A 115343-nucleotide genomic window follows, 5' to 3' on the forward strand; every position below is an offset into this window, starting at 1 on the left:
TGCTGCTCGTGGATGGCCAGGAGATCACGATCGGGGATCGCACCATCACCGTTGTGGCAACGCCAGGCCATACGCGGGGTACCGTCTCGCTCGTCTTCCCGGTCAGTGACCACGGCACGCCGCATGTGGCGGCGCTGTTTGGTGGGCAAGGCAAGCCGCGCGCAATGGCTGACTACCTCGAGTTTCGTCGCGGCCTCAACCATTTCGCCGAATATACCGACCGGATGCAGGCCGACGTGATCCTTTCCAACCATACAGTTGGCGATGACGGCCTGACCAGGATCGACCAATTGGCACGGCGGCAACCGGGTGACCCCAATCCCTATGTCGTCGGGCGCGAGGGCGTGATCCGCTACGACGCCTTGTTTCGTGCGTGCCTGAGCGCGGATATCGACCAGATGACCTACGACGCGATGCACGAGGGCGAATCAGATCAAGTTCCGCCCCCGACATCGGCATCGGACGCTTCGCCGCTATCCGGCGACCATCTTGTGACGCAGGAGATGATCGACGGCTGGAAGCACTCGCTTTCCAATTGGGGGCGTTGGGGCTCCGACGACGAGAAAGGTACGCTTAACTTTATAACCCCGCAGGTGCGCCAACGTGCAGCAAAGGAAGTCAGGCGTGGCCTCTCGGTCTCGCTGGAGCGAGCCATCACGCCGGTTCATATTGCACCCGACCACGAAGGGCCGCTTCCGCGCGCAGCGGTCGTGCAGCGCATGCTGTCGGGCCCGCCGAAGCGCACCACTGGCTCGACCGACCAGTTGAGCATCGTCGCTCACGGTTATACCGAAACCCATCTCGATGCCTTCGGCCATCATTTCCACGATGGAAAGATGTATAACGGCTTTGCAGTCAGCGACCATGTTTCGATGGATGAGGGTCTCTCGCGCGGGTCGATTGCAGCCTTCAGTGAAGGTGTGTTTACCCGGGGTGTCTTGGTCGACATCCCGATGCTCAGAGGCGTGGCCTATCTCGAGCCGGGGACCCCGATCTATGTCGAGGACCTGGAAGCCTGGGAAAAGTTCACCGGTGTCAGGATCGGTCCAGGCGACGCTGTCTTCATCCGCACCGGGCGCTGGCAAGCGGAGGCGGAGCGCGGCCCGTGGGACATAGCGAACCTCGCCGCCGGGCTGGACGCCTCGGTTATTCCCTGGCTGCACGAGCGGGACATCGCCCTGGTCGGCACCGAAAGCGCGATGAGCGTCAAGCCATTCCCCGATACGACCCAGATCGACAATCCCGACGACTACCTGCCGGCGCATAACTTTGCGTTGGTCACACTGGGGATGCCGCTGATCGACAACGCCGACCTTGATGCGCTGTCGCAAATGGCGCGCTCGCTGGATCGTTACACATTCTTGCTCACTGTCGCACCGATACGCGTCACGACCGGCACTGGCGCCACGGTGAACCCCATCGCCACCTTCTGATCTGCTGTGATCCGCAGGGAACGCGATTTTCTCAGAAATCTCTTTCGCCGGCGAAGGGCGAAACAGCGTCTTCCTTGCCGAGCACGTGCATAGCGTTGTCGCCACGGACGTCTCGCAAAAGGCTTTGGATAAAGCGCGACGCCTTGCCGAACGGCGAGGCGTCCAGGTCGAATACCGACACGCTAATCTGGCCGAATGGAAGTGGCCCGAAAATGCTTTCGATGCCGTAGTCTGCATCTTCATCCAGTTCGCCGGCCCTGGACTGTGCGAGGAAATCTTGGATGGAGTTCATCGGGTAGTGAAAACTGGCGGCGTGCTGCTGCTCGAAGGCTATGGCGAAGAGCAACTGGGCTACGGAACCGGCGGACCGTCAAATGTCGAAAATCTGTATACTCAACAAGGCTTGCAGCGAACATTTGCGAACTGGCACATCGTGCTGCTCGTAAGCTACGATGCCGATATCAGCGAAGGACAAGGCCATTCGGAAAGGCCCGCGTTGATAGACCTGATCGCGCGAAAACCTCGTTAGACATCGAGGCACTGTAAAGCTCAAGAGATACTGCGGCAGTCGAGCGGGGAAGCACGTAGTTGGTGGCCGTCAGATTACACCCGCAAATCGTCCAATTGCGGCCGGTCCGCTAGCGGGCCAGTCTTTGCCTTACTTGGATATAATCTTTGAGTGCGCCGAATGTCGGCTTCTGGCGAGAGCTGCCGTCCGGCATACCGGTATGGAACGGCGGCAACGCCCCAAAGGCGTCCACTTGGAGTCAACGTCCGCTCTTGCGCCACCCGGCAGGCAAGATGATCAGGGTCGGGGCGCATGGCTGACATCGCAGTGCATCTTCCCGGTTCAGTATTCTCCCGAACCATTAAAAAAAGCCGGTCTGCGCATGGGCCAAAAAACACATAAAAAATCGGCGACCTCAGAAAATGGCAGAAATCCGCCAAAAATCAGGATTTCGAATGGAAAATCTTTTTTTGTCAAAAATGGCAAATTGGAAAGACTTTATTGTATCTGGAAAAACTTTAATGTCTCACAACACAATTGTTGCGAGACAAAAGAGTTCTTCCATTTTCACACGCAAAACTGTGGGCTTCAGCCCCCGTTGTGACATAATAGTTTTCCAAAAACTAGAACAAAGCAGGATCGTCTCACCAAAGCAATGCCGGACCAGACGCGTTTGTGACAAAAAAGATATTCCAGTTTCGACGATTGTAACCCGCAGAATTCCTCGTGCCTTGCTTTTCACGCGCCTATTTTTCACATGTTCAGCCCCATAGGTAGCCAGTCGGCTTAAGGCTACGTGGATTGATAGCCCTACGCCAGCAAAGGGGCGCAAGCGGAATGTCTGGTTTCGGTCGCTGGATCGAGCAAAGCTACCATTCGCTCGGCGCTGAGCCATCAGGCAGCAACGCGCCCCAATTTCTGACGTTTGGTCAGTTTGCCAGTAATCTGGAAAGCGGACATTGGTTAGATGAAGCCGGACCTTCGCGAGGTTTGATGTGGGCGCGTCCTAAAACTCGGCTCTCAACCCAGTCGTTCCTCCCCAATCCTGTCGAGATCCGTAGTCAGGTGTCGCTGCATTGACGGAAAGGCTCAGGCGCGCTGGCCACATATCCCAGTTCAACCCGGCCGCGCGTCTCGTTTGACTCAAAAATCGCTGCGGCGGGGAGCGAGGAGGCGAAAGTGGCGCGCGGCCTCGCGTTCGTCGATGCGCGGTGCAGCAGCTGCCATGTGGTCCGGCCGGGGGCCGTGCCGCCCAACCCGCAGGCCCACAGATTCGTCGCCGTCGCGAACGAGATGGATTTCGACGAGGACACCCTGCGCGAATTCTTTACGGACGGCCACGACCCGCCCTTTGCCATGACGATCATGCTCGAAGAAGACGAAGCAGACATCGCCGCCGCGTATAATGTCATTGCGTGAGGCGCGGTGACAAAGCACGAAGCGGGAAGCGCCGGACAGAGGTCCTTCGACGGGACGTGCGGCTCTGCAATGGTGCATTTCCCCTGACAAGACCGCTATTATGCTGTCCACCCACCATCGATGCGTACTTCAGTACCATTCGCATAACGGGATTCGTCGGATGCAAAATAGACTATTGCTGATGCGATATCCGATGGCTTGCCGAGCATTTTCATCGGACTGCTCTCCACCAGATTTTGCCAAAGCTGCTCGCGTGTTCCCTCACCGAAAACGCCATGCTCTGCCGCCTGCTCGAACCAGTTTTCCAGGATTGCGGTGTCGATTGCCCCCGGCATTACACAGTTTGAACGGATTTTCTTTCCGTTCTTTGCCAAGTCAACAGCCATCGAACGAGACATACTGGCCACTGCAGCCTTTGATGCGTTGTAAGGCAATTCAGCCGGGAATGTCAGGACGGCCGCGATTGAGGCAACATTGACAATAGAAGAATAGTCACTGCGCCGCTCTGCACCTTTCTCTAAAAGTGGGAGGCAAGATTTTGCACCCAGAAACGCTGTCTGGCTATTCATTATAAAATGCCTCTGGAACTCTTCTACAGAGTATTCCCAGAATGGCTTCTGAATCGCCCACCCAACATTGTTGACCAGAATATCAAGTCGACCAATCTCCTGATCGATAATCTTTGCAGCGGATATCCATTGATCTTCTTCAGTTGCATCAAGGACGATCGCTCGTCCTCCGATCTTTTCAGCCACTTCGGAAACGCTGCCCTGAATATCGGTGACCACTACTGTAGCGCCCTCTCGGGCCATCGCTTCGGCAGTTGCGGCACCAATTCCCTGTGCTGCTGCCGAGATAAGAGCAACTTTGCCCTCTAGTCTTCCTGACGTCATTTTATACGCCCTTTCGCGTGAACGCGCGTTGAGAAATAGCAAGGCATCCGATTGAGTTTCGCTTATGCCATTAGTGGATATGTAAAATACCGTGGCCTGAATTGACGATATTGCGATATCCAACCGTCAAATGTAGATGGCTTGACGCTAGAATACCATTTGTCTCGGCATCAATCAGATGCGCTGGTCAGATCAGAATTGGAAAGGCTGTCGAGCAGGTAGTTGTCGAGGATCGAGATCACGTTGTCGTCATCGTCAAGGAACAGCACCGGCCCAAAGTTCGAGAAGTAAAGCTCGGTATATTCGGTAAAGGTCGTCTCTTCATGGATGGCACCCAGCGGTTCGTAACCATAGGTGCCTTCCACCGCGCTGCCCATGCGATAGTCCATCCGGCCCTTCACGACATAATATTCCCCTGCACCGTAATGTTTGTGGCGGGCAAAGCTTGCGCCTTCCTGCCCCCTGATCAGGACAGTCCAGCGTCCAGTCTCGTTGCTGCTGAAAAGGACCTGTATGTCGATTCCCTCGGCCAGCGGCAGCCACTTGCGATCTTCCTTGGGCACGAGGCACTCGTCGATGCTCATCTCTAATCTCCCGAAAATTTGATTGTTGTCGCTCAGAAGCGAGCGATGGCTTCGACGCCCCAGGTGGGCCGTTCGCCGTAATAGAGCGGGATGAAGCCAAAATCGCGCAAGTCGGTCGCGTCCATCAGGAACTTCTCGCCAAATACGTTCTTGGCCCACGCCGCGAGTTCCCAGCCCCCGTCCTGCGCCGCCAGCTTGGCGCGAAGGTTCACGAGACCGTGGCCGTCGCCGCTCGAAACCAGGTCGTCCTCACCGTTGTTGAAGTACCGTTTGCCGGTGTAATTGTATTCGGCGCGCAGACCCGCCTCCAACTCCGTCGAGATAGGGACCGTATAGGCTGCGTAAGTGGACAGCGTGAACTTCGGCGCATTGGGCAGCCGGTTGCCCGAAAAGTCGCGCGGCAGCCCCGTTACCGGGTCGAGCGCGCCCGAGGTGTAGTTCTTGTACGTCGCGTCGAGCAGCCCGAAATTGAGACCGAGCGAGAGCGGCTCGACCGGTTCTGCGAGGATCTCGACTTCCAGCCCCTTCACCGTCGCGTCGGCGGCGTTGTCCAGCCCCAGCGTCGGCACGCCGTTGCCCTGCTGGTTCACGCTGAGCACCTGCAGATCGGTATAGTCGTAGTAGAACGCGCTGGCGTTGAAACGCACGCGGCGATCGAACAGCGTCGATTTCACGCCGACTTCGTAAGAAGTGAGATATTCCGGTTCGACCTTCGTTCGCTCGGCCACACTGGTGATGATGCCAATGTTGAAGGTACCCGACTTGAACCCCTTGGTGACCGAGGCATAGGCCATGATGTCGTCGGTGACGTCGTAATCCGCCGCCAATCGCCAGGAGAACGCCTTGAACGTGTCGGAAAGCTCGGCATAGGGGACAAGATCGATTTCCGGCCCGTTGGGTACGTCGTCATCGAAGTACCCCGGAACGAGAAACGCACGATGCGTGGCATCGACTTCGTCCCACGTATATCGCCCGCCGACGGTCAGCCCCAGCCTGTCGGTGAGTTCGTAACTCGCTTGCCCGAACACCGCGTAGCTCTTGTTGTCGCGGCTCGCCACTGTGATCAGCGGGATGCCGCCCTGCTCGAACGTCAGTTCCCCGACCAGGTCCGCATCGGCCTGGCTTTCCAGCTTTTCGTCGAAATAGAACAGGCCCACGATCGCATCGAGGCGGTCGGCCGAATAGGCCAGTTGCAGTTCCTGGCTGAACTGTTCGGTCTGTGTCGCGAACTTGATCTCGTCGATCGAGACCGGGCTGCCGTCTACGTCGACGCGGTTGTCGACCTCGGTATCGTCGTACCCGGTGATCGATTTCAGCGTCAGCCCGCCGCCGAGCCCGATCGAGACGTTGAGCGAGGCCCAGGCGTTGTCGGAATAATTGCGGCTGTCGGCATTGTAATTGAGGACCGACCAGTCGTCAGGCGCGGGATCGGAATAGCCGAAGATATTCGCACCATTGATCGTGCCGAGCGGCTTGGGATGGAAATAGTCGGACCTGTCCCGGCCCGTGCCGCCCGAAAGGCGCACGTCGATGTCGGAATGCGGATTATAGCGCAAGATGCCCCGAACCGCCGCCTCGTCCACGTCGATGGCCTTGTCACCCGTAAACAGGTTTACGCGTTCGCCATCCCGGCGGCGCACGATGCCCGACGCGCGCATCGAAAGCCCTTCGGCCAGCGGCATCGTGACGGCGCCCTCGGCCTCGAACAGGTCGAAACGGCCATAACCCATGCGCGCATAGCCTTCGAAATAATCGCCCGGCTGGCGCGAGATGTAGTGGATGGCACCGCCGGTCGTGTTCTTGCCGAACAGCGTGCCTTGCGGGCCGCGCAGCACCTCGATCCGGTCGACATCGAACAGGGCGAACATCTGGCTACCGGTCGCCGCCACCACGACATCATCGCGATAGATCGAGATCGGCCCGACAGAGGACGAATTGAAATCGTTGTTGCCGACACCGCGGATGAAGATGTTCGGCACACCGCCGAAAGTCTTGATTTCAAGGTTCGGGACATTGTCGCCGATGGCAAGGCTGTTGCTGAGCCCCGCCTCTGCGATCTGGTCCCCGCCCAGCGCGGACACGGCAATCGGAACGTCCTGAAGGCTCTGTTCGCGCCGCTGTGCCGTCACGACGATTTCCGCGATGCCGCCCTGCTGGACCTGCGTATCGCCCTCGCTCTGCGCAAAGGCAGGCGTCGTCAGCGCGCTGGCGCACATCAAGGCTGCGGCTGTTCTCAGCGTGGCGGTGCCGGTCTGCTTCATTATAATCTCCCCTGCGTGCCTGGCCGTTATCGTCGGCCTGCTCGGCTTGTTGGCAGGTTGTTTCTACGGTGGCGGCAGGGACATTGCTTGAACGCCAGCGACCAAAGCAAAGCATTTGAGTGAACCGCGCAAATTTGTCGGAAAACGACCGGTTTTGTGCAGGAGGGAACGGCTTTCGGGACCAGAGAGAACCTTCCCTTGGCGGCGCTGGCGCTGCTGGTTTTCCTCGCCTACAGTCAGAGTGGGAGAAAACACATGCAGGAACAGCAAGCCGAGACGTGGACAACACGCGGGCTGCCCGGACGGCAGCAATTCCGCAATTTCCAGGAAGTTTTCGAAAGGACGCACTTCCACTGGGACCTGAAGGGCGATTGCGACGACCGTTATCATGGCGCGATCGTTCGCCGACATTACGACGATTACGTCTTCACCCATATCGAGGCCGACCCGCTGGCCGGCAGACGGACGGCGGACGATATCAAGCGCGGCGACCAGCCCTATTTCTGTCTGCTCTATCTGGAGGCCGGGCAAAGCCACCTGGCACAGGGCGCGAACGAGTGCGATCTCACCCCCGGCTCCATCGCCTTGTGGGACAGCACCCGTCCCGCTTTTTTCGATGCGAAGACCACCCTGCACCAGTTCTCGCTATTGATCCCGCACCGCACTGCAAAGCTTGCCCTCCCGGGGATTGAGGACTTGTGCGGCATGCAGGTGCCCGGTGACCGCGGCATGGGCGCGCTGCTGAAATCGCACCTCAGGCAGCTGCATTCGACCATCGACAGCATCGATGCGCGCGACCGGCCCGCCGTCCTTCGCGCCACGGTGGAAATGGCCGCCGCCACCTTCCGCCCCAGCAACGAGGCGCTTTCGGGCACTGCCTTCCGCCGTTCGCTGCTGGCCCGGGTGCAGGAATACGTCATCGCCAACCTTGCCGATCCGGACCTTGGCCCACAGACGATCGCTTCAGCCTTCCGCTTCAGCCCGCGATATCTGCACCGGTTGTTCGCCGAATTCGACATGACGGTCTGCGAATGGATCCGCCAGCGCCGCCTTGCCCGTGCGCGCGTCGACATGGAATCGCGCGGTCTCGACGCCCTGTCGATCACGCAGATCGCGATGAAGAACGGCTTTTCCGACAGTTCGCATTTCTCACGCAGCTTTCGCGCCGAGTTCGGAGCCAGCCCGCGCGACTGGCGCGAGGCATCGAAACGCGAGAGCTGAGCGCAAGCGGACCGACACGGTTCGCCCATTGTCATGTTTTGAGGGCCGCGCCGACAAGTAAGCTCTGCGCCGATCGCGCAAACACCATGGTGCAAATCCCGCACGACGACGGGACTTATCGTGGAAAGGGCGCGCAATGGGCTCAAGACTGGCAGGAAAGACCACACTGGTCACAGGGGCGGCACAGGGGATCGGGCAGGCCATCGCCGCCCATTTCGAAAGCGAGGGAGCCGAAGTCTGGCGCGGCGATCTTCAGCCGATGGACGGGCCGCGTACCCTGCACCTCGACGTTTCGGACGAGGGATCGTGGGCCGATGCCATCGCCGCGATCGAGGCCGGTTCCGGCAAGCTCGACGTTCTGGTGAACAATGCCGGGATCGAGTGGGAAAAGCCGCTTCAGGACATTCCGCTCAGCGACTGGCGCAAGGTCATGTCGGTCAATGTTGACGGCATCTTCCTCGGCTGCCGCACGGCAAAGCCCCTGTTGGAGCGCCGCGAGAGCGGGCGCGCATCGGTCATCAACGTGTCCTCGGTCGCCGGTATCGTCGGCTTTCCCGACCAGGTCGCCTACAACACGTCGAAAGGCGCCGTGCGGCACCTGACCAAGAGCCTGGCCGTCGAATGGGCCGCGCACGCAACCCCAATCCGCTGCAATTCGATTCATCCCGGCTGTATCAACACGCCGATGCTCGCAGCAGCGGGCGAAAAATGGGTCGCGGCCGGCCTGATCGAGGGCGACAGCCTGATGGAAGCGATGGGCGCGATGTGTCCCTTGAACGAAGTTGGCGACCCTTCCGACATCGCATGGGGCGCGGTCTATCTCGCCAGTGACGAGGCGAAGTTCGTTACCGGTCTCGAACTCGTCATCGACGGGGGGTTCATAGCGCGATGACCATCTCCAACCAGTCACACCGCCTGTGGATGTACGAAAACATGGTGAAGTCGCGCGCGTTCGAGGACGCGATCAAGCCAGCCTATTTCGAAGGAAAGACGCCGCGGTTCAACATGGCCAATGGGCCGATACCGGGCGAAATGCACTTGTCCGACGGGCAGGAGCCTTGCGCGGTTGGCGTTTGCGCGCACTTGCACGAAGGCGACACGGTCACAGCCACCCACCGCCCGCACCACGCAGCGATCGCCAAGGGCGTCGATCTCGACCGCATGGCGGCAGAAATCTTCGGGCGCGAAGCCGGCCTTTCGGGGGGGCGCGGCGGACATATGCATTTGTTCGACGCGTCGGTGAACTTCGCCTGTTCGGGCATCATAGCGCAGGGCATGGGTCCGGCACTGGGCGCGGCAATGGCCGCAAAACTGCGCGGCAGCGACAATGTCGCAGTGGCCTATATCGGCGAAGGCGCGGCCAATCAGGGTGCGTTCCACGAAGTCATGAACCTCGCTTCCGTCTGGCGCGCACCGCTGATCGTTGTAATCGAGGACAACGGTTATGGCGTGTCGGTGTCCAAGGCATCGTGCACTGCGGTTGCGCGCAACGCCGACCGCGCCGCCGCCTATGCCATGCCCGGCATCCATGTTGCGGGCAATGATCCCGACGCGATCTACGAGGCCGCAGGCGAAGCCATCGCACGGGCCCGCCGCGGCGAAGGGCCCAGCCTGATAGAGATCGAGACCAGCCGTCTTGAAGGGCACTTCATGGGGGACCAGGAAGGCTATCGCCCCGAAGGTGAAAAGGACCGGCTGAAAGCCATCGACCCGATCCCCCGATACCGTGAACGCCTGCTTGCCGACGGGTTCGACACTGCCGAACTGGATGCCTGCGAGAAGCGCGCGCAGCAGGCCGTCGATGCTGCATTCGTCTTTGCGCGCGGCTCGGCCCTGCCCGATCAGGCCAGCGCGTTTACCAGCGTTTTCACCGAAAGGAGCGCGGCATGAACACTGCAACTGCCATCCGCAAGCAGACCATCGCCAAGGCCATGTCCGAAGCGCTTGCCAGCGAAATGGAGCGTGATGCGAACGTCATCGTGCTAGGCGAGGACATCGGCAAGCTGGGGGGCGTGTTCGGCAACACCGGCGGCCTTCTTGAAAAGTTCGGCGCCAACCGTGTGTTTGACACCCCAATTTCCGAAACCGGTTTCATCGGGGCGGCGGTTGGCATGGCAGGGGCCGGAATGCGCCCGGTTGTCGAACTGATGTTCGTCGATTTCTTCGGCGTGTGCATGGATGCGATCTACAACCTCGCCGCGAAACAGGCCTACTTCTCGGGCGGACAGGTTTCCTGCCCGATGGTGCTGATGACATCTGTCGGCGGCGGCTACGGCGATGCGGGACAGCATTCTCAGTGTCTTTACGCCACCTTTGGGCACTTGCCTGGCATGAAAGTCGTCATCCCGTCCAATGCACACGATGCCAAGGGATTGATGCTGGCCGCGATCCGCGACGAGAATCCGGTCGTCTTCATGTTTCACAAGGCGCTGCAGGGCATGGGCTGGCTAGGCACCGTCGCGGGGTCGATCACCGATGTGCCCGAAGGCGACTATGAAGTGCCGATCGGCAAGGCAGGCGTGGTGCGAGAAGGAACCGACATCACGCTCGTCGGCCTTGGCGTCACCGTGCACCACTGCCTCGCCGCCGCAGATGCCCTCTCGCGTGAAGACGGTGTCGAAGCGGAAGTCATCGACATCAGGACGATCGCGCCGCTGGACCGGGAGACCATCCTTGCCTCGGTCCGCAAGACCGGACGCGTGGTCGTGGTCGACGACGATTACCTGTCCTGCGGCCTTGCCGGAGAAGTCATCACCTCCATCGCCGAGGCAGGGATCCCTCTCGCCTCGCCGCCGCAGCGGATTTCGCATCCCGACATTCCCATCCCGTTTTCACCAGCATTGGAGCATGCCGTCTTGCCGAACGCCGAGATGACCCTTGCCGCCGCTCGCCAGTCGATCGGAGAACGCGCATGACCGCGATCGTCGTACCAACCGACTTGTGGGAAGACGGGTCGCCTGCGGTTCTGGGCACCTGGCTGTTTTCCGATGGAGAGCAGGTGCGCGAAGGCACGATCGTCGCCGAAGTCATGCGCGACAAGGCCAGCTACGAGATCGCTGCGCCGGCATCGGGCACGCTACGGACACATGTGGCGGAGGACGACGAGATCGCTCTGGGATCGGCGATTGGCAGGATCGATTGACCGCCATGGACGCACAGGACCAAACACGGTGCGATGCGTTGTTTCACGCCCTTGGCACAAAACTGCTCGGCATCGCGCCTGATGCGATCATTCACGATGCCTTGGCCGAACCGCAGGCTGCTGTCGATGAGGACATCGTTATGGCGCAACAGGCGCTAGGCGAGAGTGCTCCGTTGAAGCTGGTGAGGCTTTGGCGAAACAGGCCGTGCCTGGTTCTGCCGCGCCGTCATGCGCACAGCCCAGCCATTGGAGAGGCGTCCGCGCTTGCGGGAATGCCCGTGGTCTTCAGAAAGTCCGGCGGACGCTGTGTCGCACATGGACCTCACATCGCGAACCTTACACTCATCCTGACCGGCGATCATACTGCGCCTCGTGCGCCCTACCGGCCGCTGCTCGATCTATTGGGCAGCCTGTTCGCTTCCATGGGGTTTGTCGGAGAGATGCGCAGCGTTTCGGGCGCTCATTGCGATGGGCGGCACAATTTCGCAGTCGATGGGAAAAAACTGGCCGGCACTGCAGCGTTAGTGATGCGGCGTGGCGAGCGACAGGCAGTCCTTGCCCACGCCTCGATATCGCTGCACTTCATCGCAAGCGATCTCACTGCGATCATGCAAGTCGAACGCGCTCTCGGTTTCGAAGCGGACTACAGCGCACAAAGCCATGTCGGCCTGACCGAACTGTTAGGCAATGCTGCCTTATCTGAAATCGGAACCGACAGGGAGACGTGTCTTGCCTGATACCCCGACCGTCATTGCTGACCGCCTTGCGCATATCGTCGCGCTTTACGATGGCGATAACCTGTCGCTGCATGACCTACTGGTCGCCTCACACGCCCCAGACGACGTCGCCTTTCGCTTCATAGGGGGCGAGGACATCACCTACGCCCGGCTGGATCGGTTATCGGCCGCGATCGCCGGCGGGTTGGCGGCACGAGGGATCGGACCTGGCGACTGCGTGGCCGTGCTGATGGGCAAAAGCCCGGAACTGGTCGCCACGTTGGTCGCGTCATGGCGGTTGGGCGCCGTGGTCATGCCGATTTTCACGGCCTTCAGCATGCCTGCCGTCACGCACCGGTTGCAAGGCGGCAAGGCGAAAGCCGTGATCGTCGATACCGGTCAGGTCGAAAAGCTCGACCCAGCGATCATCGCAGAACTCGGCCTTTCGCGCACCGTTTTCGTGAATGGCAGTAATGGCGGGTTCACCAGCCTCGCCTCGATCATCGGCGAGCGTTCGCCCGCGCCAGATCCAGCCCACCTGCCCGCCTCCGCGCCGATGATCCGCATATTCACATCGGGTACGACCGGCAATCCGAAAGGCGTCGATCTGCCGCTGCGCGCGCTGGCCAGCATTCGCGCCTATGCCGAGTTCGGGCTATTCATCGAACCGGACGACACATTCTGGTGCGCAGCCGATCCGGGGTGGGCCTATGGCCTCTACTACGCAATCGTTGCCCCGCTCCTGCTGGGCCAGCGGTCCATCCTGCTACCCGGTAGTTTTGATCCGCAGCGCACGCTGGCTGTTCTTTCCGAAGAAGGCGTGACGAACTTCGCCGCTGCGCCGACGATTTACCGCGCCCTGCGCACCCGCGAGCCATCCGGTGCGTTGCAAGTGAAAAAGGCTTCCAGCGCCGGAGAACCGCTTGGCGCGGACCTTGATGAATGGGCGATGGCAACTTTTGGAACGCGCATCCACGACCACTATGGCCAGACCGAGGCGGGGATGATGATCAATAACCATCACCACCCCTTGTTGCGGAACGAAGCGAAAGCGGGCTCGATGGGTCGGACCATGCCGGGATGGCAGGCCGTAATCCTGGACGAGCAGGGAGAGCCTGCCCCTTCGGGCCAAACCGGCAAGCTTGCGATGAGCCTCGACCATAGTCCCCTGGCCTGGTTCGCGGGATACCTCGACGCGCCCAGGGCCACTCAAGAGAAATTCTCGCCATGCGGACGATTTTATCTCACCGGCGATGCAGCCCGCATGGATGAGGACGGCCTCATTACTTTCTATGCCCGCGACGACGATATCGTGCTGATGGCTGGTTATCGCATCGGGCCGCAGGAGGTCGAAAGCGTGCTGAACGATCACCCGAGAGTGGCCGCCTCGGCAGCCTTCGGCGTTCCGGACGAAGTCATGGGAGAAAGGCTCGAAGCCTGCGTTGTTCTAACCGATGCTTCCGGCGCGCCCTCTACTGTTGAACTGCAGCAGTGGGTAAAGGACCGCTTCGCCCGCCACGCTTATCCACGTAAGATCCATTTCATTGCCGAGATGCCCCTAACCCCCAGTGGCAAGATCAAGCGTTTCGCGTTGCGAAAGCGTTTCGGCGCAACCTGACCGAGCAGCGTCGATATTCGTGGAGCTCGCCAAGGGCTCATTCTGTCGCCTCGGCCAGTCCGCCCGACGAATGGTTCTCAGTCTCGATCATCCGGGTCAGCAGCTTGCGCACCTTGACCGGTGCGACGTCGTTGCTCATCAGAACGGGGTTCAGCGAGAAGAAATCCTCGTCGCCCATCTCGGCCTGAACCGCCATAACCAGCGGCCCGTCCTCGTCCTCGAAGGCAGCATGCATCCCGGCGATCTTCTGAGCATTGTATTCAGCGTCGTCTTCCACGTGGTTGCGGCGCGTGGCGAAGAAGTAATGCGTCTCCAGTTCGTCGGCCGGGGTGCAGGTATGCAGGTCGTACTGGTTGATGTCGTTCTCAAACCCTTCCGGCTCCTGCGTTGCCGCCACGGTCAGCTGAATACTGGCCGGCGCGCTCCACGTGATGTCGAAATACTGGCGCGCCTCTTCCTCTGGCTTGGGCAGGAACGGGGCGAAGATCATCATCGCGGGCTGCTGCGACCATTCCCAGCGGGCCGATACGGTACGATCGGTTTCGTGAACCCTGGGCACGAGCGGAGACAGCTTGCCGCGCGTCGTTATGATCTCGCCGTGGACATGGTCGATGTGCGAAAGATCCATGACGTTGTCGATGATCAGCTCGTAATTCACCGGCAGGTTCATGTAGGTGAAGCCGACACCCGTTTCCGGCCCTTCGTCCAGTGGCGAGTAATCGGGGAGCAGCGACAGGTCCGCCTCACTTTCATCCATCCATATCCACAAAAAGCCGTACTTTTCGACAAGGGGGAACGTGTCGACTTTTGCAGCCTTGGGGATGTGGCCCTGTCCGTGCGGGTTGTGGGTGCACTGCCCCTGCCCGTCGAAGCGTAGCGCGTGATAGGGGCACGCGACCTCGTCGCCGACACGCTTGCCCATGCTGAGCGGTGCAAAACGGTGAGGGCAACGATCGTGCAGCGCGACCGCGGTGCCGTCGCCCAAGCGGTAGATCATCACCGATTTGCCAAGGATCTTGCGATGAAAAAGGTCCGCCGCGTTCACTTCGCTGGACAGGGCGGCCGCATACCAGGCCTTCTTGAGGAAACGGTCACGAACTTTCATGGCTTTGGCCTCTTTTCAATCAGATACGTATGGTGAGACGGGGGGTCAGCGCGCGCGAGCAACACGGCGTGAAGCAATCGTTCGCCGCTTTCTCCGCGTCGGACAGGAACATGTCGCGGTGGTCGGGTATGCCGCCCGCAATGTCGGTCAGGCAGGTTCCGCAGATGCCCTGTTCGCAGGATACCGGAATTTCGATCCCGGCTGCTGCAAGGGCATCGATCGCGCTTTGCCCGGCGGCCACTTCGATCACGCGGTCGCTGCCTTCGACCGCGATTTTGAATGCACCGTCTTCGCCGGGTTGCGAAACGGGCGCGGAAAAACGCTCGAAATGGACCTGGCTGTCGGGCCAGCCGGCCTTCTTAGCGGCATTAAGGACGTGGTCCATGAACCCGTCGGGTCCGCAGACGTAGATATGCGTGCCGACGACTGGAGTGCCGCCCAACAAGGCGTCGACGTCCAGCCGGGTATCCGGATCATCGTCGCAGTGCAGGCTGACCCGGCCCGCGAAGTCGTCGCCGCCCAGTTGGTCGGCAAAGGCGGCGCGGTCCGCACTGCGCACGCAATAGTGCATATCGAACCGGTCGCCCTTGGCCGAAAGATGGTGCGCCATCGCAAGGATCGGCGTGATGCCGATGCCGCCCGCGAAAAGCAGCGCCTGCTCCTGCACGTCCAGCGGGAAGAGATTGCGCGGAGGGCTGATCGACAGCGTGTCGCCGGCCGCCACATCGTCGTGGATCGCCCGCGACCCGCCCCGCCCTGCAGAATCGCGCAGGACGCCGATGCGGTATCTCCGCGTGTCTACTGCCGGACCGCACAGGGAATACTGGCGGACGATATCGCCGGGCAGGCGGACGTCGACGTGTGCGCCGGGCTCCCAGTGCGGCAGGTCCGTACCGTCTGCCTTTTCCAGTACGAAGCTTGCAATGTCGCGCGCCTCGTCCCGCTTTTCGGCGACGCGGACTGCTATCCACTCGCTCATGCCGGGTTCTCCGCTGCGATCAGCTTGTCCAGCACCCAGAGCATCTGGCCCGGACCCGCATCGTGGACGATGTCGATCTGCGGCGCGTCGGGATATTCGAGCTGACGCCTGCGCTGCCCTTCGAGGATGCGCTTGTCTTCGAGAAAGGCATCGAAGTTGGTCCGGTACATCAGGTCGATGACCCCCGGAAACTCGGTCTCCGTGCTGGTCCCCCACGAGAAGTAGTAGTCGAGCGTCCCCTCGTCCCGCGGGGTCACGGCCTGCGAGGTATAAGTGTCGAGCAGCAGCGCGCCTTGCGCATCCCCGCTTTCCAAACCGTCCGCCTCGTGAATGCGGAAATTCATAATGAAGTTGCACGGTACCGTCAGGCGCACGTGAACCTGGATGTCGAAACGCGCTTCCTTGGGAAACATGTGCGCGGTGAAACGTGGAGAAGGAATGTCGCGAACGACATAGCGGGTCTCGATCCCACGGGCCTGGCGCTTGTGACGCGGCTTGATGAAGGCCCATCCGTCGGTGCCGCCGAAAGTCTCGTCGTGCACCCACGAAATGTGGCTGAGATCGGCAAGATTGGCGATCTCCTGCCGATAGTTCGTCTCGATCCTGATCGAGTTTGCACGCAAGTTGAGATCCGGATCGTACGGGCTGTAGGCTTCGCAGATCAGGCTTTCGTCCGCATCTTCGGGCTTGCCCATCCAGACCCAGATCCAGCCGTCCTTTTCGCAAGTGGCGAAGGCGGGGACGCGCGCGCCTTCCGGCGGCTGCGCCATACCCGGCACAGCGCGGCAAATGCCGTCCGGTCCGAACAGCATGCCGTGATACATGCAGCGCACCGCGTCGCCTTCCTTGCGGCCAAGCGACAGCGGGGCGGAGCGATGGGGGCACCTGTCCTCCATCGCCACAAGCGCGCCTTCCGCGGTGCGATAGAGCAGCAGACTCTGCCCTGCGATGCGGCGCTCGACCAGGTCCTTCTGGCCGAGCCCCACATCATCGCGCCAACCGGCACAATACCACGCGTTCTTGAGGAATGTTTCCGCCACGGCTCAGAAATCCACGCCCAGACGCGCGTACCATTCGGTAGGCTTGTTATAGGTTCCGAAGATCACCCCGGCGGCCTGCACATTGCCGGTCACGAGGTAGCGGTCGTCCGTCAGGTTCGTACCGCCCACCGTCATGCTCCAGTTGCCCGAAGGCGCCTCGTACGTGACGCTGGCGTTCAACATGTCGGTCGACGGCCGTTTCAGCAGGTAGGCCCGTTCGGTGTCGTTCCAGACGCTGCTGGTCCGGGTGTAGTCGAGCAGGGTGACGATCGATCCGCCGTTGCCGAGGAAGAATTCGTAACGCGGGCTGATGTTCGCCTTCCAGCTAGGCGTCTTGGGCAGCGGCGCACCTTCGAAAACACCGGCCTGAATGGCGTTGGGCGCAACCGCCGCACCGGCCAGCACATCGGTATAGTAGGCGTCGGTGTGACCGACCGACGCGTTGATGGTCAGCCCCGGAACCGGCGCGGCGACGGCTTCGACCTCGAAACCCTTGATCCGCGCATCACCCGCATTCTGGATCGTCGGCGAAATGCCCAGCTGGAAGTTAAGCTGAATGTCCCGGTATTTCGTGGTGAACGCCGCCGCGTTGAGCTGCAGCTTGCGATCGAGCAGCTGCGACTTCACACCGATCTCGAAGCTCTCTGCCTTTTCGGGATTGAAGTCTGGCGCATAAGTCAGCGGAGCCGACAGACGCGTCGTCCAACCTCCGGTCTTGTAACCCTTCGACCACGAACCGTAGAGCATGACGTCATCGCTGGGGTGGACCTGCACGCCCACCTTGGGCGAGAAGTTGGTGAACTTGCGCGACTGGCGTTCGTTCACGAAAAAGCGCAGCGGCTCGTCGCTTTCGGGAAAGCCCAGAGCCGTCGTGCACGGGTCGGCATACGTCGTGCAGCCGGAAATTTTGTAGTAGAACCCGTTGAGGTCGGTCTGCCCGCCAAGGAAGCTCTTGTCCTCGTCGGTGTAACGACCGCCCAGTGTAAACGAGAGCAGTTCGTTCAGCTCGAAATCGACCTGGCCGAAGAACGCGAAGTTTTCCGTGCGGATGTCGTTCGGACCGAAAATCTCGAAGATCCCCTGGTCGAACGTCACGTAGTCGTTGAGCTTGCTGCGTTCTTTGAAATAATAGCCGCCGAGGACGAACTTCAGCCGGTCATCGAACAGCTCGCCTGTCAGCTGCACCTCTTCGCTGAACTGCCAGTTTTCGAGCCCGAAGGAAAACTCGAGGATGCGGATCGGCGAACCGTCGGCGTCGAGTCCCGTGCCCCAGTCGAGATCGCGGTAGCCGGTGATCGACTTGACCGAGAGATAGTCGCTCAGCTCGTAATCGAGCGTCAGCGACGCGCCCCAGGCCGTCATCTTCGAAAAGTTCACGCCGGTCGCATAACTGGTATCAACATCGTCGGTAAGAAACGCATCGCTATAGGTCAGTCGATCATTGAACGGGTCGCCGTCAACATTCACCCCCGCAATGGAGCCGAGCATTTCCGACGGATTGAGCGGCGTCCCACGGCTTGCGCACAGGTCGCCAAGGCCGATCGCGCCCAATATGTCGGTCGGTGTGTTGATGCAGGTGTTGTAGAGGAAGCCGAGCGTGGAGGGATTATCCGCTGTCGTCGCGACGACGGAATTGGCCGTGGCATCGGCATCTTCGCGCAGGTAATCGCCTGTCACGCGGACAGAGAGCCGGTCGGTCGGGGTCCAATATGCCTTGCCGCGCAGCGACCATTGCCCTTGCCCACCGCCAGTCGACGACGTGTCATAGGCATTGGCGCGGAACGCGGAATCGACGTCGTTCTGGAAAGCTTCGGCACCGGGAAAGGGTATCCGCTTCTGATATCCGTCGCGGCTACGCGATGACCCGGTGATGGCCAGCGAAAGATCGTCCGAGACGGGCAGGTCAACGGTCGCATTGATGTCGAGCCGGTTGAACCGCCCTGTCGTCACGTCACCGCGAAAGGCGAAGTCCGGCCCCGGATCGCGCGTCACGATGGATATCGCGCCGCCGATCGTGTTGCGGCCGAACAGCGTGCCCTGCGGCCCTTTCAGCACCTCGATACGTTCGACATCGGGAAGATCGAGGTTGGCCCCCACGGTACGGGCCAGATAAACCCCGTCCAGGTAAACGCCGACACCAGGATCAAAGTTCGCGGCAAAATCGCTCTGCCCGATCCCACGGATATAGGCGGTGAGCACCGAGGACGATCCCGAGAAGGGTGAACCGGCATCGAGGGTGACGTTGGGCGAAATGTTCGACAGGCTGGAGACATCGGCAACCGCGCGTTCCTGCAAGGCATCACCGGCAAAGGCCGTGATCGCAATGGGCACGTCCTGGACATTTTCCGCGCGTTTCTGCGCGGTCACGACGATTTCCTGAATGCCGCCCGCCTGCGGAGGGCGCTGCTTGGCGTCCTCTGCATCCTGGGCGAAAGCTGCGGTCGAAACCAGTGCCAGCACCGACGCGCCGGCAAACGCTGCCTTCCTCATCATCCTCTTCTCCGTTCTTCATCCGGGCTTCTTTCGAAACCTCTCGTGGACACCTTGGCGGTGACGGAGAGCCGTTCTGCAAACAGCGTGCCAGCTTGTCCTAAGACACGGTTTTGAGGCGATTGCGCGGCCTTGGCATGCTTGACGGCAATCGGAATGTTTGAAATCAAACAGGAGAAATTGATAAAAACAAACAAGGGAGGTGGGCATGCAGTCGGACAATTCCCCGATCTGGCAACGCCAGGAAGATGCCGCAGCCGACGCGACCGTCGCGCGCATGAAGGAGATGACAGAACCGTCGTTCGACGACCTTCGGCGCAGTTTTCATTTCGATCCCGACAGCGCGGAAATCACGCTCAACGGTGAACGCATGGTCCTCACGGACAATCGCGGACTCGGCAGCATGAGGCGTGAGCTTATCTCGGCGCTCGGCTACGAAAGGGCCCGCGGCGTTGCCTCACGCATGGGGTACGGCATGGGCGCGGCCGATGCGGAACTCGCCAGGTCGCTGCGCAAGGAAGAGGACGTATTCGCAGGCTTTGCCGTCGGGCCCCAGCTTCACGCCCTGAAAGGCTCGGTCAAAGTCGAACCCATCGTCTTTCGCGCCGACCATGCCGAGGGCACTTTCTACAGCGAATATTACTGGCACAATTCGGCCGAATGCTGCGCCCACCGAGATGCGATCGGGATCGGCCCCAACCCCGGCGGATGGCAGCAGGTCGGGTACGCATCGGGCTATGCCTCGGCCTTTTTCGGACGGCCGATGATCTTTCGCGAACTGCAATGCATCGCAATGGGGCACGACAAGTGCTTCCTGATCGGCAAGCCGGCCGAGGAGTGGGAAAACGCCGACGAAGAAGCCCGCTGGTTCCGCGCCGAAGAGTATGCAGAGCGCACAAACACTTCCTCGAAAACGAAGAACCGCGGAAAGTCACGCGGGGATTTGCGGATCGGTTCGCGCAGCATCGTCGGTGCTTCGGCGGGCTTCAACCTTGCCCTGCATCTGGTGGACAGGGTCGCACGAACGAAGGCGCCGGTGCTGTTCACCGGGGAAAGCGGCGTGGGTAAAGAAGTATTCGCCCGCGAACTCCACAAACGCAGCGACCGCGCCGATGGCCCGCTCATCAGCGTGAACTGCGCCGCGATCCCGGAAACACTGCTGGAGGCCGAATTGTTCGGGGTCGAACGCGGCGCTTTTACCGGCGCGGAATCCGCGCGTGCAGGACGGTTCGAACGCGCCGAAGGCGGAACGCTGTTTCTGGATGAGATCGCGACCCTTTCGCTTGGCGCGCAGGCCAAGCTGCTACGGGTTCTGCAGGAATCCGAATACGAAAGGGTCGGAGCGAACAAGGTCCTTACCGCCAACGTCCGCTTGGTCGCGGCGACAAATGACGATCTGTATGACAGCGTCCAGGCTGGCAAATTTCGCGCCGACTTGCTGCACAGGATCACGACATTCCCGATCCACATCCCCCCACTACGCGAGCGTAAGGAAGACATTCCCCTCCTCGCCAATCACTTCCTGCGCAAGATGTGCGAGCGACATGAGCGGGAGATCCGAGGGTTTACGGATTCGCTGGTCAGGCACTTTCACGAATATGCCTGGCCCGGAAACGTGCGCGAGATGGAAAACCTGGTCGAACGCGCAGTCATTCTCGCAGACGACGGCGAGGCGATCGACATTCATCATCTCACGATGTCACGCGCGGCAGCGATAAACGACCACGGGGGGCGCGTTGACAATCCCTTCTGGAGGTTCGTGTTGGACCGCGTGCGTGGCTGCGAAGGCAACGGCATCGATGAAGCTATCGCGCAATCAGGTCTTTCGAAGGACGAACTGGTCGATGTGGCAATCGCCGGAGCCTTGCGTCGCAGCAACGGCAACGTGTCGGGGGCAGCCCGCCAGCTCAAGATGTCGCGATCACAACTCAACTATTGGATCAGAAAGCATTCGGAGCAGTCTGGAAATATCCCGAAAGATTAGATGTAGAAGAAAAAAATCCGGCTCAAACCACCATTGTCAGCTTTCATTCCGGCCCAGATTTTCGCCTTCTTCGGTTGCTCTTTGATCGGCCAATCACGGCCGAGGAGAAAGACAATGGGATATTCACGATTTGACCCTGCCATGCAGAGGCGCGTGGCCTGGAATGCTGGCAAGAATGTCGGCACCAAACGCCCGCTGACGCAGAAACAGATATGGGCGATCCGCTTTCACCTAGATCGCGAAGGACGATTGAGGGACAAGGCGCTCTTCGATCTCGCCATCGATAGCAAATTGCGCGGCTGCGACTTGGTGAAGATAAAGATTGGCGACGTGGTTGCCGGCGCTGATATTCGCAATCGTGCGACCGTAATTCAGCAGAAGACTAACCGACCAGTGCAGTTCGAGCTCACATCCGACGTGCGAGCGACGTTAATAGCCTGGCTAGAACGACGCGGTGGTCAACGGGGGATTATCTCTTCCCAAGCAGGGTCGATCATGCCGGACACATGAGCACGCGCCAGTATGCCCGCCTCGTCGACGAATGGGTGACTGCTATTGGGCTTCGAAAGTCCGAATACGGGACGCACTCGCTTCGCCGGACAAAGGCCGCGATGATCTATCGGGCCACCGGCGACATTCGGGCTATTCAGATCTTGCTGGGTCACACGAAGATCGAGAACACGGTCCGCTATCTCGGTGTGGATGTCAAAGACGCCTTGCTCTTGGCAGAGCGCACCGAAATCTAACTTATCGAGCGGTCGGCCGTTGACCTTCGGTCGACCGCTTTAAGGCATCTGGCTAGCGCGGTCGGACGGCCGAGATTGGGGTGGAAAGTCGACATTCACGGGATCGCATGATCGAGGTCCGCTAGGTTTAGAAGCAGACCCGTGCAGGACGGATCAGGCAGGAAAATGAATTCCGCACAGTTTGTTGCCGTCGGGATCACGAAAATAGGCCAGTTCGATGGTGCCCATAGATGCAGTTTCGCGCGGTCCGGGTGGAGCTTCGATCGAGGTTCCGCCAGCGGCAATGGCGGTATCGTGAAGCTGCTTCACCTGCTCGGGCGAGTCGCAGGAAAAGGCGACGGTACTGCCGTTGGCGACGCTTGCCGGTTCGTCGTTGATCGGCTGGCTGACAATGAAGTTGGTTCCGTTGCCGTTATTGTAGATCAGACGTGTATGGCCGCTGTCGGCGATGTTCCGCGTACCTTCCCCTGCACCCAAGATGCCGAGCACCGTGTCGTAGAAGCGCTTGGATCGTTCAATGTCGTTCGATCCGACCATGGTGTGAAAAAGCACGCATACTCTCCTGAAGGCTGATCAACTTCCGATCGCCATTAGCGGTCTCACCTAACAGGCACGTAACCCGCAGTCACCCCCGGCCCTCGGAATGTCCGCAATTGGGTCGTGTGCGGCCTGTCCGGTTTCAGACGTCGGATCAAGAAAAGCTACCATTCGCCAGACCGTAAGCCATTAGGCAGCTTTGCGCCCCAATTTCAGACGTTCGAGCCATCGATCACATCATCTGAAAGCTGCCGTTCGTTTGCCCAAATGATTATTGGCTCCAAAAACCCAATTGGGCGGTGTCTGACAACTAGAACGCACATTCTCGACATTGCGATCACCCAAACTGGTGGTAGTCGGTCTCTCGCTTCAAGCTGTCGCGCACTTTCGAGCTTAAGCGACACGGGCCTGTTCTTGCCGCATCAAGCCCCGTTGAATCTTGGTGGCCGTTTCTGCGCGAAGGCCTCGCAGGCTTCCTTGAAGTCGGCGGTTCCCAGGGCCAGGCACTGGACGTGGTTTTCCAACTCAAGGGCGGCCTGCAGGCTCGCGGCCTCGAGGTTCGTTCGCATCACCTGCTTGGTGTGTTTCACCGCATAGGGGCTGTTCGCCGTTATCTGGCGTGCCAGTTTCAATGCCATCTCGCCAAGATCGTCGGGTTCGCAAAGCGTGGTCACGAGGCCTACTTGGAATGCTTCTTTGGCGTCGACCGGCCTTCCGGTCAGCATAATTTCGAACGCCCGTCCCGCACCGATCAGGCGCGGCAGGTGATAGCTGATCCCGCATTCTCCCGCGCTTAGCGCGACTTTCACCGCACCGACCAGGAACTTGCCGCTTGTCGCTGCAACCCGGATGTCGGCGGCCAGCGCAATGCCCATGCCTGCGCCCACTGCCGCGCCGTTCACGGCGGCAATGACGGGAAAGCGGCTTTCGGCGATTTCGCGCATCAGCGAAGCAAAGCGTTCCTGCAGGTCCATGTTCTCGATCGGTCCGACCGGCGCATCGTCGCCCATCAGCACTTCCTTGAGATCGAGACCGGCACAAAACACCCTGCCCCGCCCGGTCAGGACCAGCAGCCGGACACCCGGATCACCTTGCAAGTCGGCGATCTTGCCGCGCAGGTCCGCCACCATCGGCAAGGTCAAGGCATTGGCTGCGTCAGGACGGTCCAGCGTGACGACGGCGATACCATCGTCCAGAATTTCACATGTGATCATCACGCCTTCTCCAGCATGTCGAGCGATGTCGGGGCGCCGCATAGCCCCTCGACGTCGAGGTTCACCGCGATGATCCCGCCCATGGCAGGCTTCTCGGCATTTCCTCCGGTCGAGACATAGAGGCAGCGCGGATCGGCGGAATCGAAAGCGAGGCTGACGAGGTGGGGAAAACCGTAGTGGAAGGTTCCCAGACGCTCCCCGTCTGCCGATATACGGACGAGAGTGCCACTGGCCCAGCACGCCACCCACAGGCACCCTTCCGCATCCAGCGCCAGCCCATCGCTGTCCTCAAATGGGGCGAGCAAAATGCCTTCGCCGGGCAATCCGTCGTCGTCCATGGTATAGCGCCAGATGCCCCTGCTGGTTTCCGAATGGTACAGCCAGCGTCCGCAAGGGCTGAGCGCGATGCCGTTGGTGGCAAAGACATCGCGGCGCAGGATCGTGATCCTGCCCGCCGCATCCATGTGGAAGAATTGCCCCGGTTCGGGGGCCTCGCCACGGGCGAGGATGGCGTCGAAGTCGATCGTTCCGGCAAAGAAACCGCCCCTGCCGTCGCCTTCCATGTCATTCACGGCGACGATGGGCTTGCCATCCAGCGTGTCGAGCACGGTCTTGACCGCGCCCGTTTCAGGGTTCAGCGCGACGATGCCGCCCTTCCCGCTGCAAAGAACCGCACCCGACCTGTCGAACACGATGCCGCCGACCCACAGGCGTCCTTGAAGCATCGTCTCGACATCCTGTCCGGGGGGCTTGCGATAGACGCCGCCGCCGGTCAGGTCGCTGAACCAGACGTCGCCTTCGGGGGAAACGCGCGGCGCCTCGACGAATTCGAACCCCTCTGCCAGAGTTTCGTGCACATCCTTCTCCATCACCGTGTTCTTGTTGCTTCATGTCTGCACAGACCGTTTCGCTCTACCATGCTGGCAAATTGCAGGCAGCGCAGCTAACGCCGGGATGTGACCATCCACCGCGACCCGAGCGCCGCCTTCGGCACCATTACGTTTGAGGGCGACCCCATCCGCTGGATGGAAGGCAGCGAGGTATTCGAAAAACCCCGCCAGCAGCGCAGTCGCGACGCGCTTGGCCGAATCATCGTCGCGGCGCTCAAGCTCTTTTCCGAAAGTGGGTTCGATGCGACCCGCGTGGCCGACGTCGCGGCAGAGGCCGAAGTGCCGGTGGGCACCGTCTACAAGCACTTTGCGGACAAGGACGCGCTGCTTGCCGCCATTGTCGAAGGATACCGCCGCTGCCGAATGCGGGAGATCGCCGAACTTTGCACGTCGGAAGCCGCGCTGGCAGCAACTCCTCGCGAACTTGTAGAGTTGCACCTCGATATCGTGTTCAGCGCCTTCACGCTGGATTCTGGCTTGCTGCGCCTGATCGAGCGGCGACGGCTGGAAGACCCCGGCACGCATCACGATCAGAGCGCGGCGAACGAGATCGTGGCCGGGCTGATCGCCGACAGGTTGGTCGAAAAATTGCCGGAACGCGACCCTGAAGAACTGCGCCAACAAGTGCATTATGCCCATTCGATCATTCGCGGCGCGGTCGTCTGGTCGGAACTTCCGGCGGGCGGCGAAATGGGACGTGGGTTGAAAATCACCGACATGGAATTTGCGCGGCAGGCCTTGCTGATGGCGCTGCGTTACCTGCGAATTCCCGAGTGACGGCCTGATCGCAAGACGCCCCGCACCGCGCACGACCGCGCACGCCTGAGTAGCGCCCGCCCTTGGCGATTTACGGTCTTGACCCATAACGCGCGTTGGATCATCCTCTCACAAAAATGAACATGACGTCATATTCACGTTCAATATGGCGCACTCGAGAGGACCTGGTCAATGATCGATGTGCAGCAGCTCATGAAAGAGCGCTATCCCGGCAACACGTGGGCCGATGTCGCGTCACGCGACGGAACCCTGCCCCCGGTCCTGGCGCAGCAGAGCAATCCCGCGCAGGATCTGGGCGACATTCCTTTTGCGCGGTACATCGACCAGTCCTTCTTCGATCGCGAGTTCGAGCAGGTGTGGAAGCGCGTCTGGCAATTCGCCTGTCGCGACGAACACCTGGCAGAGCCGGGCGATTTTTTCGTCTATGACATTGGCCGCCTGTCAGCCGTGATCGTTCGGACCGAAACGGGGCTCAAGGCTTTCTACAATTCCTGCCTGCACCGGGGCACGAAGCTGAAACCGTCCGGTTCCTGCGGATGGTCGTCAGACATCACCTGCCCGTTTCACAATTGGCAGTGGAACCTCGACGGATCGCTGAAATCCATCCCTTGCGATTTCGAATTCCCGCAACTCGACCGATCAAAGGCAGGGCTTGCCGAACTGCGCGTCGAAAGCTGGAACGGCATGGTCTTCGTGAACTTCGACGCCGACGCCCCGCCGCTCGAAGATTATCTCGAAGTGCTGCCCGACCATTTTCGCAACTGGGATCTGCGCGGCTGGTACGTCGCGACCCACGTGCGCAAGCATCTGCCCGGCAACTGGAAGGTTGCGATGGAGGCTTTCATGGAAGCCTATCACACGCCCTATGTGCATCCCGAGATGACCAACGTCGTCGGCGATCACAACATGCAGCACGACATATTCTCGCGCCACGTCAGCCGCGATCTGTGCGCGATGGGAACGGCCAGTCCCACCGCGCGGACCAGCATGAGCGAGCAGGAGCTGCTCGACATGATGCTGGTCGGTGACGGCAAGATGGTGGGCGACCGTGCGACCGTGCCCGAAGGCAAGACCGCACGCTGGGTCATGGCGCAGCAGCTTCGCGAACGGATGAAAGCCGAATTCGATCTCGACTACTCGGGCCATTCGGTTCCGGAAATGATCGATTCCATCAAGTACCATGTCTTTCCGAACATCATGATCTATCCCGCGCCGGGCCTGTGCCTTGTCCAGCAGTTCCGCCCTGACGGGCATGACCGCGACCGCGCGATCTTCGATCAGTACGTGCTTCATCCAAGGCCGCGCGACGGCAACTACGAAGTCGCCGAAGTCGAGGAGATCGGCGAGGACGAGGAATTCGCCAGCCTCGAAAGCATGGACCCGTTCCTTGCCAGCGTGCTCGACCAGGACACCGACATCATGCGGGCCCAACGCGAGGGCATGTACGCCAGTGGCAAGGGGGCCGAGACGCTCTCGATCTACCAGGAATCGCGCATCCGGCACTTCCACCGGACGCTGGGCGAATACATGGCCGAAGCATCAGCAGGAGCATCATCATGACCGTACCGATCAGGGGCGTGCACCATGTCGGCATGAGCGTGCCGGACATCGCCATAGCGCGTCGTTTCTACATCGACCTGCTGGGCGCGGAAGAGATCAGTGCGGCCGACTGGGAAGCGGGCAATCCGTGGATCGACGCCATCGTGGGACTTAAAGACTCCGCAGCCAAGACCTTCATCGCACGGCTCAAGAACGTGCAGATAGAGTGCTTCGAATATACCAGCCCGCGCTCACCGGACGCGGACCCGGCCCGTCCGGTCAACCGGTATGGTTATACCCACGTGGGGTTCGAGGTAGACGACATTCAGGCGACCTACGACCGGATGATCGAGGCAGGCCTGACGTTCCATACTCCGCCCGACCTGACGACTATCGTCACCGACAAGGAAGGCCGGAAATCGGGTTTTTCCGCCACCTACGGGCGCGACTTCTTCGGCAACGTGTTCGAAATCCTGGAAATTCACGACAACGACCTGATCAAGCCCAACTGAACTAGGGGCGGTGCGGTGCGCCTGTGAAACACGGATGAGGAGAGGCCCCGGTGGATCTGGAGCTTGAAGGCAAGAAAGTAATCGTAAGCGCCGCCACCCGCGGCATCGGGCGCAAGATCGTCGAGGCGTTTCTTGACGAAGGGGCGATCGTATCGTTCTGCGGGCGACGCGCCAAAGGCTCAGAAGGCAATCCAAGCGATGCCAGCGTCTTTGCCAATCCCTTGAGCGGTGACGGGGTCGAGGATGCGCTGGAGGCACTGTCCGGCAAGGGTGAAGTTTACGGATCCGCCGTCGATTGCGGATATTTCGAGCAGGTGACCGACTGGGTCGAAAAGGCCGCTGCCGAAATGGGGGGCATCGACATCGTCGTATCGAACGCCAGCGCACTTGGCGGCATCCCGCGCAGCCGCAAGGGGTGGGACATCAACTACAACGTCGACCTGATGTCGGCAGTCGCCATGTTCGACACCGCACTCCCGCATCTGAAGAAATCGGGACAGGGCGCTTTCGTCCAGATGTCGACGATCACCGCGATCGAGAACCATGCGTTCGGCGAAGCCGGCCTCAGCTACGGGGCGATGAAGGCTGCGCTCATCAACTACACGCATCAGCTTTCCATCGATTACATGAAGGACGGCATCCGCTGTAACTGCGTCGGTCCGGGGCCGGTCTATATCGAGGACGGGAGCTGGGGCTTCCTCGAAAAGGAGATGCCCGAATACTTCGCCGCCAACCGCGACAAGCATCCCGCGGGAAGGTTCGGCAGGCCGGAGGAGATCGCCGATGCGGTCCTGTTCCTGTCTTCTGCACGGGCGTCGTGGATCACGGGCGTGAACCTGACCGTCGATGGCGGCTTCACGCGCAACGTCAAATATTGAGAGCGGGGCAGAAGGACATCGTCATGGATCTGAAGTCGCAGGACGCCGGCTGGGGCGAGGATCGCAGCGAGGGCATCAGCTGGTCCGAGCTGATGAAAACCGATTCCCGCACTCCGCCCGCCTCCTTGACCGAGGAAAGCTACGCCTACCGCGGGTCCGATCCGATCCCCGCCAGCCGCTACACCAGCGAAGAATTCGCCCGGCTGGAGCGCGAGAAGATGTGGCCCCATGTCTGGCAATTTGCCGCGCGCGAGGAAGACCTGCCCGAACCGGGCGACTTCGTGATCTACGAGAATGTCGGCCGGTCCTTCATCGTGTCCCGGCAGGACGACGGTTCGGTCCGGGCCATGCACAATGTCTGCCTGCACCGCGGCCGCAAGCTGCGGACAGAAGATGGCCACGCCGAGCGTTTCACCTGCCCTTTCCATGCCTTCACATGGGGCAAGAACGGTTCGTTCAATCACGCGCCGTGCCAGTGGGATTTCCCGCACCTTGCCGATAGAAACATGGACCTGCCCGAAGCCGAAGTGGGCCGGTGGGGTGGATACATCTTCTTGCGCGAGGAAAAGGGCGGGCCCAGCCTCGAGGAATACCTTGCCCCGCTGCCAGAGCATTTCAAGCGGTGGCGGCACGAGGAATGCGTGACCGTCATGCGCGTCGCCAAGGAAGTCGCGGCCAACTGGAAAGTGACGATGGAGGCTTTCATGGAAGCCTGGCATACCGTGGTCACCCATCCCCAGTTGCTACCGTTCACCGGCGACTGCAACGCGGCCTACTGGACCTGGGGCGACAACGTGAACGCCAACTTCACGCCCTTTGGCGTGACCAGCCCCCACATCACCGAGGGCAAGGGCGAGCAGTGGATCGTCGACGAGTTCGTCAAGTTCAATGGCCGCAGCGCCGACAACTACGAACAGAACGCCGACCCGATGGCAATCACCGTGCCCGAAGGGATGACCGCGCGGCAGGCATTGGGCGCGCAGATGCGCGAGCTTTATACAGAGCAGACCGGATACGATCACGAAGACGCGACCGATGCAGAACTGTTGGACGGGCTAGTCTATAACGTCTTTCCCAACTTCGCGCCCTGGGCCGGGTTCATGCCCAATATCGTCTATCGCTGGTTCCCCGGAAAAACGCCCGATACGTGCGTCATGGAAGTCCGCATCCTAGCCCGCGTGAAGAAGGGTGAGCCGAAGCCCCATGGCGCGCCGCTGAAATTCCTTACGATCGACCAGAAATGGACCGAGGCGCCCGAACTTGGCGTGCTGGCCGACGTGTTCGAACAGGACATGGACAACCTGCCCTTTGTGCAGGAAGGGCTGCACTGTTCGAAGAGCGGCGAGGTGCAGTTGGGGAACTATCAGGAAATCCGCATCCGGCATTTCCACGATACCATGATGGGCTATCTGGACCGCTGACCTGGCAACCTAGACTGGCTTTGCGCACTTACCGATTTCGATTTCCCACTGAACGTCAATTTATGGCGCACCAAACCGGACAAGGGAGCGCCAGCAGGTGATTGATTGTAGCTACAGCGTCTGGCGTCGGACCATAATAACCATCTTGCATAGCCAGTTTGCTACGGCATCGATTTGCGGACCGCTAGTGTCCGCAATCGGGTCGTTAGCCGCTGGTCCGGTTTTGGGCCAAAAACGCTCCAAGCTGCCGGTCTGCTAGTGGGGCGCTCGCCAACCTCCCTGAATGTCTCTGTTTGGGGTGGTTAGCGGACGTTCCCCGCGCGAATAGGAAATCGCGAAAGCATACGTCGTAGACAGGAGGCTGTAGCCGACAGCGCATTGTCGATAGGCACCTCGAAACCGATGTCGCCAACATCGCTGTCGGGCGGCGCCCACGGCGGCAAAGCCTCCATCGAAAAGGAAATCCGTACTGACTTGTCCGACACGCATTCAAACTCGAGATTTGGTTCAGTGAACCCACAGATCGATCGGACTGGCTCGTGGACGGCGATGCCATCAAGCCAGTTGGCAAGGCGTTCGACCTCAAACGTGGTAAGGCACGGGTCTCGAAACGACCATGACCTTCCGTCGAGATCGGCTTCACCGGCCACGATGAGCCAGTTCGAGTCCCATTCATCATCTACAATGTCTGGGAATTGGTAGCGCTCGACACCGATCCGCAATGAACCGTTGGTCCCGTTGAAAGCTGCTGTCGGCTCGTCTCTCACCACGTCCGCGTAGCCGTGCCTCCTGATGTCCGCAATGTCGTCGTTAGCCGCTGGTCCGGTTTTGGGCCAAAAACGCTCCAAGCTGCCGGTCTGCTAGTGGGGCGCTCGCCAACCTCCCTGAATGTCTCTGTTGGGGTGGGAAAGCGGACGTTAGCCTTTCGTCTCATCATAATGCCGTTATCAGGCCGCTATGACTTCTAACTTAGATGCGCAGTCAAATGAGGGCCGAGATGAGTTCGATGCTCAACCCATAGTTCCTTGGGAAGACTACGTGCCTGGCACGGTAGTTCTCATTCCCATAGCCTATGCATTCATCGCTTGCTTCTTTCAAGAAGGCGGCATGATCGGATGGGCGGTCTCTAGAGAGGCATTGGTCGAAGGGAAGATCTGGGTACTTCAACTCCACATGTTTGCGCATGGATCAATTGCTCATATCGTGATGAATAGCCTTGCCCTCTTTTCCATTGCTGCGCTTGTCGTCCAGAAACTCGGAGGCGTCCGACAAGCTTGGTGGAAATTTCTGCTCATTTTTGAGGTTGCTGGAATTGCTGGCGCGTTAGCTTTTCTGATCATCCATCAATGGAATGCGACACCGATGCTAGGTGCATCAGGGGCAATATACGGTTTGCTCGGATTCCTCGTACGTCTGCCCGATGATGGTGAGAGTTTCGTACCATTGTTCTCAAGAGATATGGTCGACGTAGTCTGGCAGCTGATTAAAGATCATTTCTGGCTTTTCTTGATATTTGCATTGCCGCCACTCATTGCTGGTCGATCAGGCGGGGTGGCTTGGGAAGCCCACGCCGGAGGATTTCTGGCAGGACTGCTTCTTGCACCATATCTAACGTCCAGTCGGGTTTCGACCAAATGATGTCCGGAAGGGGGTCGTTAGCCGAATGTCCGCTCCTGGACCAAGATCGCTCTAAGCTTCCAGTCTGCTTGTGGGACATTCGCCAGCCGTTGCGAATGTCAGGATTGGGGTGGGAAGCTGCCCTGTCATGTGCGAACCACAAAACGCTATGGGCATACGAAACCGAGATTGGATCGAGTTGGTCAAGGCGACACGGATGAAGTTCGATGTGTCTATTCAGGGCGCTCATGACTTGATCTTTGCCGACGCCGAAGTGCGAAAGCTCATAGCACAGCGCATCAATCGGAACGCAGAATGTCGCAAGCTGGCTTGGCAAGACATTCGCAGTAACGGCGCAACATCGAGATTTGTGAAGGATGGCGACCTTATTCGTTTTCGCCGTAGTGATGGACAGCGCCCATAGTCCGCAATGGGTCGTTAGCCGAATGTCCGCTCCTGGACCAAGATCGCTCTAAGCTGCCAGTCTTCTAGTGGGACATTCGCCAGCCGTTGCGAATGTCAGGATTGGGGTGGGAAGCGGACATTGCGGGCGGTATGCTTGAAAGATGGTGGCAGCTTCACTCTTGCGACCCATGTTTGGTCTCCTTCTCGCGCTTGCGACGGCAGCGTGTGGCAGCTCCACGTCAAATCAGCCGCTTACAGTCGAAGAATTCATTGCACAGATCGATCAACTGAACGGCCAGTCGGTCATGGTGACAGGATATCTTGGTGAGTGTGAGGCGCTCAGTTGCAGGCTCTACCGCAATAAGGCGGAGTCAGACGACGTGGATCGCGCAATGTCAGATATTCGCGCCGCGTTCGATGAGGGGGCTACTGACGTAGCGGGCTTTCCATTCCCCGATCATCCTTCTGTCTCGATTGGGCCCGGCTCGCAGTCCTCATTTTTCGACTTGCGCGCCTATTTTTACAAGGGCGGTTATGTGGTGATTACCGGCGAAGCGACCAATCAATGTCGTTCAAGCAACATGATGTGCTTAGACAGGGGCGGTGATCTTTTACCTAACTCCATCCGCTCAGCATCCGCGCCATCCTAGCGAACACGGTGCGAGGAAATGTCCGCAATGTCGCCGCCAGCGGACAGTCCGCTTGTGGATCGGATAACGCAAAAGCGGCCTGTCGGCTCTTGGAAAGCGCCGCGCCATGTAGGAACGGCGGGTTTGGGGTGGTTAGCGGACACTCAGCGAATAAGATGACCCGCAACCTCTTTCCCATTGAGGACGGTCGCAACGGCTGCCCCACATATGTCATACCCCGCGTTAAGCGCGTTGCTGACAGCATCGATTTCCGAGGCGCTCAAAACGATGCGCTTAAACACATTGTGGTCCATCACGCCGCGCGCGTAATGCTCGCGAGCAAGTTTGATAGCCCCGAGATACTCTGGCTGATGCTCTAGCTTCGCTCTTACGACTTTGCCGTTTTGTCCTACAGCCTCCACCGTGTCGGAAAAATTGCTCACCCCAAGCTTCTCTAAGACCGGCCTGCTGAAAGCTATCGGCAGGAGATTGATCAGCCTCCAAGCTTCTCCCTCGCCAAAACCGTGACTCTGGAGGACGGCCACTTGCTCAGGCTCATCTAAGTCTAGCATCGGCGCGAGAAGGCTCGCTGCCTTCATGACCTCGGCCTGCGCCATCGACTTGGTGGACCGAAAGAGCCGCATGAGGATGATTTAGCGTTGCACCTTCATGTCCGCAATGGGTCGTGTGCTGCCTGTCCGGTTTCAGACGTCGGATCAAGAAAAGCTACCATTCGCCAGGCGCTAAGCCATTAGGCAGCTATGCGCCCTGGTCCAAGACGTTCCGCGGCAATCTTGGCGATCCCGGAAACGGTCATTCATTTGGTTGGTCAGTTCGGCCGCGATCCGGCCCAGACAACTCCGCCGTTCCCGGCAACCTATATCGCCGCCCGATCGACACAGTGAGCGGGCGGTTCGGCTTCGTTGAGAAATCGCGGGAGTTCAACCTCGTGCATGGCGTCTCGTACCCGCCCGGCATCTCAAAAGAATAGTGGCCGGTATTCCGCGGCGACGGCGTCAGTTCGAGTATCGGGGCGAGGCCGCTCCGGACCCGGCATTTCCTGATCCATCCGACCTCGCCCTCTTTCTGGCCTTTCTTTCAGAAAAAGAGCTGCGCGATGGGAACGAAAGGATGGCCCGTTTCAGCGGCACGCCTAACCTTGGCGCGCAGGAGATCGGCGAGCGGGATTTGCTTCTCGAGCGCATCGTAGATGTCCCGCCCCTCCACGCAGATCATCCGCTTCGCTGAGCCGAACGCAGTCAGACCTTGGCTAGTGAAGCCCCCGTAACTGACAAACACTCCCCGGGTCCATGCCGCCTTATCGAGCTTGCCGTGAAACGCGTGGAGGTCGGCGATGCCGATCGGATCGCGCGTCCACTTGGCTTCGAGCAGATAGATCTGATCATCGAGCAGGAAGCTGCCGTCGATTTGTTCCCCGATATTGCGGAACGGTTCGCGCGCCTTGAGGCCGAACAGATCGAACGCGCGCTTGAGAAAGTCCTCGAACGCATAGCCGCGCGGGTGCGGAGCCAGATCGCGAAGACCGTAGAGCTCGCGCCGCAGGTCGGCGAGCTGCGCGGTGTTGAACGCCCGCTTGGGCTGTTCGTCCGCCACGCCGGACGTCTCGCCATTCAGGCGCTGGATGATGCCGAGCAAGCGGCCCTCGGCGTTCGCAACAGGATCTTCGTTCCCAGTCGAGTAGAGATGCTCGCGGCGATACTCGCTAAGCGCCTGCAAGGTGCGCGCCGCAGTCGCGTTGTCGACCTTGGACAAAAAGCACCGCAGGCGTTTGCCTTTCGAAGTTCCGCCTTCGGCATAGACCGGGTCATCGATATCGACGTCGAGTTCGACGGCGAAGAATTCGGAAAATGTCGCGTCCGAGAAGTCGAGCACGTAGCCGCGTCCGCGGACGAACTCAACGAGCTCCTCAATGGTTCGGAAATCGATCGGCCGCAGGCTGCTCATCGCACACGCTTACCTTAGGCCCATCATTCGCGCCCAGGCATCGACCTGGCCGAAGGCATCCTGCTGCCACTCGTCGAGACTGCGCTCGCCGAGAACATCTGAATCTTCTACGAACCTGCGGACGCAGGTCGGGCCGAAATCGTCGACATCCTTGAACTTCGCAGCAACGTGCCGGAAACCTTCCTGGCCGCTTTCGTATTCAAGCAGCGGCTTGCACTCCTCGACCAGAGCCTCGACGCCGCCCGGATAATTCCGGATCGAGAAATAGACGTCGTAGGCATCCTTCTGCTTGGTTCGGCCGTCGAGCGCATAGCCTTTCATCGCCAGCAGGGCCGGGATCGAGGCAACCGCGATCTGGACCGTGTTGCGACCGCCATCGGGCATGTCGCCCTCGATCGCCACGAGTTTGTAGAAGTGCGCTGCCAGATCGGCGCCATAGGCGCGCTGAGTCGCGAAATCGGTCGTTATCGGCGGCTTGGTCTTCGCAATGACGGCATCGAACGGCCGCAGGAAATCGACTACCACATCGATCGCCGCGCCGCCATCATTCGCCTCGACAGTCCGCACCATGCGGAAATTGCGAAGCTCTTCGCGGGTCTCATAACCTTGATCGCGTAGCGCCTCGACCAACCCCGCATATTGCTCGTCTTCGGCGAGCGCTGCGGCATCGAGACTGAGATCGATATCAGCAGTGCCGACGTGGCGCATTTCGCTCTTTTCGAGAAGCAGCCAGGGGACCGCGCCGCCCACCACCGCAAACTTGCCGCGGTAGCTCCCCAAGGTCTGGCCGATTTCCACCAGAACCGAGCGAATGGCGGAGGTGGTCCGGTCGTCGTACTGACCGGCGACTTGCGGTTCCTCGTTCATGCGTTCCACTCGAAAAGTTTGGCGCGCAGGTGTTGCGCCCCCTCCTGGCCTCGCTCGCCGGCGTTCATCAGGTCGAGATAGGTCTGGACCGGGCTGGTCGCGAAAATGCCGTCGGACACCTCGACGACATCGTCGAGCACGCCATCCTCGTCGGGAATGCGTACGACGACGTTGGCACCCTTTGCTGCCGGCGCCAGATCCAGCCCGCTAGCGAGTGCGTTGAACCCCGCTTCGTCGGCGTAGAGATAGGTCGTCTGCTGACGCACGTACGGCGCGAGCCAATCCGCTGCAGAGTAGGACGCCAGAACGGCCCGTCCCCCACTCATCGGAAGAGAGCGGAGGCGATCGGCGAGAGCCTTGCCTTGCAGGTGGGAGTATCGACGGACCTCTTCTCCCTGTGGCGGCTCGTAGGAATCCGCCCAGCTTTCCAGCAGGTCGTCGGGATCGGTGAGCGTCAAACCCGCGCCCCCCATTTCGGCCCAGCCCCGTTCGCGCAGAGCTGAGCCCACCGTGCTCACGTGTCCGATGCTGACCTTGGCCTCTTCGGCAAGCTCGGCGACCCGCCAGCTACGGCGCGGGTCGTGCAGGAGCATGCGCAATATCCGAGCCGATTTGGGTTTGAACAAGGACCGCAGGGCGCGCCGCTCGGGTTTGGGCCGTTCGGCCACTTGGCGGTCGATGAAGATCGTATCGACCGCGATATGGGCGTTGCCGAGAAAGTCGACATATCCCACCCCCTCACGGCGGCACACGTCACGGGCTAGCGCGGACATGTAAGGGGCCATTACAACGGGCACGAAGTCATCGTCCTGGCCATCGATGTAATGTTTCAGTTGTAAGGCGGCGCTCTGCATCATGCGAGGCTGCCCGTTGGATTTGACCTCGATCACGAAGGTCAATGGCTTGTCGGCGTAGTGAGCCGTAACGATGATATCGACTTGCTCGTCTCGCCCGATGGCCGCTTCCCGCTCCACCTGCATCATTTCGAGGCGCGGAATGTCCCGAAGGAGCTTTTCGAAGACGCGGGCGGCCTCGTTCTCTATTTTCACTGTTTCGTGCCTGTTCATCGAAACGTTGAAATAGTTCATCTAGTGAAAAACGCAAGCCGCTTTCATCCGAAAAGCATTTTCAACGGATTGTCGAAATCGCCAATAAACTGAAAGTGATCCGACAACGACGTGTGGCAGGGCACCAGACGGCGGACAAGGAGACCGAGGCGAAGGGCTGCTCTGCAAAGAGAAAAAAAGCGTCGCAGGCTCCGACCGCCATCATTCAGGCCGCGCGCAAAATGTCGTTGTGGACACTCCCCGCCGCCATCGGCGCGGCATGGGCATGGAGCGCCGTCGCGCGCCCGAAATCTTCATTGAAGTGCAGCAATGCGGTATTGAGCAGCATCGTGCAGTCCTCCCCCAGCCGATCATGGCACAGACGCTGCGCCTCCGAAACGAAACCGGACCGAACCGGCCAAGACGTTCAGCCAGTCTTCTTCCGTTTCGCCATGCGGCGCTGTGCGAGATCCTCGAGAAAGGCCGGGATCGTCTCATAGGTCGGCATCGGGTCCTCGGGATCGAGGACGAGTGTGCCCGACCATAGGATCGTGTTGGGGTAATATGCGCGATTGTCGATCGCGCCGTCCTGCTCGAACCAATGGGTTGCCTCGGGCAGCAGGGCATGCGGCAGCGAATGGCGCGCGAACGGATTGTGGAACACCTCCAGCTCGGCGCACCAGGGCTCATAGCCTTGAGGCCAAAGGCCGCGATATTCCTCACTGGTCACATCGAGGCAGAAGGGGAGACCGTCGAGCGCGTGCGGCTGGGGATCGAACATCTTGCCATAACGGACATAGCGCCGACCGCGGGTCGGCATGCCGGCTGTGATCGCGGCGCGGTTGAATTTGCTCAACGTGCATGCATTGGTGAAGATGATCGCCGAGAGCTCGCTATGGGCGTCGTCGCGGAACAGCCCTGCCGGAAAACCCGAGGCGCCGAGAAGCTGAGTCGCTTCGTTGCCGACAGCGATGCGCTCGCCATTAATTTCGAGCGCCTCGGCGCTGATCCCGTAGAGATAGCCCATCAGTGCTTCGCGGCTCCACATCATCGAGGCAGGCGCGTGGAAATCGGCGATCGCGATCGCGAATGGCATGCCCGCAACATGCGGCAGATCGGCATAGCCCCGCTGTAGCTTGTTACCAATCGTCTTGGCGAAGCGGAGCGCAGCGGAGCCAAAGAACAGTTCGGCCGATTCGGCGGGCTGGCGGGTCGGGCGCGCGCCGACCGGTTCGAAGCGGACCGGCGGGTTCGCGGTCACCGCCTCGACCCAAGCCGCGCCGCCCTTGCGGTTCTCAATCCGGAAGTCGGGCGATTCGACCGGCTGGGTGACTAGGATGCCTTGTTCGCGAAAACTCGCCAGCAGCTGCGCTTCCCATAGCCGAGTATGAAAATTCTCGGTTTGGCAGTCGGCCGCCCAATTGCGGTCAGGGCGAGGCAGCGAGAGATAGAGCTGGTTGAGCAGCCAAGCGACATTCTGGTGCGACGGCTGGAACAGCATGCTGAAGATCTTGCTCGGTTCGCGGCCTTCGAGATCGTGCAACGGGGTGCGGCGCTGCACCCCGGATGGCACCGGCTCGAGCGGCGCACCGTTCACAAGCGCGGCCTGCGCCCGCGCCCGCGCTGCCTCGATGCTTTCCAACGCATGATCTTCGGAAATGACCGTCCAAACCATATCCTCGCGCCGACGTATCACGATCAGTCCGATGCTGCCGTCCTCCGCGTGCCGTGTCAGCATCGCGCAACCATGGTCATCCGGACTCTGCCAGGCTTCGAACGGCAAGCGCTCGCCAAAGCCATGGCCGTGCGGCAGCGCCAGTGCGTAGACGTCGAAAAGCCCGCGTGGCACCGGCCGCATTGCCCCCGAGTCGTCGGGCGCTAAAGCATCTATCGTCATAATCAGTGCGCCAAAGGCAGCCCGCTCGCGCGGCGCAGAAAGGTGACGCGCTCGGTCACCGCGGCCTTGAGCGCGGCGACCACGTCGGCGATCGGCGTCGGGTTTGCGTCCTCGTCGATCCCGTTGGTGTAGATATGGCCCTGCCAGACGCCATCGACTAGCACACCGTCGAACCCCGATCCGGTCCCGTCCCAATTGCTGGCTGCAACGAAGAAACCGTCATCGGCATGAACGCGGCGGTTGGGCAGCTTGGGCAGCGGAAACGCGATCGGCACGCCCTTGAACGCGGCATTGTCGGCCGCGGGCAGCGTGACGCGGGCGCGGTAGGCGCCGTGCATATAGGTGTCGGGTTGGTCGAGATGGACCTTCACATCATCCTCCAGCAGATTGCGCCTTTCGGCGACGAAATCATCGATAAGCGCGCGCAGCTGCGCAGCGGGCTTCTTACCCGTCGCGACACAGATTTCGAGAAAGTCACGCTGGAGGGATTCACTCACGCGCGCCTTCAGTATTTCCGTTTTCTCCATATACGCCTCCATGGGTCACAAACCTCCATATTGTGTCCCATTTGCTCCGTTCAAGCGGGGCAAAGAAAAAAACATAACATTCGTGCGAGCAGGGTTGGTCGCCACGCGTGGGATTGACGTCAGCGAGGTGAGTGGGCTCCATGCGACCGAGATCCCGCATCCGGCGGCTTACTTAGCTAACTGGACCAATGTCTGATTCTTGGGATCAGTGCCGAAATGCGGACCGTCCGCAATCGGCCCGCACGCTGACTGGCAGTTCTTGGAAAAAGCGGTCAGTCGGCTATGCGCCCTAATGTCGGACGTTTAGGTTAGGATCAGATTGACCTGAAAGCGGACATATGATGGTTCGTACTGGAACTCACCGGAAGCATTTGCGAGATTCACAGATTGCTGTCGCCGGACCTGTCGGCATTAGACGGATTATGCCATGAAACAGAAATGAATGGTCAGGTAAGAAAGTCAGGTGCAAAAGATCCTGGTGAAGGTGAACGATCAGCACGACTTGGTTATACCCATCAGGATCGCAGTTCAGCGCGGCTCATCTATCAGGCAATACTAGATCGAAAGTTGCAGTGGGTTGGACTAGCCGATCGAAATGCTGGCATAGCCGATGATCTGGTACTCGGTACGCACGAAGGTGTTCTTGCCCATCAATTCAAGAAGACCGAGAAACCGAAAGCGGTCGGCCTAAAGGGCCTGTTACTCGGTACTGAGAATATGATCGGGAAACTAGCTTCCGCCTTTCTCCTTCTCAAAGCGCAGTTCGTCGATGAAGACGTCAAAATCCGTTTTCTGACGAACAACTTTCCCTCGCCGAATGACCATCTCGTAAAAGGTCAATCAAACTCCAGCACCTCAGACTTCCTGACTGCTTGGAATAGGAATACGGGCCGGTCGCTCGCCGATTGGCAGGAATCCCAGTGGAAGGACGTGATCAACGAGATCCAAAAGGCGTCAGGTCTGTGCAAGCAGCAATTCGATGAGTTCTGGGCATGCTTTGAACTCATAATCGGTCCGTCGGCGGCACCTATATTGGATCCCTCGTTGGGGGCTGAACGCCTTTCGCAAACTGAAGAACTCGCGCGCGCTCTTTCGGCGTTGATTACGGATAATCCTGAAAAGGATCGATGGAGCCGAGCGGAACTGCTCGAAGAAGTTGGGTGGCCGGATCGCTTTGCGCTTCGGTTTCATCATCAATTCCCAATCGGTTCCTACGTCCAACATAATGAAGAAACCGAAAGCGATCTCAACACCGCGATTTGGGAGCACTGCAGCGGGTATCTTGGCCTGATCGGTCCCCCTGGATCGGGAAAGTCGACGCTACTGCAGCGCGAATTGCGGGATATGCCTCAAGTGCGCGTCGTGCGCTATCTCGCATTCGTGCCAGGGACAGCTCAAGGGCAAGGCCGAGGCGAGGCGACTTCGTTTCTGGATGACGTCAACGCTCAAATCGCTGCCACCGGACTTAAGCCACTAAGAGTCAAGGACGACACGCTGGCGGCAAGGCGAGAAAACTTCGAACACATGCTCACACAAGCTGGCCAGAAGTTTGAGCAAAACAATTCTCGCATGATTATTGTGGTCGACGGACTGGACCATATTCCGCGTGAAGAGCCTACAGAGCACTCATTACTAAGCGTGTTGCCGACACCTCAATCGATACCCGATGGGGTGCTATTCGTACTCGGAACCCAGCAATTAGATCTCCCTGAGATTGCCCCAGCAGTGCAGCAGCAAGCTGGTCAAACTGGGCGGAGGATCGATGTAGCCCGCCTTTCGCCGTTTGCTGTTTCAGCCATGACAGAAGCGTTCGAATTGAGCGATGAAGTCGATGCTTCCGAAGTTTTCAAACTCGGCGGAGGCCACCCTCTAGCTACACGATATCTGCTTGAGCAGTTAGCGGGGGCTCCAGCGGAAGACCGAAAAAGCCTTCTCGAAGACACAGTCCCTTTCGGTGGTGATCTGGAAGCCGTCTATGAATCCGCTTGGCGCGGTGTAGGATCGCAATACAACAGTGGCTTGCTTCACCAGGTTCTTGCACTGTTGGCTCAAGTTGAAGGTCGGATCGCTCCTGAAGCACTTGCTAAAGACATCTCAGACGAGGCCGTAGAATTGACACTGCGGCATGTCCGCCACCTGCTAGATCTTTCTGAGGATGGATGGCGAATCTTTCACAACAGCTTTAGACTTTTCGTCAGAAGGAAGCCGGTTCTAAGATTTGGCTCCGCAGATCAGCGCTTCGAGCGTACCCAGGTCTATCGCACGTTGGCAAAATTGGTCGACGAAGCGCCGATTCGAAGTGATCAAAGTTGGCTGAGATTCCGCTATCTGTTTTTGGCGGGCGATCTTGATGAGGCGACCACACTCGCAAGTCGCTCCTATTTCGTTGATCAGTATTGCGAAGGCCGACCCGCTCACGCTGTTCGAGCTGATATCTCTGACGCATTGCGCGCGTTGGAACGCAAGGTTGATGCTGCAAAACTGTTTGACCTCTTGCTCGCCGATGACGAAGTCACTCGGCGCGCATCGGTCATGGAAAGTGCGCACTCACTCATCGATGCACAATTAGCGATTGGCGATACTCGTGCAGCGGCTGCCAGCCTCAGCGAGAGCTATCAAGACGGTAAGCAATGGATAGTGATGGATGCGCTCATGAGCTCCGGTCACGTCGAAGCAGCTCGAAGGATCTTCGAAGACCAGAATCCATTTGCTTTCATCTCAGAGCGCGCGCCACCATTTAGAGGTTCCAACGCCAACAAGGCCTTTCCTTGGGCGCAAAGAGCTATCGCGCTACTCAGCGAAGAACAGATCGAAAGGCGGATCCAAAATCGCCTCGTCAAGGAAGCTTCTTTGGATACGGATGGGGAAGAAGTTGGCGAGATCGTTAGTGCATTTAGATTTCAAATTGCTCGCGCGATGATCCGCTCTGATCCTGCGCTTCCAATGCCAGACTTAGTGAGAAAGTGGCAGGTAAACAGAGAGCGCCAATGCTTGTTGAAGCTTGAGGGCGCGATTTCAGCGGGACAAACTGCACAAAGGTCGTTGGCTAAGTCGCTACTCCAAAGCGCACTAAAATCGGACTGTCTCGGCGATATGCATGATTCATGGGCAATGGCTGGCGCCAGGACTGCTATCGCAATTTCGGAGAAGGCGATCGCAATTGAGTTCCTTGAACAGTGTCCCCTGGAAGATCTCGGCGAAGCAGAGAGGCAGCACCAATCTGAGCGTCTATTGTGTGCTTCCCGTGCGCTCCTAGCAGGGGTGACTGCCAGGGCTTGTTTGCAAGTTCCGATCCCACATCTGGAAGTGCCTGAGAATCGGTTGTGGCGAGGACTACAGCACCACATCTTAGCCATAGGTACAGCAATCGGAGACTTACAATCTGGAAAGGACGCGGCTGATGTCCCAATCCGGTCGCTAACAGAAAGCGCGATAAAATTCTTGGCAACCGCGCGGAGTGCGCCAGGTGAGGATGCTTTTACTGGATACGGGATTCCGGCCGCTGCAGAGAATCTTCTGAATGCCTTATTCGATCTGGCTAAGCTTGATCCCCAACGAGACCTTCACTCACTTGAGTTGATCGATCAGCTAATCGCGGAAGATGCTGCGGTCTTCCGGTGGTGGCATAGCTTCCGCCGCAAGTTCGCTGTTGGCATGTTCAGTATTGATCGCGATGTGCAGGCGGCTAGGTCGAGACTGAATGCAGGACTCGCGGATGTGCAAGCGTATAATCCGCAAGAGGAAGTCGAGGAGAAGGCGGCATATGCAGTCGCTCTCGGGCGAATTGGTGCGACCGATGCAGCGAGGACTGAGATTGAAAATCTGAGGCGCTCATCGTTGGGCTGTTATCTCCCTGCAAAGAAGGATGGGCAGTATGAGCTTTGGACGTCTGTTCTGTCTTTGGCCAATCTCGATATGCCTAATGCCCGCGCAGACCGAGCGAAGGTTGCTTTGCGTTTACTTGACGGAATGGGTTCGACTGAAGGGGACGACTCGGCGGTTCGTGGCGGTAGGCAGATCTTGTTCGAGGCATGTGCCGCGAGCCCGAAGTTCACCCAAGATGCGATGCGTTGGGCATCTGGCACGGGTGTCTTCAGTTGGGATGGCATTGTTGATGCGGGGTTGCGAGGTGCACTGCATCGGTGTCCGGAACTCGCTTCACAATTACTCTTGGCTTGGTCGCATCTCGCTCTTCCTTGGTATTCGGAGCCTCATGGAAGCACGACGAGGTTCGGGCAGTTCTTGACGGACTTAATGTCGACGTGCGGCGATGATTCCGTTGCCGCGCTGGAAGAAAGGGCGGCTTCCTTCATTGAGACAGTTGCCCGCCCTGAAGCGAAGCACCGTCTGCTCAAGACACTTGAAGAAGGTGCAAGAAAGCGGGGGCACGGCAAGAAAGCAGCTGCTGCTGCGAGTCGATGGAAACCAGAAGGCGGCGACGAATCTAGCGATCCCGAGCACCGTTCTTATGGGCACCTTGCGAGCCTCTCGGACATATCAAAAGCACTCGCTTCCGAGTTCAGCTTTTTCGATAAGAAGGCCGAGGGCAGAGGGCAGCCGAATAGACGCATAACCTACAATCTGCGCCGCGCTGCTATACGGGTGATCAACGAGACAGGCTGGCGAGAAGTATCGCGTTTTGTTGAAGATTACCCAGACATCATGGCTCATGAAGACGTGAGGCTTGCTGTCGCACGAAGGGCGGTTGCCGCTGGTCAGGTCGATGAGGTTAGATCGATATTGGCATCGTTTGTCGATGAAGAAGATGGAGGCTGGGCATGGCCCAACAATCAAAGGCGACGCTTGTTGCACGAAGTTCGGCATCTACTCGGCGAAGACGACTCTTTTGATAGGGCACGCCGTGCATTCACATTGGACATGGCGAATTCGCGTTACAGCGTTGGATCGAATTTGTGGGAGATTGAATCCATCTTCCCCTTGCTATTCGAAGAGGTACCTTGGCCTCAGATCTGGGATCGACTTTCGGACCATTTGCAAGCCACAAGGGACTATCGGATTGGCAATGCGCTTTCTCAAGAATCGACAATAGAGGGGGAACTCGAGAATTTGGCGGCGATGTTCTCACGGGCGCTTACGCTTGGGGTGCCCCTACTGAACGTTGAGGCAGATCGAGGAGCGTTGATGCTCCTAGAAGAAGGTCAGGAAGATGTCTTCGTCGCGATCGTCAATCAGTTGCTTTCGAAGGGCGGAGAAGCGCAGATGATGGCCGTGGACTTGCTAGCCAAGACGACCAGGGTCGCCGACCTGTCGCCGAAGTTTCGAGATATGATCCCAGCTTGGATGGGGCACCCAGATAGTGGGGTCGTTGCAGCTGCATCCTTCCTGGCTCAAGATTGGGAAGTTCCGATACAATTCACAGAGGCGGTCCTGTCGCCGATCTATACGCTAGATCTGCCAAGCTATTCCTCGAGTACCGGTAGTGCTGCGTCTGACGAACACACTCGAGGTCTGGTTTTAGAAGATATCTTCGGTTGGACCGAGCCTTGGACAGACTTGGTCGAGGAAATGGCTGACGATTGCGGCTTGGAGGTCGCGAATTTGCGCTGGCGGGTTGGGCAACTCATTCAGTCCTGGGGCGGTGTTGCATCATATGGACATGCTGCTTCGAAAAGACTTGAGGAGGATCTCGACAAGATTTCCATGAAGCTGGCGTATCGTCGCCCGCAAGCAGAAGTCACACTGCGCGCCCTTCGACATGTCGTTGAAGAGCTAAGGAGTAGTGGCCGGTTGAATATCCATGACTGGCGAATTTTGTTGCACAAGCTGCACGTCTATCCGGGGCCGCCACTCTTGATGGTTCCCTCTGCAAAGCCGTCTGATCTCGAACTGCCCGACGTGCCTCGAACGCTATGGGGAGACGATAGAGATGAATGGGCTGGGAAAGTCGCTCAAGATGTTCGAATGCAATCTCGCGGCCAGAATAATGTGGTCTTAGCATATTGGCATTCTGTCAAAGTTCGAGACATACGCGTAATCTACGAATGCGAGAGATGGAGCTTTCGTTCTGCGGCTTCTCAAGAGCACAGTTCGCTGGAAGAGCGCTTGCACAGCACTTCGAAGGTGATCCGGCTAGGAGCGGTTGTGCCGCTCTATGACCATCCCGATGAGAGTTTTGTCGCTGGCTTTAGGCCTTACTCTCTCCAGGGGCATCCTGACGTGCTACTAATCTTTTGTCCCCGTGCCGCCGAGCAATTGGGATGGAAGCAAAACGAGACCAGCATTCACGAGTTCTTCTCCCAGGACGGTATTCTGATGGCCAGCACAACCTGGTGGCGTGATGGCTTACCTCAGTCAGTCGACCACGATGCGCAATCTGCCGAGGGCCAACACGTCGTATTGTCGGAAGCTGGTCGCGCAGCGTTTGAGAGCAAATTTGGTCCTATTGAGCTTTCAAGCTTTGCCGTACGTCGGGTTACTGCAGGAGAAGGTGACGGCAAGTCAGTTGAGTGTTACGCGGAGCGATAAGCGAACGGCATGGACATCGAAGTCGTGACTAGCCTGAGTCTCATCGGCATCACACTCACCACCCCGACGAGAGAAGTCACCATCGAAAACGAAGGCTACGACTTTGCGGTCCTTATGATGCTTGACGCCATTATTCGCAGACCATTCGGATAACGCTCTCAATGGCAGCTTTTGAGTGTCACCAGCCGAAAAGCAGAAGGTCCGCAAACGGCCCAGTCTTTGCCTTACTCGGATATAGTCTTTGAGTGCGCTGAATGTCGGCTGCTCGCGAGAGCTGCCGTCCGGCATAACGTTATGGAACGGATCCAAAGCCCCAAAGACGTCCACTTGAAGGCAACGTCTGCTCTTACGCGCCCCCGGCAAGGAAGATGACCAGGGTCGTGCCACATGGCTGACATCACAGTGCATCTTCCCGGTTCAGCATTCTACCGGAACCTTAAAATAGCCGGTTTGTGCATGGGCTGAAAAACGCGAAAAAACCTGCGACCTCAGAAAACGGCAGAACTCCGCCGAAAATCACAAATTTGAATGGAAAATCTTTTTTGTCAAAAATGGCAAAGTGGAAAAACTTTATTGTATCTGGAAAAACTTTATTGTCTCACAACACAATTGTTGCGAGACAAAAGAGTTCTTCCATTTTCACACGCAAAACTGCGGTTTTCAGCCCCCGGTTTGACAAAATAGTTTTTCCAAAAACTAGAACAAGGCGGGATCATTTCGCCAAAGCAATGCCTGACCAGCCGCGTTTGTGACAAAAAAGATATTCCAGTTTCGACCATCGCGACCCGCAGAATTCCTCGTGTCTTGGTTTTCACATGCCTCTTTTTTCGCATGCTGAACCCCAGAAGCGGTCAGTCGGCTGACCAGTGCCGGCAGGCTCACGCTAAACCGTCTCCTGCCGCAGAGTTTCGCCGCCTAGTGGGGCTGGTTGCTCTGATAGTACCTGCCGACGGGCTACGCTAAACCGTACCTCGATCCGCGAGTACCATGTCCGCGCCCTTTTCCGCGATCATGATGGTGGCCGCGTTGGTATTACCGGACACCAGCTTTGGCATCACCGATGCATCGATTACGCGAAGGCCGCTCATACCATGGACTCGCAAGCGTGGGTCGACCACGGCCATGTCGTCGTTACCCATCTTGCAGGTTCCGACTTGATGGGAAACGCAGCCACCCTGTTCACGAAAATAGGCCTCAATCTCGTCGTCGCTGGTCACGTCCGCACCGGGCAGGTGTTCGGCCGACACGAAGTCTGACAGCGGAGAAACCGAGGCGATCCGCCTGGCGAGCTTCAATCCCTCCACTGCCGTCGTCCGGTCACGTTCAGACGAAAAGTAGTTGGGCCTCATAAGCGGAGGTTCCAAGGGATCGGCGGATCTCAAACCGATGGAACCTCGGCTTTCCGGGCGAACCGGGCAAATGAAGTTGGCAAAACCGGAAAACTTGAACAGTCCGTCCTCGTAATATCCACCGCTGAAGGTTTGGAACAGGAATTGTACGTCCGGTGTCTGAGAGTTCGGCATGACGCGCGTGAATACGCAAGCCTGCCCCGCAGGAACCGCAAGCGGACCGTCGCGAAACAGAAGCCAGCGCAGGCCTGCGGCCAATTGCTTTCGTTTCGACAGCATGATGTCGTTCATGGTGATGGGCTGCGTACACCGCCAAGTGATCTGTCCCCCGTAGTGATCGTGCAGGTTCCGGCCGACACCGGGAAGATCGTGGACGACAGCAATGCCGTGCTCGGCAATGTCCTCTCCCCGCCCGACACCCGACAGCATCAGGAGCTGCGGCGAATTGACCGTACCCCCCGCAAGCAGAACTTCGTTACGGCACCTTATGGAAAAGCTTTGTCCATCGCGCTGAACCTCGAGGCCCGTCGCCCGCGTCCCTTCGAACAGCACGCGCTTTGCCTGCGTTTCGGTGATGACGGTCAGGTTGGGGCGCTTCAACGCAGGGCGCAGGTATCCAACCGCAGCCGAACAACGCGCGCCTTTGCGGATCGTCGCCTGGAAATAGCCCGCGCCTTCCTGACGGGTTCCATTGAAATCGTCGTTACGCGGTATCCCGATCTTCTCGCAGCTTTCAATCAATGCGTCGCACAGCGGATTTCGTTCCTTGATATCGGTGACCGACAAGGGACCGCCCGTGCCGTGATATTCGTCTTCGCCGCGTTCCTGGTCCTCGGCCTTGCGAAAATAGGGGAGCACGTCGTCATATGACCAACCTTCGTTGCCAAGCTGGCGCCAGTGGTCGAAGTCCTCGGCCTGCCCGCGGATGTAGATCAGACCGTTTATGCTACCCGATCCGCCCAGAACCTTGCCGCGCGGCCAATAGATACGCCGCCCGCCAAGCGCGGGATTGGGCTCGGTTTCGTACTTCCAGTTGACCTTCTCATCGATGATGGTCTTGCCATACCCAACTGGAATCTTGAGCCAGAAGCCGTCGTCCTTGCCGCCGGCTTCGACCAGAAGAACGCTTATGTCGGGCCGCTCCGAAAGGCGGGCGGCAAGTACGCATCCCGCCGACCCTGCCCCCACCACGATATAGTCGAATTCCCTGTCCTCGATTTGCATCGCCCGTAACGTCCCGATCGTATGATGGCGCCCATGGCGCCAGACTTTGTGGTCAGCGCAGCGATGCCGCGTGGAGGGCAACAGCCTCGACCGCCGCTTCGTCAGGCAGGACCTGCGCGGCGGCGCGCATCTGCTCACCTTCCGGATCGCCCTCGCGCCCGCGTACGCCACTTCTGAAATTGTTCAGCTGTCGGGCAAGATAGGCCGGGTCCGTACCCGCCAGTGCAGGCGCTTTCAGCGCCTCGTTCCCTTCGCCCGCCGCGCCGTGGCAGGCGGCGCACGTCTCGTACAGGGACGCGCCCAGGGCCAGTACCTGGGCGTCGGCTTCATCGGCCGACAAGGGCGCAGAGGGTTCCGGCAAGGTGGCGAGATAAACCGCGACATCATGCACGGCGCCATCCCCGCCAAGTGCCTTGGCCCGCCCATTCATCGCGACCCCATAGAAATCATCGGGGCCGCCGCGAATGCCGCTGCGATAATTCATCAGCTGACGCTCGATATAATCCGCTGACAGCCCGGCGAGACGGGGTGCGTTCATGCCCGCAAGCCCCTCGCCATCGTTGCCGTGACAACCTTGGCAAGTGACATAGCGGGCCTCGCCGCGCGCGATCGCGGTGTCGGCGTCCGCATCGACCGGCTCGTTCGAATTGTTGCAGCCTGCCAACGTCAGCAGCGCGGCGGTGAAGAACGCGCAGCGCATAGCGATCAGCCGAACGCGGCTGCGACGGCAGCGCTGTCGATATGCTCGTCAAGGCTGACGACCTGACCGTCAGCGGTGGCGACCATATGAACCCATTGGGCGGTATATTGCTTGCCCGTCGACTTGACCCTGGTTGTTTCAGAGCCCTGGACGAAGACGATGCCATCTTCTTCCCACATGCCGGCCGGAGCCATTTCGACCGGATCGGCAGCGGCCAGAAACAGTTCGAAGAACTTGCCCACGCCTTCGCGCCCGTTGAAGGTTCCGGCCCAGGGGATCGTCCCCTCGGGCGCATGGAAGGTCCAGCGCACGTCTTCTTTCAACAGGCCCATGGCCTTGTCCATGTCGCCCGCGCCGAACGCTGCGAAAAAACCGCCGACAATATCCTTGCCCGTCATCTCTCGTTCTCCAATCATGTGTTTGTCGGTTTGGGCTCAAGCCCGTAAAATGTCTGGAACACGCGTTCCGGATCGTATTTCGCGCGAATGTCGGCCAGCTTCGCCCAGTCTTCAGGGCGGTAGCATTCGGGGATCTGGTCGATCCTGCCTTCTTGGTTGAACTCGTTGATGTAACTGCCCGTGCCCATCGGCTGCAGCTCCCGGTACATCTCGATCAGCCAGTTCTTGTTCGCATCATCCTGCGCCGGGTCGTCCCATTGGGAATAGCAGGACAGGTAGAACTGCCCGGTGGTCTGGCACGCACCGTCGGGAATCTTGGGGCTACCTTTGTACAGGATGACGGGCGCGCTGACGCGAGACGGGCTGTTGGGCATATGCTTCATCATCACCGCAATCGGCTTGCTCAGACCGTCGGTGAAGATGTTGTCGACGCAGTAGCGCCGCTGCGGAAAGGGCACTTCGTTCGCATAATAAAGCGTCTCGAAGCTTTCTTCCGCACCCATGATTTCGGCGATCGCTTTCTTGCGGATCGGATGATCGGCAATCGGCGCCATCGCCGCGAGCGCTTCGCCAGGATCGCTTTTGAACGCGATTGATTGCAGGATCATCACCTGATCGCAGCCTGCCGCGCTGCATGCGTTTTCCATTCCCGGCGGCGCTGCGGATATGACGCCGATCAGCTCGACGTCCACCGGCAAAGCCGGCCCCAGTTCCTCCATCGCCTTCGCCACTTGCGGAATGTCGGTGAAGGGGAAAATGTAGGTATGCGAACGTATCGCCGTTGGCCTGGGATAACATTTCAGGCGGAAGCTGGTGACCACACCGAACAGCCCCGGCCCGCCGCCGCGCACCGCCCAGAACAGGTCCGGGTTCTCGGTCTCGCTCGCGGTGCGTACTTCGCCGTCGGGCGTGACGATCTGCACCTCGAGTATGTTGTAGGTGCTCATCCCGCCCCAGGCATTGCCGTTCCAGCCAAGCCCGCCGCCCAACAGAAATCCACTAATCGGCACCATACCGCAATGAGCGGTGGGGAAAGCAAGGTCGTAGTCGGCAAGGTCTTCCTGCAACCGCCGCCCAATCACGCCGGGCCCGCAGCGCACTTCGCCCGCGGCCTCGTCGATCTCTATCGTCGAAAGGCGCGATACATCGACGAGAATGCCGTCGTCGCGCAGGAAACAGCCGCAAAAACTGTGTCCGCCGCCGCGTGTGGTGATGCGGCGACCTGTTTCGCGCGCAAAGTTTACCGCGGCGACTACGTCATCGACCGTTTCAGCCTGCACGATCATATCGGGATAGCGGGGAAATTTCTGCGTCTGCCAGACCATCGACTGACGCCACGGCTCATAGACCGCGCTGTCCTTGCCGATCGCCTTGCCCGTCAGCCGGGACTGCAGGTTGGCCAGGTCGTCATCGCGCATCGAACAGCCGCCCAGTGCGGGCGCAAGGCCGATTGCCGAAAGCGCCGCGACAGTGGCGCCGCCGCCAAGGAACCTGCGCCGCGACGTGGCGATGGCCCCGGTGCGGGTCGGATGGTTGCTGCGGTGGTCGAACATCAGTGCCTCACGATCCTGGCTTGGGTCTTCAGGTGGGCGCGAATGCCTTCTTCGCCCAGTTCCTGTCCGAAGCCCGATTGCTTCCAGCCGCCGAATGGCATCGCGCAGTCGAGCGTGTTGTGATTGTTGATCCAGACCGTCCCGGCCTCGACCTTGTCGGCAAACCGATCCGCAGTGGCCATGTCGCGGGTCCAGATGCTGGCACCCAGCCCGTATTGCGAATTGTTCACGCGCGGCATGACGTCATCCAGATCGTCGAACCGGAAAGCGGTCAGCACCGGGCCGAAGATCTCTTCCTGCGCCACGGGGCTGCCGTCGCCCGCACCAACGATGACGGCAGGGTGCATATAGGCCCCGTCATCCGATAGCGGATCGCCACCGGTGATCAGCGACGCACCGTCCTTGCGGGCCTGCTCAACATAGGAAACGACACGGTCGCGGTGCTCGTGGCTGATCATCGGGCCCATCGTGCTGGCAGGGTCGAGACCGGGGCCGATGACGAGGCTTGCCGCGATCTGCGCGATGCCCTCGACGACCTGGTCGAAATGGTTTTCGTGAACGAAAAGGCGCGACCCGGCGCAGCAGTTCTGCCCGTGATTGCCCAGGATCGCCCAGGCAGCACCGGATATCGCCATCTCGAGATCGGCGTCGGGCGCGATTACGACCGGCGACTTGCCGCCGAGTTCGAGGCAAAAGGGGATCAGTCGTTCGCCAGCACTGGCACCTATACGGCGGCCGACGGCGGTCGATCCGGTAAAGCTGATCTTATCTACAAGCGGATGTTCGACCAAAGCCTGCCCCGCCGTGGCCCCGCCGGTCACGACATTGACGACGCCTGCGGGAATACCCGCCTCGATGCATAATTCAGCAAGGCGAAGTGCGGTAAGCGGGGTGCGCTCTGCCGGCTTGATCACGATTGTGCATCCGGTGGCAAGAGCCGGGGCAAGTTTGAACACCGCCATGCAAAGCGGCACGTTCCAAGGGACGATAGCGCCGATCACACCGACGGGCCGGGGATGCGTCGAACCGGTAAAGCGCGCGTTCGGCATGTAAGGAACGGCGAGTTCCATCATCCGTCCCGACAGCCGCGTCGCCCAACCGGCCGCCTGCCGAAGGACATGGACCGAAAAATCCGCGTCGAAAGCTCGCGTATTGCCGATCAGCTTGCCAGAATTGACCGTCTCTACCTGCGCTAGCGCGTCAGCTTCCGCCTCGACCAGTGCAGCCAGTTTCATGATGACTGCCTCACGCTCGTGCGGGCGCAGTCCCGACCAGGCAGTATCGCGAAATGCGCGGTGCGCACTGCGGACCGCAAGTTCGACGTCGCCCGCCCCCGCGTCGGGTACGTTGGCGACCACGCCGCCGGTAGTGGGGTCTACCACGTCCATCGTCTTGCCCGACGCGGCATCGCGAAACGCACCATCAAGGAACATTCCGGTGCGCCGATATAGCAAGGCTCGCGCACCCTCGTTCAGAACGCCGTAATCGTTGGCCAGCGTCACAGCGCCATCTCCGCTTTCCGGCGGCGCGCAGACGGGACAAGGACCGGCATGGCGAACAGCCCGACCAAAAGGAACGCCGCGGCGGAAATGATGTAGATCCCCGACAACCCATCGGCGACCATCACGGTAAGGCCCGGTCCAATGCCAAGGCCTGCCCCGGTCAGCGCGCCCGCAGAAAGCATCGGACGGCCATCGCGATCGACATCGGCAAGCGCGCCAAGCTGAAGGGGATAAAGCACATACCAGCCCGTGCTGAACATGACGGTGGCAATTACGAAGCCGGTGAGCGCATTGGCGGCCGAATAGACAATGACAGCGCCGGTCAGCAACACGACGCAGGCTAGGATCGGGATCGTACGACCAAGCCTTGCCACCAGAATGCCCGGCAGGAACGACGCGACAAAAGCGACGAGTTTCGACAGGCTGAGCACTCCCGCCACCTCGCCCTCTGTCAAAGCGATCTGCTCTCCCAGCAAGGCAAGGAAAGTCCATATCGCACCGATACCCACGAAAAAGAACAGGATCGACAACAGCATTGCCGCGCTCTGCCACCATCCGGCGGCATCGTTTCCGGTCAATCGCGCATGAGGGGCCGCTGCGCCCGCACGTTTCGGGACAAAGGCATAAACGAGACCGATCGCGGCGAAGTCGAAAGCGAGAAAAACAAGATATCCGAGATGAAAGCCGCCGGCGCGCATCAGGGCCGGCATTGCATAGATGCAAGCGATCGAGACCACTGTCTGCAACGCGAGGAACAGACCAAAGCTGCGCTCCGGCCTGGCGCTGCGCGAAAGGGCGGCCGTAGCTTGCGACACCGCGACGCCGCCTGCGATACCGGCTATGGCGCGAAGGGCGTTGAACGCCACCCAGCCCGGCCCCAACAGGGTTGCAAGGTCGCACCCGATCATCACCGCAAGTGCGGCCAACCCGTGACGACGAAACCTCCCTTGCGGCAGAAAAGTCGATAGCAAGCAGCCTGCCGAGATAGTTGCGAGCTGGACGGTAGAGAACAACCCGACTTCACGCTCGCTCGCCGCCAGGTCGTTCACCATCGCCGAGACGACGACCGGCATCGCCAGGAAAGTAACGACACCGGCCGTGCCAAGCGCAATCTGGGCAACCACCCCACCGTCCGCCCGATCATCGTGGACTGGGCGTGGGGGAGAAATGGCGGTAACAGTTTCGGACATCGCAACTTTGCCTTGTGCCGGATCAGAAACGGAACAGGACGCTGCCGCCATAGACCCGAGGTTCGGAATAGATGTACTGGACGTAGCCCAGGTCGTTGAACTGGAACGCCTTGCTGATCGCCCTCTTGTTGCCGATGTTCCGGACGAAGCCCTGGATCTGCCAATTCTCGTTCACTGAGTAGGTCACGTCGGCATTATGCTTGAAATAGCCCGGCAAACGCACCGAAGGATCGTTGAAGTTGTTGGTATAACGGCTTGACCGGTAGTTGCCGTCCCAGTGGAAAATAATATCGGATTCGGCGGAAACCGGAACGGTGTAGGTGATAGCGCCGTTCGCGGTCCACTTAGGGGCGTTCGACATTTCACGGTCCGCGACATAAGTGCCGCCTCCCGGGACACCGTTGGCCACATCCTTGATTTCGGTTTCCAACCACGATCCGCCGAAGCTGATCTGAAGCGCGTCGACCGGCAGGAAAATGATTTCGACTTCCGCGCCGTAGCTTGTCGCATCCTGATTGGTCAGCAGACCGCCGATGCCTTCCCATGTGAAGGTCTGATAATCGCTGTAATCGTAATAGAAGACCGAGGTGTTGAGGCGCAGCCGGTTGTCCAGCAGGTCGGCCTTTTCGCCGATCTCATAGGCGATAACGGACTCGTCCTCATAAGGAATCTGGTCTGGATTGACCCCACCGGGGTAGAACCCGTTATTGAAGCCGCCGGCCTTGGTACCACGCGACACGCTGGCGAACAGCAGCAGGTCCGGTGTCGCCTGATAATCGAGCTCAACCTTGCCCGAATACATCGTCTGCGAATACTTGCCGCTATAGGGATTGGCGATACCGGGGCCATCTGGTGCGGCAAAGCAGTTGGTCGGTATCGGGAAACCCGGACAGGACCGCAGCGAGGCGTTGTCCGCATCAGCGAAATTCTTGTGATCATATGTGATCCGCCCACCGGCAATCAGCTTCAGGCTGTCGGTTAGAGGGAATTCTCCCTGTGCGAAGGCGGAGATCGACTTGGTCTTGAGCGACCAGTTGGCGGCAAGATTGATCGGGAAAAAGGCGCCGTTGTAAAGACCAGTAACCGGATCGACCGCCGTATCGCCCGAAACCGGCACGTTGAACGTTGCGGCAGGATTGTTCTTGGCCTTGGCGAGCATGCCGTAGATGCCTGCGGTCCAGGTGATCGGACCGGCGTCGGAGAACAGACGGAATTCCTGGGTCGCCGTGTCGGATTCGTAGGGAAACTCCGCCGAACAGATCTCGTTCGGGCTGGCGTCGCAGTCTTCCTGCAGTTTGCGGGTGAAACGCAGGTAGCCGGTCAGCGAGGTAAAGGTGACATCGCCAAAATCGCGTTCGGCCTTGAGCAGGCCAGTATAGCCTTTCGACTGAAGCCGCTGCGGATCGCTTGTAAAAGCGACGTTGCGTGCACCTGCCCCGAAATCAGCCTCGTTGTAACCGGCGTCGTCGACACCGTTCGGATCCGCAAAACCGAGACCCGTGTTGGGATCGCGCAGACTTGGTGTCTGTTCGTAATAGGTGTGGACCTTGTCCGTCTTGCCATACTCACCCTTCAGCAGGACGTTCCAGTCGCCATCGTCATAGGCCAGCTGCAAGCGAACTGCGTCAGTTCCCGCCTGACCGCCATTGTCGAAGTCCGGGTTGATGTTTCGGATGTATCCGTCCGAATGATGCGAAAGGAACGACAGGCGGGCTGAGAGGGTATCGGACAGCGGCGCGCTGACGGCTCCTTCAAGTTTCAGTTCGTTGAAGCGCGCATACGTCGCCTTCAGGAAGCCCGAGGTATAGTCCGTCGGCTTCTGCGTGACATAGTGAACCAGCCCGCCGGTCGAATTGCGACCAAACAGGGTTCCCTGGGGGCCGCGAAGGATTTCGGCACGGGCAAGATCGAACAACGCGAAATCGACCGCCGGGACGTTCACCACATAGAATTCGTCGACATAGACGGTGACGGGCGCCTCGTGCCCTTCGCCGAAATCGTTGAGGCCGATACCGCGAATGACGACGTTGGCACTGGAGCCTGGGCCATAGGGGGAATAGTTGTCGACGCTCGGCGTGCTGGTGATCAGCTCAATCGAATTCGAAACGCCGCGCTCAAGGATCTCATCGCCCGAAATGGCGGTAACCGAGATGCCGACGTCCTGCAGGTTCTGTTCGCGCTTCTGGGCGGTGACGACGATCTCGCTCAGGCCGCCCTGGCTTTCCTGCGTGCCTTGGGCAGCACCGCTGTCCTGCGCCATGGCGGGGAATGCGGCCAGCGTGCCGGAAACGGCCAGCGCGAGCCAGGATACGCGACAATCGATCATCTCAATAACCCTCCGATGATGAAGCGATCCGGCAAACCTTCTTTTGGTCCGCAGTTTTGTCGGATCGTGCTTCGTCCCTGAATACCCGGGTGATATTCAGTGCATCGAAGATCTGGCGCTATACCGTATCAGCAGCGATCAGCCCGATTTGGCAGTCGAGTGACGGTCTGACCTGAAGATGTCATACGGATGGCATACGGCCTAAGGACCGTCGGCTTTACGAAGTCCGGATCGATTGGCGCCGAAGAGTTTCCGACGGCGCTTCGCCATAGAACTTGCGATAACCCTGCGTGAACTTCCCTGGATGGGCAAAACCGTTCGCAAGGGCGGCTGTCGTTACCGTCAACTCGCCTGGCATGCCGCGTTCAAGCATTTCCCGTGCCCGTGCCAACCGATACTGCTTGAGCCAGCCCATCGGGGTTTCTTCCCGAAAGCGGCGGAATCCTGCGGTAAGCGAACGGCTACTCACCCCTGCGGCTTGGACGATATCGTCCAGCGTCAAACGCTCCTTGTAAAAAGCGCGCATGAACTCCTCGGCCTTCTTAACATAATAAGGCGCTGCCGCGCTCGTCTCGCCGAACTCATAGTCGAAGCTGTAGCTGTGCGGCACCGCGCCCAGCAGCAAGCGGCCCAGCATGGACTCCGACGTCCGCATCGCGCGGTGATGCGTGTAGGCGGGGGTAGCACCATCCATCTCGCCGATGATCGCCCGGACGAACTGGACAAAACTAGCAGCCACGCCAGATATGAATACCGGGTCCGGCGCAAAGATCAGAGCGCGCTTGGTCTGTCCCAGGTCTTCGCGCAAAAGGTCCTCGATCTGCTTGCGGTCGAGTTTGATGGTAAAATGCTTGCAGCCCGCCTCGGTGATCTGCTCGGTCGGCTCATGGGGACTGATGACGGCCATCTTCCCTGGGTCGAGTGTAAATTCCCTGCCCTGATGCCGAAAATGCGCCCTTCCCTCGATCACGAACTGAACAAGGTAGGAATGTTCGGCCGGGGGAATGGAAACAGCCACTCGCCCAAAAGGCAAACCGTAGTCAGTCGCGTTGAGCGTGCAGGAGCCGACATCGACCTGATTGTGACGGAAACTGATCGGCGGGTTGCCCTCTGTCACCAGTCTGTGCGGACAGAAGGCGGATGTCATGTGACGATGCACATCGCCCAGTTCGCCGCTGTTGAAACGGTTCCAGCGCATCATGGGCAGCTCGCCCGAAGGCCAGATCGAGCTTATTCCATGTTCGTGCTCCGCCATCGCTCCGTCCTGTCGAAAAAGCGTTAAATTCTTCGTCTGACGGCCCATGCTGCGCATTTCGCAGAGGCCTACGCAATCGGAATCGTCGCACCGAGCCGGGGCCGCTGTCAATCGACTATCGCTGTGTCGCTCGGCAGACAGGCGGTCTCACAGTCGGAGACGCTTCCCTCATTCTCGGGGCGAGCAGCCGATAGTCTGCACTACAACTCCGGAAATTGAGTAACTGTCCTTAACTGAGATGAAAGAAAGCGGTCCGTTTGCGGAATGTCCGGTTTTAGCAGCCAAGTCGAGTAAAGCTACCATCCGCCAGGCGGTAAGCCATTAGGCAGCTATGCGCCCCATTTCAGACTTGCAAGCGCCAAAAACCGTCGCCTGAAAGCTGACATCCCGATTAAATGCAGATCAAGATCTGCGAACACTCGGCGAAAATCGTAACTTACGCAAAGGGCTCATCCTTCTCGCCTCTCATAGCTAACATCGCAGGCAGGAAAAGCAGGACCAACGGAACCGCGGCCAGCAAGCCGAAGATGATCGAAGTTGCCAATGGTTGTTGCAAACCCGCGCCGCGGCTTAACCCGACGGCCAGCGGTAGGAGGGTGAGGATCGCGATCAGCGCCGACATCAGGATGGGGCGCAGGCGCTTTGCCCCTGCCTCGCGCAGTTCGGCAAGGCCGATCTTCCGATCGTCAGGCAGTTCGGCCAGGTAAAAAATAATAAGTTCGCTCACCATGCCGACAACCATCGTCAGGCCCATGAGCGCAGAGATATTGAGTTCGATGCCTGTGATCCACAGACCCAGCAGACTGGATGACGCAACCAAGAGGATCGTGGTGACGGCGGCAAGGCCCCAGTAGAACCGGCCATAAAGGATTGTGACAAGCAGCAGAATCAACAGGATCGCGGCGGAGAATACCATGGCGAGGTCTGAAAAGCTCTGCCGCTGCTGGCTGTAGAGGCCGCCATATTCCACGCGTATATCCGCTGGCAGGTTGAGCGCCTGCACCTTGCTTTGCACCTCACTCATGGCCGCGCCCAGGCTACGCCCTTCGAGCCGCGCGGTCACACCGATGAACGGCGCGAGCTGCTCCCGGGTCAGTTGTTTTGCACCGCCGACGACTTCGACCGTCGCAACCTGTGCCAGCCTGACAGAATGCCCATCCGGCGCGCGCAGAACCATGTCGTTGACCAGCGCGATATGCTGACGCAGGTCTTCGGGGCCACGAACGCGGACCCCGACAAGCTGTTCACCGTCGCGGATTTGGGTGGCGATCGTTCCATCGATCAGCGCGGAAAGCTGGTCCGATATCGACTGCGGATCGAGGCCAGCCTGCACCGCTGCGCCGCGGTCCACTCGCACCGTGATATCACTGCCTGCAACGCGCAGGCCATCGACCACTTCCACTACGCCCTGAATGCCGGAAAGTGTGCTGCCGACCTGTTTTGCCGCCGCTTCCAACTGGATTTCGTCGTTGGAGAACAGTTTCACTTCGATGGGTTGAGGCACGGCGGTCAGATCGCCGATCAGGTCTTCCATCAGCTGCGCCGTTTCGACTTCCAGCGCGGGAACCTGCTGCGCCACCTTGTCGCGGATTTCACTCATCACTGCATCGATGTTGCGGCGGCTGCCACCATTCAGGCGCACGAAGTAGTCTCCTTCCGATGCCTCGGTCAGGCCGCCACCCAGTTGGATACCGGTGCGCCGCGAATAGCTCGCCACTTCGGGCGTTGACGAGATGATCGTTTCGACCTGACGAAGCATCTGGTCGGTATCGTCCAGCGCGGTGCCGGGCGGAGCACGATAGTCGAGAATGAAGCCGCCCTCGTCCATCGCAGGCATGAAGCCAGAGGGGACGTGTGACCACGACAGATAGCCAAGCACGCCCAAAACGCCGCCCACCAGCAGCACCGTGAGACCGGGGCGCGCCAGAGCACGCCCTCCCGTCCGGTCATAGGCGCGAATAAGCGGGTTCATCACCTTCTCGCCCTTTTCCACCTGCTCTGCGTCCTTCTCCGTCAGCCAGCGCGCGGCGAGCAGCGGAATGGCGAAGCGGGCGTAAAGCAGCGACACCACGAGGCAGGCGACCATCGTGATGGCCAGTGACTTGAAAAATCCGCCGGTGACGCCGCTGATGAAGGCAAGCGGGATGAAAACGACGATAGTTGCAAATGTCGATCCGAGCAGGGGGCGGCCCATTTCTGCCGCCGCACCCAGCAGATGCTGTTCATCGGTCGAGCTCTTCTCCTGCATCCGGCGCATCATGTGTTCCAGCACGACCACCGCATCGTCGATCACCAGGCCGACAGCCGCCGCCATGCCGCCCAGCGTCATCATGTTGAAGCCAAGGCCCAGCAATTCCAGCGCAACACATGCGGCCGCGAGCACCGCCGGTAGCAACAGGCCGGTCAGGACCATGAGTCTCCACGATCGCAGGAAAACGAACAGCACCAGACCCGCCAGCAGCGCGCCGATCAGAATCGCATCTCGGACCGCGTTGGCCGCACCCGAAACCAGCTCGGACTGGTCGTAAAATGGTGTGACTTTTACCGAAGGGGGCAAGCCGGACTGGTCGAGCCTCTGCTGCACGTCCTTCACGATTTTTACCGTGTCGCCTTGCAGAGCCTGTCGCACATTCAGCAGCACCGCGCTTTGCCCGCCGCTGTTGACCAGCGTATAGCTCGGCTCGATCGAACTGGAGATGCTAGCGATGTCGCCGAGACGCACGACGCCCGGCCCAGCCTGACCGGCCAGGGTTACGGGCGTGTCCTCTAGATCGGCAATGGAGGTCAGCCGGTCATCGACCAGCACAAGGAACAACTGATGTTGGTCGGTCAGGCGACCTACACCATTGACCGCGTTCTGTGCGGCGAGCGACTTGCTGACATCGTCCAGGGTCAGGCCCAGCGCCCCAAGTCGAGCCGGGTCGAGGTTGACCGCGAATTCTCGCGGGGAGGAACCGAGAATATCGACTCCCGCAACCCCATCGACCGAGATCAGTGAAGGCAGCAATTTTAGCTCGGCTAACTGGCGCAGATCAGCAGGCGACAGACTGTCTGATGTCAGGGCGATACCATAGACCGGGAAAATCGTGGGATCGGATCGACGTACGTCGAAGCGTGCGCCTTGCGGCAGGTCAGGCAGAATGGAGGCGAGCGCCGCTTCCGTTTCCAGCGTAGCGGCGACCATGTCCTGTCCCCAGGCGAAATCGACTGACACTTCGGCAGAACCGCGACTGGTGGTGGAGCGTACGCTTTTTGCTCCGGGGACCGCGCGCAACGCAATTTCAACCGGGCGCGTGATCGAGGCAGCCATTGTGGCCGCATCGCGCTCACCCGCATCGACAGATACGACCACCCGCGGATAATCGATAAAGGGAAACAGGCTAACCGGCAGACGCCATCCCGACATGACACCGGCGATGGTGAGCAGGGCGACGGCCAGCAGGATCGCCGAAGCATGTCTGCTGATAGGGGAACGCGCTGTCTTCGCCATCCGGTCAATTACCCGATGCGGTTGCGGACGGAGCTGGTGCTGGCGATGGCCTGGCCGTTGAAACCTTCACACCGTCGCTGACCGCAGCAGCGCCCTTAACGACAACGACATCGCCCACTGCAATCCCGCTGGCGATACCGACATTGTCGCCATCACGTGCGGCAACTGTCACATCGACACGTTTAGCCATGCCATTTGTAACGGTGAAAACATAGGATTGACCGGCATCATCGAGCAGCGCCGCATAGGGGATGAGGATCGCATTGGGATTGTTTGAAACCACGATTTCGCCCCGCAAGGGCTCACCCGGCGCGATTTCGGTCTGCGCCGGTATGGTAGCGAAGACAGAGGCCAATCGTGTGGTCGGATCGACGACAGGATCGACGGCACTGACGCGCACAAAAAAATCGGCGCTGCCTTCGGAACCCAGGATGCGGACCGTGTCACCCACGCGCACCTGACGAGCCAGCAGTGGATCAATTCCAAACCGTCCCCGCACATCGGTATCGGCAGTGAGGCGTGCAACAGCAGTACCTGCGCTGACCAGATCACCGGTCGAATAATCAAGCTGGGTCACCGAACCGCCTACGGGCGCGCGCAGCGTCGTGCTTTGTCCGCGCAGGCTGCGGACCGTGGCATTGGCAGAGGTCGCGCTGGCTTGAGCCAGTTCTACATCCGCATCGCTCATCAAGCCGTCAGCACGCAGCCGTTTGGCGCGGGCCAAAGCCTCGTTTGCCTGATTGGCACTGGCGGTTGCCTGCGCGATGCTGGCCAAGGTTTGCGGACTGGGGCGCAGGCCGACAACCGGTGCGCCTCGTCCCACATAAGAACCGAACGGAGCGTAGATGCGATCAACAATGGCATCGACCGGCGCGACCAGGGCGCGCTGTCCGGCCGCGTCGGCAGACACGGTGCCGTATACGGTCACAGTTTGCGCAAGATTGCCGAGTTGCGCCTTTGCCGTTTGAACCGAGACTACCGGATCGGCTTGTTGTGCAGGCTGCGATTGAGAACATCCCGCTACAGCCAGCAACATGGCCGCCAGCATTGTTCGGGTCGGAAAAGTTCTGGCGGTCATGGGCGATTCCAGTTCTGCCAGGGAACCCCGCTGGCGAGTTCCAGGGCAATATATTGTTCGGCAAGCCCCTGCTGCACGCTGGCCAGTAGCAATTGCTTGTCTCTCAGCGATTGACGGGCTGTCATGGCAGTGGCGAGCGGCAGGTCGCCGCGACCTGCCGCTCTGGCTGTAGCGTCCGAGAACTGCTGAAGCGGAGCGATTTCAGCGGAGAGCCGCGCTTCCTCTCTTTGCAAGTCAGCAATCAGAGCGAGCGATTGCGCCAGATCGGCGCGCACGGCGAACAGACGCGCGTCATACTCGGCACGCAATGCCTCCCGCGTGGCGCGCTCGATGGCGATTTGCCCGCGATTGCGGTTCCACAATGGCAAAGTGAAATCGAGCAGTGCGCCGATTATGCCATTGTCACTGGAATCCCGCGTGACGCTGAAACCGAGATTGAGTGACGGAAACTGGTTGATGATGGCCTGCCGCACATTGGCCTCTTGCGATGCATAGCCAGCCTTCAGCGCTGCCAGATCAAGCCGCTCGACAATTGCCGCATCGGTCAGGGACGAAAGGGAAGGCGCACGAGGAGCGGTCTCCGGCAAGGCCAGCGTCAGGTCGAAATCGGGCGGTACACCCAATTGCCTCCGCAAGTCCTGCTGCGCGGCTGTCAGATCGATCTGCGCTGTGTAGGCTCTTTCTGCTGCATCCAGTCCGGCAAGGCGTGCAGCCTGCAACTGGTCTGGCGGAATGTCTCCCCGCCCGGCAGCACGCAGAATTCTTTGCAGCAGGTCTTCCGCATCTGCACGATTGGCTTGCGCCAATTCCGCAATTTGTTGCAGATAGGAAACGCGCACGCCGAGCAGCCGCACCTGCTCCACCACCTGCCATTCCGCCCATGCCAGATCGAGCCGGACCTGATTGAGCCCTTCCTGCGCCGCCGCCACCCGCGCGCCGCGGCTGCGCAGGCTGTTGATGTCCTGCGCGATCTGTGCGGCAATCGCGCCGGGACGCGCAGTAGGCGGGCCGGAGATTACCCGGTCTGCCGAAAGACCGACCGAGGGGTCCGGGATCAGCCGGGCATCCAGCAATTGCGCTTGGGCCACTCCCGTCTGCTTGCGCAAGGCAGTCAGATCGGGGTTATAAAGCAGTGCGATGAGGCCCAGCGCGTCGCGATCCAGCGGTTGAGAAACATCGACCGGCTTGCCTGCCAGAAACGGACGCTCGATCAGAGCGGCATCCTGCACCAGCCCTTCCGGCGCTTTGGCGAGAATAGCCGCCGACGTGTCGAGTGGCCGCGATTGATAAGAAGTACAAGCTGACAGCGAACCAAGAGCGATCGCGGATAAAAGCGCGCTGCATCGCTTTCGTATTGCATGGCGCCGCTGCAAATTTTTCCTCCATCAGCCTGTTCGAGGCTTTAAAGGCTTACATCGTTTCGGGTCCAGCCCTCTCCTCAATGTTACCGAATTGTATGTTTCACACAGACGTCACCAAACTACTCTTACCAAATTGTATGGGGAACGAAGTCTCCCGGAAAACTTGCAGCTGCCAGAAAGAGCTCACGGTCCATTCACGGATCGAGTGAAGGAGCTTAAAGTGAAGAGTATGACAACCAAGAACAAACTGATCGCTGCCGTTCTGAGTGTCGCGGCACTCGGAGGTCTGGGCGCAGCCGGCATCGCCAATGCCGAAAGCCTTGGCATGAAGGGTGGGGGCAACGATCAATCAGAAGCGCAGGAAGACGCCGCAGAAGCACGGATGCTCTCAAGCGCGACGATCACGGCCAGCGATGCCGCACGGATCGCAGCGGAGCACACCGGCCTGAAGGTCGCCGAAGTCGAGCTTGACGATGAAGCGGCCACGCCAGCCTGGGAAGTCAGCGTCGGTTCGGGCGCGGATGAGCGGGAAGTGAAGATCGACGGCAAAACTGGCAAGGTGCTCTCCGTCCAGGCGGACGATGAGGACGATGAAGATGGCGAACAGGACGACGACTGATCGCATGGGCAAGTGGCGGGTTGCGGCCCGCCGCTTCCTATCTGCGAAAGACGGACGGATATGAAGATTCTTGTAGCCGAAGATGACAATGAAACTGCCCAGTTCGTAGCCAATGGCCTGCTCGAACTGGGCCATGTCGTCGATGTGACCGGCGAAGGAAAAGAAGCTTTCCTGATGGCGGGCAGCGAGCCTTACGATGTGCTGGTGCTCGACCGGATGCTGCCGGGAATGGACGGCCTGGCCATTATCCGTGGCCTACGGTCGATGAAGAACACGACGCCTGCGCTGTTCCTGACCGCGCTGGATGGCGTGTCCGACCGGGTGGATGGACTGGAGGCAGGCGGCGATGACTACCTCGTCAAACCCTTCGCCTTTTCAGAGCTTGCGGCACGAGTAATGGCACTAGGCCGGAGACCGCGTCAAACCGCCAATATACAAACAGAGTTGGTGGCGGGTGGTATTAAAATGGACCTGCTCGCCCGCACGGTCACCCGAGATGGCAAGCCGGTCACCCTGCAGCCGCAGGAGTTCCGCCTGCTGGAGTTCCTGCTCAGTAACGCAGGGCAGATCGTCACTCGCACCATGCTGCTGGAAGGTGTGTGGGGTTTTCATTTCGATCCGGCGACAAGCATTGTCGAAACCCACATCAGCCGCCTGCGATCAAAGCTGGACGAGGAGTCCGAACAATCGGCTATTCGCACAGTGCGCGGCGCGGGATACATCATCGATGGATGACGTCGGTTTCTGGCGCTCTGGAGCGTTTCGCACCGCAATGCTGTCCGGCGCGCTGTTCGTGGGGCTGACGGTGGTCTTGCTGGCGCTGGTCTATAAAGTCGCCACATCGACAATCGAACATCAGATTTCGGCCTCGGTTGAATCACGTGCGCGCACGCTGGAGCAGGCCCTCGAAGAGGATGACGATGAGGAAGAGCTATCGCACATTGTTCCCGCGCAGGAAGAGCTGTTTCGCTATGTCGAAAATGCCCAAGGCAAGGCACTGATCGGTGACTTGGTGCCACGACAGCACTTGATGGGAGCCCGTGTCCTTTCGCCGGATCAGGTCCATCGCAGCTTCATTGATGGAGAGCGGCTCGACGATTCCGGCATCATCGGTTTCGGCATGAGAGGTCGCAATGGTGGCTATGTCTTCGTCGGGCAGGAAGATGAACACGTCAGCGAATTGCGCGAGGCACTGCTTCTGGCTGGCCTAGCTGCAACCGGCTTTGCCATCCTTCTTTCGTTTCTGCTCGGCTGGAGGATCGCCCTGCGCAATTTCCGCCGGATTGACCGGCTGAATAGTGTGGCTGCTAAAGTGATGGGCGGCGATATGGCTCAGCGTATGCCGGTCAGCACGGCACGAGACGAGATCGACCTGCTGTCCGCGCAACTGAACCGGATGCTGGACCGGCTCGAAAGCGTTATGGGAGCAATCCGTCAGGTCACCAACGATATCGCGCATGACATGCGCACGCCACTGGGGCGTCTGCAACGCAAGCTGGAGCAGGCTCAGGACGAAAGTGATCCCGTCGCTGCTAACGCCCTCGTGGACAGTGCCCTCGATGAATCGCGGACCATGCTCGACATGTTCGGTTCAATGCTGCGGATCGCTCAGATCGAAGGCGGTGGATTGCAAAAGCATTTCACCACCTTCAATCTTTCATCAATGTTGGCAGATCTAGTTGAAACCTACCGACCGGCAATGACAGACGGTGGGCGCGAGCTTGTATCGGATTTGCAACCAGGCATAGAAATATTCGGCGATCGTGCGCTGGTACAGCAGATGTTCTCTAATCTGGTCGACAATGCGGCGGTCCACACCCCCCGCGGAACTATTATTCGCGTAATTCTGGAAGGACGAGGCACTGATTGGATAGCCAGGTTTACCGACAATGGCCCTGGCATCGATCCGGCGCATCGACCCTATATTTTCGACCGTTTTTATCGTGCCGATGCATCCCGAACCACCCGTGGCAGCGGCCTCGGGCTCGCACTGGTCAAAGCCGTAGCTGAAGCCCATGAGTGGGACATTACGATTGGCAGCGAAGCTGGTTTGGCATTGGAGATACGTCCAGTGACATAGGCAAGTAAGCTGTATGTCGAGTGCGGATCTACTGATAGGCGGCTTTTCTCGAATTCCTGCCGAAAGCTGCCAGTCCGCAATCGGCCCAAACGACGACACGCTGAGCGTTACCTCTTCGGCCGTTTTGGCCCAGGAGAAACGCAATGGGATACTCACGTTTTGATGCAGCAACGCGGCATCGTTCGGCTTGGAACGCTGGCAAGAATGTCGGAACGAAGCGTTCGCTGACGCAGAAGCAGATCTGGGCGATCCGCTTTCACCTCGATCGCGAAGGACGATTGAGGGACAAGGCCCTTTTCGATCTCGCAATCGACAGCAAACTGCGCGGCTGCGATCTGGTGAAAATCAAGATCGGCGACGTGGTCGCGGGTCCCGAGATTCGTAACCGGGCAACCGTCATTCAACAAAAAACCAGCCGTCCAGTCCAGTTCGAGCTGACCGCTGATGTACGAGCGACTTTGCTAGCCTGGCTGGAACGCCGAGGAGGGTCAATTGGAGATTACCTGTTCCCAAGCCGTATCAACCACGCTGACCATATGAGCACTCGACAGTATGCTCGCCTAGTCGATGAATGGGTAACTGCGATCGGACTGCGAAAGGCAGAATACGGTACGCATTCTTTGCGCCGGACGAAAGCGGCGATGATTTACCGCGCGACGGGTAACATCCGAGCAATCCAGATCCTGCTTGGCCACACGAAGATCGAAAACACTGTGCGTTATCTGGGCGTCGACGTCGAAGACGCTCTGCTCTTAGCGGAGCGAACTGAAATCTAGCCCAAGAAGCGGTCGCTCGGTAGCTCTGATCGGCCGCTTCCAGGTTGTCTCCCGCATGCGCTGATCGGCCGTCATTGGGGTGGCAAGCCGACGTTGCCTCATTAGCAACAATCAAGCATTCTCGCACAATGGATAGGCCTGAAAACCGCTCGCTCGTTGTCGGGCACGTTCTATTCTCGCACGCCATTGGACTTTCAGTCACAGGGATGTTCGGGACGATAGGAACAACAGCTGGCTTTAGCGTTGGCGGTGCCGGGCTGGGCCTCTTTCTTGGTGGCATAATCTCCATTCCATGGATTGCCGCACTAATGGCAATAATCTTGTTCTACGGCCGGCTTATAGAACGGCACCCGTTTTACTTCGCCATCTTAGGACCGATTATCGTGTGCGGAACCTACGCAGCTACCTTTGGCGCATTTTTGGATGCCGTGGTGGTTTCCAGCGTTGCGTCGAGTTTTTGCTATCTGGCGTTGGCTCGCTGGCATCACGGCAAGTCGAGAATGTTCGACTAATTTAGCCAACGTCCGCAATGGGTCGTTAGCCGAATGTCCGATCCTGGACCAAGATCGCTCTAAGCTGCCAGTCTGCTAGTGGGACATTCGCCAGCCGTTGCGAATGTCAGGATTAGGGTGGTTAGCTGACGTCAGAGCTCGATGGTCGATCGCCTATCGCTTCCTATTCCATCTAACCCAGCGAACGGAAAATATGACGCCCAAAAACGTAAGGCAGCCTTATGGCGCTAATGGACTTCACGCCGAAAAGTAGCCCGACAACGGCAAACATAAGAGCGCCAAACGCCGGAAGACTATCGCGAAAATCACTTTCATCATGCGCATAGAGCCAGCGAATATATGCCGAAAGCGATAAGACATTGAGCGCTATGAAGACTGCCCCAGCTACCGCCGCCGGGAAAGGAGGTTCGAAGCCACCTTCTATCATACCTACTAGGGTCGCTGCCTGCAGTGCCCACGCTAACCAGCCCAGTGTATAATGCTGGTAGCGAGGCATATTAGGTTCCTGGAAACATTGGAAACAAAGATGTGGTCGAGCAGGAGAACCACTTTGGCTTGAGATCGGGTGCGTCCGCAATGGGGTCGTGTGCTGCCTGTCCGGTTTCAGACGTCGGATCAAGAAAAGCTACCATTCGCCAGGCGCTAAGCCATTAGGCAGCTATGCGCCCTCAACTCGGTCGTTTGACGGCGCTTGGCGCCATCTCGAAAGCCGCCGTGCGTTTAGATGGCCGCAAGGGCTACCAAGTGGCTTGCAAGGCCTTTACAAGCTTTACCTTTACTGCCTTGTTCATGGTTGTGGACTGGTCGAGCTTGACGGACCTCGGGACATCGTCGGCTAATTCGAAATAGTCGCCCGAAATTCGGTAACAAGGAAACTCATGCCGCTTTATTGGGATTGGTGCGAATGCGCTGAGGATGTTGCTGGCCGAAAGCGCCTCTGGCTGCTGACAGAGAAGGATGGCGGCCGCGAGACCATCTGGGCGCTGCTGCTTGAGGCCGTGCGCGACCACTACGATGATCTCGGTCGCATCGCTGATGACGCGGCACGTCTCGGTTACGAAAAGGCGGCCGACATTTTGCGCACCCGCATGCCCACCGACATCACGGCGCGGTCAGGCGATCTAGGCGAAATACTTGCGTCTGAGCTGGCTGAGCAAACTCTAGGATTTCGTATCCCAGTCAAGCGGCTGCGCTTCAAGGACGGTCGGAACATGGCGCTACGTGGCGACGATTTCATCGGTATCGTGGTGGGCGACGACGGGCAGCTCCGCCTGCTCAAGGGCGAGTCCAAAAGCCGGCAGCAGCTCGCCAAGACAGCCATTACCGAAGCCCGAGAGGCGCTCGATCGCGACGACGGCCGCTGCACTCCTGAGTCCTTGCTGTTTGTCGCGGACCGTTTGCTCGAGAGCCCTAATACCGACGAACAGGCCCTCGGACGCGCGCTGCGCGATGAGGTCGGACAAAGGACGCTGCCGCCCGGGCGCATCGACCATATGCTGTTCACGCTTTCGGGAAATGCTCCGCCGCCGTCCCTGAAAGCGGATCTCGACGCATCTCCTGCCGACCGAAATCAATACAGCACGAACCTACGGATCGCGGACCACGGTGATTTCATCCACCGCGTTTACTTCGAGGCTGTGACGCTTGGAAACGGCTGACGAACTCACCGCGTTCATTGTCAATGCCGCCCAGGACAATGTCTGGGGCGGTCTTTTGCGGCGCGGCGCCGCTTGGTCGATCATCCGGCGAGATGGCGAATTGCCCGACGATGCAGCGCCGCTCGGCCGCACGATCGAAACCGATCTCGCCGAATATGGATTCGCGCTCCTGCGTGCCGCTCTCGCGCTCAAAGAGCGCGGCGGTGAGAGTGAGATAGCCCGCAAGGGCTTTGAATATTCGGCGAAAGCCTTCGAGGCGCTGGTGCGTAACGGCGCGCCGGAATCGGCGACGCGCAGCTTCCATCGCACTATCGCTGCGGCCGCCTATCATCTCGCCGGTTTCTCGGCGATTGCCTACTCGCTGTTCGGCGACCGCGCCGAGGGCTTCAACGAGAGTCCGGCCGAGACCGCGCTGATCCTGTTGATGCTGCGTGATCTCGATGCGCTCCGCAATCATGTACGGTCGCGCCTCACTGACGACAGCCTAAGCGATGACGGGCTGTGGTTTGCGTTGGAACAGGATCATATCACGCCCGAGGTGGCGATCGGGGAGATGCTCAACACGACCGCGTGCCGCGCGCTCGCCTATTACGACTTCGCGCTCCAGACCGGCGAAGGACCTTTGGTCGAGCAAGCAATAGTGCTGCTTGACGCCGGTCTTAGTCTTGCGGCGAATGCTGGCATCGTGCCGGGCTGGTGGCTGCTGAGGCTGTGCCGCGGCCTCATCGATGACCTGTGGGCGCACTCGCTTCACGTCAATCTGCCGCACGATCCGCCGCCCGGCGGCGAGGACAGCTACGCCGAACTCAGACGGTTGTTTCTTGGTTCGCTCTACGCACGGAAGAACGCCGAGGTCGAATTATGGCCGTCCCAACGAGAGGCCGCACGTCGGTCAAGCGATCTTACTGACGATTTGGTGGTCGCGCTTCCGACCAGTGCCGGCAAGACCCGCGTGGCGGAGATAGCGGCGTTGATGACGCTGACAACGGGCCGGCGTGTGCTCGTCGTGACACCGCTCCGGGCGCTATCGGCCCAGACCGAACGCTCGTTCCGGAGAACCTTTGCACCCTTGGGTTTCTCGGTGTCCTCGCTCTACGGCGCGTCGGGCATGTCGCCCGGCGATGAAGACGCGCTGCGCACCCATAAGATCATCATCGCGACACCCGAAAAGCTCGATTTCGCGCTGCGGTCCGACGCGACGATCATCGACGATGTGGGCTTAATCGTGCTGGACGAGGGCCATCTGATAGGGCCGACTGAGCGCGAGATCCGCTACGAGATTCTTGTTCAACGTCTACTGCGCCGGCCGGACAGTGCAGATCGGCGCATCGTCTGTCTTTCGGCCATCTTGCCCGGCGGTGATGCGCTGACCGACCTGACTGCGTGGATAAGATCGGATGCGCCGGGTGATGCCGTCGAGTCCGAGTGGCGCCCAACTCGCCAGCGGTTCGGCACGGTGGCATGGCAAACAAAGTCTGCCAAGCTTTGCTTCGATCTGGAGGACGACGGACCTTGGGTCGCCAGGTTCGTCGAGGAGGTCGACCCCATCAAGCCGCACAAGAAGGCGCGACCGACAAGCACTAAGGAGCTTACCCTGTTTGCCGCATGGGAGTTTGCGGGCCAGGAGAAGCGGACGCTGATATTCCAGCCGCAGGCCAACTCGGTGATCGGCTATGGCTCGACGATCGTAGATTTGAATGCGCGAGGCTATCTGCCCTCTCTGCTCGACGACGAGGCGGCGATCGCCCGCGCGCTGGAAATTGGCACCGAATGGCTCGGCGCAGATCATCCGGCGGTGCGATGCCTGAGGGTTGGTGTCGCGATCCATCATGGCAGGCTTCCCAACCCTTTCCTGCGTGAGATCGAGCGCCTTCTGGCTGAAGGCGTACTCAAAGTGACCGTGGCGTCGCCCACGCTTTCACAAGGACTGAACCTCAACGCCGCCGTCCTGCTCGCCCCGTCGCTTTATCGGGCGGGCGAGCTAATTAAGGGGGAGGAATTCGCCAATGTCGCCGGCCGCGCCGGCCGTGCGTTCGTGGACGTCGAGGGTCTCGTGCTCCACGTCATCTTCGATCAGAACGACTGGCGGCTCGCGACTTGGCGCGGCCTCGTGAATTCCGCGCGGCATCGCGTACTGCAAAGCGGCCTCATCCAGGTGATCAATCAGATCGTCGAGCGGATGGCAGCCCGCGGCACGTTCAACCGCGACGACACTGCCGAGTATCTCGCCAACTCCCGCGAAGGTTGGAAGGCGCCGGAAGAAGAAGTCGGCGGGGCGGACGACGATGGCGAGGTCGCGGATACCGGAGTTGAGCAAGAGCCGTTGGCGCAGCTCGTGGAGAAGCTGGATGCGACGGTGCTTGGGTTGGTCGAAGCGCTGGATGCAGACAGCGACGACCTGCCGCGACTGCTCGACGAGGCACTACAAGGATCGCTTTGGGCGCGGCAGGTCGATCGCGGCGGGGAGCATTCGCGCAATAACCACCGTTTCATCCTCCAAACCCGCGCGCGACTCATCTGGAACACGACCACGGCGCTCCAGCGCCACGGACATTTCGCGATGGGCGTCGGCCTTGAAGCGGGGCTAGCGCTCGATGACATTGCCGACGAGCTTGAGGCGTTAGTCGACGAAGGCGATCTGGCGGCGCTTCGCGGCGACGCCGAAGCGCTCGGCGATGCGCTGGTGACGCTAGCAGAACGCCTGCTCGTCATCCGGCCGTTCAAGCCCGATGCCGATCTGCCCGGCAACTGGCGCGATGTGCTGCGGGCTTGGGTGGCGGGGGCCACAGTCAACGCGATCGGCGCCGACCATATGAAGCTCGTCGAAGACGTCTTCACCTACAAGCTGCTCTGGGCGCTGGAGGCGCTGCGTACCCGGCGCCTAACCTTTGGGTGGGAGCCCGATATTATCGTCGGTGGCGCGGCCGCTACGCTCGAAGCCGGAGTGCCGGATTTCAAGATGTCGATGCTGGTGCGGGCGGGATTGCCGTCGCGACGAGCAGCGATTGTAGCGGTCCAGGCCGGCGGCGCGGATTTCTTGGACGGCAGCGGCATGCGCGAATGGCTGGAGAGTGACGCGATCGTCGCGTTGACCGATGCGGGAGACTGGCCGACGCCGGAGACCGCTGCGCTGTGGAAGCGATTCCGCGACGAATTGCTGAGCGCCGTAATTCAGCGCTGGCATCGAGTTGCCGGTGATCGCGCCGTTGCCGACCCGGTCGCGGTCGCGCCCGGCCTGTACCGTATCGAGCGCGACGAAGCTGCCGACGAAAATTGGCTAGTGGCTCCGGACTTTCAGCGGATCTCGCGGATTGTTGGAGGATTGAGATTTACGCGACCTAGTCTGTTGGCCGGTCGCGTTGATCCAAATGGAGCGATACGGATCGAGAGACTGGGCCGAGGTGCCTTACTCTAACAACCGGAATCAGATCCTTCGTCACCGGTCCTGTAAAGGTCTCGCCTACCAGTATCGGCCCAAAAGTCAGTGCGCTGCGTGGGCAGCCTAGTCGACTGCGAACTGGCTAGTTTCGTAGAGCTCTTGCCCATACCCGCCAGTCTGCTTCCGGCCCAGGTCCGGTTGGGGCTCAGCATTAGGGAATGTCTGGTCGGCGCGCTCCTGTGGGCACATTGTGGCTGAACGGCCCATCAGGCAATCGACCGAAAAGCGCTGCTGTCTTTGAGCCCACCAACTCGGTGCCATCAACTTGCTTCTCGAGGAGATTTTTGGTTGGCATCTTCATTGTTGATAGCTGCAACGCTGGCAATACAGTTAAGTGAAAGGATGCGGGCGTGAGCCGAATGAGTGATCTTCACATCGACTTGATGAACCTCGAACAGGCCTGGATCGAGCTCTTGGCCGACCTGTTCGCGCGAGACGGCTGGGAAGTGCTTGCCAAGGATGTCAGCACCGCCTCGCGCGGAGAGCCTGACGTCTCTATCATGCAGCGTGGGTCGCACGTGTTGGTCGAGCTCAAGCTGATCCGGTCCGGCCTAGCTTCGCGCGCGCTCATCCATAACGCTACCTCCAACCTGCTCGCGATGATGAAGGCTCGCAATGCTGAGCGGGGTATTCTGATCATTCCACAGCGGATTACGACAGAGGCCCGACTCGCTTTCGCTGACGTATCCGGCGAGAGAATTGAATTGTGGGATTTGGACCGACTCGTTCAGCACGTAACGCGCTTCCCGAACTTGAGCCGGCGGTTAGCCGACTTGCTGCGTGCCCTTCAGATCGGCGCCGAAAGCGCACCCAGCAACGCCACCACCGTCGCGATGCTCGACGACGCCGGCCAGGAGCTGCCACCGCCAGGTGAAGGCGCGCGGATCGCCAGCGCGCTCAAGGCGATCAAGCCGGGGAACAAGGGTGGCGCCGCCCAGAGTTTCGAGAAATTGTGCGAGGAGGCGCTCATTCTCCTGTTCGGCACCGAGCTTCTCGGCTGGCGGCGCCAATCGGCGATCGAAAACGGGTATCAGCGGGTCGATCTGATCGCGCGCCTGCAACCTGTGCGGAGCGCGTTCTGGACGACTTTGTCAGCCGATTTTCGCGCGCGCTATATCGTCTTCGAGTTCAAGAACTACACTGACCCGATCGGCCAAGACCAGATCTACGCCACCGAACGTTATCTCTACGCCACGGCGCTACGCTCAGTAGCGATCTGCATCGCGCGAAACGGCTATTCGGAGAACGCAGGCCGGACGGTCCGCGGGGCGCTTCGTGACCAGGGCAAGCTGATCCTGTGCCTCGATCTCGAAGAGTTTTGCGGCATGCTGCAGGCATTCGACACCGGCGACGAATATGAGAAGCCGCTCTTCGCAAAGCGCGATGACTTACTAATGTCGCTGGCCCGATGAGCTCTTGCCCCCCAACTGTGCCTCGCTAAGGACCCGGAAGCGCCAGTCAGTCCTTCGCAGCTGGCTCAGCCGGCCGTTCTCACCCGGAAGATAGCCGTGCTCGCATCGCGCGTCACCGGGCCTATGTCGTGCTCGACTGAGGCTTCACCTGCGAGAGCTTCGAGACGAAGTTGGGGTGCGGCGGGAAGTACGGTGAGGGCAATCGTTCGGTGATATATCGATAGCGAAATCGTCTATCGCGCCGTGCCTCAATGCGCCGCAGTTGACGCCGCATAAGAGGACAGACGATCGGCCGCCACCTGCGCCGCTGTCAGCTTACCGCTCTGTCTTGCTCGAAAGCTGCCTGTTCGCTTTCGGCCCAAAAGGAGGCAGGGCTATTCGTCTATTCGCCGCCAATCCAAAATTTCGATCGAGGCTTCCGCCATCTCCTCTAGATGAGCATCAACAAAGCGCGCGAAGACCAGCAGATGCTCGGCAGTTGGCAGCCCACCCCCGCCCTGACCGACGATCCTCAGCCTCCGGCCATCTTCGGTGTGGAAGACATATCCAGTCATGCCAGTGAAGACACGACCGGAGAGCTGTTGGATATCGTCGATCGGGCGCCAGTTCCAGATGATCAGCCGCGGATCGCCCATCCCTCCACGCGACCCCCGGCGGAGAGTGGCATCGATCTCGATCGGGGTTTCATTCGGGATGGTGAGGCCGTGGCCGAGCCCGTCGATCAGTGCCCTGCGGCCGTCGAACCCTTTGAACTCGAGCCCATCGGAGCCGGAATGAATCTCACCGGAATAATGACCCGTCCTTCGGTCACTGGAGAGTTCCTCCAAGCTCAAGGGAGCAGCATCGTCATGGATAAGGCCGACGGACGATTCGATGTCGGGAGATTCCGCCGAACGCTTGGCCGCGGTCTTGGGTTCGCCGAGTTCGTGCCACGTATAGATCGCAAGCGTCGGATGGTCGTCTCCAGAGACGAAGCCCTTAACTTCGACCAGCGGTCCCATCGGAACCCAACCCAAAGTGTCATCCGGCACCATAGGGGCAAAGGTCTGATCGGCAGTTTCGAATGTCACTGCCCGACCGCCATGGCGTTCGATCATCCGTCCGGTTAGGATTACAGCCGCATTGTCACCGTCAAGCACCCAGCCATCGAGCGCGTATTCATTTCCGTATCGCTGAATAGGCCCCCGCAACTTGAAGTTAGCGAGGCGGTCCTGCGGTGGAAGATCACTATCGCCAACCATGAGGATATAGTCGCGATCGATCGTTCTGACATGCGGTAGCCCATCTTCAATGTCGAAAATACCCTCAACCTGAAAGACTGGAGCGCGATATTCCACTGCCTCATCTTTGCTATGCGAAATTACAGAATCTGCTCCTTCGCTAGTTCTAAGGTGCTTTTGGCCGTCACTTACTGGTTCCGCTCGCAGGATCCGAACTTTTGAGACAGCCGGTATATCTTCGCGCTCGATAATGAATTCTGTTTCGGCGGTCCGAAATCTGCAGCGTGAAGCGCCGCTGTCGATGCACGCCACTGCGACCTCTCTCGCAAACTCGTGATCGGGCTCCTCCCGGAGCAGTCCGGCACCTGCTATTGCAAGACTCCCCATCGCCGCCAAGGTGGCGGTGGCCGGATCCCGCAAAATGACCATCAGGCGAACTCTAAAGCTGCCGCGACCGAGATGGACGATTTCGATGGTTTCAATGTCGCCAAGAGACTCATGCGCCTCAACGAAGCTGACAAAGTAGGTGCCTAGAGCGAGCGCGCGCTGAGCGCTCAACCGGCGATTGGTTTCAATAGAAAATTCGATCTCAGCTTCGGAGAGGGGTTGCATAGGCCCTGTATTGCGCAAAATACTCGCTCCTGGGCAAGCCCCTCGATCACGGCCGTTGATCACCGCCACTCACGCGCAACTGCGAAACGTCTCCTCGTCCCGAGCAGGCGTCGGCAGCTGTGGTGAGTAAGAATTATCGATGGCTGCTTTGTGTTAACTGGTTCCATGAGCAGACTGGCTGCAACCGACCCAGTTAGCTATAGCGGCGCGCCGACCAGCGTTCCGCACTTATCGCTTGGGTGACGTGAGATTACCTGTCCGCTGGCTACGAGGTTCCAGAAATGTCGCTCCCTAGGGAATGGCGGTAGCTGAAATTCTGTTTGAACCGCTCACCAAATAGAAGCGGACTGACCGCTTACGGCCCAGTCTTTGCCTTACTCGGATATAGTCTTTGAGTGCGCTGAATGTCGGCCGCTAGCGAGAGCTGCCGTCCGGCATAACGTCATGGAACGGAGGCAAAGCCCCAAAGACGTCCACTTGAAGACAACGTCTGCTCTTACGCGCGCCCGGCAAGGAAGATGACTAGGGTCGTGGCACATGGCTGACATCACAGTGCATCTTCCCGGTTCAGCATTCTACCGGAACCTTAAAATAGCCGGTTTGTGCATAGGCTGAAAAACGCGAAAAAACCTGCGACCTCAGAAAACGGCAGAACTCCGCGGAAAATCACAAAATTGAATGGAAAATCTTTTTTGTCAAAAACGGCAAAGTGGAAAAACTTTATTGTATCTGGAAAAACTTTATTGTCTCACAACACAATAAGCCAGCTCCCCAATCGCTATTCGACGGTGACCGATTTTGCGAGGTTCCTCGGCTGATCGACGTCGGTGCCTTTCACGCAAGCGACGTGATAGGCGAGCAGTTGTACCGGGACAGCATAAACCAGCGGCGCGATCAGCGGGTGGACCTTGGGCATTTCGATCGTCGCCATGCAGCCCTCGCCCGCTTCGGCTATGCCTTCGGCGTCGGAGATCAGCACGATCTTCCCGCCGCGCGCGCGGACTTCCTGCATGTTGGACACGGTCTTCTCGAACAGCGGGCCCGACGGGGCCAAAACGATGACAGGCACATTGTCGTCGATCAGCGCGATAGGGCCGTGCTTCATCTCTCCGCTAGCGTAACCTTCGGCGTGAATGTAGCTGATTTCCTTCAGCTTTAGCGCACCTTCGAGCGCCAGCGGAAAGTCCGGTCCGCGCCCCAGATAGAGCACGTCGCGTGCCGGTGCGATGAGGTGCGCCATGGCCTTGATATCGTCATCATGGTCGAGCGCGGCATTGAGGCATGCCGGAGCTTCCAGCAGATGTTCGACGACATGCCGTTCTTCTGCAGCGTCCATCATCCCTTTTTTCACCGCCAGGTGCGCGGCGAGCGCTGCCAGCACGGCAAGCTGGCAAGTGAACGCCTTGGTCGATGCCACACCGATTTCGGGGCCGGCATGCGTGGGCAGCAGCAGATCCGCCTCGCGCGCCATCGAACTGGTCGGCACGTTGACGACGACCGCGATGGTCTGCCCCGCCTCGCGGCAATGGCGCAGGGCCGCAAGAGTGTCCGCCGTCTCTCCGCTCTGCGAAATGAACAGCGACAATCCGCCCTTGGGCAGCACCGGATCGCGGTATCGGAACTCTGAGGCCACATCGATGTCGACCGGCACGCGTGCGAATTTTTCGAACCAGTATTTCGCGACCATGCCCGCATAGTAGCTGGTGCCGCAGGCAACGATCGTGATGCGGTCGATGGCACTGATGTCGAAATCGATCTGCGGCAGGGCGACCTGGCGTTCAAGCTGACGCACGTAGCTGCGCAGCGTCTGCGCCACCACGGTCGGCTGCTCGAAGATCTCCTTCTGCATGAAGTGGTGGTAGTTGCCCTTCTCCGTCGCGGCGGCGGTCGCGCCGGAATGGACGATGGGACGGTCGACGCGGTTGTTGTCCTTGTCGTAAATCTCCGCGCCGTCACGCGTTATGACGACCCAGTCACCTTCGTCGAGGTAACTGATCCGCTGCGTTAGCGGGGCCAGCGCCAGCGCGTCGGAGCCGAGATAGGTCTCCCCTTCCCCATACCCGACGACCAGCGGAGAACCGAGCCGCGCGCCGATCAGCATGTCGGGATGGCTGCGGAACGCGACGGCCAGGGCGAAGGCACCGCGCAGACGCGGCAGCACCGTTTGCATCGCTTCTTCCGGGCTCATCCCCTGTTCAATCCGGCGCGAGATCAGGTGGACGACGACTTCGGTATCGGTCTCGCTTTCAAACTTGCGGCCGTCGGCGATCAATTCGTCGCGAAGCTGCTTGAAGTTCTCGATGATGCCGTTGTGGACCAGCGCGACTTCGGCCGTGGCGTGCGGGTGGGCATTCGCTTCCGTCGGCGCGCCATGGGTGGCCCAACGGGTATGTGCGATGCCGACTTGTCCGTCGGCCGGATCGTCCTTCAGCTCATGGACGAGATTGGACAGCTTCCCCTCTGCGCGGCGGCGCACGAGTTCGCCGTCGTCGATCGTGCAGATGCCCGCGCTGTCATAGCCGCGGTATTCCATCCGCTTGAGGCCATCGACCAGTCGGTCCGCAACCGGCTGAGTACCGACGATACCGATAATTCCGCACATAAGGTGTCTGTCCCGTCAGGATTGGCGCAAGGGCGTTGAAGGATCAGTCCTTCTTCGCGGCGGCCTTCTTCTTTTTCATGGCGTCATGGAAACGGTCGGCCCAGCCCGGCTTCACCAGTTGTTCGGCCCGCACCATGCGCAGTTCGCCGTCACCGACATCGCGGCTGACCGCACTGCCGGCTGCGACGATGGCGTCTGCGCCGATCTTCACCGGCGCGATCAGCGCGCTGTTCGAACCGATGAAGGCCCGCTCGCCGATCACCGTCTGGTGCTTGAAATAGCCGTCGTAGTTGCAGGTGATCGTACCCGCGCCGATATTCGCGCCGCTGCCAACCGTGGCATCGCCAAGATAGGTCAGGTGATTGGCCTTTGCCCCCTGCCCAAGCGTCGTCTTCTTCATCTCGACGAAGTTGCCGACTTTGGCCCCTTCCTTCATCACCGAACCGGGACGCAGGCGGGCAAAGGGGCCAATTTCGCAGCCTTCGCCGACGCCCGCCCCTTCGAGGTGGCTAAACGAGCGGATCGTGACGTTGTCCGCGATGGTCACGCCGGGGCCGAAGACGACGTTCTGTTCGATCGTCACGTCCTTGCCGATCTGCGTGTCCCAGCTGAAGAACACGGTCTTCGGCGCTTTCAGCGTCGCGCCGCCTTCCATCGCTTCCTCGCGCTTGAATTCCTGCCACTGCGCCTCGGCCTCGGCCAGTTCGGCGCGGCTGTTGACGCCGGTGACTTCGCGGTGATCCTCACACTCGACCACGGCGCAGTTGCGGCCATCCTCGTTGGCAAGGTTCACGATGTCGGTCAGGTAATATTCGTGCTGTGCATTGGTGTTGCCCACGCGGGACAGCAGTTCGAAAAGCTCGCTGCCCTTTACCGCCATGACGCCCGAATTGCACAAGGTGCAGGCACGTTCGGCCTCGTTCGCGTCCTTGTGTTCGACCATCTTCTCGATACGGCCGAACCTGTCGGAAATGACGCGGCCGTACCGCAACGTGTCGGGCGGGCGGAAGCCCAGCACGACGACCGCGGGCGCATCGTCGGCGTGAAGCCGGTCGAGCATCGAGATCATCGTTTCCGGCTTCACGAAAGGCACGTCGCCGTAAAGAATGAGGACATCGCCGCCGAAGTCCTTCAACATCGGTTCGGCCTGCTGGACCGCGTGGCCGGTGCCCAGTTGCGGTTCCTGCACCGCGTATTCGACACCGTTGCCAAGCGCGTCCTGCACCTGTTCGCGATATTCGCCGACGACGACGACGGTCTTGGCCGGTTCAAGCCGGGCCGCGCTGTCGAGCAGGTGATGGATCATCGCGCGCCCGGCGACCGGGTGCAGAACCTTGTGCAGCGCGCTGTTGAGGCGTGTGCCCTTACCGGCGGCAAGTATGACTGTAGCGACTTCTTTCATCGGCTCCCCGAAGGTTACATTTCCGTCCGGGCGAGGCTGCCGGTGGTCCGGGGCAGCCTTGCCAGCTTTCGGTTGCGCTTTCCAGTGGATCGGGCCTAGGTCCACAGCCGATGGATGACCAACCCCGCTCCCTTTCCGCGTCCCATTCTGCCAACCCCGCGCAGGCGCTCCGGTTCCAGACCGTCGGCTTCGACCTGGACGGGACGTTGCTGGAAACGGCGCCCGACATTGCTGGCGCGCTCAACCATGCGCTGAAAATCGCGGGTCGCCCTCAGCTTTCCTATGAAGAGGTCCGCCCGATGATCGGCGGCGGAGCAAAGAAGCTTCTGGCCCGCGCGTTGGCCGGGCCGGATGGCGGGCGAGTGCCAGAGGGCGTGCTCGACCCGCTTTATACCGAGCTGCTCGATTATTATTCGCGAAACATCGCTGTCGAAACGCGGCCCTATGACGGGCTGATGCGCGCGCTGGATCAATTGGCGGACGCAGACATCAAGCTCGCCGTCGCGACGAACAAGCTGGAATCGCTGGCCCGTGAGCTGTTGGGTCAGCTTGGCATGACAGACCGCTTTGCCTGCATCATCGGCGGCGACACGCTAGGCACCGACAGGGCGAAGCCGGAACCCGACATGCTGCTGGAAATGGAGCGCCGGTGCGGCGGCGGGCCGACCGCTTTCGTGGGCGATTCCATTTATGACACGCGGGCCGCAAAGGCGGCGGGGCACCCCTGTGTCGCGGTCAGCTTCGGCTATAGCACCCAGCCCGCAAGCGAGCTGGGCGCAGATGCCGTGATCGATCACTACGACGAACTGATTGGCACGCTCGCCACTCTCTGAGCTGCACCATGCCTGCGCCGGGCCGAGGAACGGTCTGGCCTCCCCATCCGTTGAATAACCGAGGGTCGGACGAAAGCGTTGCCACGCCGTGGTAACGAACGCCCGGAATCCGCCGGGGTCGTTCGTACTGAACCATAACCCCAAGGAGCCATTTTGCCCGATACCCAGATCAAGACGATAGAATCGAAAGCCCTGCGACGAAGCGAGCTTCCCGCGCCAGCGCCCTATACCCCGCTGGCCGACAGCTTGCCCAGCCTGCGCCGCCGCCTGAGCATACGCCAGAAACTGCGCAATCTGCACGAACGCCGCCGCACGCGTAGCCGTGTCCGCATGAAGAAGCGCAAGGCCGCTCTGGCGATTTCGGCCAGTACGCTCGGCTTTGGCGCTGGCGGCATGGTCGTCCCGCCCGAAATCGCCCGCGACGAAGCCAGCGCGACAATGTTCGCGCAAACGGCGGAAGGCCGCCGTCATGCGGCTACTTTCCGCGTCAGCGACGAATTGCGCGATGCGATGAAGCAGGAAGAAGGCATCCGCTATACCGTCTATCGTGACGTCGCCGGTTACCCCACCGTCGGGATCGGACACCTTGTCACCCCGGCAGACGGACTGCACGTCGGCCAAAGGGTTTCGCGCGCTCGCATCATGAAGTTCTATGAAAAGGACCTGCGTAAGGCAGAGCAGGCGGTGATCAGGCTTGCCGGTGCGACGCCCTTGCATCAGCACGAATTCGACGCGCTGGTCGACCTGGTCTTCAACGTCGGCGAAGGCAATGTCTCGGAAGATCGCAGTCCGCGCCTTAATCAGGCGATTGCCAATCGCGATTACGACGCGATCGCCCGCGAACTCCATTACACGACCGCAGCAGGGCGCGTCGCGAAGGGGCTGATCCATCGCAGCGAACGCCGCGCCGCGATATTCCAGCAGGCGTCCTACGAAGACCCGCGCCAGACGGCCTGACACTTGAAACCCCTGACACTCAGGCGATAGCCAGCACCCCGGTCAGAATGTTGCGGACAAGGTCGACCTGCCCGCGTGCGCCGGTCTTGGCATAGATCTTCTTCGAATAGTTGCGCGCCGTCTCGATCGTCAGGCCCTGTTCCTCCGCCGCCTCGGCAATGGTTTTGCCCTGCGTCATCAACCAGGCCAGCCGCGCCTCGCTCGACGTCAGATCGAACAGGTCGACCAGCTGCTGCTGACGGTCGGCGCTCGAAATGCGGTCGCCGCGAAAATAGATCACGGCCACGGCCTTGTTCGTGCGCGCCAGCGTGTCGATGCGGATCGGTGATACCAGGATGTCGATCCACGGATCCTGGCTGAGATTGATCGCCCGCGGCGTCGCACGCGGATCGGACGCGAACTTGCGGACCAGTGCGGTGATCTGCCTGTCGGCTGAAGGAGATGCGGGGACCAGCCGGTCGTACCGCCCCACCCGCAACGCACCGGATCTTTGCATCATCTGGCGCGCGGCATCATCCATATCGATCACGCGGCCCATTCCGTCGATCGAAATCCACCCGAAATTGAGGCGACTGAGCGCATCGGTACTGACCGCCGAACGCGCCCTTGCGCGCTCCATCTCGTCCAGCACGCGCAGCGCGACGTGCAAGTGCGGCACCAGCATCGTCATAAGCCCGCCCACTTGCGGGCCAAGCCGCGTGCGTGCCGCAACGACGAGCCAGGCGTCGAACCTGTCGTCCAGCCCGATCCGCATCGACCGCATCGTCACGATGCCCATCGGCGCAAGGATCTCTGCCCGGAACCTGGCAGCATTCGCCCCGCCAGCCTCTACCAGTTCGTCCAGTGAATAGACGCGGTCGGGGCGCATGAAGCGGCCCTGCAACGGATCGGAACCGAAATCCTGCAGGAACAGGTCTTCGAACCGGCCCGGGGCCGGTTCGTCACGCGAAATCAGGCGGACGACGTCCTCGTTATCGGCGGTTCGGAACAACAGGGCAGCGAAATCGGCGCTGGTCGCATTGCGCAGGCGCGACAGGAAGGTCTGCCACATCGGCTGCTCGAACATCCCCTCGTGCAGGGGCACCAGCAGTTCCGTCTCGCCAAGGGTGGGATAACGCATGCGCGCTCATACCTACTCCCATTTGGGAGGTCCAGCCCCCTCCTCGTTTCGCTAACGCCGCGCCGGAAGAAAAAGGAAGTCATGAGCGATATGCCCAATCTTACGCATCTCCAGCGCCTCGAATCGGAGGCGATCCACATCATGCGTGAAGTCGCCGCCGAAACCGAAAAGCCCGTGATGCTCTATTCGGTCGGCAAGGACAGCGCCGTGATGCTGCATATTGCGCGCAAGGCTTTCTACCCCAGCCCGCCCCCCTTCCCGCTGCTGCACGTCGACACGACGTGGAAGTTCAAGGACATGTACGAGTTGCGCGACCGCGCGGCGAAGAAGGCCGGGATGGAGCTGCTCGTCTATCACAACCCCGAAGCGGAAGAACGCGGCATCAACCCGTTCGACCACGGCGCGCTTCACACCGACATGTGGAAGACCGAAGGGTTGAAGCAGGCGCTCGACCTCCATGGTTTCGACGCGGCCTTCGGCGGCGCGCGGCGCGACGAGGAAAAGAGCCGCGCAAAAGAACGCGTCTTTTCCTTCCGCACGGCCAGCCACGGATGGGACCCCAAGAACCAGCGCCCCGAACTGTGGAATCTATACAACGCGAAAAAGCGCAAAGGGGAGAGCATCCGCGTCTTCCCGATCTCGAACTGGACCGAGCTGGACGTGTGGCAATACATCCAGCTTGAAAATATCGAGATCGTCCCGCTCTATTTCGCGGCCCGGCGGCCGACGTACGTCCACGATGGGCAACTGTTCATGGCCGACGATATCGAACGGCTGGAAAAGGTGATGGGCAAGATGCCCGAAATCACCGAACGGTCGATCCGCTTCCGCACGCTCGGCTGTTTCCCGCTGACCGGCGCGGTCGAAAGCGAGGCGTCGAACCTTTCCGAAGTGATCCAGGAAACCCTGCTGACCACCACCAGCGAACGCCAGGGCCGCGTCATCGACAAGGACGAAGGCGGTGCCGGCATGGAGAAGAAGAAGCAGGAGGGGTATTTCTGATGGCCGACACCAACACCACCGATCCGGTCTACAAGACCGACGCCCTGATCGCCGACGATATCGACGCGTATCTGGATCAGCACCAGCACAAGACCATGCTGCGCTTCATCACTTGCGGCAGCGTAGATGACGGCAAGTCGACCCTGATCGGGCGCCTTCTCTACGATTCCAAGATGATCTTCGAAGATCAGCTGGCCGCGCTGGAAAACGACAGCAAGCGCGTGGGCACGCAGGGCAAGGACATCGATTTCGCGCTTCTGGTCGACGGTCTTGCCGCAGAGCGTGAGCAGGGCATCACGATCGACGTCGCCTATCGCTTCTTCAACACCGAAAAGCGCAAGTTCATCGTCGCCGACTGCCCCGGCCACGAACAGTACACCCGCAACATGGTGACCGGCGCATCGACCGCCGACCTTGCCGTGATCCTGATCGATGCGCGCAAGGGCGTGCTGGTGCAGACGCGCCGCCATTCGTACCTGTGCCACCTGCTGGGCATCCGCAACATCGTGCTGGCGGTCAACAAGATGGACCTTGTCGATTACAGCCAGGACGTGTTCGACAAGATCGTCGCCGACTACACCGAATTCGCCAATTCGATCGGCATCGAAAGCTTCACCGCGATGCCGATTTCCGGCTTCAAGGGCGACAATATCACGGAAGCGCCTTCGTCCAACACGCCGTGGTACACCGGCCCATCGCTGGTCAGCCACCTGGAAAGCGTCGAGGTCAATGCCGACTATGCCGCCGAACGGCCGTTCCGCATGCCGGTTCAGTGGGTCAATCGCCCCAACCTCGACTTCCGGGGCTTTTCGGGCCTGATCGCCACCGGCAGCGTAAAGCCGGGCGATACCGTCCGCGTCCTGCCTTCGGGCAAGACCAGCACGGTCAAGTCCGTCGTCACGATGGACGGCGATCTGGACGAAGCGGTCGCGGGCCAGTCGGTCACGCTGACGCTGGCGGATGAAATCGACTGTTCGCGCGGCAATGTCATCGCCGTTGCCGACAACCCGCCCGAAGTGGCGGACCAGTTCGAGGCGACGGTCGTATGGCTGGCCGATGACGACCTGCACGTCGGGCGCAGCTACTGGCTGAAGCTTGGCACGCAGACCGTGTCGGCCACCGTGCAGGAGCCGAAATACGAAATCGACGTCAACACGATGGAGCATCTTGCCGCCAAGACGCTGTCGCTGAACGAGATCGGCGTTGCCGAAGTGCTGGCCGACAAGCCGCTGGTCTTCGAACCCTATGCCGACAATGCCGCGCTGGGCGGGTTCATCCTGATCGACAAGGTCACCAACGCGACGGTCGCGGCCGGCATGCTGCACTTCAGCCTGCGCCGCAGCCAGAACGTCCACCTTCAGCCCACCGACATCGGCCGCGCCGAACATGCGTCGATGAAGAACCAGACGCCGCGCGTGTTGTGGTTCACCGGGCTTTCGGGGTCGGGCAAGTCGACCATCGCGAACGAGGTGGAAAAACGCCTCGCCGTGATGAACCGCCATACCTTCCTGCTCGACGGCGACAACGTGCGCCACGGGCTCAACAAGGATCTCGGCTTTACCGAGGCCGACCGCATCGAGAATATCCGCCGCATCGGCGAGGTGGCGAAGTTGATGACCGATGCAGGGCTGATCGTCCTTACCGCATTCATCAGCCCCTTCCGGGCAGAGCGCCAGATGGTCCGCGACCTGATGGAAGATGGCGAATTCATCGAGATCTTCGTCGACACCCCGCTCGAAGTGGCCGAACAGCGCGACGTGAAGGGCCTCTACAAGAAGGCCCGTTCCGGCCAGCTCAAGAACTTCACCGGGATCGACAGTCCCTATGAAGAGCCGGAAAACCCGGACATCGTGGTCAACACGGTGGAGATGACCGTCGAGGAAGCGGCCGATTACGTAATCCGCAAGATCCTGCCTCTGAAATAGGCCATGACGGTGCAAAGGGGGTACTGCCATGTTCATATTTAAGGGGCGCGAAGCGCACAGCCGGTCGGCCGCCAAGGCAATCAGCTGGCGCTTGCTGGGCAGCATCGACACGTTCCTGCTCAGCTATCTGTTCACTTCCGACGTGAAGTCCGCCGGTGCGATTGCCAGCACCGAAGTCATCACGAAAGTCGTGCTGTTCTACTTTCACGAACGCGCATGGTCTTCGATCCGCTGGGGTTTTGCCGGGGATCAGGAAGACAAGAGCGCGACCGCAGAGCCGTCTGCGCAGACCGAGGACCCGCAAACATGAATGACGCCCAGCTTGCCGCCCACCTTGCCAACGTTGCGGGCCGTATCCTCTTGGAGGTACGCGACAGCGGCATGTTCGAGGGCAAGGCTTTGGGCAAGGCGGGCGACCAGACTGCGAACCAGTTCCTCGTCCATGCCCTGCGCCATCAACGCCCCGAAGACGGCCTGCTTTCCGAAGAAAGCAAGGACACCCCCGAACGGCTGGACAAGGACCGCGTGTGGATCGTCGATCCGGTCGACGGCACCCGCGAATATGGCGAGGAACGGACCGACTGGGCCGTGCACGTGGGTCTGGCGATCAAGGGTGAGCCGGTGATCGGCGCGGTCGCCCTGCCCGGCCTTGACGCAGTCCTGCGCACGGATATGCCCACCGACGTACCGCCTGCGCCGGACCGGCTGCGCATGGTCGTGTCGCGCACGCGTCCCGCAAAGGAAGCGGTCGCCGTGGCAGAGGCTATCGATGCAGAGCTGGTCCCGATGGGCAGCGCCGGGGCCAAGGCGATGGCGATCGTTCGCGGCGAGGCGGACATCTACCTCCATTCGGGCGGGCAGTACGAATGGGACAGCTGCGCCCCTGCCGCAGTGGCGCTGGCCCATGGCCTGCATTGTTCGCGCATCGACGGTTCGCCGCTGGTCTACAACCGGCAGGACACTTACATGCCCGACCTGCTGATCTGCCGGAAAGAACACGCCGCAGACGTCCTGGCAAAAGTCGCCGCCATGGCCTGAACGGCATGTCGTTGCCCCCTGCTTGACCGTTCGCGATCGAAGGGCATAGGCTCTTGTCCGACAGGGAAAACAGGGGCGGTACATGTATAGCGACGAGGATATCAATTCGGCCGTTGCGGCAGGGGCCTTGTCGCCCGACGCCGCCCGCGCCTTGCGCGCGCATGTCGCGGATCTTCGCCAGATCGCCCACGAGGACGAGGAAAGCTTTCGCCTCCTCACTAGTTTCAACGACATCTTCGTAACTGTGGCCGCTGTTCTGCTGCTGATCGCGGTGGGCACGCTCGGCGGGCTCGTCCTGAAGCCGCTGGGCGCGCTGTTCGTGGCCGCCACCGCATGGGGCCTGTGCGAATATTTCGCCCTGCGCCGCAGGATGGCGCTACCCTCGGTCGTGCTGACGGTCGCCTTCATCGGCGCGGTGGTCATGTTTCCGGTCGCTGTGGCAGCAATGCTCTTATGGAGCAGCACATTGGAGGCTTGGGGTGTGGTCGTCGGCGGAATACTCGCCACAGGGGCAGCCTGGCTTCACTGGAAACGCTTCAAGGTCCCCATCGCCATCGCAGCCGGCGCGGCGACGGTCGTGCTGCTGACGGTCATGTTCGTGATCGCGATCCTGACCGCGGATGGCGGATATCCGAGCGAGGAAATCGTACTTCCCGTAATCATCGCCGGCGGCCTGGTCGTCTTCGGCTTTGCCATGTGGTGGGACATGAAGGACCCGCAACGCACCACACGGCGCAGCGACGTCGCCTTCTGGCTCCACCTGCTGGCCGCACCGCTGATCGCGCATCCGCTGTTCAGCTGGTTTGGCGTGTTCGATGGGGCGGCGCTTGGCCCTGCTGGCGCGGTCGCGATCCTTGTCATCTATGTCGCTCTGGGGGTCGTCGCCCTGGCGATCGATCGGCGTGCCCTGCTCGTCTCCGCACTGGCCTATGTGCTGGCGGCGGTGGGCGAACTGGTCGAAAGCTTTGGCGCGGTTGAGGCGGGTTTTGCCGTCACCATGCTGGTGATCGGATCGGCCCTGCTGCTGCTTTCGGCGGCGTGGACGCAGATCCGCGCAGGCGTCGTCTCGCTCCTGCCCGAAGGCATCGCGGCCATGCTGCCGCCGGCAAGCGGCGTGCCTAGTCCTCTACCAGCTTGACGAGGCGGCGTTCGATGGGGGCAAGAACCCCGGCCAGTTCGTGGCCGCGTTTCAGGACCTGCCCCGCTTCGCCGTAAAGCGTGTACATGCCCTGCTTCTGGCGCAGTGACGGGCGCTTTTCGATCCGCACCTCGGGACGTTCCGCCGCGCGGCGGAACGCGGCAAAGTGCGCGGCGTCCTTGTCGAAATCCATGGCATAGTCGCGCCACTGCCCAGCAGCGACCATGCGCCCGTAAAGGTCAAGGATGCGGGTCAGTTCGTCACGTTCAAAGCCCACTTGCTGCGCTTGCCCGCGCATGGGACCAAGCGGAAGCGATACGACGTTGTTCATTCAGACCGGCCCTGCGATAGCAGTCGCGCGATTGCAGCAGCCATCAAGCGCCCGTCGTCCCGTCGCTGTCGCGGTGCGCGTCGATCCGGCGCGGCGTGCCGTTTTCCGCGCGAATACGCTCAAGCTCGTTCTTCAACGCCGAGATCTGCGCCTCGAGATCGTCAAGCCGCGGCGAAGGCTCGCACGGGTCCTTGCAAGGCGTGCCGTAGGGCATGAAGTCGCGCTGATAGGTCTCTGCCGACACAAGCGTCGAACGGGCCTTCAAGCCCACCATCGTCGCGCCTTCGGGCACGTCCTCGGTCACGACAGCAGCCGCACCGATGCGTGCGCGTTTGCCGATGGTGACGGGGCCCAGGATCTGCGCGCCCGAACCGATGATCGATCCGTCCTCAAGCGTGGGATGACGCTTGCCCGCGATGCCGTTGGTGGGGTTGGTACCGCCCAGCGTGACGCATTGATAAATCGTGACGTTGTCACCGATCTCCGCCGTTTCGCCAATGACGGTAAAGCCGTGGTCGATGAACAGGTTCGCCCCGATCTTCGCGCCGGGGTGAATGTCGATCGCGGTCAGGAAACGCGAAAAGTGGTTCACGAACCGGGCGGCGAAAAACATCTCCGCCTCGAAGAACCAGTGCGCGATGCGGTGCAAGCCAAGCGCGAGAACGCCCGGATAGAGCAGGATTTCCCAACGCGAGCGCGGTGCCGGATCACGTTCGCGGACGCTGTCCAGATATGCGGTCAGTTGCTCAAACATAATGCGGATAATCCCATCTTGCCGGACGAATGGCAAGTTTTCGCCCCAATCAGAACAAGTCGCCCTGTTCCGGACTGTCACCCCGTCCGGCCAGTCTTTCCAGCGCCTCGCGCCAGATCGCCTGCCGTGCCGGGACCTTTCGCTCAAGGCTCAGGCGGTCGATTTCGGCGACCAGAGCCTCCACCGCGGCGAAACTGCGTTCAACCCGCGGCACGAGGTAGGTGGTGGCCCCTTCGCCCAATGCAAGCCCGCGTTGCGCGGCATGGGCCTCGATCAGGCGGGCCAGCATGTCGTCATCCGGTGCGTCGATCGACAAGTGCAGCGCCGCGCCCAGCCGCGACCCCAGGTCGGGCAGAGTGATCTTCCACGCGGACGGAACAGGCCTTCCGATCAGAAGGAGCGGCCGTCCGCTTTCCTGCGCGCGGTTCCAGGCGTGGAACAGTTCGTCCTCGGCCACGTCCTCGGCATCGTCGATGGCCGTGCCGATCCCGCCGAACCAGCGAGCCAGCAGCGACTTGCCCGAACGCGGCGGGCCGGACAGAATCGCTGTGCGGAACGGCCAGTGCGCGGCATCCTCGCACGCGCGGAGGAAGCCCTCGTTCGCGTTGCCGACGACGACCGTCTGCTCTTTCAGCACGCCGGTCAGCGGCAGGACGATCTGGACAGGGCGGGCCATGCCCAGACCTCAGCGCGTGATGCGCAGCGCGTCCGCGCCTTGCGTGACCTGCCAGCCGCGCGCGCGCAGCGCACCGGCCAGGGCCGAGATGTCGCCCGAATAGGCCACCTGCAGGACGGATGTGCCGCCAATGGCAAGGCTGGACGTCGTCGTGCCCGTCACCCCTGGCGTGGAGTTCAGCGCGCGCAGGGCCGCGTCGAACGACGCCGGATCGGGCGTCGCGATCTGCACCGCGATGCTGATCGCCTGCGGCTGCGCGGTCTGAAGCGGGGCGGGCGTATCGTCGGCAGGTGCCTGCGCCGAAGCGCTATCGCCCTGATCATCATCGGCCAGCGCCCCGGTCAGTGCGGCGAGCAGATCGGGATCAATGGTGTCCTGTTCGACCTCCAGCGTCTTGTCCGCGCCCAACTTCCCTTCGTTGAAGGCACCGGTGTAGATCGAATCCATCCGCTTCACCGCCGCGGCCAGCATGCGCGGCAGGTCTTCGTCGTTCTCCGCCGTCATCGTGAACGTGCCGAGGAAGGTGTTGTCCGCTCCATAGCGGGCGGTGAAAGTGCCCTTGACCGGACCGCCGGGGTACTGGCGTTCAAGCTTCGCGACCGGAAATATCACGTTGGCCGCGCCGAATTCGTCGAGAATCGTTCGCCACCATGCGCGGCTGCGGCGGCCCATCTGTCCCGCCGTCAGCAGTAGCGATTCGCCGCCGCCGCCGTTGGGGCGCACGTAATCGATCGGGCTTTCGGAATCGCGATGTTCGGCCCAGGCGCGCTGCCACGGCGTGCGCATTTCATAAAGCTGTCCGACGCCGCCCTGGTAGACGATCGGAATCACCAGCTGCGGCGCAGAGCGCGCCCGGCTGCTGGCCGTGCCGAAAGTTTCGCCGGTGCGCGCACGATCGAAAATTACGCCCAGCGTTGCGACATAGCGGCGCGGGCCGATCTGTTCGCGTTCCACGACGACCGCGGAAACCATCGATTCCAACCGCGAATCGGAAAGCTCGGGCGCTTTCTCTCCGTCGTGCGTGCGGGCGTAGAGTACGTCCCATGCCTTGCGCTGCGCCTCGCGCCAGCCCTTTTCGCGGGCCTCTTCCGGGGTTTTTCCGGTGACGTTCACCTCGATCCCGGCGACTTCGAAGTCGCCCGTGTTCGCGAGGGGAGCGATACCGCGTTCGCCTTCAACCTGCGCAATGACCTGCCAGGCGGCGAAAGCGGCGAGAATCAACGCGATAGCGACAATCGCCGTGCGCCAATGCGACGCGCGAACGCCCCGAAGAGCACCGTTTGCGGGAAGGGAAAGGGCCATCGACGAGGGTGCGTCAGTCGCGAAGATCGGAAGCGGTAAAAAGCATCGTGAGCCTCTTTGCCGAAATGCCCGTGGAAATCCAAGCGCGAAAGCGATAATCGCCCCCCAAGCCACGAGAGATTGCATGACCGACACCCCCGAACAGACCGACGAATCGTACACTTACGCCAAGGCCGGCGTCTCCATCGCCGCGGGCAACGCGCTGGTGAAGGCCATCGGCCCGCTCGCCAAGAGCACGGCCCGGCCCGGCGCGACGAGCGAGCTTGGCGGCTTTGGCGGCTTCTTCGATCCGAAGGCCGCAGGCTACAAAGACCCGCTGCTGGTCGCCGCGAACGACGGTGTCGGCACGAAAGTGAAACTGGCGATCGATCACGACCGGCACGACAATATCGGCATCGACCTTGTCGCGATGTGCGTGAACGACCTGATTGTGCAGGGTGCAGAGCCGCTGTTCTTTCTGGACTATTTCGCCACCGGAAAGCTGGAAACCGGCATTGCCGAACGGGTGGTGGCGGGCATCGCCGAAGGCTGCAAGATCGCAGGATGCGCGCTGATCGGCGGCGAAACGGCTGAAATGCCGGGCATGTACGCCGATGGCGACTACGACCTTGCCGGATTCTGTGTCGGGGCGGTGGAACGCGGCGAACAGCTTACCGGCGACAAGGTGGCCGAAGGCGACGTCCTGTTGGGTCTTTCGTCCTCGGGCGTTCATTCCAACGGCTATTCGCTGGTGCGCCGCCTTGCCGCGGACAAGGGCTGGAAGCTTGACCGCCCTGCCCTGTTCGACAACGAAACGCTGCTGATCGACGCGCTGATCGCACCGACGCGGATCTACGTGAAGCCGCTTCTGAAGCCGATTCGCGACGGCCGGATCCACGCGCTGGCGCATATTACCGGCGGCGGACTCCTGGAAAACGTGCCGCGTGTCCTTCCCGAAGGGCTCCATGCGCATATCGACGTCGGCGGCTGGGTTCAGCCGCGCCTGATGGCGTTCCTGCAGGCGCAGGGCAATATCGAGCCCGAGGAAATGGCCCGCACCTTCAACTGCGGCATCGGCATGGTGCTTTCCGTCGCGGCGGACGAGGTCGAAGACCTGACGGCCGACCTTGAGGCAGAGGGCGAGGAAGTCCACGTCATCGGCGCGATCCGCGCGGGCGATAAAGGCTGCACCGTCGCGGGCCGCGCGGGCGAATGGGGCGCGCGCGAGAACTGGAGCGCAACACACCTGGGTTGAACGAAGCGAGTTTGAGGCGGGGCTAAACAAGGCGGGGCTGGGCCCTGCCTTAGTCCTCTTTCGCTTCGGCTGGTACGCCGTCGATGTCCTCGCCCAGCGTGTCGCGCAGGTACAACTCGCGCACGCCCACATAGGTCACGACCAGCAGCGCACCGGCAAAGAACACGCCGTAGATGCCGAACACGGCCCCTGCGCCCAGGATGACGAACAGCGTCAGTGCCGGGGGAATGTTCACGACCTGGCGATTGACCAGCGGGGTGATCATCCACGCCTCGATCACGCGGATCGCGACGAAGGCGATCAAGGTATAAGTCAGCACGGCCCCGCCCTGCGCCGCCGCGATGGCGATGGCCGGAAGCATGGCGACGACCGGGCCGACGTAAGGCACGAATTCGCTGATCCCGCCTAGCAGGCCCAGCGCGGCCCATTGCTCCACCCCCGCAAGATAAAGCGAGCCGCCAATCAGGATGCCCATGACGGTCATCGAAATCAGCTTGGCCTTGAGCCACAGGCGCAGGGCCAGCGCCATTTCATCGAGCGCGCGGGCCATCGTGGTGCGCCCGCCGTGCGGAGTCAGCAGGATGATGGCGCGGCGATAGGGGCCGGGGTTCGCGGCGATGAACATCCCGCCAACCAGCACGATCAGGAAATTGAGCATGACTTCACCCGTGCCGGTGATGAGCAGGCCCAGCCGGTCCGCGATCGCACTGCCGCCGACTGCCGCGCGCACCGCCTTGACGATGGCAGCCCCCACCGGATTGCCGCCGACCGCGTTTTGGATGGCGGTCACGGTTTCGGGCAAGTTGTCGATGAGTCCGGCGACCTGCACGCCGAACTGCACGGTAAGCAGGTATCCCATCAGCCCGACAATCGCGAGACACAGGATGATCCCGATGCCGAGCGCCGCGTCCTTGTTGCGTAAGCCAGCCCGCACGAGCAGCTCGCCCACGCTTTGAAACACGACGGCCGCAAGGATCGCACCAAAGACGAGCAACAAGAGGTCTGCCGCGCGCCAGAACACGATGAGTACCGCGGCGATGGCGATCGTATAGGCAAGGCGCCGCAGATAGGGCGCGTCTTCCGCACGCGGTTTGAAAGGCGCGCCCATCAGGCCATTGCCTGCCATGGGTCGGACGCGTAGGGACTGCGGCCTGGTCGGTTCGGGAATGCGATCATCTTCGTCTCAAACCCCCGATACCGGCACCCTGTTCCACACCGGCAAGGTCCCGCCTGCGATGATGTCTCAAACCGCCAGCCATCCCCGCGCCAAGGTTGCCGTTCTGATTTCCGGCACCGGTTCGAACATGGCGGCCCTGCTTTATGCCAGCCGCCGCGCCGATTGCCCTTACGAAATCGTGCTTATCGCGTCGAACGATCCCGAAGCAAAGGGGTTGAGGCTGGCCGAGGCCGAGGGTGTGGCCACTTTTTCCCTTGCGCACAAGGGTATGAAGCGCGCCGACCACGATATCGCGATGGAAAAGGCGGTGCTGGAAAGCGGCGCGCAATACATCGCGCTGGCCGGATACATGCGCATCCTCAGCCCCCAGTTCGTCTCGCAGTGGGAGGGGCGGATGCTCAACATCCATCCCTCGCTGCTGCCGAAATACAAGGGGCTGGACACGCACGCCCGCGCGATCGAGGCCGGGGACAGCCATGCCGGATGTTCCGTCCACCTTGTCACGGCCGAACTGGATGACGGGCCGGTGCTGGGCCAGACGCCGGTGGCGATCATGCCCGGCGATACGCCTGAAACACTGGGTGGCCGCGTGCTTTATGCCGAGCACCAGCTATATTCCCGGATGCTGGAGGAGCTGGTCACCCGCCCCTTCCGCGCCGACTGGCTGTTACAGAAAGTGTCGGAACTGGCGCTTTGCCTGCCGGAGGTGGAGGCACGCGAAAGCCATGGCTCGCCCGCGTGGCGCACCGGCGGAAAATCGGGCAAGTTCTTTGCCCATTTCAGCGAACGGCATCATGGCGAACCGCATGTCGCGGTGCTGGTAAAGACCGACGGGCCGGACGAAATGACCGCCCTGATCGAGCGCGATCCCGAAATCTGGTTCCGCCCCGCCTATTACGGAGCGAGCGGTTGGGCAGGCCTCATCCTCAATCGCCCGGGCGTCGACTGGGATCACGTGCGTTCGTGGCTTGAGCGTAGCTGGCGCAGCGTCGCGCCCAGGCGGCTGACGGGCCTGATGGACGCCGCCGACCAGTTCTGACCGGTTGCCGTAAATCGAGTCACCCGGGTTCCTCGATCTTGCAGTTCATTTCGGTCCCGCCGGGCGGGGTGAAGGTCGCCTCGTCCCCCTGGGTGTACAGCGTCGTCGCCTGACCGTCCCAGACGCCTTCGTATTTGGCGACCGACGCGCTTGGCACCTGGGTCAGGGAAAGCGAGCGATCCAGCCATTGCAGGAATACGACGCCGGGATCGGCATTGATGAACGTCGCCGAGATGAAATAATCCACCCCGTCGCAGGCGACCGCGAGCGGGCCGGTGGAGATGCCCTTCTCGTCCTCCTGCCGGCTGTCGTAAAAACCCTGCCGGATTTCGTGGATGCGCTGGGCATAGCTGGTGGTCACGCACTGCAGCTTGTCAGCCGCCTTCCAGCAATCGTCGCGCCCGCCGATCCAGCCGCGCTGCATCGTGGTCAGTTCCTGCAGCCGTTCTTCCGACGCATAAGTCCCGGTTTCGGCCAGCGAATAGACGCGCTGAAGTTCGTTATCCATGCGCGCCAGCATCGGGGTTTCGCAGATCAGGTCGGAAATCTCGCCATCGGATTGCGCACAATCGAAACTGGGCGACGTGGGCGGATCTGCGGGTAAAGCGCCGGATCGATCATCGTCAGCCTCAACGGTTTGATCCTGTTGGGTGCCGCAGGCGATCAGGGCCAGTGCGGCGAGCGGAGCGAACCTTGACAGTTTCATCGTATTCTCCTGCCCTTGCGATCATTCAGCCCTGGCGGCAAGCCAGCGCAATGCACCGTAATTGATGAGGATTCCCATAACGCAAAGGAGCGTCACGAGCGTGACCTGGCTTTCCGGGACGTAAGGGGCCAGCAGGCTCCACGGCAGGGACAGCAGCATGGCAAGGGTTGAGCGCAGGAGGCCCGACAGGCCGAAAGCGAAAGCCTGATCGAACCACGGCGCGGCACAGGCCAGCAGACCGACGACCAAATAGAGCACTGCAATTCGCGCAATCATGTCATGATCCCCTCGACTCAAGGGGGCCGGAAATTCGCGCGTCATGCAAGAAAAAAGGCCGCCCCCGCGACGGGGACGGCCCTTTTTGTCAGGAAACCGTTCTGAAAGCTGCGATCAGCCGACGATTTCTTCCGGCTTGAAGAAGAAATCGATCTCGATCTTGGCATTTTCTTCGCTGTCCGAACCATGGACCGAATTGGCTTCGATCGATTCGGCGAATTCCTTGCGGATGGTGCCTTCGGCGGCGTCGGCCGGGTTGGTGGCGCCCATCACGTCGCGGTTGCGCTTTACGGCGTCTTCGCCTTCGAGGACCTGGACGACGACCGGGCCGCTGATCATGAATTCGACCAGTTCACCGAAGAAGGGGCGTTCCTTGTGAACCGCGTAGAAGCCTTCGGCCTGTTCGCGGGTCATGTGGATGCGCTTGGAAGCGACGACGCGCAGGCCGGCGTCTTCCAGCTTCTTGGTGACGGCGCCGGTCAGGTTGCGACGGGTCGCGTCGGGCTTGATGATCGAAAAGGTGCGGGTGGCCGCCATGGTCGTGATCCTTGATATCGATAGGATTGAAACAGGAAGATCGCGCGCGAAGGCGCGTTGCGCGCGCCCCTAGCCTCGCTTGGCGCGCGGCACAACCCTCTGTGCGGGACAGATGCGGTCTTAGAGTCCGCGCCCGGCGGTCAATTGCACCGTCGTCGGGCTGTCATCGCCATTGGCAACAACGTTGAATTCGCGGCCATCGGCGGTCTTGCCCGATACGATCCTCAGCGATCCGGTCGAAACCTCGCTGTCGATGTCGTAACCGGCCTTTGCCGCCTGATCCTTGTACCAGCCGACGATCTTTTCCGGCGAATCCGCGCTTTCCATCGTTACAAGCGCGCCTGCCGCCTCGCCCAGCCCGACATTCGACGCGCTGGTGATCGTGGCACCGGGATAGACGGCAAGGCCATCGGGAAGATCGGGCTTCAGGTTCGCGCCGGTATCGACGGTGACCTCGCCCTCATCGCCGTTCAATCGTACGTTGGTCGTCTCGCCATCTTCGGAGATTTCGTAAGCGACCTCGCCGTCTTCGCTCTGCACCGTTCCTTCACGTTCGGAACCGCAGCCGGAAATCGCAAGAACGGCAGCAGGGGCAAGCAGGAAGGTGGCAAGGCGCATCGTGGTCTCCTTGGAACGGAAGGGGCGCATTAGATCGGTCAGGGCCCTTCGACCCAGCGGCCGTCGGCCTGCTTCCAGTAACGCCGCTCGACGTTATCGCGCTCTCCCAGCATGCGCCATGCCCCGCGCGCACCGTCGATGGTCGCGGCGTCGAAGAACAGGAACGCCCGGTCGAATTCCAGAGCATCGTCACGCCAGATACCGTCGGCGAGCGCGACCAGCCGTGCCCCGTTTATCGGCACGGTCATTTCGGGGGAGAGCAGCACCGGCTGCAGGTCCGCGCCGGGTTGCCCGACCTCGCCATTGGCGAGGAAACCGGGCGTGGCCCACATTGCGTCGGACAGGGCGGTGCGGGCCGCTTCATCCTCGCAGACGACGAACATGCGCTGTCCGCCCTGCAAGGCCTTGCCCGCGATCTGCGCCAGCGCCTGCGGCGCGGGATCGCGGGTGAGGTGATAGAAGTCGACGCGCACCGGCTATCGCCTTCAGGCTTCGGCGGTGTCCCGGATGAAGCGGTCGAGAACGCGGACGCCGAAACCGGTCGCGCCCTTGTCCCAGGTTGCGCCCGCCTTGTCGGCCCAGGCCATGCCCGCGATGTCGAGGTGCGCCCAGGGGGTGCCATTCTCGATAAAGCGCTGCAGGAACTGCGCCGCGGTGATAGAACCGCCCCAGCGTGGGCCGACGTTCTTCATGTCGGCGATCTGGCTGTCGATCAGCTTGTCGTAAGCGGGCGACAGCGGGAAGCGCCACAGCTTGTCCCCGCTGGTCTGACCGGCCTTGAACAAGGCGTCGGCAAGATCGTCGTCGTTCGAGAACATGCCCGCGTTCTCATGGCCCAGCGCGACGACCATCGCGCCGGTCAACGTGGCAAGGTCGACGATGCGTGCGGGCTTGAAGGTCTGCTGCACCCAGGTCAGTGCGTCGCACAGGACAAGGCGGCCTTCGGCGTCGGTATTGATGACCTCGATCGTCTGACCCGACATCGAAGTGACGACGTCACCGGGACGCTGCGCGTTACCGTCGGGCATGTTTTCGGCAAGCCCGCAGATGCCCACGACGTTCGCCTTGGCCTTGCGGGTGGCGAGCGCGAGCATGGCCCCTGCCACGGCGCCAGCGCCGCCCATGTCCCACTTCATGTCTTCCATGCCGCCAGCCGGCTTGATCGAGATGCCGCCGGTGTCGAAGGTCACGCCCTTGCCGACGAAGGCGGTCGGCTTGTCACTGCCGCCGCCGTTCCAGTGCATGGCAAGGATGCGGCTGGGACGGGCCGAGCCCTGCCCGACGCCCAGAAGCGCGCCCATGCCGAGCTTTTCCATCTCGGCAACGTCGAGCACGGTGATCTCGACACCCGTTCCTTCAAGCCGGGCCTTGCAACGGGCAACGAAGCTTTCGGGGTAGATGATGTTGCCCGGTTCGGACACCAGTTCGCGGGTGAATTCGACGCCTAGTGCAACGGCAGAGGCGTCTTCCCATGCCGAGTCGGTGCCATCAGGCGAGTTGACAGCGATCACTTCCTTGAGCGTCGGCTTCTGCTCGTCCTTGAGGCGGGTGCGATAGGTATCGATGCGCCATGCACGCAGGCGCGCGCCCATGAGGACGGCGGCGGCCCCTTCGGCATCGAGGCCCGAACCATCGAAATCGACGACGATCGCGCCCTCACCCGAAGTGATGAACTTTGCCGTGAGGCCGGCACCGGCCTTTTCGAGGTGGGCGAGGCGTTCGGCCGAAGTCGGCTGTCCGGCACCGGACAGCGCAACGCGGCGGACTTTGCCGTCGATTTCGGCGAAACCGTCGAATTGCTGGCCGGGCTTGCCCGAAAAACGCGATGCCGAAGCACCTTCGGTCACGGTTGCGGGCAGACCTGCGGGCATCGTGTCCTGGTCGACGATCTTCGCGACGACGCGGACTTCTGCGGGCAGTTCGGAGGCGAAACGGATGTTCATGGAGGCTCCTGCTTTGTCTTTTTATGAGAGCAGCCCAAGGGAGGGAAGCGCCAGGCGGGGGACAAGGCGCGGGATATGCCGCTCTATCGGCGTTGCAGTTAGGCATGAGCGGTGCAATAGGCAAGCCATGCCACCCGGATCGCAGAGTGCCATGATGACCGTTCCGACTGCCGATTCGGAATCCGCCACGAAAGTGTCGCCCGCATTTCGCGCGCGCCGCAGCGGCTGGTTCGCGGCCACTGCCCTGACTTGCGTCGCCCTGTTCGCCGCCCCTGCCCAGGCGCAGGAAGCCATGGTGCAGGGATTGGGCGAGGACACGTCGCGCGAACCCGATTATTTCTGGACCGGCGGCGACAATCCCGAACCGGACCCCGCCCCGCCCTTCCGTATCGAGGAAGCGGACGAAGATGGCGCCGTCGCGTTCGAAGCCGACGAGCTTGGCTACGAAGACGACAGCAATACCGTTGTCGCCAGCGGCGATGTCGTCCTGCGCCGCGGCGATCAGCAACTGGAAGCCGACGAAATCCGCTGGGACCGTGCCGGCGGCCTGATCGTCGCCAGCGGCAACGTGCGCCTTCGCGATGCGCAGGCGAACACGGTGTACACCGACCGGCTGGAACTGACGGACGAGCTTCGTGCCGGGGCGATGGAAAACCTGCTGCTGGTACTGGACGAAGGCGCAAGGCTGGCCGCCCGCCAGGGCTCGCGCAACGAAGACGGCACCGTGCAGCTGGACTATGCCGCATACAGCCCGTGCCGCGTCACCACGCCCGACGGCTGCCCGCGCGACCCCAGCTGGCGGATCGTCGCAAGGCAGGTGACGTTCGATCCCGACAATCAGACGGTGAAGTTCCGGGGTGCGAAACTGGAACTGTTCGGCGCGCCGATCCTGCCGCTGGTCGGCATCACGATCCGCACCGACGGACAGCCGGTATCCGGTTTCACGACCCCCAATTTGCGCTTTTCGGAATCGAACGGCGTCGAGGTGCTGGGCGAATATTATTGGCGACTTGCCCCCAATCGCGAGCTGACCCTTGGCGCCAGCGTCTATTCCGACGTCGCGCCGATGCTGTCGGCAAGCTATGCCGCGCTGACCGAAGACGGGGCCTACCAGGTCACCGGCTATGCCACGAACAGCTCGCGCATTTCCATCGGCGGCGATGCCGGGGACGTCATTCCCGGCGCGCAGGAATCGATCCGCGGCTATTTCGATTCGAACGGGCGTTTCCAGCTGGACGAGAACTGGTCCGTCACCGGTTCCGTCCGTTATGCCAGCGACCGCACGTTCCTGCGCCGCTACGACATCAGCCGCGATGACCGGCTTCGTTCGATGATCAATGTCGAACGGATCGACGACGACAGTTACCTCTCCATCGCGGGCTGGGCCACCCAGACGCTGCGCACCGGCGAACGGCAGGGGCTGGTCCCCTTCGCCCTGCCGCTGATCGACTATCGCCGTCGCCTTTCCGACCCCGTCCTGGGCGGCAAGGTCATGCTTCAGGCCAATACGCTCTTGCTGGAACGTTCGGACGGGCAGGACACGCAGCGCGCATTTACCAGCGCGGAATGGAGCCTGCGCAAGCTGACCGGCATGGGCCAGGAAGTCACCTTCACCGCGCTGGCCCGCGGCGACGTCTATCACACCGACGAAACCGGCCTCACCAGCGTTGCGCTCTACCGCGGGAACGAGGGGTGGGAGACCCGCGCCATGGCGATCGGCGCCGTAGACGTGAAATGGCCGCTGGTGGGCGGTGTCTTCGGCGGCACGCAGGTCCTGACCCCGCGGGTCCAGTTCGTGGCCAGCCCGTCGATCCGCAACCTTGCCATCCCGAACGAGGATGCCCGCGCCGTCGACCTTGAGGATTCGAACCTCTTCGCGCTCAACCGTTTTCCCGGATACGACCGGGTGGAGGACGGCGCACGCGTGACTTACGGCCTCGACTGGCGCTGGACCGCGCCGGGATGGCGCGTGAAGACCACGCTGGGGCAATCCTATCGCCTGTCGAACCAGTCGGACATCCTGCCCGACGGCACCGGCCTCACTTCGCGCACGTCCGACGTCGTGGGCCGCAGCGAAGTGCGTTACCGCGATTTCGTGTCGTTCACGCACCGCTTCCGGCTGGACAAGGACAACCTTGCCGTGCGCCGCAACGAATTCGACGTCGCGGTCGGCAGCCGCAAGACATATGTCGAGGCTGGCTATCTCCGGCTCGACCGCAATATCCCCGACACGCTGGAGGATCTGGGCGACCGCGAGGAATTGCGTGTTGCGGGCCGTATCGCCTTTGCCAACTACTGGTCGCTGTTCGGTTCGACGGTCGTGAACCTCACCGACCGCGAGGAAGACCCATCGTTCACATCCGACGGGTTCGACCCGCTGCGCACGCGGCTTGGCGTTGCCTATGACGACGAATGCATGTCGATCGCGCTGACCTGGCGCCGCGACAGCTTTACCAGTGGCGATGCGCGCAAGGGCAACACGTTCCTGTTCCGCTTCCGGCTCAAGGGTCTCGGGCTGTAACCCTTTTTGCCCCCCTTCCACGCGTCTTGTGTTGCCCTTCGCAGGCCATGACCCTAAACGCCTTGGCGACATGCGGGGGCAAAGGGCGGCTCATCTATGGTTAAGCCGGGGCAAGCCATTGGCGCAGTTTGATGCAAATGTTCGCGCCTGCCGCGCGGCAATAGGAATGTCAGGTTCAAGACTTATGACCATGGGCAACACTTCGACCATGAGCGACACGATCTTCCGTGCGGCTGGCCGCGCGGGTCTGATGCTGGGCGCGGCTGCCATGCTGGCAAGCCCGCTGGCCGCGCAGACCCCGGCGGCCAATGCCGCCAATGCCGATGATCCGGGCGCCAATGCCAATCTGGACCTGCCGGCCGCCCCCAACATCCTGGCGGCGGAACCGGTCACGCAGTTTCGCGGCGCGACCGCGATCGTCAACGGCACGATCATCACCGGTACCGACATCGACCACCGCCTTGCGCTGGTCCTTGCCGCCAACCAGAACCAGCTTTCGGCAGAGGACAAGGAGCGCCTGCGCGCGCAGGTCTTGCGCAACCTGATCGACGAGACGCTGCAAATTCAGGAAGCGCGGGCGTCGGAGCTTGAGGTTTCGGATTCCGAGGTGGAGGCGACCTACAACCGCGTCGCGCAGCAGAACTTCGGCATGACGCCGTCGGACCTCGACGAATACCTCTACAAGGTCAAATCGTCGCCCGCTTCGATGAAGCAGCAGATCCGCGGCGAACTTTCGTGGCAGCGCATCCTGCGCCGTAACATCGCGCCGTTCATCAACGTGTCCGAAGAGGAAGTGAACGAGCGGCTCGACCGCCTGAAGGCCGACCGTGGGACCGAGGAATACCGCCTCGGCGAAATCTTTCTTTCGGCGACGAGCGAGACCAAGCCCGAGGTTCAGCGCCAGGCCCAGCAGATCATGGAACAGCTGCGCGAGGGCGGCAGCTTCGTCGCTTATGCGCGCCAGTTCAGCCAGGCATCGACCGCGGCGGTCGGCGGCGATCTTGGCTGGGTGCGCCTTGCCCAGCTCCCGCCCGAACTGGCCGAAGCGGCTTCGCAGATGCAGTCCGGCCAGCTGGTCGGCCCCATCGAACTGCGCGGCGGCTATTCGCTGCTCTACCTGATCGACACGCGCAAGGTGCTGATGGCCGACAAGGGCGAAACCGTCCTCAGCCTCAAGCAGATCTCGATCGACTTTCCCGAAGGCATGTCGGCCGACGCGGCCGCCAAGCGCGCGAACGATTTCGCCAAGGCCGTCCAGCAGATCGACGGCTGCGGCGCGGCCGAAAGCGGTGCCGCCGCGATGGGCGCGCAGATCGTGTCGAACGACAACTTGCGCGTGAAGGACCTGCCCCCGCAGCTTCAGGAAACGCTGCTCGCCCTGCCGCAGGGCGGCATCACGCAGCCGTTCGGTTCGGCAGCGGAAGGCGTGCGCGTGCTGATGGTTTGTGGGCGCACCGATCCGGCGACGGCCGGCGGCCCGACCTTCGATGAACTGATGGCGCAGATCGAGGACGAGCGTATCAACAAGCGCGCCCAGATCTACTTGCGCGACCTGCGCCGCGACGCTGTCATCGACTATAACTAAGAGACCGGGGCAAGGGCCGATGACACGCGTCCGCCCGCCCCTCGTCGCCTCGCTTGGCGATCCGGCAGGCATCGGGCCCGAAATGCTGATCAAGGCATGGACGGCGCGCGGGCCGGAACGCCTCGCGCCGTTCGCCGTGGTGGGCAGCCTTTCGCTGATGCAGGCCATTGCGGACAACGTGCCGCTGGCATCGGTCCGCGCCGTGGACAGGCTTGAACAGGCAGCGGACGTCTTTGCCGATGCGCTGCCGGTGATCGACATCGGCTCGCTCGCCTACACCCCCGGCGCGCCTTCGCGTGAGGGCGCAAAGATCGCGCTGGCCTCGCTCGAACGGGCGACAGGGCTGGCACGCGACGGCGAGGCATCGGCCCTCGTGACCGGACCGATCGCCAAGGCCGAGTTGCAGGACGTGGGCTTTGCCCATCCCGGACAGACCGAGTTCGTGGCCGAAGCCTGCGGTATCGCGCCGCAGGACGCGGTCATGATGCTGGCGGGCCCCTCGCTCAAGGTCGTGCCGATGACGGTGCACGTTTCGCTGGCCAGCGTTCCGGGCCTTTTGACGCGCGACCTGATCGTCAGCCGCATCCGCATCGCGGCAAAGGCGCTGGCCCGCGATTTCGCTCTGCCCGAGGCGCGTGTCGCGGTCGCGGGGCTCAACCCCCATGCCGGTGAACAGGGCCGCATGGGCCGCGAAGAGATCGAGATCATCGCCCCTGCGGTCGAGGTCTTGCGAGCAGGCGGGCTCGACGTCGTCGGGCCGCTCGCCGGGGACACGATGTTTCACGCCGCCGCACGCGCGAATTACGACCTGGCGGTGTGCATGTACCATGACCAGGCCCTGATCCCGATCAAGGCGCTCGACTTCGATCGCGGGGTCAACGTGACGCTGGGCCTGCCGATCATTCGCACCTCTCCCGACCATGGCACCGCGTTTTCGCTGGCCGGAACAGGCCGCGCCGACGCCGGGCCGACGATCGCGGCGCTGCGCATGGCGGCAGAGTGCGCCGAACGCCGGGCGGAGCAAGCCGCGTGAGCCTGCCCCCGATCCGCGAGACGATCCGCCAGCACGGCCTTACCGCTTCCAAGGCGCTGGGACAGAATTTCCTTTTGGACGAACAGTTGCTGGACCGCATCGCAGCCATTCCCGGCGACCTCAAAGGCCGCAATGTGCTGGAAGTCGGCCCCGGCCCCGGCGGCCTGACCCGTGCGTTGCTGCGCGCAGGCGCCAAAGTCACCGCGATCGAGATGGACAAGCGCTGCCTGCCCGCGCTGGCCGAACTGGACGCGCATTTTCCCGGACAGCTGACGGTGATCCAGGGCGATGCGATGCGCCACGATCCCGCCGACCTGTTCGACGGGCCTTACGCCGTCGTCGCCAACCTGCCCTACAACGTCGGCACCGCGCTCTACACCGGGTGGATGAGCGGGACGGAATGGCCGCCGCAATGGTCGTCGCTGACCCTGATGTTCCAGCAGGAAGTGGCGCAGCGCATCGTGTCCGAGCCGAACACCGGCGCCTACGGCCGCCTTGCCGTCCTGTCGCAATGGCGGTCGAGCGCAAAGATCGCGATGAAGGTCCACCGCAGCGCCTTTACCCCGCCGCCCAAGGTGATGAGCGCGATCGTCCACGTGACCCCGGTTCCCGCGCCGCCGGGCGTGTCGAGTCCGGTGCTGGAAGCCGTGACCGAAGCCGCCTTCGGCCAGCGCCGCAAGATGCTGCGCCAGAGCGTTAAGCGTGTGCCCGGCGCGCTCAACGCGCTCAAGACGCTCGACATTGATGAAACACGCCGGGCCGAAACGCTGTCGGTGGGTGAATTCGTGGCAATCGCGGAGCAACTATCCCCGCGTTAGGCGTCAGAAAGGATCGCTGACCAGCTTCACGCAATGGCCGCGATCGGTCGGCTCGACAGAAATTTCGGCCCCCGCCTGACGAGCGAACGCATGCATCAATCCGGTTCCCGTCCCGCCACCGCGCCGAGGTTGCATTGCGTCGGCAGGCTGAACCGGCATGCCGATACCGTCGTCGCGGACCATGACCGACCAACCTACGCCGTCACGGCGGAATGTCACTTCCACAGATCCGGCACGGCCATCGGGAAAAGCGTACTTTGCGCTGTTGGTCAGCGCCTCGTTCACGAACAGGCCAAGCGCGACGGCAACCTGCCTTGGCAGGACAGAGGCGTCGATGTCGGCGTGGACGGTAACGTTGTCGGCAAATCCGGCTTCGTTCACCCGGCCAACGACTTCTTCGAGATAGTCGCGCACCTCGACGCTGCTCCCCTCTCCCTGACTGTCGGCAAGGTTGGCGTAGGCCCGCGCGAAAGTGTGCACCCGTCCCGTCGCTTCGCCGAGGGCGGATATGACCGATTCGTCCTTGGTCCGCCGTTTCTGGAGTTCCAGCAGGCTCGCTACCAAGGCAAAGTTGTTCTTCGTGCGATGTTCCAGTTCGGCCATCAGCAACCCGCGCCGTTCGATCTCCTCGTCACGGGCCTGTGCGGCGGCCTGCACCGCGCGGCGGAACGTTTCCGCAAGCAGGGCGACGACTGCGACTGCCGAACCGTTGATCGCCACGCGCGAGGGGTCTGTTTCGATGATGAACCGGAAACTGCCGACAGTGGGCAGGACGAACCACCATGCCCAGAAAAAGCTGAACAGGTAGGCGACAAGCCCGGCGCGCCAGTGCCCGAACAAGGTGGCGATGAGCACGGTGGGATAGACCAGTGCGAACGGCCCAGAAGTCGGCGCGACGAGATCGAGCAGGCTGCGGGTCCCGATCATGGCAAGCGCGCAAACGATTCCAAACAGGGCCTGCACGCCAAGCTTCGCCGTCGGCGAGGAAAATCCCGCACTGACGTCAAAGGTCGCAAGGCGTTGAAACATGGAGATCCCCGAACAGCCAGTCCGGAGAGGATCCCCGGGCAAGTCCCGCACCTGCTGGTACAAAGGAACTATACCCGGGGTTTATAGGCTAAACCGCGATCATGCGAATGATTTCATCCGCTTGGCAGAATCACGCCATGGCGCTGGCGCGCTCCTTCTTGCGCAGGCGCCATGCATGCAGCAGCGGTTCGGTATAGCCCGAAGGCTGTTCGACACCCTTGAACACGAGGTCCTTCGCCGCCGAAAAGGCGGGGCCGTCCTCGTTCCCGACCAGTGGTTCGTAGCTTGAATCGCCCGCGTTCTGTTCGTCAACCTTGGCGGCCATGCGGCGCATCGAATCCATGACCTGTTCCTCGGTGACGACACCGTGGAGCAGCCAGTTGGCCATGTGCTGGCTGGAAATGCGAAGCGTCGCGCGGTCTTCCATCAGGCCGACGTCGTTGATGTCGGGCACCTTGGAACAGCCGACGCCCTGATCGATCCAGCGCACGACATAGCCCAAAAGCCCTTGCGCGTTGTTGTCCAGCTCCTCGCGCAGTTCTTCTTCCGACCAGTTGACCCCGTCGGCGAGCGGCACGGTCAGCAGCTTGTCGAGCGAAGGAATGCCCTCTGCGGCGACTTCCTGCTGGCGGGCGAAGACGTCGACCTTGTGATAGTGCAGCGCGTGGAGCGTTGCGGCCGTGGGCGAAGGCACCCACGCGGTGTTCGCGCCCGTCATCGGGTGGCCGATCTTTTCGACCAGCATCTGGCCCATGCGGTCGGGTGCGGCCCACATGCCCTTGCCGATCTGCGCCTTGCCCGAAAGGCCGTGCTTCAAACCGATGGCGACGTTGCGCTTTTCATAGGCGGCGATCCAGTCGCTGCCCTTCATCGCACCCTTGCGGATCATCGGGCCGGCCTGCATCGAGGTGTGCATTTCATCGCCCGTCCGGTCGAGGAAGCCGGTGTTGATGAAGACGATACGGTCCCGCACCGCGTGGATGCAGGCGGCAAGGTTCGCGCTGGTGCGGCGTTCCTCGTCCATGACGCCGACCTTGATCGTGTGACGCGCAAGGCCCAGCAGGTCCTCGACCGCATCGAACAGGTCGTTGGTGAACTTGCACTCTTCCGGTCCGTGCATCTTGGGCTTCACGATGTAGATCGAACCGGTGCGGCTGTTGCGCAGGCGTCCCAGCTTTTCGAGGTCGTGGCGGCTGATCGCGCTGGTGATGACAGCGTCCATGATGCCTTCGGGGATCTCGCTGCCATCGGCGAGCAGGATCGCCGGGTTGGTCATCAGGTGGCCGACATTGCGCACGAACAGCAGGCTGCGTCCCGGCAGCGTCGCGGCATTGCCGTCGGGGGCGGTATAGGCCTTGTCCGGCTCGAGCGAGCGGGTCATCGTCTTGCCGCCCTTCTGGAAGCTCGCATCCAGCGTGCCGCGCATCAGGCCCAGCCAGTTGGAGTATGCCTCGCGCTTGTCCTCGGCGTCGACGGCGGCGACCGAATCTTCCATGTCGACGATCGTGGTCAGCGCCGCTTCCATGTTGATGTCGGCAATGCCTGCCTTGTCGGTCTTGCCGATGGGATGGTCCGCATCGAACACGACTTCGACGTGAAGGCCGTTGTGGACGTAAAGGTTGCCCTTCTCGGTCGTGCCCACGAACTGCGCCGGATCGGCCAGTTCAATGGCGTCGCGGCTTTCCAGATCGGCCCACGAACCGTTTGCCAGCGGGACGATATGGTCCAGCGTCTGGCGACCCTTGGCGATGACCATCGCGCCGCGCTGTGCGTCGAAGCCGCCAGCCGGAACCGGCTCGTCGGTAAGGGCGTCGGTACCATAATAGGCATCGTAGAGGCTGCCCCAACGCGCATTGGCGGCATTGAGCACGAAGCGCGCGTTCAACGAGGGGACGACAAGCTGCGGCCCGGCCATCGTCGCGATTTCGGCATCGACGTTCTCGGTCCCGATCTCGAAGCTGCCTGGTTCGGGGACGAGATAGCCGATTTCGAACAGGAAGGCCTTGTATTCGGCCATATCGATGGGCTTGCCCGCCCGCGCCTTGTGCCAGGCGTCGATCTTTTCCTGCAGGTCTTCGCGCTTGGCCAGAAGCGCGCGGTTTACCGGCACGAACCTGTCGAGAAGGTCGGCAAAGCCCTGCCAGAAGGCGCGGGCATCCATGCCAAGCGGTGCAAGAACGTCGCTTTCGACAAATTGCGCCAGCGCGGTCTCGACCTTCAGGCCAGCCTTTTCAACGCGTTCAACCATAATTTCCTGCCTCGTCATTACAATTCGTGTCACGGCCCATCGCGCGCAGGGCTTCATAGCACCATGCACGGTATGAGGAGGGAGGATTTTCAGATTCGCCGAGGCGGCTCATGCCAAGCCCGCGCGGCTCTGGCAAGAGACACAATCGTATCACGGGCCAATCCGTGCCATGCTGGCGGCTGGTCAAGTGGGGTGGTCGTCGCTAGGTAAGTTTCCAATGAAACCGAATATGCCCGATAAGACAGAACAGGCCATGCTGGAGCGGGTCGATGCGCCCGCCATGCTGGAACGCACCCTGGGATGGAGCGCGATCCAGTCCGGCACCGGCAATCTCGACGGCCTGGCCCGGCAGGCCGCCGCCCTGGCCGATGCCTTTTCCGCCCTGCCCGGCGAAGTCCGGCTGGAAGATCCCGAACCGATCACCGCCATCGGCGCGGACGGGACCGAGCTGCCGGTCACACGCGGCAAGCATCTCGTCGTCTCGGTCCGCCCGGATTCGAACCGCCGCCTGCTGCTGACCGGCCACATGGACACGGTTTTTCCCGCCGACACCGGTTTCCGCACCGTGCGAGAGGTCGAACCCGGCGTGCTGAACGGCCCCGGACTGGCCGACATGAAGGGCGGCATTTCCGTCATTCTTGAGGCGCTGAAGCTGTTCGAGGCCAGCGATGCGGCAGGCGATATCGGTTACGACGTGATGATCAACTCGGACGAGGAAACCGGCTCTGCCGCCTCTGCCCCGCTGATCGAACGGCTGGCGCGCGGCAAGATGGCGGCGCTGACCTACGAACCGGCGACAGAGCCGGACGGCACGCTGGCAGGGGCCCGCGGGGGGTCGGGCAATTACAGCCTGATCGTCACGGGCCGCTCCGCCCATGCCGGGCGCAATCCGCAGGACGGGCGCAACGCCATCGTCGCGGCAGCTGATCTGGCGATCCGGCTGAAGGCGCTGACTTATGACGAAATGAGCGTGAATCCGGCAAAGATCGAAGGCGGCAGCGCGAACAACGTGGTGCCCGACCATGCGGTCCTGCGCTTTAACATCCGCCCCAGGACGATAAAGGCGGCACAGCATTTCGACCTCTCGCTTTCCTTGATGCTGGAAGAAGTCGCGGCCGAACATGACGTGCAGATCCACCTGCACGGCGGCATCTCGCGCCCGCCAAAGCCCATCGACGAAAAGGCGGAAAAGCTGTTCGGCGCGGTACGCGATTGCTGCGAAGGGCTTGGCCTGCATTATGGCCGCAAGGACACCGGCGGCGTGTGTGATGGCAACAACATCGCGGCCTGCGGCGTGCCGGTTGTCGACACGATGGGCGTGCGCGGCGGGTCCATCCACTCTCCCGATGAATACATGATCGTGGAATCGCTTGCCGAACGGGCAAAACTGTCCGCCCTTCTGTTTCACCGGCTTGCGCTCGGTGCCCTTGATGCACGAGAGATCGTTCGATGACATACGTGATGCGACCGGCGCGCGCCGATGACCTTGAAGCCATGTACGAAATGGCGAAACTGACCGGCGGCGGGTTCACCAACCTGCCCGCCAACCGCCCCGCCCTTCAGGCCAAGCTGCAACGGAACGAAGCGGCCATCGCCCGCGATGATGACGAGGTTTCCGACGACCTGTTCGTCATGGTGCTGGAAGATGCCGAAACCGGCGCGATACGCGGCACGTGCCAGATTTTCAGCCGGATCGGCGGATCGTGGCCGTTTTATTCCTATCGCATCACCAGCCACACCGCCTATTCGCGCGAACTGGACCGCACGTTCCGCAACCGCACCTTGCAGCTCGTCACCGATCTTGAAGGGGCGAGCGAGGTTGGCGGCCTTTTCCTGCACCCGTCCGCCCGCGCAGGCGGGCTGGGCCTGCTCCTCGCGCGCAGCCGGTACCTTTTTATCGCGATGCACCGGCAACGTTTTTCGGACCGTCTGCTGGCCGAGTTGCGCGGTATCGTCGATGCCCACGGCAATTCGCCGTTCTGGGACGGTGTCGCGGGGCGGTTTTTCGGGATGGGCTTCCGCGATGCCGATGAATTCAATGCGCTGAACGGCAATCAGTTCATCGCCGACCTCATGCCCCGCCACCCGATCTACGTGGCCATGATCTCCGACGAAGCGCGCGAGGCGATCGGCGTTCCGCACGAAAGCGGGCGGCCGGCCATGCGGATGCTGGAGGAAGAGGGCTTTGCCTGGGAAAACTACATCGACATCTTCGACGGCGGACCGACGATGACGGCGCGTACCGACGCGGTAAAGACGATCGCGAATACGGCTGGGGCCACGGTCACCGGAAAAGAGCCGGAGGACGGCGCCAAGGCGCTGATCGCCACGGGCCGGCTGGGCGATTTCCGCTGCTGCATGGGGCGCGTGGAACCGGGTGAGGACGGGACCATCGCTCTCGACCCTGCAACGCGCGCGGCATTGAAGGTGGCCGAGGGCGACCGGGTCTGCTGGGCGGTACGCTGATGACACTGGTAGAGATCAATTTCGACGGGATCGTCGGGCCAAGCCACAACTACTCTGGCCTCAGCCTCGGCAACCTCGCCGCAACGAAGAACGCAGGCAAAGTCGCCTATCCGCGCGCGGCCGCGCTGCAAGGCATTGCCAAGATGCGGCACAACATGGCGCTGGGCCTGACGCAGGGGTTTCTCCTACCGCTGCCGCGCCCCAAGCTGTCGTTCCTCGACGACATGGCATTCGGCGACGATGCGGACCCGGCGCTGAAGGCGATGGCATGGTCGGCCAGTTCGATGTGGACGGCCAATGCCGCCACAGTCAGCCCTGCGCCCGATACGGCGGACGGTCGCTGCCATTTGACGGTCGCGAACCTTGTCACCATGCCGCACCGTTCGATCGAATGGCCCGACACGCTGGCCCAGCTTCGCGTCGCGTTCGGCAATGAAGATCACTTCGCGGTGCACGGCCCCGTCCCCGCCACTTTCGGAGACGAAGGCGCGGCAAACCACATGCGGATGGGTTCGGCCCATGCCGACACCTGTGTCGAAATCTTCGTCTATGGCCGCCCCGGCGGTCGTTTTCCTGCCCGACAGCATGAACAGGCCAGCCGCGCCATCGCGCGCAGGCACGGGCTGGATGAAGCGCGCTGCCTGTTCATCGAACAGTCCGCGATCGCGATCGAGGCAGGCGCCTTTCACAACGATGTCGTCGCCGTCGCCAACGAACACGTCCTGTTCTGCCACGAACAGGCCTTCGCCGACCGCGATGCCGCGCATTCCGCCATCCGTGCCGCCGTGCCCGGTGCCGAAATCGTCGAAGTCCCGTCCGGTGCCGTCAGCCTGGAAGAAGCGATCACCAGCTACCTGTTCAATGCCCAGCTGCTGACCCTTCCCACCGGTGAGCAGGCGCTGATCGTCCCGACCGAATGCCGCGACAGCGCGGCGGTGAGCGGCTGGCTGGACGCGATGCTGGCGACCAACGGCCCGATCCGCAAAGTTCTCTACGTCGACGTGCGCCAGTCGATGGCCAACGGCGGCGGCCCGGCATGCCTGCGCCTGCGCGTCGTGGCCGACCCGGCGACGGTCGATTCGCGGTTTCTGCTGGACGAGGAGAAGGCCGAATCCATCGCATCGGTTATCGACCAATACTGGCCCGAAAGCATCGCCCCGCACGAAATCGGCGATCGCCAACTTGCAGAACAAGTTGTGAACGTACGGGAAAAATTGCTTTCTCTTCTAAATCTTAAGGAACTTGGTTAACGCTTTTGCCTCGGAACTTGTGAGCGGTTACTGTTTTATTAACGCAAAGGCCCACCGAACCTTCAAGGGATTCGAAAGGCCGGACCGGACGCAAGTTTAAGGAGTGGCAAGCGCGTGGCTTCCAGGCTCAAGAAGATCGGACGACTGTTCGTCATCAAGACCCGTCTAGAGGTGTTCATGGTGACCTACGCACTCGCCCTTGGTGCCATCGAACGCGGCACGGTCTACCTTAGCCAGTATCCCGGCTTTGGCGGCAAGCTGCTGTTTCTCGCCTGCACGGGCTCGGTCTTCATGGCCAGTGCCAAGATGCTCGATTGCGTACGGCATGAAAATGCCAAGAAAGACGACGCCGAAGCAGAGGCTGTGCCCGCCGAAAGCTGACGCATTTGAAGAACTGCTAGCCAGACTTGAGAGGGCGCCCCGATGGGCGCCCTTCTTTTTTGCGCGATTGCCGCCCCGCCCCTTCAGTTACTGCGGCTTAGCGCGTGCTGTTCCGCCGTGACGGTCCAACCGTCCGCCGGCGAATTCATCCAGGCCCCGATGATCCAGACCGCCGAAAGGACAAGGATCGCCAGCAGGATGCTGAACAGCAGGACATAGCGCATGACATGCGGCGTATCGCCACCACGCGCTTCATCGGTGGTAACGTGGACCTCTTCGCCAACGATCTTCATGAATGCTCTCCGGTCTTGGGCGATGCGTCTTGTGCGCTCGCTTTCAGGCCGCGATCCGGCATGGCTCGTGGCCGAGTGCCCGCAAGGTATCACGATGCGCCGAGTCGGACCAATTCCGTGCAGATTTGCGTAGGGCGGGACTTCTAATGCGAGCCGCCTGATTCCTTGTCGAAATGGGGGGCAGGACCGCCCTACGACCGACGAGATCTGCTCTCTCATGCAAGGTAGGTGGGGGGACTTCTGTTGCTAGCCGCCCGATTCCTTGTCGAAATGGGGGGCAGGACCGGCGTACGATCGGCGACGTCTGCACTCTCAAGTAAGGGGGGTGGGGGGACTTCTGTTGCTAGCCGCCCGGACTCATGCCGAAAGGGGGGCAGGACCGTGGTACGATCGGCGACGTCTGATCTTTCATGCAAGGGAGGTGGGGGGACTTCTGTTGCTAGCCGCCCCCCGGAGCCCCGGAATCCGCTTCTGTTGCCCGGTGGGTCCAACCGCGCTTTAGCTTTGTAAGATCAGGCCGTTAGGCCGTCAGATTACGCAGCGAGAGCGAGTGCTTCGTTATCGTTGGCACTTGTGTGTTTTGAGCCTTAAACGGGTTACTCAGCCCGGGCGAAAACAGTGCCTTTCAACACACGTCGATCCTGGTTCGGCCCCCTACCCATACCCTCGACAACAGGGAAATAATGGTGGAGCCGCCGGGTACTGCCCCCGGGTCCGCTGTGCCTATTGCACACCGCAATTTATCGCCATATCCGGCCGAAGCCGGCACCGCCCTATATAGCGATGCCGGAATTAATGTGAAGTGAGCGCCGGAAAAATCAGGGATTCTTCTTCAACTCGGCCAGAATTTCCTTGAGCGTGTCGAGCGTGGGATCGGTCGGCACGGCCTCGGTCTTGGCGGTTTCCTCGGCGGCTTTCTTCTCTTCCTCCATCGCGTCCAGCATCCGGTTCACGCCGCGCACGATCATGAACAGGGCAAATGCGATGATCAGGAAGTTGAGGATCTGGGTGATGAGATCGCCGTACCCGATCATCGGCACCCCGGCCTCTTTCAACGCGGCATAGTTGTCGAGCGCGCCATCATACCCTTCGGGCACCGAACCGAGCAGGATGAACTTGTTCGAGAAATCGACCGAACCGAAGACCGCACCGATCAACGGCATCAGGATGCTTTCGGTAAGCGAGGTCGTGATCTTGCCGAAAGCGGCCCCAATCACGACACCGACGGCGAGGTCCAGCACGTTGCCGCGCGCGATGAATTTCTTGAATTCGCCCATCATGAGCCTGTCTTCCCCTGCAGTTGCGAGGCGTATCCTGCCCAGACCGCCCGGTTTCGCAAGCACGCGAAGGTGACAATCACCGAAAGACCAGGCACCGAAAGAACCAGGGCAAGGCCCTGCCCGCCCCTGTTGCGCCGCGAGCAAACCGCCTTATATGCGTAACACACCCCCGATACGGGGACAGATATTGGCAACGGACCCACTCGAGAGGGAATTGATCGCATGACCACCGGCCCGTTCACCCGCGCGATACGCATGGCCATTGCCGGCCTTGCCGCGCTTTCGCTTGCCGCCTGCGGCATCAACTCGGTTCCGACGGCGGAAGAAAACGCCAAGGCCCGCTGGGCCGACGTGCAGAGCGCCTACCAGCGCCGCGCCGACCTGGTGCCCAACCTGGTGTCCACGGTTCAGGCCGCTGCCGCTTCGGAAACACAGATCCTGACCAACGTGACCGAAGCCCGCGCCCGCGCGACTTCGATCAACATCACCACCGACGACCTGTCGAACCCGGAAGAACTGCGCCGTTTTTCCGAAGCGCAGAACCAGCTGACGCAGGCGCTTGGCCAGCTTCGCACGGTGGTCGAAAACTATCCCACCTTGCAGAGCCAGGAGCGTTTCGCCGACCTGATGACCGCGCTCGAAGGTTCGGAAAACCAGATCAACCTGGCGCGTGTTCGCTATAACGAGGCGGTGCAGGAATATAACACCACGATCCGCACCTTCCCCGACGTGATCGGCGCGAAGATCATCCACGGGGCGGAACCGATGGAGCCGTTCAATGCCGCGCCCGACGCGCAGAACGCGCCAACGGTCGATTTCGGCACGATGAGCGGTGAGCCCGCGGCGGCACCTGCTGCCAACGACAACACCGGCGCAGATCAGCCCGCGGCCGCAGCGAACTGATCAAAAGGCCCATCGTGAAAACCCTGTTCCGCTTTCTTGCCGCTTTCGCCCTGCTGGCGGGCCTTTCCGGCGCGCCGGCATGGGCGGCCTACCCCGAACGCCCCGACGGCCCCGTCCTCGACCAGGCGGGCATCATCCCGGCCGATCAGGAAGCCGCGATGGACGCCCGCCTGCGCGCGTATAACGAGCAGACGGGCCGGGCGGTTGTGGTTGCCACGGTCAATTCGCTCGATGGCGAAACGATCGAGATGTACGCGGCCAACATGTTCGAGGAGTGGGGCATCGGCGGTGAGAAAACCGATCAGGGCCTGCTGCTTCTGGTCGCGCCGAATGACCGGCAGGTGCGGATCGAAGTCGGCTATGGCCTGACGCCCTATGTCACCGACATTCTTTCGGGCCGGATCATCCGCAACGACATCCTGCCCGCGTTCAAGGCGGGCGATTATCCGGGCGGCATCAATGCCGCGCTCAACGCGCTGATCGAACAGATGAACCGCACCCCGGCAGAGGCGAAAGCGGTTGCCGAGGCAGCCGCCGCTGCCGAGGCGCAGCAGCGCGAAATGGCCGGCAGCATCAAGGGGGCCAGTGCGGGCGGCTTCGTCTTCTGGGTGCTGATGATCGTCGTGTTCATGATCCTGTTCGGCAGGCGCAGCCGCGGACGCCGCTATCGCCGTGGCGGCGGCATCAGCCCGTGGGTCGTCCTGTGGGGCGCGAGCGAGCTTGCACGCCATGCCGGCGGGCGCAGTTCGGGCGGCTTCGGCGGCGGAAGCTTCGGCGGTGGGGGTTTCGGCTCCAGCGGCGGCGGCTTTGGCGGCTTCGGCGGCGGCATGTCCGGCGGCGGCGGCGCATCGGGGAGCTGGTGATGAGCCGTCCCGTCTACCTTTCTGCCGAGGAGCACAAGCAGGTCAGCGACGCGGTCGCGGCAGCGGAACTGCACACCTCTGGCGAGATCGTCACCGTCCTGGCCGACAGGTCCGACGGTTATTCGGACATCGCGCTCGCCTGGGCCGCGCTGGTCGCCTTTACCGCGATCATGGCGCTGGCCCTGTTTCCCGACTTTTACCTTGGCCTGATCGACAGCCTAACCGGCAACTGGAACGCGCAGTGGAGTGCGGGTGCCCTGTTCGCGATTGCCGGCGGGTTCGGCATCATGAAGTTCCTGGGCACCTGGCTGATCCAGATGTGGCCGCCGCTGAAGTTCTTGGTCATTCCCGGCCCTGTCAAAGGCCGCCGCGTCCGCGCCCGCGCGGTCGACCTGTTCAAGGTCGGCGCGGAACGGCGCACGCATGGCCGAACCGGTGTCCTGATCTACTTGTCGATGCGTGAACACCGCGCTGAAATCGTCGCGGACGAGGCGATAGCCGAAAAGGTAAGCCCCGAGACATGGGGCGAGGCGATGGCGCAGATGATCGGCCATGTCCGCGAAGGCCGCGTGGCCGACGGCATGGTCGCGGCAGTGAACGAAGTCGGCATTGTCCTGGCACAGCACTTCCCCCGCGAAGAGGACGACCAGAACGAATTGCCCGACCGCCTGATCGAACTTTGAACGCACCTATGAACGCTCCGCCACACAACGATATGGACCAACCCGAAGAGGTCTGCTGGGAAGGCGACTGGATCGTCGCGAAGAAGCGCGGGCGTTGGGAATATGTCAGCCGCTCACGCTCGATCCGCGCGGCGGTAATCCTGGCCGTCGATGATGGTCACGTCCTGCTGGTCGAACAGTATCGCACGCCCCTTTCAAAGCGGTGCATCGAACTGCCCGCAGGCCTGATCGGCGATGACGACGGCAGCGAGGGGGAACACGCTCTGGACGCGGCGGGCCG

Annotated in this window: 101 protein-coding genes, 1 other RNA gene and 2 pseudogenes (2 of these 104 only partly in view); 54 read left to right on the forward strand and 50 right to left on the reverse strand. The window is 61.1% G+C overall.

Annotated features, from left to right (window positions below):
• The 6 genes and pseudogenes from FAX90_RS16795 to FAX90_RS04780 form a co-directional block, all read left to right on the forward strand.
• Positions 1-1433, forward strand: the 3' portion of a protein-coding gene (locus FAX90_RS16795; RefSeq protein ID WP_240704719.1) for an MBL fold metallo-hydrolase. 652 nt of this gene lie to the left of the window's left edge; the window shows 1433 of its 2085 coding nt (coding positions 653-2085); the start codon falls outside the window, past its left edge; its stop codon occupies positions 1431-1433.
• 85 nt (positions 1434-1518) lie between these two features.
• A pseudogene (locus FAX90_RS16915) lies at positions 1519-1710 on the forward strand (class I SAM-dependent methyltransferase); the annotation flags it as partial.
• A 21-nt stretch (positions 1711-1731) separates the two neighbouring features.
• Positions 1732-1962, forward strand: a complete 231-nt coding sequence (locus FAX90_RS16805; protein ID WP_240704721.1) for a hypothetical protein — start codon at positions 1732-1734, stop codon at positions 1960-1962.
• Between the two features lie 232 nt (positions 1963-2194).
• Positions 2195-2545 (forward strand): hypothetical protein, encoded by a 351-nt coding sequence (locus FAX90_RS16685; RefSeq protein WP_144095997.1) that lies wholly within the window; start codon positions 2195-2197, stop codon positions 2543-2545.
• A gap of 233 nt (positions 2546-2778) precedes the next feature.
• On the forward strand, positions 2779-3021 hold the full coding sequence (locus FAX90_RS04775) for a hypothetical protein (protein ID WP_144095999.1): 243 nt from the start codon (positions 2779-2781) through the stop codon (positions 3019-3021).
• A gap of 99 nt (positions 3022-3120) precedes the next feature.
• On the forward strand, positions 3121-3360 hold the full coding sequence (locus FAX90_RS04780) for a hypothetical protein (protein WP_144096001.1): 240 nt from the start codon (positions 3121-3123) through the stop codon (positions 3358-3360).
• A 98-nt stretch (positions 3361-3458) separates the two neighbouring features.
• Here the strand turns inward: FAX90_RS04780 and FAX90_RS04785 are convergent, their stop codons facing one another.
• Genes FAX90_RS04785 through FAX90_RS04795 form a run of 3 tightly spaced genes read right to left on the reverse strand, consistent with a single transcriptional unit; the run spans position 3459 to position 7098 of the window.
• Positions 3459-4376, reverse strand: a complete 918-nt coding sequence (locus FAX90_RS04785; protein WP_144096003.1) for an SDR family NAD(P)-dependent oxidoreductase — start codon at positions 4374-4376, stop codon at positions 3459-3461.
• Between the two features lie 47 nt (positions 4377-4423).
• Complete coding sequence (locus tag FAX90_RS04790; RefSeq protein ID WP_144096005.1) at positions 4424-4837, reverse strand: 2,4'-dihydroxyacetophenone dioxygenase family protein; 414 nt, start codon at positions 4835-4837, stop codon at positions 4424-4426.
• A gap of 32 nt (positions 4838-4869) precedes the next feature.
• Entirely contained in the window at positions 4870-7098 is a 2229-nt protein-coding gene (locus tag FAX90_RS04795) for a TonB-dependent receptor (protein WP_144096007.1), read from the reverse strand.
• A gap of 255 nt (positions 7099-7353) precedes the next feature.
• Between FAX90_RS04795 and FAX90_RS04800 the strand changes: the two genes are divergently transcribed.
• From FAX90_RS04800 to FAX90_RS04830, 7 genes are all read left to right on the forward strand, one after another.
• Positions 7354-8319 (forward strand): helix-turn-helix domain-containing protein, encoded by a 966-nt coding sequence (locus tag FAX90_RS04800; protein WP_144096009.1) that lies wholly within the window; start codon positions 7354-7356, stop codon positions 8317-8319.
• Between the two features lie 136 nt (positions 8320-8455).
• Complete coding sequence (locus tag FAX90_RS04805; protein ID WP_144096011.1) at positions 8456-9211, forward strand: SDR family oxidoreductase; 756 nt, start codon at positions 8456-8458, stop codon at positions 9209-9211.
• On the forward strand, positions 9208-10209 hold the full coding sequence (locus tag FAX90_RS04810) for a thiamine pyrophosphate-dependent dehydrogenase E1 component subunit alpha (RefSeq protein WP_170234868.1): 1002 nt from the start codon (positions 9208-9210) through the stop codon (positions 10207-10209). Before FAX90_RS04805 ends, FAX90_RS04810 begins: the two co-directional genes overlap by 4 nt.
• Positions 10206-11234, forward strand: a complete 1029-nt coding sequence (locus tag FAX90_RS04815; protein WP_144096013.1) for an alpha-ketoacid dehydrogenase subunit beta — start codon at positions 10206-10208, stop codon at positions 11232-11234. The genes FAX90_RS04810 and FAX90_RS04815 overlap by 4 nt, the downstream gene beginning before the upstream one ends.
• Positions 11231-11461, forward strand: coding sequence for a biotin/lipoyl-containing protein (locus tag FAX90_RS04820; RefSeq protein ID WP_144096015.1), 231 nt, complete (start codon positions 11231-11233; stop codon positions 11459-11461). The genes FAX90_RS04815 and FAX90_RS04820 overlap by 4 nt, the downstream gene beginning before the upstream one ends.
• A 5-nt stretch (positions 11462-11466) precedes the next feature.
• Entirely contained in the window at positions 11467-12198 is a 732-nt protein-coding gene (locus FAX90_RS04825; RefSeq protein ID WP_144096017.1) for a lipoyl protein ligase domain-containing protein, read from the forward strand.
• Positions 12149-13795 carry an AMP-binding protein gene (locus FAX90_RS04830; RefSeq protein WP_144096019.1) on the forward strand — a complete coding sequence of 549 codons (1647 nt, stop codon included), beginning with the start codon at positions 12149-12151 and terminating at the stop codon, positions 13793-13795. Before FAX90_RS04825 ends, FAX90_RS04830 begins: the two co-directional genes overlap by 50 nt.
• A 37-nt stretch (positions 13796-13832) precedes the next feature.
• Here the strand turns inward: FAX90_RS04830 and FAX90_RS04835 are convergent, their stop codons facing one another.
• The 4 genes from FAX90_RS04835 to FAX90_RS04850 are packed head-to-tail and all read right to left on the reverse strand — an operon-like array spanning position 13833 to position 19409.
• Positions 13833-14900 (reverse strand): aromatic ring-hydroxylating oxygenase subunit alpha, encoded by a 1068-nt coding sequence (locus FAX90_RS04835; RefSeq protein WP_144096021.1) that lies wholly within the window; start codon positions 14898-14900, stop codon positions 13833-13835.
• 19 nt (positions 14901-14919) lie between these two features.
• A complete protein-coding gene (locus FAX90_RS04840; RefSeq protein ID WP_144096023.1) occupies positions 14920-15879 on the reverse strand; it encodes a PDR/VanB family oxidoreductase in 960 nt (319 codons plus the stop codon).
• Entirely contained in the window at positions 15876-16919 is a 1044-nt protein-coding gene (locus tag FAX90_RS04845) for an aromatic ring-hydroxylating oxygenase subunit alpha (protein WP_144096025.1), read from the reverse strand. Before FAX90_RS04845 ends, FAX90_RS04840 begins: the two co-directional genes overlap by 4 nt.
• 3 nt (positions 16920-16922) lie before the next feature.
• On the reverse strand, positions 16923-19409 hold the full coding sequence (locus tag FAX90_RS04850; protein WP_144096848.1) for a TonB-dependent receptor: 2487 nt from the start codon (positions 19407-19409) through the stop codon (positions 16923-16925).
• Between the two features lie 208 nt (positions 19410-19617).
• Here FAX90_RS04850 and FAX90_RS04855 point away from each other — a divergent pair, with 208 nt between their 5' ends.
• Together FAX90_RS04855 and FAX90_RS04860 are read left to right on the forward strand one after the other, a co-directional pair.
• Positions 19618-21393, forward strand: a complete 1776-nt coding sequence (locus FAX90_RS04855; protein WP_144096027.1) for a sigma-54-dependent Fis family transcriptional regulator — start codon at positions 19618-19620, stop codon at positions 21391-21393.
• Positions 21394-21507: 114 nt separating this feature from the next.
• Positions 21508-22139, forward strand: a pseudogene (locus tag FAX90_RS04860) (tyrosine-type recombinase/integrase).
• Between the two features lie 153 nt (positions 22140-22292).
• On the opposite strand, the gene FAX90_RS04865 reads toward FAX90_RS04860, so the two are convergent.
• From FAX90_RS04865 to FAX90_RS04875, 3 genes are all read right to left on the reverse strand, one after another.
• Complete coding sequence (locus FAX90_RS04865) at positions 22293-22691, reverse strand: VOC family protein (RefSeq protein WP_144096029.1); 399 nt, start codon at positions 22689-22691, stop codon at positions 22293-22295.
• 407 nt (positions 22692-23098) lie between these two features.
• On the reverse strand, positions 23099-23890 hold the full coding sequence (locus FAX90_RS04870; protein ID WP_144096031.1) for an enoyl-CoA hydratase/isomerase family protein: 792 nt from the start codon (positions 23888-23890) through the stop codon (positions 23099-23101).
• Entirely contained in the window at positions 23890-24759 is an 870-nt protein-coding gene (locus FAX90_RS04875; RefSeq protein ID WP_144096033.1) for an SMP-30/gluconolactonase/LRE family protein, read from the reverse strand. Before FAX90_RS04875 ends, FAX90_RS04870 begins: the two co-directional genes overlap by 1 nt.
• Before the next feature lie 87 nt (positions 24760-24846).
• On the opposite strand from FAX90_RS04875, the gene FAX90_RS04880 reads away from it, so the two are divergent.
• From FAX90_RS04880 to FAX90_RS04900, 5 genes are all read left to right on the forward strand, one after another.
• On the forward strand, positions 24847-25557 hold the full coding sequence (locus FAX90_RS04880; protein WP_240704723.1) for a TetR/AcrR family transcriptional regulator: 711 nt from the start codon (positions 24847-24849) through the stop codon (positions 25555-25557).
• Positions 25558-25728: 171 nt separating this feature from the next.
• The gene (locus FAX90_RS04885; protein WP_240704724.1) at positions 25729-27117 is read left to right on the forward strand and encodes an aromatic ring-hydroxylating oxygenase subunit alpha; all 1389 of its coding nucleotides are present in this window, start codon (positions 25729-25731) and stop codon (positions 27115-27117) included.
• On the forward strand, positions 27114-27608 hold the full coding sequence (locus FAX90_RS04890) for a VOC family protein (protein WP_144096035.1): 495 nt from the start codon (positions 27114-27116) through the stop codon (positions 27606-27608). The genes FAX90_RS04885 and FAX90_RS04890 overlap by 4 nt, the downstream gene beginning before the upstream one ends.
• A 50-nt stretch (positions 27609-27658) precedes the next feature.
• Positions 27659-28486: an SDR family NAD(P)-dependent oxidoreductase gene (locus FAX90_RS04895; RefSeq protein WP_144096036.1), complete on the forward strand. Its 828-nt coding sequence runs from the start codon at positions 27659-27661 to the stop codon at positions 28484-28486.
• 23 nt (positions 28487-28509) lie between these two features.
• Complete coding sequence (locus FAX90_RS04900) at positions 28510-29907, forward strand: aromatic ring-hydroxylating oxygenase subunit alpha (RefSeq protein WP_144096038.1); 1398 nt, start codon at positions 28510-28512, stop codon at positions 29905-29907.
• 302 nt (positions 29908-30209) lie between these two features.
• On the opposite strand, the gene FAX90_RS04905 is transcribed toward FAX90_RS04900, so the two are convergent.
• Positions 30210-30674: a WapI family immunity protein gene (locus FAX90_RS04905; RefSeq protein ID WP_144096040.1), complete on the reverse strand. Its 465-nt coding sequence runs from the start codon at positions 30672-30674 to the stop codon at positions 30210-30212.
• A gap of 190 nt (positions 30675-30864) precedes the next feature.
• On the opposite strand from FAX90_RS04905, the gene FAX90_RS04910 reads away from it, so the two are divergent.
• From FAX90_RS04910 to FAX90_RS04920, 3 genes are all read left to right on the forward strand, one after another.
• On the forward strand, positions 30865-31545 hold the full coding sequence (locus FAX90_RS04910) for a rhomboid family intramembrane serine protease (RefSeq protein WP_144096042.1): 681 nt from the start codon (positions 30865-30867) through the stop codon (positions 31543-31545).
• Between the two features lie 196 nt (positions 31546-31741).
• A complete protein-coding gene (locus FAX90_RS04915; protein ID WP_144096044.1) occupies positions 31742-31948 on the forward strand; it encodes a hypothetical protein in 207 nt (68 codons plus the stop codon).
• Between the two features lie 169 nt (positions 31949-32117).
• Positions 32118-32579 (forward strand): hypothetical protein, encoded by a 462-nt coding sequence (locus tag FAX90_RS04920; protein WP_144096046.1) that lies wholly within the window; start codon positions 32118-32120, stop codon positions 32577-32579.
• Between the two features lie 143 nt (positions 32580-32722).
• On the opposite strand, the gene FAX90_RS04925 is transcribed toward FAX90_RS04920, so the two are convergent.
• The 7 genes from FAX90_RS04925 to FAX90_RS04950 form a co-directional block, all read right to left on the reverse strand.
• On the reverse strand, positions 32723-33175 hold the full coding sequence (locus FAX90_RS04925) for a hypothetical protein (protein WP_144096048.1): 453 nt from the start codon (positions 33173-33175) through the stop codon (positions 32723-32725).
• A gap of 481 nt (positions 33176-33656) precedes the next feature.
• Positions 33657-34523 carry a restriction endonuclease gene (locus tag FAX90_RS04930; RefSeq protein ID WP_144096050.1) on the reverse strand — a complete coding sequence of 289 codons (867 nt, stop codon included), beginning with the start codon at positions 34521-34523 and terminating at the stop codon, positions 33657-33659.
• A gap of 9 nt (positions 34524-34532) precedes the next feature.
• A complete protein-coding gene (locus tag FAX90_RS04935) occupies positions 34533-35390 on the reverse strand; it encodes a nucleotidyl transferase AbiEii/AbiGii toxin family protein (protein ID WP_144096052.1) in 858 nt (285 codons plus the stop codon).
• Complete coding sequence (locus tag FAX90_RS04940; RefSeq protein WP_240704725.1) at positions 35387-36478, reverse strand: type IV toxin-antitoxin system AbiEi family antitoxin; 1092 nt, start codon at positions 36476-36478, stop codon at positions 35387-35389. The genes FAX90_RS04935 and FAX90_RS04940 overlap by 4 nt, the downstream gene beginning before the upstream one ends.
• A 184-nt stretch (positions 36479-36662) precedes the next feature.
• Complete coding sequence (locus FAX90_RS16885) at positions 36663-36785, reverse strand: hypothetical protein (protein ID WP_276612179.1); 123 nt, start codon at positions 36783-36785, stop codon at positions 36663-36665.
• 78 nt (positions 36786-36863) lie between these two features.
• On the reverse strand, positions 36864-38333 hold the full coding sequence (locus tag FAX90_RS04945; RefSeq protein ID WP_205700616.1) for a hypothetical protein: 1470 nt from the start codon (positions 38331-38333) through the stop codon (positions 36864-36866).
• Positions 38334-38335: 2 nt separating this feature from the next.
• Positions 38336-38830, reverse strand: coding sequence for a hypothetical protein (locus FAX90_RS04950; protein WP_144096054.1), 495 nt, complete (start codon positions 38828-38830; stop codon positions 38336-38338).
• 468 nt (positions 38831-39298) lie between these two features.
• On the opposite strand from FAX90_RS04950, the gene FAX90_RS04955 reads away from it, so the two are divergent.
• Positions 39299-45346, forward strand: a complete 6048-nt coding sequence (locus FAX90_RS04955) for an ATP-binding protein (protein ID WP_205700617.1) — start codon at positions 39299-39301, stop codon at positions 45344-45346.
• Positions 45347-45355: 9 nt separating this feature from the next.
• Positions 45356-45499 carry a hypothetical protein gene (locus FAX90_RS16525; RefSeq protein WP_170234869.1) on the forward strand — a complete coding sequence of 48 codons (144 nt, stop codon included), beginning with the start codon at positions 45356-45358 and terminating at the stop codon, positions 45497-45499.
• A gap of 806 nt (positions 45500-46305) precedes the next feature.
• Here FAX90_RS16525 and FAX90_RS04960 read toward each other — a convergent pair.
• The 11 genes from FAX90_RS04960 to FAX90_RS05010 all read right to left on the reverse strand — a co-directional run bounded on the left by FAX90_RS04960 (position 46306) and on the right by FAX90_RS05010 (position 62784).
• Positions 46306-47919 carry a GMC family oxidoreductase gene (locus tag FAX90_RS04960; protein ID WP_144096058.1) on the reverse strand — a complete coding sequence of 538 codons (1614 nt, stop codon included), beginning with the start codon at positions 47917-47919 and terminating at the stop codon, positions 46306-46308.
• A gap of 52 nt (positions 47920-47971) precedes the next feature.
• Complete coding sequence (locus tag FAX90_RS04965; RefSeq protein ID WP_144096060.1) at positions 47972-48619, reverse strand: c-type cytochrome; 648 nt, start codon at positions 48617-48619, stop codon at positions 47972-47974.
• Positions 48620-48624: 5 nt separating this feature from the next.
• Complete coding sequence (locus FAX90_RS04970) at positions 48625-49035, reverse strand: nuclear transport factor 2 family protein (protein ID WP_240704726.1); 411 nt, start codon at positions 49033-49035, stop codon at positions 48625-48627.
• A complete protein-coding gene (locus FAX90_RS04975) occupies positions 49032-50570 on the reverse strand; it encodes an FAD-binding oxidoreductase (protein WP_144096062.1) in 1539 nt (512 codons plus the stop codon). The genes FAX90_RS04970 and FAX90_RS04975 overlap by 4 nt, the downstream gene beginning before the upstream one ends.
• Positions 50570-52072 carry an aldehyde dehydrogenase family protein gene (locus FAX90_RS04980; RefSeq protein WP_144096064.1) on the reverse strand — a complete coding sequence of 501 codons (1503 nt, stop codon included), beginning with the start codon at positions 52070-52072 and terminating at the stop codon, positions 50570-50572. The genes FAX90_RS04975 and FAX90_RS04980 overlap by 1 nt, the downstream gene beginning before the upstream one ends.
• A complete protein-coding gene (locus FAX90_RS04985; RefSeq protein WP_170234870.1) occupies positions 52069-53196 on the reverse strand; it encodes an MFS transporter in 1128 nt (375 codons plus the stop codon). The genes FAX90_RS04980 and FAX90_RS04985 overlap by 4 nt, the downstream gene beginning before the upstream one ends.
• An 88-nt stretch (positions 53197-53284) precedes the next feature.
• A complete protein-coding gene (locus FAX90_RS04990; RefSeq protein WP_240704727.1) occupies positions 53285-55588 on the reverse strand; it encodes a TonB-dependent receptor in 2304 nt (767 codons plus the stop codon).
• A 217-nt stretch (positions 55589-55805) separates the two neighbouring features.
• On the reverse strand, positions 55806-56843 hold the full coding sequence (locus FAX90_RS04995) for an AraC family transcriptional regulator (RefSeq protein ID WP_144096068.1): 1038 nt from the start codon (positions 56841-56843) through the stop codon (positions 55806-55808).
• A gap of 436 nt (positions 56844-57279) precedes the next feature.
• Positions 57280-60333, reverse strand: coding sequence for an efflux RND transporter permease subunit (locus FAX90_RS05000; protein ID WP_144096070.1), 3054 nt, complete (start codon positions 60331-60333; stop codon positions 57280-57282).
• Between the two features lie 4 nt (positions 60334-60337).
• Entirely contained in the window at positions 60338-61381 is a 1044-nt protein-coding gene (locus FAX90_RS05005) for an efflux RND transporter periplasmic adaptor subunit (RefSeq protein ID WP_170234871.1), read from the reverse strand.
• 26 nt (positions 61382-61407) lie between these two features.
• Positions 61408-62784, reverse strand: a complete 1377-nt coding sequence (locus FAX90_RS05010; protein WP_240704728.1) for a TolC family protein — start codon at positions 62782-62784, stop codon at positions 61408-61410.
• Positions 62785-63001: 217 nt separating this feature from the next.
• On the opposite strand from FAX90_RS05010, the gene FAX90_RS05015 reads away from it, so the two are divergent.
• The 5 genes from FAX90_RS05015 (at position 63002) to FAX90_RS05035 (ending at position 66759) form a co-directional block, all read left to right on the forward strand.
• Positions 63002-63391 carry a PepSY domain-containing protein gene (locus tag FAX90_RS05015; RefSeq protein WP_240704792.1) on the forward strand — a complete coding sequence of 130 codons (390 nt, stop codon included), beginning with the start codon at positions 63002-63004 and terminating at the stop codon, positions 63389-63391.
• A gap of 60 nt (positions 63392-63451) precedes the next feature.
• On the forward strand, positions 63452-64126 hold the full coding sequence (locus FAX90_RS05020; RefSeq protein ID WP_144096076.1) for a response regulator transcription factor: 675 nt from the start codon (positions 63452-63454) through the stop codon (positions 64124-64126).
• A complete protein-coding gene (locus tag FAX90_RS05025) occupies positions 64119-65471 on the forward strand; it encodes a sensor histidine kinase (protein WP_144096078.1) in 1353 nt (450 codons plus the stop codon). The genes FAX90_RS05020 and FAX90_RS05025 overlap by 8 nt, the downstream gene beginning before the upstream one ends.
• 143 nt (positions 65472-65614) lie before the next feature.
• On the forward strand, positions 65615-66247 hold the full coding sequence (locus tag FAX90_RS05030) for a tyrosine-type recombinase/integrase (protein ID WP_144096080.1): 633 nt from the start codon (positions 65615-65617) through the stop codon (positions 66245-66247).
• 128 nt (positions 66248-66375) lie between these two features.
• Entirely contained in the window at positions 66376-66759 is a 384-nt protein-coding gene (locus tag FAX90_RS05035) for a hypothetical protein (RefSeq protein WP_144096082.1), read from the forward strand.
• A gap of 172 nt (positions 66760-66931) precedes the next feature.
• Here the strand turns inward: FAX90_RS05035 and FAX90_RS05040 are convergent, their stop codons facing one another.
• Positions 66932-67255: a hypothetical protein gene (locus tag FAX90_RS05040; protein ID WP_144096084.1), complete on the reverse strand. Its 324-nt coding sequence runs from the start codon at positions 67253-67255 to the stop codon at positions 66932-66934.
• A 382-nt stretch (positions 67256-67637) separates the two neighbouring features.
• Here FAX90_RS05040 and FAX90_RS05045 point away from each other — a divergent pair, with 382 nt between their 5' ends.
• The 3 genes from FAX90_RS05045 (at position 67638) to FAX90_RS05055 (ending at position 73268) form a co-directional block, all read left to right on the forward strand.
• On the forward strand, positions 67638-68417 hold the full coding sequence (locus FAX90_RS05045) for a HamA C-terminal domain-containing protein (RefSeq protein ID WP_144096086.1): 780 nt from the start codon (positions 67638-67640) through the stop codon (positions 68415-68417).
• Positions 68404-71832: a DEAD/DEAH box helicase gene (locus FAX90_RS05050; RefSeq protein WP_144096088.1), complete on the forward strand. Its 3429-nt coding sequence runs from the start codon at positions 68404-68406 to the stop codon at positions 71830-71832. The genes FAX90_RS05045 and FAX90_RS05050 overlap by 14 nt, the downstream gene beginning before the upstream one ends.
• A gap of 383 nt (positions 71833-72215) precedes the next feature.
• Positions 72216-73268: a restriction endonuclease gene (locus FAX90_RS05055; RefSeq protein ID WP_144096090.1), complete on the forward strand. Its 1053-nt coding sequence runs from the start codon at positions 72216-72218 to the stop codon at positions 73266-73268.
• Positions 73269-73642: 374 nt separating this feature from the next.
• Here FAX90_RS05055 and FAX90_RS05060 read toward each other — a convergent pair whose 3' ends face one another.
• From FAX90_RS05060 to glmU, 3 genes are all read right to left on the reverse strand, one after another.
• Positions 73643-75100 carry a hypothetical protein gene (locus tag FAX90_RS05060; protein ID WP_144096092.1) on the reverse strand — a complete coding sequence of 486 codons (1458 nt, stop codon included), beginning with the start codon at positions 75098-75100 and terminating at the stop codon, positions 73643-73645.
• Positions 75101-75878: 778 nt separating this feature from the next.
• Positions 75879-77702, reverse strand: a complete 1824-nt coding sequence (gene glmS, locus FAX90_RS05065; RefSeq protein WP_144096094.1) for a glutamine--fructose-6-phosphate transaminase (isomerizing) — start codon at positions 77700-77702, stop codon at positions 75879-75881.
• 43 nt (positions 77703-77745) lie between these two features.
• Positions 77746-79104: a bifunctional UDP-N-acetylglucosamine diphosphorylase/glucosamine-1-phosphate N-acetyltransferase GlmU gene (gene glmU / locus FAX90_RS05070; protein ID WP_144096096.1), complete on the reverse strand. Its 1359-nt coding sequence runs from the start codon at positions 79102-79104 to the stop codon at positions 77746-77748.
• Between the two features lie 110 nt (positions 79105-79214).
• Between glmU and FAX90_RS05075 the strand changes: the two genes are divergently transcribed.
• Together FAX90_RS05075 and FAX90_RS05080 are read left to right on the forward strand one after the other, a co-directional pair.
• Positions 79215-79937, forward strand: coding sequence for an HAD-IA family hydrolase (locus FAX90_RS05075; RefSeq protein WP_144096098.1), 723 nt, complete (start codon positions 79215-79217; stop codon positions 79935-79937).
• Between the two features lie 153 nt (positions 79938-80090).
• Positions 80091-80894, forward strand: coding sequence for a lysozyme (locus tag FAX90_RS05080; protein WP_240704729.1), 804 nt, complete (start codon positions 80091-80093; stop codon positions 80892-80894).
• 19 nt (positions 80895-80913) lie between these two features.
• Here FAX90_RS05080 and FAX90_RS05085 read toward each other — a convergent pair whose 3' ends face one another.
• Entirely contained in the window at positions 80914-82014 is a 1101-nt protein-coding gene (locus FAX90_RS05085; protein ID WP_240704730.1) for a helix-turn-helix transcriptional regulator, read from the reverse strand.
• On the opposite strand from FAX90_RS05085, the gene cysD reads away from it, so the two are divergent.
• The 5 genes from cysD (at position 81967) to FAX90_RS05110 (ending at position 87117) form a co-directional block, all read left to right on the forward strand.
• Positions 81967-83016 (forward strand): sulfate adenylyltransferase subunit CysD, encoded by a 1050-nt coding sequence (gene cysD / locus FAX90_RS05090; RefSeq protein ID WP_276612183.1) that lies wholly within the window; start codon positions 81967-81969, stop codon positions 83014-83016. The genes FAX90_RS05085 and cysD overlap by 48 nt on opposite strands.
• A complete protein-coding gene (gene cysN / locus FAX90_RS05095; RefSeq protein ID WP_144096102.1) occupies positions 83016-84941 on the forward strand; it encodes a sulfate adenylyltransferase subunit CysN in 1926 nt (641 codons plus the stop codon). The genes cysD and cysN overlap by 1 nt, the downstream gene beginning before the upstream one ends.
• 28 nt (positions 84942-84969) lie before the next feature.
• Entirely contained in the window at positions 84970-85251 is a 282-nt protein-coding gene (locus FAX90_RS05100) for a DUF2061 domain-containing protein (protein WP_144096104.1), read from the forward strand.
• On the forward strand, positions 85248-85979 hold the full coding sequence (locus FAX90_RS05105) for a 3'(2'),5'-bisphosphate nucleotidase CysQ (RefSeq protein ID WP_144096106.1): 732 nt from the start codon (positions 85248-85250) through the stop codon (positions 85977-85979). Before FAX90_RS05100 ends, FAX90_RS05105 begins: the two co-directional genes overlap by 4 nt.
• Before the next feature lie 82 nt (positions 85980-86061).
• The gene (locus FAX90_RS05110) at positions 86062-87117 is read left to right on the forward strand and encodes a hypothetical protein (protein ID WP_144096108.1); all 1056 of its coding nucleotides are present in this window, start codon (positions 86062-86064) and stop codon (positions 87115-87117) included.
• Here the strand turns inward: FAX90_RS05110 and FAX90_RS05115 are convergent.
• From FAX90_RS05115 to FAX90_RS05130, 4 genes are read right to left on the reverse strand one after another with little or no spacing between them, the layout of a single operon-like run.
• Positions 87098-87448, reverse strand: coding sequence for a DUF2794 domain-containing protein (locus tag FAX90_RS05115; RefSeq protein ID WP_144096111.1), 351 nt, complete (start codon positions 87446-87448; stop codon positions 87098-87100). The two genes, FAX90_RS05110 and FAX90_RS05115, sit on opposite strands and share 20 nt — an antisense overlap.
• Before the next feature lie 43 nt (positions 87449-87491).
• The gene (epsC, locus tag FAX90_RS05120) at positions 87492-88202 is read right to left on the reverse strand and encodes a serine O-acetyltransferase EpsC (RefSeq protein ID WP_144096113.1); all 711 of its coding nucleotides are present in this window, start codon (positions 88200-88202) and stop codon (positions 87492-87494) included.
• A gap of 49 nt (positions 88203-88251) precedes the next feature.
• Entirely contained in the window at positions 88252-88878 is a 627-nt protein-coding gene (locus tag FAX90_RS05125; RefSeq protein WP_144096115.1) for an HdaA/DnaA family protein, read from the reverse strand.
• A 9-nt stretch (positions 88879-88887) separates the two neighbouring features.
• Positions 88888-90180 (reverse strand): heavy-metal-associated domain-containing protein, encoded by a 1293-nt coding sequence (locus FAX90_RS05130; RefSeq protein WP_240704731.1) that lies wholly within the window; start codon positions 90178-90180, stop codon positions 88888-88890.
• Between the two features lie 124 nt (positions 90181-90304).
• Here FAX90_RS05130 and purM point away from each other — a divergent pair, with 124 nt between their 5' ends.
• Positions 90305-91414 carry a phosphoribosylformylglycinamidine cyclo-ligase gene (gene purM / locus FAX90_RS05135; protein WP_144096117.1) on the forward strand — a complete coding sequence of 370 codons (1110 nt, stop codon included), beginning with the start codon at positions 90305-90307 and terminating at the stop codon, positions 91412-91414.
• 49 nt (positions 91415-91463) lie between these two features.
• Here purM and FAX90_RS05140 read toward each other — a convergent pair whose 3' ends face one another.
• Positions 91464-92522, reverse strand: a complete 1059-nt coding sequence (locus FAX90_RS05140) for an AI-2E family transporter (protein ID WP_170234872.1) — start codon at positions 92520-92522, stop codon at positions 91464-91466.
• A 130-nt stretch (positions 92523-92652) separates the two neighbouring features.
• On the opposite strand from FAX90_RS05140, the gene purN reads away from it, so the two are divergent.
• Entirely contained in the window at positions 92653-93630 is a 978-nt protein-coding gene (purN, locus tag FAX90_RS05145) for a phosphoribosylglycinamide formyltransferase (protein ID WP_144096859.1), read from the forward strand.
• A gap of 19 nt (positions 93631-93649) precedes the next feature.
• On the opposite strand, the gene FAX90_RS05150 is transcribed toward purN, so the two are convergent.
• The 6 genes from FAX90_RS05150 to FAX90_RS05175 all read right to left on the reverse strand — a co-directional run bounded on the left by FAX90_RS05150 (position 93650) and on the right by FAX90_RS05175 (position 97710).
• The gene (locus tag FAX90_RS05150; protein ID WP_144096121.1) at positions 93650-94336 is read right to left on the reverse strand and encodes an MliC family protein; all 687 of its coding nucleotides are present in this window, start codon (positions 94334-94336) and stop codon (positions 93650-93652) included.
• A 21-nt stretch (positions 94337-94357) separates the two neighbouring features.
• Positions 94358-94612: a hypothetical protein gene (locus tag FAX90_RS05155; RefSeq protein WP_144096123.1), complete on the reverse strand. Its 255-nt coding sequence runs from the start codon at positions 94610-94612 to the stop codon at positions 94358-94360.
• Between the two features lie 114 nt (positions 94613-94726).
• Positions 94727-95149 (reverse strand): nucleoside-diphosphate kinase, encoded by a 423-nt coding sequence (gene ndk, locus FAX90_RS05160; protein ID WP_066763833.1) that lies wholly within the window; start codon positions 95147-95149, stop codon positions 94727-94729.
• Positions 95150-95269: 120 nt separating this feature from the next.
• The gene (locus FAX90_RS05165; protein WP_144096125.1) at positions 95270-95767 is read right to left on the reverse strand and encodes a hypothetical protein; all 498 of its coding nucleotides are present in this window, start codon (positions 95765-95767) and stop codon (positions 95270-95272) included.
• A gap of 38 nt (positions 95768-95805) precedes the next feature.
• On the reverse strand, positions 95806-96240 hold the full coding sequence (locus tag FAX90_RS05170) for a DNA polymerase III subunit chi (RefSeq protein WP_144096127.1): 435 nt from the start codon (positions 96238-96240) through the stop codon (positions 95806-95808).
• A gap of 12 nt (positions 96241-96252) precedes the next feature.
• Positions 96253-97710, reverse strand: a complete 1458-nt coding sequence (locus tag FAX90_RS05175; RefSeq protein WP_144096129.1) for a leucyl aminopeptidase — start codon at positions 97708-97710, stop codon at positions 96253-96255.
• 154 nt (positions 97711-97864) lie between these two features.
• On the opposite strand from FAX90_RS05175, the gene FAX90_RS05180 reads away from it, so the two are divergent.
• From FAX90_RS05180 to rsmA, 4 genes are all read left to right on the forward strand, one after another.
• Positions 97865-100231 carry an LPS-assembly protein LptD gene (locus FAX90_RS05180; protein WP_420810965.1) on the forward strand — a complete coding sequence of 789 codons (2367 nt, stop codon included), beginning with the start codon at positions 97865-97867 and terminating at the stop codon, positions 100229-100231.
• A gap of 184 nt (positions 100232-100415) precedes the next feature.
• Positions 100416-101816 carry a peptidylprolyl isomerase gene (locus FAX90_RS05185; protein ID WP_338080246.1) on the forward strand — a complete coding sequence of 467 codons (1401 nt, stop codon included), beginning with the start codon at positions 100416-100418 and terminating at the stop codon, positions 101814-101816.
• 19 nt (positions 101817-101835) lie between these two features.
• Positions 101836-102849, forward strand: coding sequence for a 4-hydroxythreonine-4-phosphate dehydrogenase PdxA (pdxA, locus tag FAX90_RS05190; protein ID WP_144096131.1), 1014 nt, complete (start codon positions 101836-101838; stop codon positions 102847-102849).
• Positions 102846-103667, forward strand: a complete 822-nt coding sequence (rsmA, locus tag FAX90_RS05195) for a 16S rRNA (adenine(1518)-N(6)/adenine(1519)-N(6))-dimethyltransferase RsmA (RefSeq protein WP_144096134.1) — start codon at positions 102846-102848, stop codon at positions 103665-103667. The genes pdxA and rsmA overlap by 4 nt, the downstream gene beginning before the upstream one ends.
• A 3-nt stretch (positions 103668-103670) precedes the next feature.
• Here the strand turns inward: rsmA and FAX90_RS05200 are convergent, their stop codons facing one another.
• Positions 103671-104696, reverse strand: coding sequence for a sensor histidine kinase (locus FAX90_RS05200; RefSeq protein WP_144096135.1), 1026 nt, complete (start codon positions 104694-104696; stop codon positions 103671-103673).
• Between the two features lie 130 nt (positions 104697-104826).
• Positions 104827-106944, reverse strand: coding sequence for a malate synthase G (locus tag FAX90_RS05205; RefSeq protein ID WP_144096137.1), 2118 nt, complete (start codon positions 106942-106944; stop codon positions 104827-104829).
• A 229-nt stretch (positions 106945-107173) separates the two neighbouring features.
• On the opposite strand from FAX90_RS05205, the gene FAX90_RS05210 reads away from it, so the two are divergent.
• From FAX90_RS05210 to FAX90_RS05225, 4 genes are all read left to right on the forward strand, one after another.
• Positions 107174-108397 (forward strand): hydrolase, encoded by a 1224-nt coding sequence (locus FAX90_RS05210; protein WP_240704733.1) that lies wholly within the window; start codon positions 107174-107176, stop codon positions 108395-108397.
• Complete coding sequence (locus FAX90_RS05215; RefSeq protein WP_144096142.1) at positions 108394-109410, forward strand: arginine N-succinyltransferase; 1017 nt, start codon at positions 108394-108396, stop codon at positions 109408-109410. The genes FAX90_RS05210 and FAX90_RS05215 overlap by 4 nt, the downstream gene beginning before the upstream one ends.
• A complete protein-coding gene (locus tag FAX90_RS05220) occupies positions 109410-110660 on the forward strand; it encodes an N-succinylarginine dihydrolase (protein ID WP_144096144.1) in 1251 nt (416 codons plus the stop codon). Before FAX90_RS05215 ends, FAX90_RS05220 begins: the two co-directional genes overlap by 1 nt.
• A gap of 177 nt (positions 110661-110837) precedes the next feature.
• Positions 110838-111041: a hypothetical protein gene (locus FAX90_RS05225; RefSeq protein ID WP_144096862.1), complete on the forward strand. Its 204-nt coding sequence runs from the start codon at positions 110838-110840 to the stop codon at positions 111039-111041.
• A gap of 83 nt (positions 111042-111124) precedes the next feature.
• On the opposite strand, the gene FAX90_RS05230 is transcribed toward FAX90_RS05225, so the two are convergent.
• From FAX90_RS05230 to mscL, 3 genes are all read right to left on the reverse strand, one after another.
• Positions 111125-111334: a hypothetical protein gene (locus FAX90_RS05230; RefSeq protein WP_144096146.1), complete on the reverse strand. Its 210-nt coding sequence runs from the start codon at positions 111332-111334 to the stop codon at positions 111125-111127.
• Positions 111335-111794: 460 nt separating this feature from the next.
• Positions 111795-112140: a transfer-messenger RNA gene (gene ssrA, locus FAX90_RS05235) on the reverse strand.
• 12 nt (positions 112141-112152) lie between these two features.
• Positions 112153-112614, reverse strand: a complete 462-nt coding sequence (mscL, locus tag FAX90_RS05240) for a large conductance mechanosensitive channel protein MscL (RefSeq protein WP_144096149.1) — start codon at positions 112612-112614, stop codon at positions 112153-112155.
• A gap of 222 nt (positions 112615-112836) precedes the next feature.
• Between mscL and FAX90_RS05245 the strand changes: the two genes are divergently transcribed.
• The 4 genes in view from FAX90_RS05245 to FAX90_RS05260 are tightly spaced (at most 32 nt apart) and all read left to right on the forward strand, a layout consistent with a single transcriptional unit that may run on beyond the window.
• Positions 112837-113517 (forward strand): LemA family protein, encoded by a 681-nt coding sequence (locus tag FAX90_RS05245; RefSeq protein ID WP_205700618.1) that lies wholly within the window; start codon positions 112837-112839, stop codon positions 113515-113517.
• 14 nt (positions 113518-113531) lie between these two features.
• Positions 113532-114380, forward strand: a complete 849-nt coding sequence (locus FAX90_RS05250) for a TPM domain-containing protein (RefSeq protein WP_240704734.1) — start codon at positions 113532-113534, stop codon at positions 114378-114380.
• Positions 114380-115063, forward strand: a complete 684-nt coding sequence (locus FAX90_RS05255; RefSeq protein ID WP_144096153.1) for a TPM domain-containing protein — start codon at positions 114380-114382, stop codon at positions 115061-115063. Before FAX90_RS05250 ends, FAX90_RS05255 begins: the two co-directional genes overlap by 1 nt.
• Positions 115064-115095: 32 nt before the next feature.
• A protein-coding gene (locus FAX90_RS05260; protein WP_240704735.1) for an NUDIX hydrolase crosses the window boundary here: on the forward strand, positions 115096-115343 show its start. The gene runs 286 nt beyond the window's last position; 248 of the gene's 534 nt are visible here — the first part of the coding sequence; the start codon lies at positions 115096-115098; its stop codon lies off the right edge, out of view.

Origin of the sequence: Croceicoccus sediminis (genome assembly GCF_007570835.1) — a bacterium.
Lineage (GTDB): Bacteria > Pseudomonadota > Alphaproteobacteria > Sphingomonadales > Sphingomonadaceae > Croceicoccus > Croceicoccus sediminis.

What these genes read in the sequence shown, in the direction of transcription:
- FAX90_RS04775 (WP_144095999.1), top strand. Translation starts at nt 2,779, where the DNA reads ATGTCTGGTTTCGGTCGCTGGATCGAGCAAAGCTACCATTCGCTCGGC.
- FAX90_RS04790 (WP_144096005.1), bottom strand. Translation starts at nt 4,837, where the DNA reads ATGAGCATCGACGAGTGCCTCGTGCCCAAGGAAGATCGCAAGTGGCTG.
- FAX90_RS04795 (WP_144096007.1), bottom strand. Translation starts at nt 7,098, where the DNA reads ATGAAGCAGACCGGCACCGCCACGCTGAGAACAGCCGCAGCCTTGATG.
- FAX90_RS04800 (WP_144096009.1), top strand. Translation starts at nt 7,354, where the DNA reads ATGCAGGAACAGCAAGCCGAGACGTGGACAACACGCGGGCTGCCCGGA.
- FAX90_RS04805 (WP_144096011.1), top strand. Translation starts at nt 8,456, where the DNA reads ATGGGCTCAAGACTGGCAGGAAAGACCACACTGGTCACAGGGGCGGCA.
- FAX90_RS04810 (WP_170234868.1), top strand. Translation starts at nt 9,208, where the DNA reads ATGACCATCTCCAACCAGTCACACCGCCTGTGGATGTACGAAAACATG.
- FAX90_RS04815 (WP_144096013.1), top strand. Translation starts at nt 10,206, where the DNA reads ATGAACACTGCAACTGCCATCCGCAAGCAGACCATCGCCAAGGCCATG.
- FAX90_RS04820 (WP_144096015.1), top strand. Translation starts at nt 11,231, where the DNA reads ATGACCGCGATCGTCGTACCAACCGACTTGTGGGAAGACGGGTCGCCT.
- FAX90_RS04825 (WP_144096017.1), top strand. Translation starts at nt 11,467, where the DNA reads ATGGACGCACAGGACCAAACACGGTGCGATGCGTTGTTTCACGCCCTT.
- FAX90_RS04830 (WP_144096019.1), top strand. Translation starts at nt 12,149, where the DNA reads ATGCTGCCTTATCTGAAATCGGAACCGACAGGGAGACGTGTCTTGCCT.
- FAX90_RS04835 (WP_144096021.1), bottom strand. Translation starts at nt 14,900, where the DNA reads ATGAAAGTTCGTGACCGTTTCCTCAAGAAGGCCTGGTATGCGGCCGCC.
- FAX90_RS04840 (WP_144096023.1), bottom strand. Translation starts at nt 15,879, where the DNA reads ATGAGCGAGTGGATAGCAGTCCGCGTCGCCGAAAAGCGGGACGAGGCG.
- FAX90_RS04850 (WP_144096848.1), bottom strand. Translation starts at nt 19,409, where the DNA reads ATGAGGAAGGCAGCGTTTGCCGGCGCGTCGGTGCTGGCACTGGTTTCG.
- FAX90_RS04855 (WP_144096027.1), top strand. Translation starts at nt 19,618, where the DNA reads ATGCAGTCGGACAATTCCCCGATCTGGCAACGCCAGGAAGATGCCGCA.
- FAX90_RS04870 (WP_144096031.1), bottom strand. Translation starts at nt 23,890, where the DNA reads ATGATCACATGTGAAATTCTGGACGATGGTATCGCCGTCGTCACGCTG.
- FAX90_RS04875 (WP_144096033.1), bottom strand. Translation starts at nt 24,759, where the DNA reads ATGGAGAAGGATGTGCACGAAACTCTGGCAGAGGGGTTCGAATTCGTC.
- FAX90_RS04885 (WP_240704724.1), top strand. Translation starts at nt 25,729, where the DNA reads ATGATCGATGTGCAGCAGCTCATGAAAGAGCGCTATCCCGGCAACACG.
- FAX90_RS04890 (WP_144096035.1), top strand. Translation starts at nt 27,114, where the DNA reads ATGACCGTACCGATCAGGGGCGTGCACCATGTCGGCATGAGCGTGCCG.
- FAX90_RS04900 (WP_144096038.1), top strand. Translation starts at nt 28,510, where the DNA reads ATGGATCTGAAGTCGCAGGACGCCGGCTGGGGCGAGGATCGCAGCGAG.
- FAX90_RS04910 (WP_144096042.1), top strand. Translation starts at nt 30,865, where the DNA reads ATGACTTCTAACTTAGATGCGCAGTCAAATGAGGGCCGAGATGAGTTC.
- FAX90_RS04915 (WP_144096044.1), top strand. Translation starts at nt 31,742, where the DNA reads ATGAAGTTCGATGTGTCTATTCAGGGCGCTCATGACTTGATCTTTGCC.
- FAX90_RS04920 (WP_144096046.1), top strand. Translation starts at nt 32,118, where the DNA reads ATGTTTGGTCTCCTTCTCGCGCTTGCGACGGCAGCGTGTGGCAGCTCC.
- FAX90_RS04925 (WP_144096048.1), bottom strand. Translation starts at nt 33,175, where the DNA reads ATGGCGCAGGCCGAGGTCATGAAGGCAGCGAGCCTTCTCGCGCCGATG.
- FAX90_RS04930 (WP_144096050.1), bottom strand. Translation starts at nt 34,523, where the DNA reads ATGAGCAGCCTGCGGCCGATCGATTTCCGAACCATTGAGGAGCTCGTT.
- FAX90_RS04935 (WP_144096052.1), bottom strand. Translation starts at nt 35,390, where the DNA reads ATGAACGAGGAACCGCAAGTCGCCGGTCAGTACGACGACCGGACCACC.
- FAX90_RS04940 (WP_240704725.1), bottom strand. Translation starts at nt 36,478, where the DNA reads ATGAACTATTTCAACGTTTCGATGAACAGGCACGAAACAGTGAAAATA.
- FAX90_RS16885 (WP_276612179.1), bottom strand. Translation starts at nt 36,785, where the DNA reads ATGCTGCTCAATACCGCATTGCTGCACTTCAATGAAGATTTCGGGCGC.
- FAX90_RS04945 (WP_205700616.1), bottom strand. Translation starts at nt 38,333, where the DNA reads ATGACGATAGATGCTTTAGCGCCCGACGACTCGGGGGCAATGCGGCCG.
- FAX90_RS04955 (WP_205700617.1), top strand. Translation starts at nt 39,299, where the DNA reads ATGAATGGTCAGGTAAGAAAGTCAGGTGCAAAAGATCCTGGTGAAGGT.
- FAX90_RS16525 (WP_170234869.1), top strand. Translation starts at nt 45,356, where the DNA reads ATGGACATCGAAGTCGTGACTAGCCTGAGTCTCATCGGCATCACACTC.
- FAX90_RS04960 (WP_144096058.1), bottom strand. Translation starts at nt 47,919, where the DNA reads ATGCAAATCGAGGACAGGGAATTCGACTATATCGTGGTGGGGGCAGGG.
- FAX90_RS04965 (WP_144096060.1), bottom strand. Translation starts at nt 48,619, where the DNA reads ATGCGCTGCGCGTTCTTCACCGCCGCGCTGCTGACGTTGGCAGGCTGC.
- FAX90_RS04970 (WP_240704726.1), bottom strand. Translation starts at nt 49,035, where the DNA reads ATGATTGGAGAACGAGAGATGACGGGCAAGGATATTGTCGGCGGTTTT.
- FAX90_RS04975 (WP_144096062.1), bottom strand. Translation starts at nt 50,570, where the DNA reads ATGTTCGACCACCGCAGCAACCATCCGACCCGCACCGGGGCCATCGCC.
- FAX90_RS04990 (WP_240704727.1), bottom strand. Translation starts at nt 55,588, where the DNA reads ATGATCGATTGTCGCGTATCCTGGCTCGCGCTGGCCGTTTCCGGCACG.
- FAX90_RS04995 (WP_144096068.1), bottom strand. Translation starts at nt 56,843, where the DNA reads ATGGCGGAGCACGAACATGGAATAAGCTCGATCTGGCCTTCGGGCGAG.
- FAX90_RS05000 (WP_144096070.1), bottom strand. Translation starts at nt 60,333, where the DNA reads ATGGCGAAGACAGCGCGTTCCCCTATCAGCAGACATGCTTCGGCGATC.
- FAX90_RS05005 (WP_170234871.1), bottom strand. Translation starts at nt 61,381, where the DNA reads ATGCTGGCGGCCATGTTGCTGGCTGTAGCGGGATGTTCTCAATCGCAG.
- FAX90_RS05015 (WP_240704792.1), top strand. Translation starts at nt 63,002, where the DNA reads ATGACAACCAAGAACAAACTGATCGCTGCCGTTCTGAGTGTCGCGGCA.
- FAX90_RS05020 (WP_144096076.1), top strand. Translation starts at nt 63,452, where the DNA reads ATGAAGATTCTTGTAGCCGAAGATGACAATGAAACTGCCCAGTTCGTA.
- FAX90_RS05025 (WP_144096078.1), top strand. Translation starts at nt 64,119, where the DNA reads ATGGATGACGTCGGTTTCTGGCGCTCTGGAGCGTTTCGCACCGCAATG.
- FAX90_RS05030 (WP_144096080.1), top strand. Translation starts at nt 65,615, where the DNA reads ATGGGATACTCACGTTTTGATGCAGCAACGCGGCATCGTTCGGCTTGG.
- FAX90_RS05035 (WP_144096082.1), top strand. Translation starts at nt 66,376, where the DNA reads ATGGATAGGCCTGAAAACCGCTCGCTCGTTGTCGGGCACGTTCTATTC.
- FAX90_RS05040 (WP_144096084.1), bottom strand. Translation starts at nt 67,255, where the DNA reads ATGCCTCGCTACCAGCATTATACACTGGGCTGGTTAGCGTGGGCACTG.
- FAX90_RS05045 (WP_144096086.1), top strand. Translation starts at nt 67,638, where the DNA reads ATGCCGCTTTATTGGGATTGGTGCGAATGCGCTGAGGATGTTGCTGGC.
- FAX90_RS05055 (WP_144096090.1), top strand. Translation starts at nt 72,216, where the DNA reads ATGAGTGATCTTCACATCGACTTGATGAACCTCGAACAGGCCTGGATC.
- FAX90_RS05060 (WP_144096092.1), bottom strand. Translation starts at nt 75,100, where the DNA reads ATGCAACCCCTCTCCGAAGCTGAGATCGAATTTTCTATTGAAACCAAT.
- glmS (WP_144096094.1), bottom strand. Translation starts at nt 77,702, where the DNA reads ATGTGCGGAATTATCGGTATCGTCGGTACTCAGCCGGTTGCGGACCGA.
- glmU (WP_144096096.1), bottom strand. Translation starts at nt 79,104, where the DNA reads ATGAAAGAAGTCGCTACAGTCATACTTGCCGCCGGTAAGGGCACACGC.
- FAX90_RS05075 (WP_144096098.1), top strand. Translation starts at nt 79,215, where the DNA reads ATGGATGACCAACCCCGCTCCCTTTCCGCGTCCCATTCTGCCAACCCC.
- FAX90_RS05085 (WP_240704730.1), bottom strand. Translation starts at nt 82,014, where the DNA reads ATGCGTTATCCCACCCTTGGCGAGACGGAACTGCTGGTGCCCCTGCAC.
- cysN (WP_144096102.1), top strand. Translation starts at nt 83,016, where the DNA reads ATGGCCGACACCAACACCACCGATCCGGTCTACAAGACCGACGCCCTG.
- FAX90_RS05100 (WP_144096104.1), top strand. Translation starts at nt 84,970, where the DNA reads ATGTTCATATTTAAGGGGCGCGAAGCGCACAGCCGGTCGGCCGCCAAG.
- FAX90_RS05105 (WP_144096106.1), top strand. Translation starts at nt 85,248, where the DNA reads ATGAATGACGCCCAGCTTGCCGCCCACCTTGCCAACGTTGCGGGCCGT.
- FAX90_RS05110 (WP_144096108.1), top strand. Translation starts at nt 86,062, where the DNA reads ATGTATAGCGACGAGGATATCAATTCGGCCGTTGCGGCAGGGGCCTTG.
- FAX90_RS05115 (WP_144096111.1), bottom strand. Translation starts at nt 87,448, where the DNA reads ATGAACAACGTCGTATCGCTTCCGCTTGGTCCCATGCGCGGGCAAGCG.
- epsC (WP_144096113.1), bottom strand. Translation starts at nt 88,202, where the DNA reads ATGTTTGAGCAACTGACCGCATATCTGGACAGCGTCCGCGAACGTGAT.
- FAX90_RS05125 (WP_144096115.1), bottom strand. Translation starts at nt 88,878, where the DNA reads ATGGCCCGCCCTGTCCAGATCGTCCTGCCGCTGACCGGCGTGCTGAAA.
- FAX90_RS05130 (WP_240704731.1), bottom strand. Translation starts at nt 90,180, where the DNA reads ATGGCCCTTTCCCTTCCCGCAAACGGTGCTCTTCGGGGCGTTCGCGCG.
- purM (WP_144096117.1), top strand. Translation starts at nt 90,305, where the DNA reads ATGACCGACACCCCCGAACAGACCGACGAATCGTACACTTACGCCAAG.
- FAX90_RS05140 (WP_170234872.1), bottom strand. Translation starts at nt 92,522, where the DNA reads ATGGGCGCGCCTTTCAAACCGCGTGCGGAAGACGCGCCCTATCTGCGG.
- purN (WP_144096859.1), top strand. Translation starts at nt 92,653, where the DNA reads ATGTCTCAAACCGCCAGCCATCCCCGCGCCAAGGTTGCCGTTCTGATT.
- FAX90_RS05150 (WP_144096121.1), bottom strand. Translation starts at nt 94,336, where the DNA reads ATGAAACTGTCAAGGTTCGCTCCGCTCGCCGCACTGGCCCTGATCGCC.
- FAX90_RS05155 (WP_144096123.1), bottom strand. Translation starts at nt 94,612, where the DNA reads ATGATTGCGCGAATTGCAGTGCTCTATTTGGTCGTCGGTCTGCTGGCC.
- ndk (WP_066763833.1), bottom strand. Translation starts at nt 95,149, where the DNA reads ATGGCGGCCACCCGCACCTTTTCGATCATCAAGCCCGACGCGACCCGT.
- FAX90_RS05165 (WP_144096125.1), bottom strand. Translation starts at nt 95,767, where the DNA reads ATGCGCCTTGCCACCTTCCTGCTTGCCCCTGCTGCCGTTCTTGCGATT.
- FAX90_RS05175 (WP_144096129.1), bottom strand. Translation starts at nt 97,710, where the DNA reads ATGAACATCCGTTTCGCCTCCGAACTGCCCGCAGAAGTCCGCGTCGTC.
- FAX90_RS05180 (WP_420810965.1), top strand. Translation starts at nt 97,865, where the DNA reads ATGACCGTTCCGACTGCCGATTCGGAATCCGCCACGAAAGTGTCGCCC.
- FAX90_RS05185 (WP_338080246.1), top strand. Translation starts at nt 100,416, where the DNA reads ATGACCATGGGCAACACTTCGACCATGAGCGACACGATCTTCCGTGCG.
- pdxA (WP_144096131.1), top strand. Translation starts at nt 101,836, where the DNA reads ATGACACGCGTCCGCCCGCCCCTCGTCGCCTCGCTTGGCGATCCGGCA.
- FAX90_RS05200 (WP_144096135.1), bottom strand. Translation starts at nt 104,696, where the DNA reads ATGTTTCAACGCCTTGCGACCTTTGACGTCAGTGCGGGATTTTCCTCG.
- FAX90_RS05205 (WP_144096137.1), bottom strand. Translation starts at nt 106,944, where the DNA reads ATGGTTGAACGCGTTGAAAAGGCTGGCCTGAAGGTCGAGACCGCGCTG.
- FAX90_RS05210 (WP_240704733.1), top strand. Translation starts at nt 107,174, where the DNA reads ATGCCCGATAAGACAGAACAGGCCATGCTGGAGCGGGTCGATGCGCCC.
- FAX90_RS05215 (WP_144096142.1), top strand. Translation starts at nt 108,394, where the DNA reads ATGACATACGTGATGCGACCGGCGCGCGCCGATGACCTTGAAGCCATG.
- FAX90_RS05220 (WP_144096144.1), top strand. Translation starts at nt 109,410, where the DNA reads ATGACACTGGTAGAGATCAATTTCGACGGGATCGTCGGGCCAAGCCAC.
- FAX90_RS05225 (WP_144096862.1), top strand. Translation starts at nt 110,838, where the DNA reads ATGGTGACCTACGCACTCGCCCTTGGTGCCATCGAACGCGGCACGGTC.
- FAX90_RS05230 (WP_144096146.1), bottom strand. Translation starts at nt 111,334, where the DNA reads ATGAAGATCGTTGGCGAAGAGGTCCACGTTACCACCGATGAAGCGCGT.
- mscL (WP_144096149.1), bottom strand. Translation starts at nt 112,614, where the DNA reads ATGATGGGCGAATTCAAGAAATTCATCGCGCGCGGCAACGTGCTGGAC.
- FAX90_RS05245 (WP_205700618.1), top strand. Translation starts at nt 112,837, where the DNA reads ATGACCACCGGCCCGTTCACCCGCGCGATACGCATGGCCATTGCCGGC.
- FAX90_RS05255 (WP_144096153.1), top strand. Translation starts at nt 114,380, where the DNA reads ATGAGCCGTCCCGTCTACCTTTCTGCCGAGGAGCACAAGCAGGTCAGC.